Source organism: Stenotrophomonas sp. YJH_SMC_131 (assembly GCF_059367975.1).
Genome location: NZ_JCAFRJ010000001.1, coordinates 510593 through 620700 on the forward strand (window position 1 = coordinate 510593; position 110108 = coordinate 620700).

Below are 110108 nucleotides of genomic sequence, written 5' to 3' on the forward strand. Positions count from 1 at the left end.
CGCAGGTCAACGGCAAGCTGGCCGCTGGCGACATCGCCGGTGCCCAGGACTCCGCCGCCAAGGCCAAGAAGTGGGCGATCTGGTCGGCCATCGCCGCCGTCGTGGTCGGCGTGCTGTACGGCATCCTGATCGTCGCTGTCGGCGGCATGGGTGCAATGAACAACAGCGGCTACTGATCCGCGTGGACGGATCCGGCGCCTGCGCCGGATCCGTTGCTGCAATGTCCGCACTTCCCGCCCGCTCCCGATTCGCCCGCTGGGCACCGCTGCTGGCCGCCACCGGCCTGGCCGCCGGTGCCGCGGTGGTGCTGCGCAACGTCAATCCGTATGTCGCCGGCAATCCTTTGCCGAGCTGCCCGCTGTACGCGCTGACAGGCCTGTACTGCCCGGGCTGTGGCAGCACCCGCTGCCTGTATTCACTGGTCCATTTCGACCTGCCCGGCGCGATGGCGATGAACCCGCTGCTGGTCATCAGCCTGCCGTTCCTGCTGCTGATGCTGCTGAACGTCGCCGGCATCCGTCCGCGCGTGCTCGACCCGCTGATGCGGGTACTGGCCAATCCCACGTTCTGGCTCTGGGTGCTGCCCGGGTATGCGCTGCTGCGCAACCTGCCGTGGGCACCGTTCACCGCACTGGCACCGATCTAGGTTTTCCAGCCAACGGCGCAGCCCCTCGCGGTGGGCGACGTTTGAAGGCAGAAGCCCTGGGGTTGGCCGGACGGGATGGGTTTGCGGGGGACGCCGTGAATCCGTCCATGGAGTCTTGGCCGCGGCATCCATGCCGCGGACACCCCCGCAAACCCATCCCGCCCGACCACGGACAGTTTCCGTGTGCGTCCACCACGGAAAAGAAGGAGAAGATCAAAAGCAGAAGCGGATCGCTTCGCTCTGTATCCACGCATGGCGTGGATCGACCGTGTCGACCAAGGTCGACACCCACCGGCAGTCGCGGTTGACCCACCGTCACCGGGAAACTGTCGGGGGTGGGGCGGTGTGGGGCAGCAGGACCGTTGGCGCCATGGATGGCGCCATCGAGCCCCCAGGGACGGGTTTACGGCGTGTCCTGCAGCCCCACACCGCCCCGCCCAACCCTCAGCAATCCAGAGCCGCTTTGGCTCTGGCATTGGCTTTGGCCTCTGCAGGTGCAGGGCTGCAAGCCCTGCAAAGCAACTACGTCACCCAGCCTGCAATCACCAGCAGGGCGAGGACCGCCAGCCACAGCAGCAGCATCCGCCACACCAGGCTCATCGCATCACGCAGGTCCGGCAACCGCTGCCACACCGGCAGCAACCCTGCCTCGGTGTAATCGTGCGCATCCTCACGCAGCTCGGCGTTGACGCTGGCCCGCGCCACCGCGCCAAGGAACCCGATGTTGCCGGCCAGGCGTTCGCCATGGGCCTGGCGCCAGGCCTTCCACGCCGTATCGAAATTGCCCACCAGCGCCATCGAGAAGGCCATCAGCTGCGCCACCGGCCACTCGATCCAGCCCAGCAGGCGCTGCGCCAGCGCCAGCGGCTCCACCGGCACGCGTGCGCGCATCGGGCTCTCCGCCATCAGCGCCAGCAGCCGGTACCCGAGCGCGCCAGCCGGGCCCAGCAACAGGAACCAGAACAGCACCGCGAACCAGCGCCGCAGTGCGTTGAGCACCGTCGCCTCGACCAGTGACGGAATGTCCTCGCGCAGGCTGCCGCCGGCCGACTGCAGGTTGCGCACTGCAGCCTGCCGCGTCGCCGCATCATCGGCATCGATAATGGCCTCGATATCGCGGTCCAGGTCACGCGGGCCCCAGCACCAGGCCAGCACCGCCACGCCCAGCAGCAGCGACGGCAGGCCGAACAGCACCCCGCGCAACAGCCACGCCAGCAGCACCATCAGCAACAGCGGCGGCAGCAGTGCCAAGGCAACGCCGGCCGGTCCCTGCCAGGCCTTGCCACCACGCGCATCCAGCCAGCCCAGCCAACGCCGGAAACCGTCGAAACGGCGCAGCGAGGCAGCAGCGGCCGGAGCAACATGGCCCAGGGCCAGTGCCACCAGCACGGCGGCCAGAGTGGTGAACATGGCAGGTCTCCCTACGAAACAGAACGCTCGGCGCCGCTACCTTACCTGTCGCAGCGGCGCCCTCCGCGATGACCCGCACTGTAACCCGGGCCGTGTTCAGGTGGCGGCAATGCAATCGCCCCAGCCGGCCCGGCTCAGCCCTTCTGCTGCCGGTACCAATGCTCGATCAGGCCGCGCGAAATCGAGATCGGCGGCGACAGGCGGATACCCTGGCCATCGTCCTCCACGTCGCGCGCCAGTGCCGCGCCGACCTCGTCGGCACTGAACCAGCGCGCGTCTTCCAGCTCACCGTCCACGGTCGGCAGGTCATCCTGCGCCTGTGCGCGGAAGCCAACCATCAGCGCACCCGGGAACGGCCAGGGCTGCGAACCGAGGTACTGGCAGGCCGTCACCCGCACCTTGCTCTCTTCATGGACTTCGCGCACCACGGTCTGCTCGAAGGTCTCGCCGGGTTCGACGAAGCCGGCCAGCACCGAGTAGCGACGCGGGGCCCAGTTCGACTGCCGGCCCAGCAGCAGCCGGCCCTGGTTTTCCACGGCGACGATCACCGCCGGGTCGACACGCGGGTAGTGTTCGGTGGAACACTGCCCGCAGCGGCCGACGAAGCCACCACGGGCAAACGCCACGGCGCCGCCGCACACGCCGCAGAAGCGGGTGCGCGAGTGCCAGTACGACATGCCGCGGGCATAGCTGAAGGCGGTCGCATCGGCCATCGACCACAGCAGCGCGGCCTGGCGCAGATCAAGCCGGCGTGGTGCGCTGATGGTGACGTTGGTGGCTTCAACCGAGAACCACGCCTGCTCTCCGCGCAGGCCGAGGAAGATCGCGGCACCCGGGCCGCCGCCGATGTCGGCGCCGGTCAGCGCCAGTGGCTGATCGTCATCGCCGGTGAAGGCGCTGCCGTCCTGATCGAGCACGAGAATGCGCGCGCCCGGCCACAGGCGCGCCAGTGCATCGGCATCTTCGCGCAGGGCATCGGCGCGCTCCAGCGGTTCACCCACGAAGGCGAAACCGGAAAGCGGCGAAGGAGTATTGGGCATCCTGCAAGCGTGCCGCCAATCGATGCGGGTGGCAAGGTCGGCGCTGTGCGCAATCTGCCGTTGTGGATGCAGGAAGGATCATCCACGCATGGCGTGGATCTACCCGCTCTGGCAGGTGCCAACCCTGGTTGGCACATTCCGGCCACAGGCCTCTTACATGCTGAAGCTGCTGCCGCAGCCGCAGGTGGTCTTTGCGTTCGGGTTGCGGATCACGAACTGGGCACCGGTCAGGCTCTCGGTGTAGTCCACCTCGGCGCCCATCAGGTACTGCAGGCTCAGCGGGTCGACCAGCAGGGTCACCCCGCTGGTCTGTACCGCCAGGTCATCCTCGGCACGGTTCTCGTCGAACTCGAACCCGTACTGGAAGCCCGAACAGCCGCCGCCCTCGATGTACACACGCAGGGCCAGGTCGGGGTTGCCCTCTTCCTGGATCAGGGATTTGACCTTGGCGGCCGCCGACTCGGTGAAGTTCAGCGGGCGCTCCAGCGATTGGTAATCGGGCGCGGCAACCGGGGTGGCGCCGGGCAGGGAGACTAGCGTGCTCATGGTGCCAGCATGGGGGTGCCGGGGATGGCTTTCAAGCCATCGCCTCGGCCAGCTTGCGGCGTGCGGCGGTGTCGCCCTTGCTGCCATTGGCCTCATCGCCTTCCGGCGCCGGCAGGGCCGCCATCGGGGCGCTGGCATGGATCAGGCGGCCGTTCAGCTGGGCGCCCGCATTCATCTCCACCACCTGGTAATGGACGTTGCCATTGACCCGTGCGCTGGGGGTCAGCTCGACCTTCTCGGTGGCGTGTACATCGCCGTCCAGACGGCCGCTGATGACCACCACCTGGGCCCGGATCTCACCCTCGATCACGCCATGCTCGGCGACCGTCAGGGTCGCGCCGCTGGCGCCTTCGGTGGCGATCACCTTGCCGTGGATGCGACCTTCCACATACAGGCCACCACTGAATTCCACATCACCGCGGATCACCACCTGGTTGCCGATCAGGGCATCCACCACCAGCTGGCCTTCACGGTTGGATTTGCTGCTTCCGAACATCTGCCTACTCCCCTTTGCTGGCCGGCGCACCGGCCTGTTTCCAGTCGAATACCTGGGTGGTACCCCCCGTACCACTCCCCAATGTCACCCGCACGCGTTGCGGGGTGAAGTCAGCCGGCAGCATCACGCTGCCGGTGAGCTGCTGGAAGTACCGGAACGAGTAATCCTGTCCCGGCACCTTGCTGCGCTGGTGCAGATCATCCCAGCTGATCGTGGCCAGCTTGCCGTTCTTCACGCCTTCCACGGTGAAGCGCATCTGCCCCTGGCTGATGGCGCCGCGGTTGAGGTTCTGGGTCAGCACGGCGGTGTACTGCCAGGTGCCGGCCGCTTCCGGGCTGAACTCGATCGAATGGGTGTTCAGGCCCTTGCGCTGGCTGGTCGAACCCACCAGGCGCTCATAGAAGGCAACGTCGGCACGCAGGCCGGCGATTTCCTCATCGCGCTCGGCCAGCGAGGACTGCACCTCGGTATTGGCGGCGCGGCTGATGCGGTCGGAGGCTTCCAGCGTGGCCTGCTTCTGGCGCAGCTCGGTCAGCTGCGCCTGCAGCGTCTCGGCGCGCTTCTCGGCAGCCTGCAGGCGCTGGCCCTGAGCATCGCGTGGCGTGGCCATCCAGCAGCCACCCAGCACCGCCAGCACCAGGCTGAGCAGCCAGATGCCGCCGATCACCAGCAGGCGGCGACGGTCGGCCGGCGGTTGTGGCGCGCCGGGCAGGCGTACCTGCACGCGCATGGGAGGACGGTTGGTCATGGGTGGTTTCCGGGGTATCGCGAGGGCGACACCGGTACGGCCCCTGTGGCAAACGACGGGCTAGTGTATGACAGGACGGGTGGGTTTCCTGCGCCGTGGCCGGCCACGGTCTGTGGCGTTCAGGCATGCCATCGTCGATAGTGTGGTCCCCTGCACAGTTCCATCGCCGGAGCATCGCCATGACCGAAGCCCACCTGTTCGTGATCGGCATCCTGCTGGCCTGGCTGGCCGGCATCCGCGTCTACCTCACCGTGTTCGGCGTCGGCCTTGCCGGCCTGCTCGGCTGGGTCGACCTGCCGCCCGCTCTGCAGGCCACCGAATCCTGGTGGGTGCTGGGCACGTCGGCGGCGCTGGCCATCGCCGAGTTCTTCGCCGACAAGATTCCCGGCGTGGACTCGGTCTGGGACCTGGTGCAGACGCTCGCACGCGTGCCGGCCGGCGCGTTCCTCGCAGCGGCTACCCTGTCGCCGGACGGTCAGCTCGGCGCCGGCGCACTCGCCGCCGGTGCCGGCGTCGCCCTCGCCAGCCACGGCCTGAAGGCCGGTACCCGCGCGCTGCTCAATACCTCGCCGGAACCGGCCAGCAACTGGGTCGCCTCCGCCGCCGAGGACACCGTGGTAGTCGGTGGCCTGGCGCTGGCCTTGGCACACCCGTGGATCGCGCTGATCGTGGTGCTGGCCTGCAGCCTGGCCGGCGCGCTGCTGGTGTGGCTGGTCTGGCGCGCGCTGTGGAAGGGCGTGCGCTGGCTGGCGCGCGGTGCATCGGCAGCACCGCCGGGGCACAGCAGTACCGGTTGAGCACCGGGCTTGTCGCATAATGGACGCGAACACCAGGAGCACCGATGGCCGCAAACGAATCCCCCGCGGGCGCCCGCCCGGGACGCGCTGAAATCCCTCCGGCCGATCATTGGCAGCGCTGGGCACCCGAGGCGGCAGGCCCCGCTGTGGCCGCACCGACGGCTGCGGCCACGCCGCCCATCGCGGCCGATGCCCCGGCGCCGGTCAACAGCGCACCGCCGCCGCTGCCCGGCCCGATCGCACTGGCCGAAGCCGGCAACAACGATCTGGCCCCGCCGCCCTCGGACTCGCCCTACCGCGTGCTGATCGTTGAAGACGATCGCGCCCAGGCGCTGTTCGCGCAGAGCGTGCTGCACGGCGCCGGCATGCAGGCGATCGTGCACAGCGATGCCGATGCCGCGCTGCAGGCGATCAAGGAGCACCGCCCCGACCTGATCCTGATGGATCTGCACCTGCCCGGGCTGGACGGCATGCGCCTGACCGCGCTGATCCGCCAGCAGCCCGGCCTGCAGCTGCTGCCGATCGTGTTCCTCAGCGGCGATCCGGATCCAGAGCGCCAGTTCGAAGTGCTCGACAGCGGCGCCGACGACTACCTGAGCAAGCCGATCCGGCCGCGCCACCTGATCGCAGCGGTGGCCAACCGCATCCGCCGCGCGCGTGCCCAGGCCGCGACCCTGCCGGGCGCCACCGGCGCACCGGCCACCAGCAATCCGGAAACCGGCCTGCCGACGCGCCACCATGTGCTGCAGCAGCTCAACACCGCACTCGCCCACCGCGACCGGGGCGGCGTGTTCTTCATCGAAGTGGCCAGTGCGCTGGGCCTGCGCGAACGCTATGGCTATGCCGCGTTTGAACGGCTGATGGTGCAGGCCGGGCAGCGCCTGGCCGAAGCCGGCCATCCGCACCTGCTGGCGCGGCTGAACGACAACAGCTTCCTGCTGCTGGCCCGCAACGCCGACGAGGACGCCCTCGAAGGCATCGCCGCGAGCCTGCGCGAGCAGCTGTCGGCCCGCGCCTTCGTGATCCGCGACGACGAATCCGTGCATCTGCGCGGCGTGGTCGGTTATGCGCCGCTGTCGCCGGGCTTCGAGGATGCCAGCAGTGCGCTGGAAGCGGTTGAGCGCACCACCCTGCAGGCGCGCCTGCTCAGCGCCGGCGTGGCGGGCCATGTGCATCGCCAGGCGGTCACCGAACAGGAACACCTGGCGCTGCTGGAGGGCCAGCTGGAACTGGCCTACCAGCCGATCGTCGCCGTGGCAGGCGGCAACACCGCGCAATACCAGTTGCTGCTGCGCCTGCGCCAGGCCGATGGCACGGTGCTGGCGGCCGGCCAGGTGATCCCCGCCGCGGAAGCCGCCGGGCGCATCGCCGACCTCGACCAGCAGGTGATGGACCACGCACTGGGCCTGCTGGATCTGTACCGGCACGCAACGCAGCCGCTGAGCCTGTTCGTCTCGCAGTCGCTGCGCACCCTGCAGCGCGATGCCTTCGCCGACTGGCTGCTGGAATCACTGCAGCAGCGTGACCTGCCTGGCAGTGCGCTGGTGATCGACGTGCGCCTGCCCGACGCACTGATCCACACCGTGCCGCTGCAGCAGTTCTGCCAGCGCATGGCCAGCGCAGGGGTGCGCTTCTGCCTGAGCCAGTTCGAACCCAGCGGCGAGGCCGATGCACTGCTGACCCAGCTGCCGCTGTCGTTCGTGCGCATGGCTGCGCGCTTCTCCAGCAGCCATTCCAATCCGGCCACGCGCGAGGCGCTGCGCAAGACGATCGAACAGGCCCATGCCGCCGGACTGCAGATCATCGGCCAGCAGATCGAGGATCCGCAGGCTGCAGCGGCGATGTGGGTAGGCGGCGTCGACTACATCCAGGGCAACATGGTGCAGTCGGCCGGCAGCGACCTGAACTTCGACTTCCACAACGCGGTGCTCTGACGTGCCGCTGTGGGGCGTGCTGCTGGTTGCCCTTGCTGCGGCCGCCATCGCGCTGCTGCTGTTGGGCCTGCGCCTGCGCGCGCGCAACCATGCGCTGGCCCAGCTGCAGCGCACGCACAGTGCGCTGGCCGCCGAACGCGACCAGCTTCGCCATACCACCGAACGCCAGGGCCAGCTGGAGCAACAGCTGCTGCAGGCCAAGCAGGCCGCCGAGGCGGCCGTGCTGGCCAAGGGCGAGTTCCTGGCCACGATGAGCCACGAGATCCGCACCCCGCTCAACGGCATCCTGCCGATGCTGGAGCTGATCGCACGCGGGCCGCTGGGCGAAGACCAGCGGCAGATGCTGGCCACCGCCTCGGCCAGTTCGCAACAGCTGCTGCGCATCGTCGACGACATCCTCGACTACTCCCGGCTGGAAGCGCAGGCGCTGGAACTGGAGATCACCAGCTTCAACCTGCGCGACCTGCTCGATGGCGTGGTACAGCTGATGCAGCGGGCCGCCGACGCCAAGGGCCTGGCCCTGGGCCTGCAACTGGATCCATCGGTGCGCCTGCCGGTGCGCGGCGACCCGGTGCGCCTGCGCCAGGTGCTGAGCAACCTGCTGGCCAACGCCATCAAGTTCACCGCCCGCGGCCAGGTGCAGCTGCGCGTGCTGCGCCTGGGTGAAAGTGCCGCGCAGCACCAGCTGCGCTTCGAGATCATCGATACCGGCATCGGCATCGACGACGCGCTGCAGGCGCGCCTGTTCCAGTCCTTCAGCCAGGCCGACGCATCCACCACCCGCATCTATGGCGGCACCGGCCTGGGCCTGGCCATCTGCAAGCGCATCATCGACCTGATGCACGGGCACATCGGCGTGCACTCCACGCCGGGCCAGGGTGCAACCTTCTGGTTCGAGATCCCGCTGCTGAAGGTCGCTGGCGACCTGCCGGCGATGGCGCGCGCACCGGCACCGCTGCTGCTGTTCAGTGCCGATGCAACGCTGCAGGCACGTATCGAGCGCATCGCCGCCCACCATGGGCTGCAGGTGCAGGTGCTGGCACAGCTGGATGCCGTGGTCGAGCGCCTGCGCGCTCCCGCGCGGCCCGGACAACCGGCACCGGCATGGCTGCTGGTCGATGCCCGCGCACGCCGCAACGGTGAGGCCACGCTGCAGCTGGCGCTGAGTGAACGTGGTGACGACGATGCGCTGCAGGTGCTGTGGCTGCAGGAGGGCGCACTTCCACAACGCCAGCGCCAGCGCCAGCTGCCCCCGCACTTCGACGATGCGGCCCTGCATGCACTGCTGGCTGCACCGGTCGCCCCCGCCCGCCCCGCTGCGCTGCTGGCCAGCGCGGACAACGAGCAACCGGCTGCCACGCTGCCGCCGTTGCATCTGCGTGTGCTGCTGGTGGAGGACAATACGGTCAACCGGATGGTCGCCGAACAACTGCTGCGCGTGTTCCAGTGCGAAGTGCGCAACGCCGCCGATGGCGAGCAGGCGCTGGCCGCCCTTCGCGAAGGCGGCGTGGACATCGTGTTGATGGATTGCCAGATGCCGGTGCTGGACGGCTACGCCGCCACGCGCCGCTGGCGCGCCGAAGAAGTGGAGACCGGGCGCGCCCGCCTGCCGATCATCGCCATGACCGCCAACGCCATGGCCGGTGACCGCGAGCGCTGCCTGCAGGCGGGCATGGACGATTACCTGTCCAAGCCGATCGCGCGCGCCACGCTGCATGCGCTGCTGCTGCGTTGGGGTGGCGGCAAAGCTGCATCACCTGGACAATTTTCTGTGGAGCCGTCTGTAGAGCCGAGCCATGCTCGGCTGACGGCCAGTGGCACTCCCACTCCATCAGCCGAGCATGGCTCGGCTCTACAGGAGACGACAAGCCAAGCCGCGCCGAAACCGGTGATCGACCGCGACGTGCTGGATGAACTGCACACCGTGATCGGCGACGCTGCCACCCAGATCGTCATGGTCTTTCTTGAAGATGCGCCGGTGATGGTGCAGCAGTTGCAGCTGGCCGCGCAGAACGGCGATGAGCTGCGCTTGCAGGCCACAGCGCACAGCCTGAAGTCATCGAGTGCAAACGTCGGCGCATTGTCGCTGTCGGCGATCGCGCAGCGGATCGAGCACGAAGCCCGTAGTGGCAGCCTGCAGCGCCCCGCGGTGGCGGTGGCGCTGCTGGTTGCGGAATTCGCCCGGGCGCGCGTTGCACTGACGGGCTACCTGGCACAGCACCGCGCCGGCCAGGGCGGCTGACTCACTCTTCCAGCTTGCTCAGCAGGTACTTCGGCTCGCCGATACGCTCGATCAGGTCCAGCTGGGTCTCCAGCCAGTCGATGTGCTCCTCTTCCGAATCGAGGATCTTCACGAACAGTTGGCGGCTGACGTAGTCGCCAACCGAATCGGAATAGGCCACGGCCTCGCGCAGGGTGACCACGCCATCGCGTTCCAGCGACAGGTCGCACTGCAGGATCTCGGTCGGGTTCTCGCCGATGCGCAGCTTGCCCAACGCCTGGAAATTCGGCAGGCCTTCAAGGAACAGGATGCGGTCGGCGAGCATGTCGGCATGCTTCATCTCGTCGATCGATTCCTTGTACTCGTGTTCGGCCAGTTCCTTGATGCCCCAGTTCTTCAGCATCTTGGCGTGCAGGAAGTACTGGTTGATCGCGGTCAGCTCGTTGTAGAGGACCTTGTTGAGGAATTCGATGACCTTGGTGTCGCCCTTCATGGGGGTGCTCCTGCACGCTGAAAACGCAGGCACTTTAACGCCTCGCGTGCGCTCGTGAAGGAACGCGAATCGTGTGCATTGGCCTGCGCGGCCGAAGGTGAAGGATGCGAAAGCGCGGCGTCAACGCGCCGCGAAAAGGCGATCAGGCGACCTGCGCCAGGCCCAATACCGGCAGCGGCAGATCGTGGGTCGCACGTGCCTTGGCCAGCAGGTCGCCGGCCATGTCCAGGCAGGAACCGCAGGTGGCACCACAACCGGTACGCATGGTCAGTTCGGCCACCGTGCTCACGCCATGGCTGGCGGCTTCGCGGATCTGGTGGTCGGTGACTCCGTTGCAGATGCAGACGTACACAGGCGGGAACCGGGCTGACAGGCCAGAAGCGGCCTGGTGGCTATTCCAATGGAAACGAGAATGGTTGTCAATCAGAGACCTGAACCATTCTCGATACCGTTCAGCCGGTCAGCTGGCCGGGCCGTCGCCCGTGACCTTCTTCGGCCAGTACCCTCGGGTCCGCGGGCGCTTGCGCGGGCGATCGTGCCCGGCGGTGTGGCCCGGCATCCAGGCCTCGGCGGCGCTCTTGGGCATGGCGGTGACGCCCTGCCCGGCCACGCCACGCGCCAGTGGCGCCAGGTGTCGCAGGGCACGCGCATAGACGCCGCGTTTGAACATCACCACGTGCTCTACCGGGTACCAGAAGTCGACCCAGCGCCAGTGGTCGAACTCGGGCGAGTCGGTGTGGTCCAGCGTCACGTGGGATTCGTCGCCGGTCAGGCGCAGCAGGAACCAGACCTGTTTCTGGCCGATGCAGACCTGCCGCTCGTTGCGGCGGATGGCCCGCGCCGGCAGCTTGTAGCGCAGCCAGCCGGGCGTGGCCCCGAGCACTTCCACATGCTCAGGCAGCAGGCCGGTCTCTTCCTGCAGTTCACGATACATGGCCTCGACAGGCGTCTCGTCGGTGTTCATGCCACCCTGCGGGAACTGCCAGCCATCCCGGCGCACGCGTCGTGCCCAGAACACCTGGCCGTCCTGCCGCATCAGCACGATGCCGACGTTCGGTCGATAGCCGTCCGGATCGATCACGATGCGGACTCCTAAGAAAATCTACTGGTCGGGACTATCCCATGCCCTCTGTCGGCCCACAAGCACGACACAAAAGTGTTGACAGGGTCGATACACATCCGCAGAATAGCGGGCTCACCAAGGCTATGTAGCTCAGCCGGTTAGAGCACAGCACTCATAATGCTGGGGTCGGTGGTTCGAGTCCACCCATAGCCACCACACTGAAAATCAAGTTGTTTTTCAGTGTGAAAAGTGAGAAAATAGTTGCACGTTTTGCCCCGTCGCCAAGCGGTAAGGCACCTGACTCTGACTCAGGCATTCGGTGGTTCGAATCCATCCGGGGCAGCCAAATTAAAAACAAAAGGCCAGATCGAAAGATCTGGCCTTTTGCTTTTAATTTGGTCGCGCATCCCACCTTATCCCCGCGCCTGTCGGCGCGCCCCCTTGAACATCAAGGGGGCTCTTCTCCAGAGAGAGGCCCGGGGTCGGATCCTTTTCCAAAGGAAAAGGCTCTGACCCCACCCCTTCCGAGATGCGAAACCCCGGGTAGTGCCGGCCGCTGGCCGGCAACCACGAAATGCCTGACTCCAAAACAACAAAAGCCCGGCCAAAGCCGGGCTTTTGCTTTTCCAACCAGCGGGCTCCCGCAGGAGCCCAACCAGGCGCGGTAAATCAGCGCTTGGAGAACTGGGTGGCGCGGCGGGCCTTGTGCAGACCGACCTTCTTACGCTCGACTTCACGGGCGTCACGGGTCATGAAGCCGGCCTTGCGCAGCTCGGACTTCAGGGTTTCGTCGTACTCGACCAGCGCACGGGCGATGCCCAGGCGGATCGCACCGGCCTGGCCGGTGGTGCCGCCGCCAGCGGCGGTGACCAGGATGTCGAAGCTTTCGGTGTTCTTGGTCAGCTCGAGCGGCTGGCGCACGATCATGCGCGCGGTCTCACGACCGAAGAACTCGTCCAGCGGACGACCATTGACGGTGATGTTGCCCGAACCCTTGCGCAGGAACACGCGAGCGGTGGAGGACTTGCGGCGGCCAGTGCCGTAGTTTTGAGTGATAGCCATGATTAGATATCCAGAACCTGCGGCTGCTGTGCGGCGTGCGGATGCTCAGTGCCGGCGTAGACCTTGAGCTTGCGGTACATCTGGCGACCCAGCGGGCCCTTCGGCAGCATGCCCTTCACGGCGATCTCGATCACGCGCTCCGGGTGGCGCTCCAGCGCCTGGGCCAGGGATTCGGTCTTCAGGTTGCCGATGTAGCCGGTGAAACGGTGATACATCTTGTCCTGCAGCTTCTTGCCGGTGACGGCAATCTTTTCTGCATTGATGACGACCAGGTAGTCGCCGGTATCAACGTGGGGGGTGTAGACCGGCTTGTGCTTGCCGCGCAGACGGCGGGCCAGCTCGGTGGCGAGACGGCCCAGGGTCTTGCCCTCGGCGTCGACGAGGTACCAGTCGCGCTGGACGGTCTCGTTCTTGGCAGTGAAAGTGCTCATGAAGAACTCTAGGTTAGGTCGGGCTCATTGCGGCGAAGGACTCGCCGGAACTCTGCCACGCGTTGTGAAAGGTGAAGCGCAAGAGGCGGGATTGTACGCAGGTCACGCCCTCGGTGCAAGCTGGCCCTGCCCCGGGTTGGCAGGGGAGCGGGGGCGGGCGAGAATCGGCGGGTCTCCCGCCCCACCGCGTGCCGCCATGACCGTGCTCCGCCAGACCACCCCGCTGGACCACCTGCTGACCGAGGCGCAGCGCGCCCTGGACACGGTGTTCGGCAACCCTCCGGCGGCCCGCCCCTACCCGGCCGCAGGCACCGGCGAGCCGGGCATGGGCCGCGCCGAGCGCCGCCACGCCGCGGGGCTGATGCGGATCAACCATGTCGGCGAGGTCTGCGCACAGGGCCTGTACTTCGGCCAGGCGGCCGTGGCCCGCGACCCGGCCACCCGTGAACACCTGCTGGAAGCGGCCCAGGAAGAGACCGATCACCTGGCCTGGTGCGCGACCCGGCTGGATGAACTGGACAGCCGCCCGAGCCTGTTCAATCCGCTGTGGTACGCCGGCAGCTACACCATCGGCACCCTGGCGGGTCTGCGCGGCGACGGCTGGAACCTGGGCTTCGTGGTTGAAACCGAGCGCCAGGTGGAAGCCCATCTGGACGAGCACCTGGTCGACCTGCCGGCCGGCGATCTGCGCAGCCGCGCGGTCATCCAGGTGATGAAGGAAGACGAGGCCCGCCATGCGGAGCACGCCGAACAGGCCGGCGCACGCCGCCTGCCGTTCCCGATCCCGGGCGCGATGGCGCTGGCTTCCAGGGTGATGAAGACCATCGCCTACCGCATTTGAAGGGTCGCCCGCACCAACGGTGCGGGCCTACCAGGAGGTGTGGGGGCGACGGTGGGGCCCGACCGTTGGTCGAGCCATCAATCAGTTGGGCGAGACCAGCTTCAGGCCGATCACACCGGCTACGATCAGGCCCACGCAGGCCAAGCGGGCCGGCGACGCACTGTCGTTGAACAGATAGATGCCCAGCACCGCCACGCCCATGGCGCCGATGCCGGTCCAGATCGCGTAGGCGGTGCCGACCGGGATGCTCTTCATCGCCTGGCTCATCAGGTACAGGCTGATCAGGGCGGACACCACCGTGGCAACGGTGGGCAGGGGTTTGCTGAAGCCTTCGGAGTACTTCATTCCGAGGGCGAAGCCGATCTCGAACAGGCCGGCCAGCAGCAGATAGATCCAGGGCATGGGTGGGGGCTCCTTACCTTTTTGGGAAAAACGAAACGGCCCGGTGTTTTCACACCGGGCCGTGGGTCGGTACATCACCGTGGAACCGTAACGCGTGCGAGGCACTGGTTCCACGGGGCGGGTCGTCCCGCCTGGGCGGCGATGCCTGCGGGCATCGCACATGGGGCTTACTCGGACAGGTTCCGGCCGTGGAACAGCTCTTCGATCTCGCGCTTGAGCAGCGCTTCGATCTTCATGCGTTCCTTGAACGACAGGTTCTTGGCCTTTTCCTCGAACAGGTACTGGTCCAGGTCGAAGTCCTTCAGGTGCATCTTCGTGTGGAAGATGTTTTCCTGGTAGACGTTGACGTCGAACATCTCGTAACGCGACTTGATGTTCTTGGCCAGGAAGTTCTGGATCGAGTTGATCTTGTGATCGATGTAATGCTTCTTGCCCTTCACATCGCGGGTGAAGCCACGGACACGGTAGTCCATGATCACGATGTCCGATTCCAGGCTCTCGATCAGGTAGTTCAGGGCCTTCAGCGGCGAAATGACGCCACAGGTGGCCACGTCGATGTCCGCGCGGAACGTCGCGATGCCTTCCTGCGGATGGGTTTCCGGGTAGGTATGGACAGTGATGTGGCTCTTGTCCATGTGCGCGACCACGGCGTCGGGAATCAGTTCCTTGCCGGCCTGCTTCTTGTCGATCACCGGCTCTTCGGAGATCAGGATGGTCACCGAGGCACCCTGCGGGTCGTAGTCCTGGCGGGCCACGTTCAGGATGTTGGCGCCGATGATCTCGGCGACATCGGTCAAGATTTGAGTCAGCCTGTCGGCGTTGTACTCTTCATCGATGTATTCAATGTAACGCTGACGCTCCTCTTCGGTGCGCGCGTAACACACGTCATAGATGTTGAAGCTCAGCGCCTTGGTGAGGTTGTTGAAACCCTGCAGCCTCAGGCGAGGCAACGGCTTGACCACGGCGGTCGATTCCTGTGTAAGAAGGGAAAGGGGGAATTATGGGGCAAACTGCCCCCGGGGGGAACGTGAAGACGCAAGAGTTCTGGCACACTGTTTGCCCTTAACAATTGCGCTGGTTAAGCTCCGCTATCGACCCCGTGAATCCGTTCATGCGCAGAGGGAGCGCCCCTATCGTGTCAACCGTGCGCCTAGCTAGCAGTCCACTGGCCCTGGATATCGCCACAATCGATCGTTTCCTGGCGCACAGCCACAGGCGGCGATATCCCACCCGTACCGACGTCTTCCGACCCGGTGACCCGGCGGGAACCCTGTATTACGTCATCAGCGGCTCGGTTTCGATCATGGCCGAGGAAGATGACGATCGCGAGCTTGTGCTGGGCTACTTCGGTGCCGGCGAGTTCGTCGGCGAGATGGGCCTGTTCGTCGAATCGGACCGCCGCGAGGTGATCCTGCGGACCCGTACCGCCTGCGAGCTGGCTGAAATCAGCTACGAGCGCCTGCATCAGCTGTTCCTCGGCCCGCTGTCGGCCGACGCCCCGCGCCTGCTGTACGCGCTGGGCCAGCAGATCTCCAAGCGCCTGCTCGACACCAGCCGCAAGGCCAGCCGCCTGGCATTCCTGGACGTTACCGACCGGATCGTGCGCACCCTGCACGACCTGGCGCAGGAACCGGAGGCGATGAGCCATCCGCAGGGCAGCCAGCTGCGCGTCTCCCGCCAGGAGCTGGCACGCCTGGTCGGCTGCTCGCGGGAAATGGCCGGCCGCGTGCTGAAGAAGCTGCAGACCGACGGCCTGCTGCATGCCCGTGGCAAGACCGTGGTGCTGTACGGCACCCGTTGACCGTTGAGCACCCGGTGGGTGCGGACCTTGGTCCGCACTCCTTCGCGCGCTAGGCTCGGGGCATGGAACTGAGCAGTGAATTCTGGTGGTTCATCCTCATCGGCCTGGGCGCACAGCTGGTCGACGGCGCGCTGGGCATGGCGTTCGGCCTGGTGTCTTCGTCGGTGATGCTGAGCATGGGCCTGCCCCCGGCGCAGGTCAGCGCCAGCATCCACACCGCTGAAGTGTTCACCACTGGCGCCTCGGGTGTGTCGCACCTCGCAGCCGGAAATGTCGATAAGCGCCTGTTCCTGCGCCTGGCCCTGCCTGGCGCGGTGGGCGGTGCCGTGGGCGCGTACGTGCTCACGCAGATCCCGGGCGAGATCATCCGGCCACTGATCTACCTGTACCTGCTGGTGCTGGCGATCATCATCCTGGCCCGCGCGGCCGGACGCTGGATGCCCAAGGGCGAGATCCGCCGGGTACCGGTGCTGGGCTTCTTCGCGGGCCTGCTCGACGCCAGCGGTGGCGGCGGCTGGGGGCCGATCGCCACGTCCACCCTGCTCGCCCGGGGTGGCCAGGCGCGCACCACGATCGGCACGGTCAATGCGGCGGAGTTCGTGGTCACGCTGACGGTGTCGGCGACCTTCCTGCTGTCGATGGGGGTGCAGCACCTGCAGATCGTCGCCGGCCTGCTGATCGGCGGCATGATGGCCGCGCCGGTAGCCGCCATCCTGGTCAAGCGGGTGAAGGAGCGCTGGGTGCTGGTGGCCGTCGGCGTGCTGGTGCTGGGGATCAGCCTGTTCCAGATTGGCCACGCGGTGTACGGGCACCTGTACCGCTGAGCGTTTGCCGGCCAGCGGCCGGCACTACCGGGACAGAGAAGCGCCGGCACAACCGCGACGGAGAGGGGTAGTGCCGGCCGCTGGCCGGCAGATCCATCACCGTGCGGCGGGATCAGGCCTTGTCGCCGCCCCGGTCCACGCAACCCCAGTTGAGGATGCGGGTACCCGCCGGCAGCACGCGGCGGAAGAACGCCACCCGGCCCGGCTTCGGGTTCACCACTACCGGCGCCTTGGCCGCCAGCAGCAGCGGCAGGTCGGCGGTGCTGTCGGAATAGGCGATATCGATGTCGCCGTAGCCGCGCTCGCGCAGCATGCGCATCTTCTCTTCATTGTGGCAGTGGCGGGTCGGGCCGACGCCGCCCAGCCGTGGGCCGACCTCGGTGCCGATCACCGGTACGTCCTGGTGGGCCACGAAAGCCAGGATCGCGCGCGCCAGCTCCGGCGGCGCACCTGTGGCAACCACCACGCGGTCGCCCTTGGCGCGGTGCGCGGCGAACACTTCCAGCGCCTGCGGCAGCAGCTTGGCGCGCATCTGCGCCTGGTTGCGCAGCACATAGGCGTCGATCACCTTGTTGAAGTCACGCGCACGGTGCAGGCCGAAGCTGCCGATCCACACATAGACCGAGATGCCCGCGCGACGGGTCGGCAGCATCGCCACCATCGGCCCGGCGATCGGCGTGACCAGCAGCGCCGCCAGCATGCGCAGCGGGTTGCGCTTGATCAGCGAGGCGAACAGGTGGGTGCCCGAATCGCCGTCGTACAGGGTGTGGTCGAAGTCGAAGACCACCAGCGGCGCATCCTCGCGCGGCGTTGGATAGTGCGTTGTCATGCCGCGAAGAATAGCTGACGCAGGCCCTCGCCCGGCTCTTCCACGCGCATGAAGGCTTCGCCGACGAGGAAGGCATGGATGCCGGCGTCACGCATCAGCGCCACGTCCTGCGGGCCAAGGATGCCGCTCTCGGTGACCAGCAGGCGGTCACGCGGCACCGCGTTCTGCATGTCCAGCGTGGTCTGCAGCGACACTTCGAACGTGCGCAGGTTGCGGTTGTTGATGCCGATCATCGGCGCCGGCACCTGCAGCGCACGCTCCAGCTCGTCGATGTCGTGCACTTCCACCAGCACGTCCATGCCCAGCGACAGCGCCAGTTCGGACAGCGTGGCCAGCTGGGTGTCGTCCAGCGCGGCGACGATCAGCAGGATGCAGTCGGCGCCCAGCACGCGTGCCTCGTACACCTGGTAGGCGTCGATGACGAAGTCCTTGCGCAGCACCGGCAGCGTGCACGCCTCGCGCGCCTGCTGCAGGTAGGCGTCGGCGCCCTGGAAGAAGTCCACGTCGGTCAGCACCGACAGGCAGCTGGCGCCGCCGAACTCGTAGCTGACGGCGATGTCGGCCGGGCGGAAGTCCGGGCGGATGACGCCCTTGGACGGGCTGGCCTTCTTCACCTCGGCGATCACCGCTGGATCGCCGTTGGCCACCGCCGCCTGCAAGGCGCGCACAAAGCCACGTACCGGCGGGGCGCTGGCCACGGCGGCCTGCAGCGCCTCGAGCGGGCGCTGGGCGCGGCGCTGGGCCACTTCTTCGGCCTTGCGGGCCAGGATCGTCTGCAGGATGTCGCTCATCGTCTTCGGTTCGGTGCGGGGGCGGTGAGGACGGCCATTATCGGCCATCGACGGGGTCAGGCTGAACCGCGCGCTCAGGCAACCAGCGCGCGGGTGGTCTCAACATACTGCTGCAGGCGCTGGCGGGCACTGCCGTTGGCGATGGCGGCACGGGCGCGGGCCAGGCCGTCGCCGATGTCGCTGGCCACGCCGGCAACGTACAGCGCGGCGCCGGCATTCAACGCAACGATGTCCAGCGCCGGGCCGGGCTCATTGTCCAGTACCGCGCGCAGCATCTGGATGGACTGCTCCGGGCTGTCCACGCGCAGGTTGCGGCTGGCCGACATGGCGATGCCGAAGTCCTCCGGGTGGATCTCGTACTCGCGCACCTTGCCGTCGCGCAGTTCGCCCACCAGCGTGCCGGCACCCAGCGAGATCTCGTCCATGTTGTCACGGCCCCAGACCACCATGGCGCGCTCAGTGCCCAGCTCGCGCAGCACGCGGGCCTGGATGCCCACCAGATCGGGATGGAACACGCCCATCAGTACCGACGGCGCGCTGGCCGGATTGGTCAGCGGGCCGAGGATGTTGAAGATGGTGCGCACGCCCATCTCGCGGCGCACCGGCGCGACGACCTTCATCGACGGGTGATGGATCGGCGCGAACATGAAGCCGATGCCGGTCCGGTCGATGGCCGCTGCCACCTGATCCGGCTGCAGTTCGATCACCGCGCCCAGCGCTTCCAGCGCGTCGGCACTGCCGGACTTGGAAGATACGCTGCGGTTGCCATGCTTGGCCACGCGCGCGCCGGCGGCGGCCGCGACGAACATCGAGCAGGTGGAGATGTTGAAGGTGTGCGAGCCATCGCCACCGGTACCGACGATATCAACCAGGTTGGAGGTATCGGCCACCGGCACTGGCCGGGCGAATTCACGCATCACGGTGGCCGCCGCGGCGATTTCGTCCACGGTCTCCTTCTTCACGCGCAGCCCGGTCAGGATCGCCGCGGTCATCATCGGCGAGACGTCGCCGCGCATGATCTGCCGCATCAGGTCGACCATTTCGTCGAAAAAGATTTCGCGGTGTTCGATGGTGCGATGCAGGGCTTCCTGGGGGGAGAAGCTCATGGGAATGCTCCTTGGATCAGGCCGCCGGACGCTGCAGGAAATTGCGCAGCAGGGCGTGGCCGTGTTCGGTGAGGATGGACTCGGGGTGGAACTGCACGCCTTCCACCGGGAACTGGCGGTGGCGCAGGCCCATGATCTCTTCGATCGAGCCGTCGTCGTTCTCGGTCCAGGCAGTCACTTCCAGGCAGTCCGGCAGACTGTTCTTGTCCACCACCAGCGAGTGGTAGCGGGTGGCCTGGTAGCGGTCCGGCAGGCCGGCGAACACGCCCTTGCCTTCATGGCGGATCGGCGAGGTCTTGCCGTGCATGATGTTGCCGGCACGGATGACCGTGCCGCCGTAGACCTGGCCGATGCCCTGGTGGCCCAGGCACACGCCGAGGATCGGCGTGGTCGGGCCCAGGCGCTGGATCAGCTCCAGCGACACGCCTGCTTCGTTGGGCGTGCACGGGCCGGGCGAGATGACGATGCGCTCGGGCTTCTGCGCGGCGATCTCGTCCACGCTCATCGCATCGTTGCGCACCACCTTCACCTCGGCGCCCATCGTCTGCAGGTACTGCACGAGGTTGTAGGTGAAGCTGTCGTAGTTGTCGATCATCCACAACATGGTCAGGTTCCGTCGCTTATGAGGAAAATGGCGTACACGTTTTCGGTGTAGGTGATGGGGCCGGCTTCCACCGACTCGCGCAGGCGCGAGCCCGTGGTCTCGATGCTGTTCATCGGTGCCTCGGGCGCAGGCGGCGAGGGCGGCGTCACCAGATCCCCACTGCTGGGCCAATTGCCCGCCTGCACGCCATAGGCGAAGTTCGGCGCCACATCGGAGATGCTGTACAGGCCACGCACTCTTGTTCCATAGGCCTTGGCCAGGCCCAGCGCGGACTCGCGGGTCTGGGCCGCTGCCTCGCCCTTGAGTTCGCGGCGCAGCGCCACTTCGCCCGAATAGGTCGGCGCCAGGCTGCTCACCTGTACGTTCTCGTTGGCCTTCAACGCCCCCAGCACATCCTGCATCGCCTTCACGCTGGCGAAGCTGGCACGCAGCTGGCGCGATACGCGGGTACCGATGAAGACCTGCCGGTTCTGCTCATAGCGCGTGGCCGGGCCGATCCGCAGGTTGTCCGCACGCACGCTGCCCTCCACCGCCTTGTGCTGCTTGAACAGTGCCAGCACGCGGGCAACGTTGTCCTGCACGCGGCGGCGCGCGGCGTCGGCGTCCATGTCGGTCTCTTCGATGTTCAACTGCAGGCCGAACCGGTCCGGCATCACCGTGCGGCTGCCCTGCCCCTTCACCAGCAGGTGCGGCTGCGGGGGAATCGTGTTGGCCTGCGCCCACGCAGACGGGGCCATCGTGGCCAGCAGTGACGACCACAGCAATGCGCTCAGCAGCTTCATGCGGTACTCCTTGTCTTGAATGGGAACAGCGGAAGGTGCCGCGGCGCAGGCCACGGCACGGGGAGGATCACAGGCCCTTGGCGGCCTGGGCGACGGCGCGGAACAGCGCGCGGCCCTTGTTCATCGTCTCGTCCCATTCCTTGTCCGGGTCCGAGTCGTAGACGATGCCGGCACCGGCCTGCACGTACAGGCGGCCATCCTTGATCACCGCGGTGCGGATCGCGATCGCGGTATCGGCATCGCCATGCCAGCCGATGTAGCCGATGCTGCCGGCGTAGACATTGCGCTTGATCGGTTCCAGCTCGCGGATCACTTCCAGCGCGCGGATCTTCGGCGCGCCGCTGACCGTGCCGGCTGGGAAGGTGGCACGCAGCACGTCGGCATAGCTCAGGCCCGGCTGCAGCTGCCCGGTCACTTCGCTGACGATGTGCATCACGTGGCTGTAGCGTTCGATCACGAACTGCTCGCCCACCTCCACGGTACCTGCCTTCGAGACGCGGCCGGCATCGTTGCGGCCGAGGTCGATCAGCATCAGATGCTCGGCGCGTTCCTTCGGATCTGCCAGCAGCTCGGCTTCCAGCGCCAGGTCCAGCTCGGGCGTGGCGCCACGCGGGCGGGTGCCGGCGATCGGGCGCACGGTGACTTCGCCATCCTGAAGGCGTACCAGGATTTCCGGCGATGAACCGACCACCTGCAGGTCGCCGACATCCAGGAAGTACATGTACGGCGACGGGTTCAGTGCACGCAACGCGCGGTACACATCCACCGGGCGCGCCTTGAACGGCACGCTCAGGCGCTGGCTGAGCACCACCTGGAAGATGTCGCCGGCGCGGATGTATTCCTTGCTGCGCTGGACCGCATCGACGAACCCTTCGCGGGTGAAACCGGAGACGAAGTCGGACTCGTCCAGCACGTCGCTGTTGAGCGGCGCCGGATAGCCGGCGCCCGGTGCACGCAGCTTGGCAGTCAGTGCATCCAGGCGCGCCTGGGCCTGTTCGAAGGCGCCCTCGACCCGCGGGTCGGCGTGCACGATCAGGTACAGCCGGCCCTTGAGATTGTCGAACACCGCCAGCTCGTTGGAGTCCAGCAGCAGGATGTCCGGCGTGCCCAGCTCATCGCGGCCGGCCGGCGGGGCCAGGCGCGGCTCGATGTAGCCGATGCACTCGAAACCGAACCAGCCGACCAGGCCACCGGTGAAGCCCGGCAGGCCGTCCAGCTTCGGCACCGAGTGGGCGCTGCGCAGCGCCTCGACCTCGGCGAACGGGTCGGCCACTTCGCGGGTGTCCACCACCTGGCCGTCTTCGCGCACGGTCAGCGTGCGGCCATGGAAGGCGTACACGCGACGCGCCGGCAGGCCGATGATCGAGTAACGACCAAAGCGCTCGCCGCCTTCGACGGATTCAAACAGGTAGGTATTGGGGCCGTCGGCGAGCTTCAGATAGACCGAAAGCGGCGTGTCCAGGTCGGACAGCACTTCACGGACGACGGGAATATGGGTGTGGCCTTCAGCGGCCTGCTGCTGAAACTGAGCGTGCGAGTTCAAGACGACTTTCCTTCCGGGACACAGCGTTATGGGGACGGACGACGGCAACGGGCCACCATCGCCACCAACGGCGTGCGGAAGAAAGGGTATGCGGGGTCGTCAGGCTGGACACCCCCTGACTGTATCGCAGCCGGGGCGGGAGGGGAACCCTGTGAAACTGAACCACCGGACGGCCGAGCCGGCCGCGGGGACCGGTGGCGCGGACCGGTAGAGTCGACTGTTGGTCGACTTGCGCGCGTAGCGCGGGGTTTTACGCCGTCGGAACGAAAAGCAGTCGACCAACAGTCGACTTTACCCCCTACCCGGCCAGCAACGGGCATCCGGTCGGCAGGTGCATCCGCACCCTGCCCGGCACGCACGCGATGCGGAACTGGCGGGCCTGCACCGGTTCGCCGTCCAGGTTGAGGGTCAGCGCCTTCGGTGCGTCGATCTGCAGCCACGGCAGCCGCGCGCGCGTGGCCAGCTGTTCGAGCGCCGCCTGGGTGCCCGACTTCAGCATCTGGCCGAGCGTGGCGGTGACCTCACCTTCCAGTTCCGGAAGCACGGTGACATCCAGCAGCCCATCGTCGATCACGGCCTGCGGGCACAACTGCTGGCCACCGCCGGCCTGCCGGCCATTGCCGATGCCCAGGGCGATGAAGTCGCCTTCCCACGCGAAATCCGGGCCGGACAGCCGCGCGGTGATCGGCTCGATGCGGCCCAGCTTGGCGATGCCGGTGATCACATAGGCCAGCCCGCCCAGCATCTTCTTCAGGCCGGCATCGGTCTCCACCGTCACCTGCGTGCCGAAGCCACCGCTGGCGAGGTTGGCGCACCACCAGGGCGTGCCATCGGCATCCACGCGCAGCAGATCGATGGCACGCGGCGTGGTTTGTCCGATCAACGCAAACGCGCCCTCAGGCTCGGTCGGAATACCCGCAGCCGTGGCGAAATCGTTGGCGGTCCCCATCGGGATCAGCGCCAGCGAGGGCAGCGCATCCGCCGCTTCCTCACGATGCGCCAGGGTTTCGGCCACCGCGCTGAGCGTGCCATCGCCACCGGCGGCAACGATCACGTCCACGCCATGATCGATGGCCTCGGCCACGTAGCGTTCGGCGTCACCGTCCTCCCAGGTCACCCGCACGTCCAGCTGCACGCCCTGCTCGCGCCAATGGCCGACAGCCTCGCGCAGTTCCTCGTTGCCTGCGGATTTGCCATTGAGGATCAGGCGCCAGCGCGGGGTGGTCATGCGGTACTTCCAGGAGGGGGTGGCACAGGCTAGCAATGCGCTGTTTGCCCGCGGTGAATGTCACGCAGGTGTCATTCAGTTGCTGGAGAATGGAAGGCCATAGCAGGGACGATGGATGGAGGCAGGATCAGCCTCCCACGCATGCAGCGAGGCCACGCCAGTGATTGGCGTGGCTTTTTTTATTTGCCCAGCAGTAGATCCACGCCAAGCGTGGATGCACGTCATCTCACCCGTTGGCGAAATCGTGCAGCGCCTGGCCCTGCAACCGGTACACGGTCCACTCGTCCTGCGGTTTGGCACCGGCAGCGGTGTAGAACTCGATGGCCGGGGTGTTCCAGTCCAGCACCGACCATTCGAAACGGCCGCAGCCCTCGGCCACGGCCTGGCGCGCGATGTACTTCAGCAGTGCCTTGCCGGCGCCCGCACCGCGCTTTTCCTGGCTGACGTAGAGGTCTTCCAGGTAGATGCCCTTGCGGCCCAGCCAGGTGGAATAGTTGTAGAAATACACCGCATAGCCGATGGCCTCGCCGTCGGCTTCGCAGATCAGTGCGCGTGCCGTGGCATCGGGACCAAACAGGCTCTCGGCGATGCCGATCTCATCGGTCTGCACCGAATGCTCGGCCTTCTCGTAGATGGCCAGCTCGCGGATGAAATGCAGGATCAGTCCCGCATCGGCGACGGTGGCCGGGCGGATGTTCAACACGGCCACCGTACTCATGGCTCAGCCCCGTGCCGCAGCGACGTTGGCGCGCATCTGCGCGATCACATCCTGGTAGCTGGTCCTGGCGTTGAAGATGGCCGAACCGGCGACGAAGGTGTCGGCGCCGGCAGCGGCGATCTCGCCGATGTTGTCGGCCTTCACGCCGCCATCGATCTCCAGGCGGATGTCCTTGCCGCTGGCATCGATCATCTTGCGCACCACGCGCAGCTTGTCCAGCGCCGAGGGGATGAAGGCCTGGCCGCCGAAGCCCGGGTTGACCGACATCAGCAGCACCAGGTCCAGGTCATCCAGCACCCAGTCGAGGATGTCCACCGGAGTGGCCGGATTGAGCACGATGCCCGGCTTGCAGCCCAGCGAGCGGATCAGCTGGATGGTGCGGTGCACGTGGCGGCTCGCCTCCGGGTGGAAGCTGATGTAGGTGGCACCGGCCTCGGCGAAGTCCGGGATGATGCGATCCACCGGCTCGACCATCAGGTGCACGTCGATCGGCGCGGTGACGCCGTGCTTGCGCAGCGCCTGGCAGACCATCGGGCCGATGGTCAGGTTCGGCACGTAGTGGTTGTCCATCACGTCGAAGTGGACCCAGTCCGCGCCAGCGGCGAGGACGTTGTCGACTTCCTCGCCGAGGCGGGCGAAGTTGGCGGACAGGATGGAGGGGGCGATGAGGCAGTTGGACATGGCCGGGGCCTTCGGAACGGGGAAAAGGTTCTCCCGCCCGCAGGCGGGACTCTGGAATCAGCGCTTGCGCAGGGTCTTGATGCGGTCGTAGGCGGCATTGATCCGCCGCGACTTCTGCTCGGCCTGCTGCTGCAGCTCGGGGGCGGCACCGCCCAGCTTGTCGGGGTGGTACTGCGAGATCAGCTTGCGGTAGGCGCGCTCGACCTCGGCATCGGTGGCCTCGGAGGTCAGCCCCAGCTCCCGGTACGGGTTCTCCTTGTTCAGGCGGAACCAGTCCGAATCGAAGGCGTGGCCGATCAACAGGCCGACCACCGCGCCGAACAGCGGATTGGGCCGGAACAGCAGGGCGCCGGCGATGAATCCGAGCAGTTTTCCGTACCAGCGCATGGCGCTCCGGGGTCGACCGACGAAATGGACGCTCATTTTACGTCACAGCGGGCCCGGACCGCTTTACACTAGGCCGCCCGCTGGTCAGCGGGCCCGCCGGGTCCGTTGGGCAGCAGCCGTATCGACAACGCCCCAGGAGTGCCCGTGCCAACCACGCTGTTGCAATCCGATCTCCCCGGCCTGCCCTTGCGCCATCGCGGCAAGGTGCGTGATGTGTTCGATATCCCGCGCGAGCGGCTGCCAGCCGGAACCCCGCCGGGCGAGTACCTGCTGATGGTCGCCACCGATCGCCTGTCGGCGTTCGACGTGGTGCTGCCTGACCCGATTCCGGGCAAGGGCGAGATGCTCTGCCAGGTCTCCAACTTCTGGTTCGCCAAGACCGCGCACCTGATGCCCAACCACCTGACCGGCATCGACGTGGCCAGCGTGCTGCCCGAAGGCGTGGACCCAGCCCTGTACGCCAAGCGTGCGGTGGTCACCCGCAAGCTGAAGCCGGTGCCGGTGGAAGCGATCGCCCGCGGCTACCTGATCGGCAGCGGCTGGAAGGACTACCAGCGCACCGGCAAGGTCAGCGGCATCGACCTGCCCGACGGCCTGCGCCAGGCCGAGCAGCTGCCGGAGCCGATCTTCACCCCCTCGACCAAGGCCGCCGTCGGCGACCATGACGAGAACATCGATTTCGATGCGATGGTGAAGCAGGTCGGTGCGGAACTGGCCGAGCGCGTGCGCGACGCCACCCTGCGCATCTACAAGTTCGCGGCCGATTACGCCCGCGAGCGCGGCATCATCCTGGCCGATACCAAGTTCGAGTTCGGTACCGACGCCGATGGCCGCCTGTACATCATGGACGAGATGCTGACGCCGGATTCCTCCCGTTACTGGCCGGCCGACGAATACGAAGTGGGCACCAGCCCGCCGAGCTACGACAAGCAGTTCGTGCGCGATTACCTGGAGACGCTGGACTGGGGCAAGACCGCCCCGGGCCCGAGCATCCCGGCCGAGATCATCGAGCGCACCCGCGCCAAGTACGCCGAGGCGCTGCAGCGCCTGGCCGGGATCAGCGTCGACTGATCCCCCCGCGTCCCCCCGGCCGGAAAGGCGGGGGGCGCTCTGATCGCGGTAGTGCCGGCCGCTGGCCGGCAACCTCGCGAACTCGGCTATGCTCTGGAGTGCCGGCCAGCGGCCGGCACTACCGTTGCCCGAGGAAGCGACGCAGCATGCAGACATCCACCCAGCTTGCGCGGCCGATCGACCGCTATTTCGCCAGCTACTCCGACGACCACCGCAATGTGATCAACCAGCGCATCCACGTGGTGGCGGTCCCGGCGATCCTGTGGTCGGTGGTGGCCCTGCTGTGGTGCCTGCCGCCGCTGATCACCTGGTTCCAGTACGGCATCTGGTCGGCGTTGGCGATGTTCAGCGCGTGGTGCTTCTACAACAAGCTGTCGCGCCCGCTGGGCATCGGCATGCTCATCCAGTTCTTCGTGTTCGGCTGCCTGTGCCGGCTGCTGGAGGCCGAGATCGGCCTGCAGGCCCTGCGCTGGCTGGCGGTGGGCGTGTTCGTGGTGGCCTGGATCGCGCAGTTCATCGGCCACAAATTCGAGGGCCGCAAGCCCAGCTTCCTGACCGACCTGACCTACCTGCTGATCGGCCCGGCCTGGGTGATGGCCAAGTTCTACCGCAAGCTGGACTGGCGCTACTGACCTGGCGGCGGCCGACAGCGGCCGTCGTTTCCTGAACGGGCGGATTCCGTCACCCGTAGTCCACGGGAGCCCTGCCAGCCTGCGCCGGTGATCCGCTCCCCATTGCCCGCCCGTCGACGGCAGCCCCTGTGCGACAGGGCCTGCGGTCTCCCTGCGTGGGCGTAGGGTGTCCCCCGAGGGCAGCCAGGGAAGGGATGCAGGAATGTGATGTTGCATCGCAGAAAAAATGAATCAGCGAACGTTACATGCAATTGATCGCTGTTCGATGGGTTTCGGCGACATTTCGCAGCCTGTTATCCTCCCTGACCTGCTCGTGAATCATGGATTCCCTGCATGCTCCCCAGCCTGCCCCTGCTGCTGGCCCTGCCGTTCCTGATGGCAGCGGCTGTTGCGGCCTTCCCCCGTAGTTCGCGCTCGACTGCTGCCTGGCTGGCGGCGCTGGCGCCGTTGGGCGGGCTGGCCATCCTCGGCTGGCTGACCCCGTCGGTGCTCGATGGCCAGGTGGTCCGCACCCTGGTGCCCTGGCTGCCGCAGCTCGGGCTGGACTTCACCCTGCGACTGGACGGGCTGGCCTGGATGTTCGCCGGGCTGGTGCTCGGCATCGGCGCGCTGGTGGTGCTGTATGCGCGCTACTACCTGAGCCAGCAGGACAACGCGCACCGCTTCTACTGCTACCTGCTGCTGTTCATGGGCGCCATGCTGGGCATGGTGCTGTCGGGCAACCTGCTGTTGCTGATGATCTTCTGGGAAATGACCAGCATCAGTTCGTTCCTGCTGATCGGCTTCTGGTCGCACCGCCAGGACGCCCGCGAAGGCGCACGCATGGCGCTGGTGATCACCGGTGGCGGTGGCTTGGCCCTGCTCGGTGGCGTGCTGCTGATCGGCCGCATCGTCGGCAGCTTCGACCTGGACGTGGTGCTGGCCGCTGGCGAGCAGATCCGCGCCAGCGCGCTGTACCCCTACGCCCTGTTCCTGGTACTGGCCGGCATCTTCACCAAGAGCGCGCAGTTCCCGTTCCACTTCTGGCTGCCGCACGCGATGGCGGCGCCGACCCCGGTCTCGGCCTACCTGCACTCGGCCACCATGGTGAAGGCCGGCGTGTTCCTGCTGGCGCGCCTGCATCCGGCACTGGCCGGCAGCGACCTGTTCTTCTACACGGTCAGCGGCATCGGCGCACTGACCCTGCTGATCGGCGCCTGGAATGCGATCTTCCAGCATGACCTGAAGGGCCTGCTGGCGTACTCGACCATTTCCCACCTGGGCCTGATCACCCTGCTGTTCGGCCTGTCCACGCCGATGGCGGTGGTGGCCGGCGTGTTCCACATCCTCAACCACGCCACCTTCAAGGCCTCGCTGTTCATGGCCGCCGGCATCATCGACCACGAGACCGGTACCCGAGACATGCGCAAGCTGGGAGGCCTGCGCAGGCTGATGCCGTTCACCAGCGCGCTGGCGATCATCGCCTCGCTGGCGATGGCTGGCATCCCCCTGCTCAATGGCTTCCTGTCCAAGGAAATGCTGTTCGCCGAAGCGATCACGGCCGGCGGCCCGGGAATCATGCGCACGGCGGTGTCGATCGCAGCGTTGCTGGCGGGCGTATTCGGGGTGGCGTACAGCCTGCGCTTCGTGCACGACACCTTCTTCGGCCCCGGCCCGCACGACCTGGACCGCGTGCCCCACGAACCGCCGCGCTGGATGAAGGTGCCGGTGGAACTGCTGGTGGTGATCTGCGTGGCGGTGGGCGTGGCACCGGCACTGACCGTAGCGCCGGTGCTGCACGCCGCTGCGGCCTCGATCCTCGGCGACGCCATGCCCGAGTACAGCCTGGCGGTATGGCACGGCTTCAACCTGCCGCTGGCGATGAGCGCGATCGGCGTGATCGGCGGCGTGGCGCTGTACTTCGGCCTGCGCAAGCTGATCAACCTGCACGCCGTGACCAACGTCAGCACTGGCCGCAATGTGTTCCATGCGCAGCTGGACGCGATCTCCGCACTGGCCATGCGCCTGACCAACGGCATCGCCAACGGCAGCCTTCAGCGCATGCTGCTGGGCCTGGTGCTGGTGGCGATCGTGGCCGCCGCCGCGCCGTTCGTGGCCAACCCCGCCTCGCCGAACTGGACCAGGCCACAGCCGATCCCGCTGCTGGGCTGGGCGCTGTGGCTGGTGATGATGGCCTGCGCGGTGGCTACCCTGCGTATCTACAAGCAGCGCCTGCTGGCGGTGCTGCTGGTCGGCGGCGTCGGCCTGATGGTGGCGCTGACCTTCGTGTTCCTGTCCGCGCCGGACCTGGCCCTGACCCAGCTGCTGGTGGAGATGGTGACCCTGGTGCTGATGCTGCTGGGCATGAACTACCTGCCTGCGCAGTCCGGGCCGGAGCGGCCGCGCTGGCGCAAGCGCCGTGACGCGGTGATCGCGATCATCGCCGGTGCCGGACTTGGCGCCTTGGCCTATTCCGCGATGACCCTGCCGCCGAACACCATGGCCGGCGAGCTGCTCGCCCGTGCCCTGCCCGAGGCCTATGGCCAGAACGTGGTCAACGTGATCCTGGTCGACTTCCGCGGCTTCGATACCTTCGGCGAGATCACCGTGTTCGGCATCGCCGCGCTGGTGGTGCATGCCCTGCTGCGGCGCACGCGGATGGCGCCGGAGCAGATCATGCCCGGCCCGCCGATCAAGCTGCCGGTGCCGGCCGACCTGGCCCAGATCATGTTCCCGCTGACCCTGACCGTGTCGATCTTCCTGTTCCTGCGCGGCCACAACGCGCCGGGTGGCGGCTTCATCGCCGGCCTGGTGCTGGCGGTGCCGCTGCTGATCCAGTACGTGATCCAGGGCACCGCGTCGGTGGAGTCGCGCTTCGGCTTCGACTACATCCGCTGCATCGGCATGGGCCTGCTGATCGCCCTGCTCAGCGGCAGCGCGTCGATGCTGTTCGGCGTGCCGTTCCTGACCAGCGGCCACCTCGACCTGCACCTGCCGCTGATCGGCGACGTGCCGCTGGCCAGTGCGATTGGTTTTGACATCGGCGTCTATCTGGTGGTGTTCGGCGGTGCCATGCTGATGCTGTCGATGATGGGCACGATCAAGCCATCGCGTACCCGTACCGCCCGCAAGGGTGAGATCGACCTGCAACGCCGCTCGGCACGCACCGGGGAGATGCATTGATGGAACTGGCCCTGGCTACCGCGATCGGCGTGCTGACCGCCATCGGCATCTACCTGCTGCTGCGTGCGCGCAGCTTCGATGTGATCCTCGGCATGACCTTCCTGTCCTATGCGACCAACCTGCTGATCTTCGCCGGTGGCCGCGTGGTGCTGGGCAAGGCGCCGGTACTGCAGGACGGCGTGGACAGCCACCTGGGCAACTACACCGACCCGCTGCCGCAGGCGCTGGTGTTGACCGCGATCGTGATCGCCTTCGCGATGACCGCGGTGAGCATCGTGCTGGCCATGCGCAGCCGCAGCGACAACCACAGCGACCATGTGGACGCCCACGAGCCGGATGACGACCTGCAGGATGAGCGCGTACCACCACGGCAGGGCGGGGACCGCGCATGAACCACCTGGTGATCCTGCCGATCCTGATTCCGCTGCTGGGTGCGGCACTGTCGCTGTTCGTCGAACACCGCCGCTATGGCCCCAGGGTGCAGCGCGCGGTGGCCTGGACCGCGCTGTCGGCGCTGGCGCTGGCGGTGGGCCTGCTGTTTGCCACCACCGCCAGTGGTGAGATCAGCGTCTACCTGCTGGGCGACTGGCCGTCGCGGCTGGGCATCGCGCTGGTGGCCGACCGGCTGTCGGCGTGGATGCTGCTGACCACCCTGCTGCTGGCCATTCCCTGCCTGCTGCACGCCTGTTCGGGCTGGGACCGCCGCGCACCGCACTTCCATGCGCTGTTCCAGTTCCAGCTGGTCGGCCTCAACGGTGCGTTCCTGACCGGCGACATCTTCAACCTGTTCGTGTTCTTCGAGGTGATGCTGATCGCCTCCTACGGCCTGCTGCTCAGTGGTGGCCGCGGCCTGCGCATGCGCATCGGCCTGCACTACGTGGTGTTCAACGTCACCGCCTCGACCCTGTTCCTGATCGCGCTGGGCCTGCTGTACGCCACGCTGGGTTCGCTGAACATGGCCGAGCTGTCGCAGCGCATCGCCGAGGTACCGCCGGCGCAGCTGACCCTGGTGAAGGCGACGATGGGCCTGTTGCTGCTGGTGTTCTGCGCCAAGGCCGCCCTGATGCCGCTGTACCTGTGGCTGCCGGAAGCCTATTCACGCGCACCGGCGGCGGTGGCTGCGCTGTTCGCGATCATGACCAAGGTCGGCCTGTACTCGGTGCTGCGCATCCAGATGCTGTGGTTCGGCGACGATGCCGGCGCGATGGCCGGCTACGGCCGTGACTGGCTGCTGTGGGCCGGTGTGGCGACGCTGGTGCTGGGCGGCCTGGGCGCCCTCGCCGCGACCCGCCTGCGCGTGCTGATCTCCTACCTGGTGATCGTGTCGGCAGCCACGCTGTTCATCGCCTTCTCGGTCGGCACACCGCAGGTGCTCTCGGCCGGCCTGTACTACCTGCCGCACAGCAGCTTCGTCGCCGCCGCGCTGTTCCTGATCGCCGACCTGATCCGCCGTCGTCGCGGCGGTGCCAGCGACCGCAAGGAAGTGGTCGCGCCGATGCCGGGCAAGGAGACACCCGCCGTGCTGTTCCTGATCGGCGCGGTGTCGGTGGCCGGCCTGCCGCCGCTGTCCGGTTTCCTGGCCAAGGCCGTACTGCTGGCCGGCATGCCGGCGCAGTACACCGCTCCGGTCTGGACCGCGGTGCTGGTCAGCAGCCTGCTGGTGATCATGGGCCTGACCCGCGGCGGCATCCGCCTGTTCTGGCGCGTGCCGCCTGTCGATCCGGAGGCACCGAAGCCGCGCAAGGCTCCTCTGCGCCGGGTGGAGCTGTACGCCGCGTGCATCCTGCTGGCCTACGGTATCGCCATGACCCTGGCCGCTGCACCGTTGATGCGCTACACCGACGCCACCGCCGCACAGCTGCTGCAACCCAGCGAGTACGTGCAGCAGCTGCGCGCGACCGCACCGGAGATCCGCCAGCCATGACCGCCCAGCGCTCCCTGTTCCGTCGCCTGATTCCCTCGCCAATGCTCAGCATCATGGTGGTGGCGTTCTGGCTGCTGATGTCCGACAGCTTCACCCTCGGCCAGATCGTGCTGGGGCTGGTGCTGGGCGTGGTGGTGCCGCTGTTCGCCGCACGCCTGGACCGCGAGTTCGCGCGCATCGGCACGTTGCGGCCGCTGCCCAAGCTGGTGTGCGTGACCCTGTGGGACATCCTGATGTCCAACATCCGCGTGGCCCTGCAGGTGCTGGGCCCGGAGAAGAAGATTCACCCCGGTTTCATCTGGCTGCCGCTGGACATCGCCAACATCCACGGCATCGCGGCGCTGACCAGCATGATCACGCTGACCCCGGGCACGGTCTCGGCCGCGCTCAGCGACGACCGCAAGTTCCTGCTGGTGCACGTGCTGCACCTGGAGGACCCACAGGACCTGATCGATACGATCAAGCGCCGCTACGAGGCGCCGTTGATGGAGATCTTCCCATGACTGGATTCCAGATCATCCAGACCACGCTGGTGGTGTGCATGCACGTGGTCGGCCTGGCCATGCTGCTGGCCACCTGGCGCCTGCTGCGCGGACCGACCGTGCCCGACCGCATCCTCGCACTGGACACGTTGTCGGTGACCGCCATTGCCGAGCTGATGCTGTTCGGCATGTACCTCAACTCCGCGATCTACTTCGAAGCCGCACTGGTCATCGCCATGCTCGGCTTCGGCAGCACCGTGGTGCTGAGCAAGTTCGTGCTGCGCCGGGACATCGTCGAATGATCACCGCGATCCAGATCGGCCTGTCGATCCTGCTGCTGTTCGGCTGCTTCTTCATCCTGGTCGGCGCACTGGGGCTGGTGAAGCTGTCCACGTTCTTCAAGCGCCTGCACGCGCCGACCAAGGCCAGCACGCTGGGCGTGGGCTGCGTGCTGGTGTGCTCGGTCTGCTACCACATCTTCCTGGGCCAGGACCCGCAGCCGCGCGAGCTGCTGATCACCGTATTCCTGTTCATCACCGCGCCGATCAGCGCCCACATGATGGCCAAGGCGGCGCTGTCGCTGCTGATGGAAACCCGTCCCAGCCTGCCGGGCAACGAGCCGGCTGCCGAGGAACAGCTTCCGCCGCCGGAACCGGCGCGGGAAGAGGAAGCCACGCAGAGCCGGTAGTGCCGGCAGCTGGCCGGCAGTGGCAAGGGTTCCGTCAGAGGCAGTGAGGTTGCCGGCCAGCGGCCGGAACTACCTCATGCCGCGCCGACCAGCAGCAGCTCCAGCACGAACCAGCCGGCGAACGCGACCAGCAGGATTCCGCCTTCACTGCGGCTGATCTTCAGATCGCCACGCAGCATCGGGTACAGCACCAGGGCGAACGCCAGCAGTGCCGGCAGTTCCAGGCGCACGAACGAGGCCGGCAACGCCAACGGCTGCAACACCGCCATCGCCCCGATCACCAGCAGCAGGTTGACCACGCTGGAGCCCAGCACGTGGCCAAGCACCATGTCGCCGTGGCCGCGACGCGCGGCAGCAATTGCGGTTGCCACCTCCGGCAGTGCGGTGCCGATCGCCACCGGCAGCAGGCCGACCAGCAGCGGCGTCCAGCCCAGCGCGGCACCGAAGTCAGCGGCGGCGCCCACGACCAAGCGCGCGCCCCAGTACAGCGTCAGCGCTGCGATCAGCACCCGCAGCACGTTCAACGGCAGGCTGGTGCGGCTCAGGGCGGACTCGGCGATGGCCGCCTGCACCTCGGCACGCTCAACGCGGCCGCGGCGCAGCAGCAGCACCTGCATGACAATGAAGCCTGCCACCAGCACGCCGCCTTCCCAGCGCGCCAGGCGACCATCCAGCCCGAACAGGACCAGCAGCACGCCGGCCACCAGCAGCGACCACCACAGCACCGTCTGCAGGCGCGCGCGCAGCAACAGGGGCGCGGCGATGGCTGCCACCGCCAGGGTGAAGCCCAGGTTGACGATGCTGCTGCCCACGGCATTGCCCAGTGCCAGCTCCGGTTGGCCGACCGCCAGCGCGCGCGCATTGACCGCCAGTTCCGGCAACGAGGTGGTCACCCCGAGCAGCAGCAGCCCGGCAGTGAACGGGCTGGCCCCGAAGCGCTGGGCCAGGCCGGACACGGCCTTGACGATGGAATCCCCGCCCAGCGCCAGCAACAGCAGGCCGAGCAGGAACCAGGCAATGGCAATGGCGATCATCGAGCACTCCCCAGCAGTGGTGGCGCGATTCTACGCTTGGCCCGAGCGCATGGCTGGGCGGTGGATCAAGGATCAGCCACAGCCTTCGGCGTAATCGACCTGCGGGGTCTGGCCGACGCGCCAGGCGCTGACCCGACCATCGGCGCCGAGCGCGAAGTCGATGACCGCCCCGCCTTCCTGCGCCGGCCGCACGCGCAGGTGCTGCGCCTTCTCGTCGTACTTGTCAGGGCCGACGTCCGCGCGCTCTGGGTACAGCACCTGCAGCTCGCCCAGGGTCATGCCGACCTTGCCGCCGCCCGGAGCGATGATCGCCGCACTGCGCACGTCATAGCGCACCAGCTTGCGTGCCTCGATCATCAGGCGAGGGTCTTCAGCGCCCTGCGGACGCAGGAAGTAGCAGCCGTCGTTGCTGTCGTCGGCCGGCAGGGGCTTGCCATTGGCGTCGGTGCCCAGTCCCTGCAGCGGCGTGCCGAAGCCGCTGCGGACCTCGGCGATGCCGGCGCCCAGCGTGACGCCGCCGAAGCCGTCCAGGCGCGCTGGACTGTCCTTGCGGAGGTCGTTGGCCGGGCGGGCGGCCAGGTCGGGATCCGCCGACTGCGCGGGCCCGGTCGCCGAGGCGGTTTCGGCCGGAGTGTCGCTGCCACTGCCGGCCGCCCCCTGCTTGTCGGGGCCAGCACTGCAGGCGGTGAGCGAAAGGAGCAACAGACCAGCAAGCGGAAGGTGCTTCATCGGTGCGGTTCCCTGGCACGAAGATGGCTGCACGCTAGCCCATCCCGTGTGCAGGCGCTGCATTGTCATCGCGGTTTCATCGCCTTCGTTCAGGCTCGGCGTGCACCGACTTGGCTGTCCCTTCCATGCAACCGCGCAAGACCGAACTCGCCCGAACCGCGCTGCAGGCCCATCGCGCGCCGCTGGACATGCGCCAGCGGCGGCTGCTGATCCTGTGCGACGGCCAGCGCAGCATCGCCGATCTGACCGGCCTGCTCGGCCAGGACGCGCCCGCCATGGTCATCCAGCTGGTGCAGGCCGGCTACCTGAGCACCGGTACCGGCGCCACAGCCGCACCGCCACCACCCGCAGACGCGGCAGCACCGGCACCCACCACGCCGGCGGCGGCACCGGCTGCACCCGCAACCGGCAGCGAGCGCCGCCGCTCGCTGGTGGCCGCGCGCATCTATGTACTGGGCATCCTGGAAATGCAGCGCCACCCGCAGGCGGCGGCGCTGTTCCGCGACCTGCAGCAGGCGCGCGCCGAAAGTGAAGTACTGCAGGTGCTGCACTCGGCGATGCAGATGCTGCCCGGGCTGACCTCGGAGGGTTATTGCCAGCGTGTGCGGCAACGCCTGCTGGAAGCGCTGCCGCTGGAGCATTGCGACGCGTTCACCGAGGCCGCCTGAAGAAAAAGGGGACGGAGGGGATTAAGTCGTTTCAGGCACACGTGTGCTGATTGCGGCTTAATCCCCTCCGTCCCCTTTTTCGGGTCAGCGGTAGTTGTTGCGCAGGCCGTTCCAGCACTGCTGGTAATCGCCCTGGCGATGGCCGGCGGCCAGCGCCTGCGCGGTCGGGCGGATCACCGCGCGGGTCTCGAACATGAAGGCCATCGTGTCCTTGATCACATCGGCCTTGGACAGATCGGCATTGGAGGCCTTGTCGAAGGTCGGCGCATCCGGGCCATGACCGCTCATGCAGTTGTGCAGCGATGCGCCACCCGGCACGAAACCTTCGGCCTTGGCGTCGTAGGCGCCATGCACCAGGCCCATGAACTCGCTGGCGATGTTGCGGTGGAACCACGGCGGGCGGAACGTGTTCTGCGCCACCAGCCAGCGCGGCGGGAAGATCGCGAAGTCCATGTTGCTGGTGCCGGGTGTGTCGCTGGGCGAATGCAGCACCAGGAAGATCGACGGGTCCGGATGGTCGTAGCTGATCGAACCGATGGTGTTGAAGCGACGCAGGTCGTAGCGGTACGGCGCGTAATTGCCGTGCCAGGCCACCACGTCCAGCGGCGAATGGTCGATCGGCGCGCGCCACAGGCGGCCCTCGAACTTGGCGATCAGTTCGAAATCGCCATCGACATCCTCGAACGCCGCGTGCGGGGTCTCGAAGTCACGCGGGTTGGCCAGGCCGTTGGAACCGATCGGGCCAAGGTCGGGCAGCTTCAGCAGCGCGCCGTAGTTCTCGCAGATGTAACCGCGGCTAGGGCCATCGGGAAGTTCGACACGGAAGCGCACGCCGCGCGGGATCACCGCGATCTGCTGCGGCTCGATCTCGATCACGCCCAGCTCGGTCAGCAGGCGCAGTGCGCCCAGCTGAGGCACGATCAGCAGTTCACCGTCGGCGTCGTAGAAGTAGCGGCCGACCATGTCGCGGTTGGCAGCATAAAGGTGGATGCCCACGCCGGCATGCGCGTCGGGCGAGCCGTTGCCACCCATCGTGTACAGGCCTTCGACAAAGTCGGTCGGCAGCTCCGGCAACGGCAGCGGGCTCCAGCGCAGCTGGTTCGGTGAAGCCGGCTGTGCGCCGAAATCACACTGCAGCTGCGACTGCGCGAACGGAGTGAACTCGCCATGGGTCACCGCCGGGCGGATCCGGTACAGCCAGCTGCGGCGATTGCTGCCGCGCGGCGCGGTGAAGGCGGTGCCGGTCAGCTGTTCGGCGTACAGGCCGTGGGCCACCTTCTGCGGTGAGTTCTGCCCGACCGGCAGCGCGCCGGCGACGGCCTCGGTGGCGAATTCGTTGCCGAAGCCGGACTGGTAGCCGCGGGCGGTGATGGCGGGGGACATGGGAACTCCAGAGATTGCCGGCCAGCGGCCGGCACTACCATTCGGACAGGCAATGCCGGCGGGACGCCGACATTGCCTGCGGACCTTACAGCACGCCGCGGCGGATCTGGTCGCGCTCGATGCTTTCAAACAGCGCGGTGAAGTTGCCTTCGCCGAAGCCTTCGTTGCCCTTGCGCTGGATGATCTCGAAGAAGATCGGGCCAATGCAGTTCTGGGTGAAGATCTGCAGCAGCTTGCGCTGGTGGGTTTCCGGATCGGCGTCGATCAGGATCTTGTTCCTGGCCAGGCGCGCCACGTCTTCACCGTGGTTCGGCACGCGCTGGTCGATCACGTCGAAATAGGTTTCCGGCGTGTCGAGGAAATCCACGCCCTGCGCGCGCATCGCTTCGACGGTCTCGTAGATGTTCTCGGTGAAGCAGGCGATGTGCTGGATGCCCTCGCCCTTGTACGCGTCCAGGTACTCGTTGATCTGGCTCTTCGGGTCGGACGATTCGTTCAGCGGGATGCGCACGATGCCATCCGGCGCGGTCATCGCCTTGGACACCAGGCCGGTCTTCAGGCCCTTGATGTCGAAGTAGCGGATCTCGCGGAAGTTGAACAGGCGCTCGTAGTAGTCCGACCACTGCTGCATGTTGCCGAAGTACAGGTTGTGGGTCAGGTGGTCGATGAAGGTCAGGCCGAAGCCGAACGGGTGCAGGTCGGCCCCTGCGATCGGCTCGTAGTCGCCGTCGTAGATGCTGCCGGCGCTGCCATAGCGGTCGACCAGGTACAGCATGCAGTCGCCGATGCCCTTGATGACCGGCGCGCTGACCGCCTTGCTGTCCGGCTTGAAGGCGATGGCTTCGGCGCCGTTGCCCAGCGCGGTCTGGTAGACCTCCTGGCCCGGCTTCTTGAAGCGGATGGCGAAGCCACAGGCGCACGGGCCGTGCTTTTCGGCGAAGTCGGCGGCGAACGAATCGGGGTCTTCGTTGACCAGGAAGTTGACGTCGCCCTGGCGATAGACGGTAATCGGACGCTGCTTGTGCTTGAGCACCGCGCTGAAGCCCATCTTCCGGAAGTACTCGTGCAGCTCCTGGCCACGGCCGGCCGGGGCGGCGAATTCGACGAACTCGAAGCCGTCGATGCCCATCGGGTTCTCGAAGGTGGTGACCTGCATGCCGGGGTTGGGATGCGAGGCGGTCGGGACTGCGGTATTCATGGCGTGGCTCCGAATCGGTACCGCATCGGTACAAACCAGGTGCGGGCAGGTAGGGACCCGGCGAGAATGCAGGGTCTGGACCCACCCCTTATAGTTACACTTGAAACCACCAGCAAGGTGCACCGCAACATGAGCCCCGCCGATCCCGTTTCGACCCGCCTGCGTGCCTCGCACGTCCTGCTCGACCTGGAACAGTTCCTGCCGTACCGGCTGAGCGTGCTGTCCAACCGGGTCAGCGGCAACATCGCCAAGCTGTACGGCGATCGTTACGGTCTGGCGATCCCCGAGTGGCGGGTCATCACCATCCTGGCGCTGTACCCGGGCTCCTCGGCCAGCGAGGTCTCCGACCGCACGGCGATGGACAAGGTGGCGGTCAGCCGCGCCGTGGCCCGCCTGCTGGAGCGCGGCTTCATCAAGCGCGAGACCCACGGCGACGATCGCCGCCGCTCGGTGCTGGCGCTGTCGGCTGCCGGTTTCGAGGTGTACGAGACCATCGCGCCGATGGTGATCGAGATCACCCGCAAGCTGATGTCGGTGCTGAGCGAAGAGGAAGAGCAGGTGCTGGAAAAGCTGATCCTTCGCCTGGCCGGCGAAGGCCTGGAGCGGATGGGCGAAGGCGTCTGAAAGAAAAGGGGACGGAGGGGATTAAGTCGCATCAGGCACACCTGTGCTGATTGCGGCTTAATCCCCTCCGTCCCCTTTTTTCAGCTGAGGTGCTTGCGGCGTGCGTGGATCCACGGCACGGCCAGTGCTGCGATGGCGCCGCCGGCGAAGCCCAGCGAGGCGGCCACCGTCGCTGCTTCGACCGCCCCCGGCAGCGCCAGCGCCGCCGCCACCAGCAGCAGCGACGGCAGGCCGACGAAGGTGCCCAGGAAGAAGTGCCAGCGCGGTGACCAGGTGTTGAGCTGGAGCAGGCTGACCGGCTGCCAGGCGTCAGAGGCGGCGTCCTCGGCGATCTTCGCCACGGCCTTGGCCAGGTCCACTTCCGGCAGCGCGCGCCCCAGGCGGGCGGTCGCCAGCAGCTCGGCCACCGCTTCCACCGGCGGGAAGCTGGACGGCCACGCAACCGGCGCCGGCACGCCGTAGGCGGTCAGCAGCGGCACGCTCAACCACGGCGCCACCAGCGGGCGCATGCGGCGGCGCCCGTGCACGCACCAGATCTGCGGCTGGCCGTGCGCAGTGACGCTGTACAGCGCCAGTTCGTTGGCCGGCGGATAGCCGAGCATGGTCACCCGCGCGGCCAGGCTGTCCTGGCCCATCGCGCGCAGGAAGCCGGGGCGGCTGCGACCTTCCTGCATCCACGCCAGGCCCAGTGCGCCCACCAGATACGCCTCGGCGACATCCTTGCTGCCGGCCGTGGCGCGCTCGTCACTGGCCAGATACCACGCCAGTGATTTCGGTTCGGCCACATCGTCCAGGCCCCAGCGGCTGTCGTCACCCAACACATGGCGCACCGGCAGTCGCGCGGGGGCGGTCTCGCCACGCTCGCCGGTCTGCAGGAAGGGCAGCACGCCCTGGATGAAGGTGGACAGCTCGATCGCGCGCGCGCCGTGGCCCTGCCATTCGGGCGGCAGCAGCCCGGCCAGCTGGCCTTCGGCGGCCAGCGCATCAAGCCGGGACTTCTGCTCGACCAGCTTCTGCACCGCCCCCTTCAGCACCACGTTGTCGGGCAGCGCGATCTGCGGCAGGCGATGGCGTGGCGGCGCCAGGTCGACGCTGTCCTCTCCGGTACCGGCGTCATCCAGCAGCGCTTCCTGCGGCGGCAGGGTCACGCCCTCGCCTGCCCCACCCTCGGCCAGGTCGCTGGCGGGTTCGGGCAATCGTTCGGCGTGGTCGCTGTGCATGGGCGTTCCGGAAGGTTGCATCGACGGGATGTCGACTGAGGTCCTTGCCGGTAACGGCGTGCTCACGGTGAAGTTGAGACGCCGATTCAGAGAGTGTGACGGTGCGCGCAGTAGATCCGCGCCAGGCGTGGATGCGCCTCAGTGCCGACCAACGGTAGGCGCCCACTGCTTGAGGAAGGCACTCACACGCGCAGGCTGGAACGCCTCGCCCCTGCGCAGCTCGCCGGTGGCCTGCGATACCAGCAGGCCGCCATCTGCATCGAGCACCAGCAGGTACGGGTAGTCGCGCGCCATCACCGGGTACTGGGCGAAGAAGGCGGTGTTGGGCTGCTCGTCGCTGGCGTTGACCTTCACCCACACGTAGTGGGCATCGCGGAAGCGACGCAGGTCGCCGTTGCCTTCCACCACGTCGTCCAGCGCCCGGCAGCGCTCACAGGCGGCGTTGCCGACCTCCAGCAGGATCCGCTTCTTGCCACGCTGGGCTTCCACCTTGGCGGTGGCCAGGTCGTCGGCGGGGTTGCGGGCCGGGTCGAACTGCGCGCCGAGCCCGGCGATGGCGGCGATGTCCGCCGCCACCGGGGTGTTGCCCGAGGCCACCGGTTCGCTGGGGTCAGCAACCGGTGGCTCGGTGGGTCGGGTATCCAGGGGCTGCGTGGGCTCGGCGGCGGCAGGCGGTTGCGGTTGCGAACAGGCGCCGATCAGCGCCGCACAGACCACCACCATTGCACCACCGAGCTTGCTGCGCATGCCTTCTACCCTCTCATCATTACTTGACGCCGTGCATCAGCTTGTTGATCAGCGGGGCGATCAGGAACAGCACCACGCCGGAGCCGATCAGGGCCCAGAACCCGAAGGTATACCCCTTCAGGGCCGACTCGACCGTCATGCCGCCTTCACCACTGACCACGCCGGCGAAGATGCCCGACAGGTTGTTGCCGATGCCGGTGGACAGGAACCAGCCACCCATGCCGAAGCCGACCAGGCGCACCGGGGCCAGCTTGGTCACCATCGACAGGCCGATCGGCGACAGGCACAGCTCACCCACGGACTGGATGACGTAGACCATGAACAGGGTCCAGAACGGGATCTTGCCGTCAACGACCATCTGCGACAGGGCGAACATCAGCAGCGCGAAGGCGGCGCCGTTGAACAGCAGGCCCAGGCCGAACTTGCGCGGGATGGACGGATTGGCGCGGCCCATGGCCACCCAGATCCAGGCAATGACCGGGGCCAGGGTGATGATCGCCACCGAGTTGACCGACTGGAACCACGCGGTCGGGAAGGTCCAGTCACCGAACTGGCGGTTGACGATGTTCTCGGCCAGGAAGGTGAACGAGCTGCCGGCCTGTTCGAAGAACATCCAGAACATCACGTTGAAGGCGAAGATGATCAGCATGGCGATCACGCGGTCGCGCTGCACCTTGCCTTCGCGGACGCCCTCGACCAGCAGCAGGATGGCCAGCGCGGTGAACATCGCACCCAGGATCCAGGCCAGCGCGGTGGCGCCGGTAGCCAGCAGGAAGTACGCCACCGGGATGGCGACCACGGCACCGGCCAGCACCATGATGATGCGGCCGAAGCCTTCAGCGCCGGCCGGCGGTGCACCGATGCCCTTCAGGCCGGCGCGACCGATGTAGAACCAGACCAGCGAGATCAGCATGCCCACGCCCGAGGCGATGAACACGACCTTGTAGGACGGCATTGCGTCGGTACCGAACACCTTGCGGGCAAGGTACTCGGTCAGCACCGGGGCGATCATCGCGCCGATGTTGATGCCCATGTAGAAGATGGTGAAGCCGGAGTCGCGGCGCTCGTCCCTCAGGCCGTACAGCTTGCCGACCATGGTCGAGATGTTGGGCTTGAACAGGCCGTTGCCTACGATGATCGTGGCCAGGCCAAGCTTGAAGATGTGCTCCTGCGGCAGCGAGATCATGAACAGGCCGGCGGCCATGATGATCGCGCCGGTCAGGATCGAGCGCTGGTAGCCCAGTACCCGGTCGGCCACGTAGCCACCGAAGATCGCCGCGGCGTATACCAGGGCCAGGTAGGCGCCATAGATGCGGCTGGCGTCGCCTTCACCGGCAGCGCTGCCGTTGTAGAACTGGGCGACGATGTACAGCACCAACGCCCAGCGGATGCCGTAGAACGCAAAGCGCTCCCAGAACTCGGTCATGAACAGCATCCACAACGGGCGCGGGTGGCCCAGCGTGGTCTTGAAGTCCGGCAGCGCCGGCTCTGGGGTGTTCGCAGTGGCGTTTACGCTCATGCGGATTTCCTGGTTCGGTGGATGACGAGCACGTCCGCTGTGCAGTTGGAGCAACGCGCGAGGATCACCGACTTCTGCCGTTCACGTCAAATACACGCCGTTTGAGGCAGGTGCCAGCCTGCTCGCTGAACTTGCATCTGAAACGATCCAGCCAATGGCCGGGGTCCAAGCTGAATGGGGGTCAGCCCAGTTCTGCCGGGGGTGCCGCCTGCAGGCTGGTGCGCACCTGGAACAGTTCGGGGAAGAAGGTCAGCTCCAGCGCCTTGGCGAGGAAGCCCACGCCGGACGAGCCGCCGGTGCCGCGCTTGAAGCCGATCACGCGCATCACCGTGCGCATGTGTCGGAATCGCCACAGCTGGAAGGCGGTCTCCAGGTCCACCAGGTCCTCGCACAGCGCGTACTCGCGCCAGTAGCGGTCGGTGTCCTGGTAGATGCGTTCGAAGACCGGCTGCAATGCGTCGTCAGCCACGTGCGGCTGAGTCCAGTCGTGGGCCTCGTAGACCGCCGGCACGGCATGGCCGAAGCGGGCCAGGTACTTCAGGAATTCCTCGTACAGGCTCGGCGCCTCCAGCACGATGCGCAGCTGCGCCTGCCCGGCCGGGTCGTGCTCGAACACCTGCAGCATCTGCGCGTTCTTGTTGCCCAGCAGGAACTCGATGTAGCGGTACTGCAGCGACTGGAAGCCCGAAGACGGGCCCAGCACGTCGCGGAAACCCATGTATTCGGACGGGGTCAGCGTTTCCAGCACCGACCACTGCTCGGTGAGCTGGCGCAGCACCTGCTTGCTGCGCGCCAGCACCTTGCGGCACTGCCAGACTTCATCGCGCTGCAGGAAGCCGATCGCCGCACGCAGTTCGTGGCCGAGCAGCTTCAGCCACAGCTCCGAGGTCTGGTGCTGGATGATGAAGAGCATCTCATCGTGGTGCGGCGGGTTGGACAGCGGCTGCTGCGCGCTGAGCAGCTGGTCCAGCCGCAGGTAGCCGCCGTAGGTCAGGCGTCCCTGCAGGTCGGTGTGGATGCCGGCTTCGAGATCGCGTTGGTTGTTGTCGACGGACATGGGCGGGACCAGATCGGGGGCGGCAAGGGTAGCGCGTTGCCGCCGCGCTGGCAGCCGCCGGGTCCATACCGGGGCGTGCGGTGCCCCGTGGAGCATTGGCCGATGCGGGGCCTGCGCGTGGAACCGATCGGGTCGTTGCGCCAGCGGTCAGCCAGAGGCGTATTCTGATGCTTTGCAGCAACGACTGAATACGTTGTTGTTATTGGCCCCCCACCCGCCGGCAGGGGTAAAACAGGACATTGCCGTGTTGCGGCGCAGGAAGGCTATTCCGTACGCGTTCCTTAACATGGCGATTCATATCATTTGTAACTTCTCTGTCGAAGGTGCAGTACGCAATGACGGTTGCCGCTGAATTCAAGATCGAATACCTGCAGTACCTGGATACGGACGGCAAACTCGTCCGCGATGACCTGCCCGCGTCGCTGCGCGACCCCAAGGTCCTGGTACCGCTGTTCAAGCAGATGCTGTTCGTACGTACGTTCGACAGCAAATCCATCGCACTGCAGCGCACCGGCAAGCTGGGCACCTATGCCGCCTGCCTGGGCCACGAAGCCGCGCACGTGGGTATCGGCGCGGCGATGCAGAAGGACGACGTGTTCGCGCCTTCGTACCGCGAGTATGGCGCGATGTTCATGCGTGGCGTGCGCCCGCACGACGTGCTGATGTACTGGGGCGGCGACGAACGCGGCAACGATTACGGCGGCAACGCGGCCAAGGACTTCCCGTTTTGCGTGCCGATCTCCACCCAGTGCCTGCATGCCGCAGGCGCCGCGCTGAAGTTCAAGCTCAACAAGGAACCGCAGATCGCCGTGGCGGTGTGCGGCGACGGCGGCAGCTCCAAGACCGACTTCTACGCGGCACTGAATTCGGCCGGCGCCTACAAGCTCCCGCTGATCCTGTGCATCGTCAACAACGGCTGGGCCATCTCGGTCCCGCGTTCGGCCCAGACCGGTGCCGAAACGCTGGCGCAGAAGGGCCTGGCTGGCGGCCTGCACTGCCTGCAGGTGGACGGCAACGACCTGATCGCCGTGCTGGCTGCCATGGAGCAGGCGCGCGAACGTGCGCTGGCCGGCGACGGTGGCACCGTGCTGGAACTGATGACTTACCGCCTGTCCGACCACACCACCGCCGATGACGCGCGCCGCTACCGCGACGACGCCGAAGTGAAGGATGCCTGGCAGCGCGAGCCGATGCTGCGCCTGCGCAAGTACCTGATCAACGCCGGTGTGTGGAGCGAGGATGAGGAAAGCGCCTGGGTCGCCGAGTGCGGCAAGCGCGTGGACGAGGAAGTGAACCTGTACCTCAACACGCCGGTGCAGCCGGTCGAGGCGATGTTCGACTTCCTGTATGCCGATCCGCCGCCGGACCTGCTGGCCCAGCGTGCCCAGGCGATCGCCCTGGAGAAGCGCCATGGATGAGATCAAGAACGGCGCGCCCGGCGCGCACACCAACGCCGCCGACAGCGCTGCGGTCGCGCGCGGAGAAGAGAGCATGACCACCACCCCGATCACCCTCATCGAAGCCATCACCCAGGCGCTGGCCTGGGAGCTGGAACACGACCCGTCGGTGCTGGTGCTGGGCGAGGACGTGGGCGTCAACGGCGGCGTGTTCCGCGCCACCGCCGGGCTGCAGCAGCGCTTCGGCTCGGACCGCATCCTCGATACCCCGCTGGATGAAACCACCATCGCCGGCCTGACCATTGGCCTGGCCGCACAGGGCATGAAGCCGGTGGCCGAAGCCCAGTTCGACGGCTTCATGTACCCGATGGTCGACCATATCGTCTGCCACGCCGCACGCCTGCGTTACCGCACCCGTGGCCGCCTGCACTGCCCGATGGTGCTGCGCGTGCCGTGGGGCGGTGGCATCCGCGCGCCGGAACACCACAGCGAAGCCAACGAGGCGATCTTCACCAACGTGCCGGGCCTGCGCGTGGTGCTGCCGTCGTCGCCGCAGCGCGCCTACGGCCTGCTGCTGGCCGCGATCCGCGAGCCGGATCCGGTGATCTACATGGAGCCCAAGCGCATCTACCGCCAGTACAAGGAAGTGGTCGTCAACGACGGCGAAGCCTTGCCGCTGGACGTCTGCTTCGTGCTGCGCGACGGCACCGACGTGACCCTGGTGACCTGGGGCGCGCAGGTGAAGGAAGCGCTGGAAGCGGCGGACAAGCTGGCCGGCGAAGGCATCAGTGCCGAAGTCATCGACGTGGCCACGCTGCGTCCGCTGGACTTCGCCACCATCGCCGAATCGGTGGCCAAGACCGGCCGCTGCGTGATCGTGCAGGAGGCCCCGAAGACCGCGGGCTTCGGCGCCGAGATCGCCGCGCGCCTGGCCGAGGAATCGATCTACGACCTGCTGGCACCGGTCGAGCGCGTCACTGGCTACGACACCCACATTCCGCTGTTCCGCCTGGAAATGAAGTACCTGCCGAGCGTTGAGCGGATCGTGGCTGCGGCCAAGCGCGCGGTGGCGGCCGGCTGACATGCGGGCCCGCCTTCTGGGGGCTTACCGCAGCCAGTATCCCAACCCGCTCCGGTTCCGCACCGGCCAGATCGTCGAAGTAGGTGTCCGTGACGAGGAATGGCCGGCGTTTGCCTGGGTACGCACCAACGATGGGCGCGCTGGATGGGCGCCCATCGCCTGGTTGCAGCTGCTGGACGAGGGTCGCGCCGAAGCGCTGTGCGACTACGACGCCCGCGAGCTGGATGTGGAAAGCGGCGAGATGGTGAAGCTTCATCACGAACACGGCGGGTGGTGGTGGTCCGAGCGCGCCAATGGCGCGACGGGTTGGCTGCCGGCCCGCGAACTGGAACTGCTGGAAGAGAACTGCAAATGAGCCAGACCAAGAACTTCAACCTGCCCGACCTGGGCGAAGGCCTGCCGGACGCGACCATCGTCGAGTGGTTCGTCAAGGAAGGCGATGTGATCAAGCTGGACGAGCCGCTGGTGTCGATGGAGACCGCCAAGGCCGTGGTGGAAGTGCCCTCGCCGTTCTCCGGCAAGGTGCTGAAGCTGTCCGGCGGCGCCGGCGACATCATCCCGACCGGCTCGGTGCTGGCCAGCTTCGAACTGGACCCGAACCTGCCGCAGCGTGCCGATGGCCAGGACACCGGCCACAGCCATGGCCACGCTGCACCGGCGGCCGCACCGACCCCGCCGCCGCTGCCGGCTGCGGCCGCTCCGGTTGCCGCCGAGGAGGCCAAGCCCGCCGCGGCCGAGCGCGATGACGCCGGTACCGTGGTCGGCGCGATGCAGAGCTCCAATGCCGTGCATGCCGAACAGGCGCTGGCCGTCGGTGGCGTCAAGGCCGTGCCGGCCGTGCGTGCGATGGCCCGCAAGCTGGGCGTGGACCTGAGCCGCGTGGCCGCTACCGGCACCGATGGCGCGGTCACCATGGCCGACGTCAAGCAGGCCGCCGCCAATGGCAGCGCCAAGCTCGGCGCTGCTCCGGCACCGGTTGCCGCTGCTGCCTATTCCGCGCCGGCCCCGGCGCAGGTGTCTGCCCCCGTGCAGAGCGAAGCCCGCACGCCGCTGTCCGCCGCCGGCAAGCCGATGCGTACCCAGCCGCCGGGCGTGGTCGCCAAGGGCCAGCCGGAACCGCTGAAGGGCGTGCGCCGCAACATGGCCCGCGTGATGGCCGATGCGCACAGCAAGGTCGTGCCGACCACGCTGAACGACGACGCCGACATCCACGCCTGGCTGCCGGGCAACGACGTCACCGCCCGCCTGGTGCGTTCGATCGTGGTCGCCGCGCAGAAGGTGCCGGCGATGAACGCCTGGTTCGACGGCGAAGCACTGACCCGCACCCTGCACGCGCAGGTGGACATCGGCATCGCCGTGGACACCGACGACGGCCTGTTCGTGCCGGCCCTGCGCAATGCCGACATGCTCGATGCACGCGGCATCCGCGAAGGCGTCAATCGCCTGCGCGAGCAGGTGGAATCGCGTTCGATCGCCGCCTCGGAACTGAGTGGCTACACCATCTCGCTGTCCAACTTCGGCATGTTTGCCGGCCGCTACGCGACCCCGGTCGTGGTGCCGCCGTGCGTGGCCATCGTCGGTGCCGGCCGTGCCCGCCACCAGATGACCCCGGTGATGGGCGGCGTGGAAGCGCACAAGGTGATCCCGCTGTCGGTCACCTTCGACCACCGCGCAGCCACGGGTGGTGAAGCTGCCCGCTTCCTGCGCGCGATGATGGACGACCTGGCACTGGCCAGCTGATCGGCCACCTGACCGGTGGGTGCCAACCGTTGGTTGGCACATGACTTGGAGAGAACGCCGGGCATTGCCCGGCGTTTTTTTTCCGGCATCCACGCATGGCGTGGATCTACACAATGCGGGCGATCAATCGCGCGCGACCATGCCTTCGGCGCGGCTGTACACACGCAGCCGGTGGCCATCAGGGTCGGCACCGACGAAGGTGTGGCCGAACTCCAGCGTCACCGGCGACTGCAGGATCTGCACGCCGAGCCCACGCCACGCATCGTGCATCTGCTGCACGGCCTCGGGGTTTGCGACCACCATCGCCAGTTCGGCGGCGCCTGCCTGCGCAGACACCGGCGGTTGCACGTCATCGCGTTGCCACAGGCCGAGTGCGGCGCCATCGCCGAGCAGGAACAGGGCGAAGCCAGGCGACTGCTCGACCGGCGGTTTGCCGAGGATGCCGCTGTAGAAGGTGGCGCTGGTGGCGACGTCGCGCACGTACTGCAGCAGGGTGCTGGGCGTGAACATGGGGAAGCTCCGTTGTTGGGAGCGATCATGGTGGTACGGCCCTGCTGACAGATTCTGTCAGTAGCGGCGAGCGTGCTCTACTGCCGTCGCTCCTGCCCTGGTAGAGGTCGAGCTTGCTCGACTGCCGTTGCCACTGCCCTGGTAGAGGTCGAGCTTGCTCGACTGCTGTTCGCGAAGATCAAAGGCGGTCGAGCAAGCTCGCCCCCTACCAGGAGCAAAGTGCGAAGGCCGCCCTCCCCCAGAGGCAGGAAGCAGAACGCAGCAGCAGTCGAGCAGGCCCGACGCTACGAACGATCCAGCCAGTCCGGCGCGATGCCCTGCGCCTTCTGCCAGCGCCGCAGCAGCGTGGCGCGTGGTACGAGGTAGTGCTCCTCCAGCACGCGCACCTGGCGGATGCGATCCAGGCGGAAATGGCGAAAATCCTCGCGGCGCTCACACCACGCCGCAAGCATCGGCACCTCATCGAAGTAGCCCAGCGCGAACGGCCAGACGATGCGCTCGCTGCGCTGGCCGTGCGCGTCCTCGTAGCCGAACTTCAGGCGCTGCTGTGAACCGACAGCCTCTCGCACGGCCTGCAGACGAGCTGGGGGAACCTTGGCCGCCGCACGCGAAGGGCCCACCCGCAGGCCACTGTCACGCAGGGCCTCGCGCCGCGCTGCGGGCAACACATGGGCGATACGCGCCAGGGCATCGCGTGCGGCTTCGGCCAACGCGGGTTCGGTACGGGCCGCAACCCAGCGCAGGCCCAGCACCAGTGCGTCGATCTCGGCCGGTGGCAGGGTCATCGGCGGCAGGGTATCGCTCGGCGTCAGCTGGTAGCCGACGCCGGCCTCGCCGCGCAGGTCGGCGCCCTGCTCGCGCAGGGTTTCGATATCGCGGTACAGCGTGCGCAGGCTGACTCCCAGCGCGTCGGCCAGCACCTGGCCGGCCACCGGCCGCCGATGGCGGCGCAGCAGCTGTTGGAGCTGGGTCAGGCGCAGCGCACGCGACATCAGCCGGCCAGTGCGCTCGATGCCACCACGTGCTCACCCGGTTGCGGGGCCAGCGCGGCCTCGACCAGCGCCTTGGCGATCTCGCTGGCCGGGTTGATCCGCCACGCCCGTGGCAGTACCGGCCCCAGCACGCCCAGCACCTTCAGCGCGAGACGCTCACCGCGCCGCACCTCGTTGCGCTCGCCACCGATCAACCCTGGGCGGACCAGGGTCAACGAGGTGAAGCCCAGCGCGCGCAGATCGCGCTCCAATTCACCCTTCACCCGGCTGTAGAAGATCGACGACCGCGGATCGGCACCGGCTGCGGAATTCAGCACATAGGTCTGCGCACCCTTCGCCTGCGCCAGACGGGCGAACGCCAGCGGGTAATCATGGTCGATGCGATGGAAGGCCTCGCGGCTGCCAGCCTGGGCAATGGTGCTGCCGAGCGCGCAGATGACCGCGTCCACGCCCGCCCACCCGGCGGCGGCGGGCAGCGCATCGAAGGCCAGTACCGGGTTCTCCAGCTTCCCGTGGGCTGCGCCCAACGGGCGACGGGTCGGGGCGATCACGGCGCTGCAGCGCGGGTCGTCCAGCAGCCGGGGCAGGGTCAGCCCACCGACCAGGCCGGTCGCCCCCAGCAACATCACGCGCATCACCACCTCCACTGCGGCATCCTGTCGCCCATCCTAGCCGTTCAAGCCGTCGGCGGCCGCGCCGATATGCTGGAACCAGTCCCTGCCAGCCCCCAGGATTCGCTCCATGACGGACCAGCCCGACCACCGCCCTGCCCCCGGTACCGCCCTTGGGCCGCCGGCACGCGTGCGCGCGGTGGTGGACGATGGGCTGGGCGACCGCGTGGTGCTGCAGGGCGGCGGTGGCGTGGCGCTGCAGCAGCTGTTCGCAGGCGCCGACGCGCCGGAACCGCTGCTGGCCGCGTTCGCCAACGGCATGGCCACCCTGCCCGGCGAGCTGGGCGACATGGGCGACCGCCTGCAGTCGGCGCAGGCCAGCGCCGATTGGCCGCGCTACGGGCGCGCGATGCGGCAGTTGATCGACAAGTACATCCGCACCATCGAACAGCATTCGCCGGATGGGCAACCCGAAAGCCTGCGCCTGTCCGAGCAGCTGCGGCTGCTGCTGGGCGGCGCGGTGGTGGCGCTGCTGCAGCACGACCCGGACCTGCGCGAACAGGCGCAGGCACTGGCCATGCACCTGCGCCAGTGGCAGCCAGGCACGGCGCTGGAACCGATCGAGCAGGGCGTGCGCGAACTTGGCCACCAGGTCGGCGTGCGTGCCGAGAGCTGGCAGGAGCAGCAGGCGCTGCTGCTGGAGCTGTTCGCGCTGCTGCTGGAGAACGTGAGCGAGCTGCTGGATGACCGCAGCTGGCTGCAGGGCCAGATCGCCGCGGTGCGCCAGCTGCTGGACGGGCCGTTGGAAGCTGAGGCGGTCGAGCGCACCCGCGCCGAACTGCGCGAAGTGATCTACAAGCAGGGCCTGCTGCGCCAGGGCATCGACGATTCGAAGGCGGCGATGCGCGGGCTGATGGGCGAGTTCATCGAGCGCATGGATGGCATGGCCACCAGCACCGGCGAATACCACGATCGCATCGGCAGCTATGCGCTGCAGCTGCGCGAGGCGCGCAGCATCGCCGACCTCAACCAGCTTCTGCAGGACGTGATGCGCGACACCGGCAAGGTGCAGCAGCAGGCCGCGCAGGCGCGCGATCACCTGGCCAACGCACGGCAGGAAGTGGAGCGTGCCGAGCAGCGCATCGCCGAGCTGGAGCAGGAACTGCGCGCGGCCGGTGACCTGGCACGCATCGATCCACTGACCCAGGCGCTGAACCGCCGTGGCCTGGACGAACTGCTGCAACGCGAGCTGGCCCGTGCCGCACGCAACAACTCGCCGCTGGGCGTGGCGGTGATCGATCTGGATGATTTCCACCAGACCAACGATGCACATGGTCATGCCGGTGGCGACGCACTGCTGCAGCACCTGGTGGCCGTCTGCAAGCTGCTGCTGCGCGCCACCGATGGCATCGCGCGGCTGGGCGGCGACGAGTTCGTACTGGTGCTGCCGGAAACCCAGGGCGCCGACAGCATGGCCACGGTGCAGCGCCTTCAGCGTTCACTGGCGCATCGCGTGCTGACCGTGCAGGACCGGCGCGTACCGGTGCATTTCAGTGCCGGGCTGGCGCAATGGCAACCCGGCGACGACACCGAAACCCTGCTGCGGCGCGCGGACGACGCGCTGTATGCCGCCAAGCGGCAGGGCAAGAACCGCGTGCAGGCAGGCTGACCGTCCGGCCCGCAGCAAACTACGTTGGTAGGTGCCAACCTTGGTTGGCACACGCAGAAACAAAGCGCCGACCAAGGTCGGCCTCTACCCGGCGACCCGCCGGCGATGATCCCGACCACCCTGAACCGCTTTGGTAGGTGCCAACCTTGGTTGGCACACGCAGGAAACAAAGCGCCGACCAAGGTCGGCCTCTACCGGGGAACCCGCCGGCGACGATGCCGACCACCTTGAACCGCTTTGATAGGTGCCAACCTTGGTTGGCACGCGTGGGAAACAAAGCGCCGACCAAGGTCGGCCTCTACCGGGAACCTGCCGGCGACTACTTGCCGCGCAGCTTCTGGAACCCGGTCACCGCCGCCAGCACGATGGCGCCGGCGATGATGCCCACCACCATGTTGCCCGCCGCGCTGACCAGCCAGCCCCACTGGCCCTCGCCGCCCAGCGCCTGTACTGCGTGGTGCAGCGCCGGCACGTTGTGCACCAGGATGCCGCCGCCGACCAGGAACATGGCAATGGTGCCGGCCACCGACAGGAACTTCATCAGCCACGGTGCCGAGGCGACCAGGCCGCGACCGAAGGCGGCAACAGCCCCACCCTTGCGCGACAGGTACAGGCCCACGTCATCCAGCTTGACAATGCCCGCCACCAGCCCATAGACGAAGACCGTCATCGCCAGTGCAACCACGGCCAGCGTGACCAGCTGGTTGGTGAACGATGCGGTGGCGACCACGCCCAGGGTCAGTACGATGATCTCGGCCGAAAGGATGAAGTCGGTGCGGATCGCACCCTTCACCTTGTCCTTCTCCCACGCGACCATGTCCACCTGCGCGTCGGCCAGCGCCTTGCGGCGTTCGGTCTGGCGCTCGGCATCGTCGTCGGCCGAATGCAGGAAGCGGTGCGCCAGCTTCTCCACGCCCTCGAAGCACAGGAAGGCACCACCGATCATCATCAGCGGCACGATCAGGGGCACGTTCCAGCCGCGGCTGTGCAGCCAGGCTTCCAGCGCACTGATCGCCAGGGCCGCCGGCACCAGGATCACCTTGTTGACCAGCGAGCCCTTGGCCACCGCCCACACCACCGGCAGTTCGCGGTTGGCGTTGACCCCGGTGACCTGCTGCGCGTTCAGCGCCAGATCGTCACCGAGCACGCCGGCGGTCTTCTTCGCGGCGACCTTGGTCAGCACCGAGACATCGTCGAGCAGGGTGGCGATATCGTCGAGCAGGGCGAACAGGCTGGCACCGGCCATGGGGCGTCCAAGAAAGGGAATAGGCGGATTCTGACCGATCCGGTGTGGACTGCGGAAGACACCGGGTTCACCGCATGCCCACCGCCCCCCGGCGACACTGCGGAATCCGGACATTGCCGGCCCGCAGCCGGCGCTACCTGTCTTCGTCGCATGGGAGTCCCGCTTGAGCAATCCGTCCGCCGCCAATGGCAATCCCCCGCTGGTCAAAGGCATGAGCCGGCGCAGCCAGATCCTGCGCCTGCTGATGCGCTACCGCCATTCGGGCGTGTTCTCGGGCATGAACCTGGATGCGGCAAGCAACCAGGCCGACGTGCCCGCCGACGGCAATCCGGAACAGTTCGTCAGCGACCTGGAAGCGTTGGGGCCGACCTTCGTCAAGCTGGGCCAGATGCTGTCCACGCGGCCGGACATGGTGCCGGTGGAGTTCGCCACGGCGCTGGAGCGCATGCAGGAGAAGGTGGCGCCGATCCCGGTCGAGCGCATCCACGCGATCATCGAGCAGGAACTGGGCGTAGGGGTGAACAAGCTGTTTGCCTCGTTCGATCCCGAGCCGTTGGGCTGTGCTTCGATCGCGCAGGTACATCGCGCGGTGCTGCACGATGGCCGCCAGGTGGCGGTGAAAGTGCAGAAGCCCGAAGTGGCCGCACAGCTGCGCTCGGACCTGGAGGCACTGCGCAGCTTCGCGCTGGCCGCCGATCACCTGACCCAGGTCGGACGCCGCGTGCGCCTGCGCGACTGGCTCAACGAGTTCGCCAAGACCCTGATGCAGGAGCTGGATTACCACGCCGAGGCCGAGAACCTGGCGCGCTTCGGACGGCACCTGCGGCCGTTCCGCCGGTTGTGGGTGCCGCAGCCGATCTGGGACTACAGCAGCCAGCGCGTGCTGACGATGGAGCTTGCCACCGGCGTGCGCGTGGATGCGATCTCCGGCGTACGCCGCACCGAGCAGGACATGGACCCATTGGCGGCGGCGCTGATCCGCGGCTACCTGGACCAGATCTTCGTGCATGGCGAGATCCATGCAGACCCGCACCCGGGCAACCTGCGGGTGATGCCCGACGGCCGGCTGGCGATCTTCGACCTGGGCATGGTCGCGCACATGCCGCCGCGCCTGCGCGAGCGTCTGCTGAAGATCCTGTTCGCGGCGGTCGACGGCCGTGGCGAGGAAGTGGCCGATGACCTGATCAGTATCAGCACGCGGCTGGAGGCCTTCGATGAAGAGCGCTACCTGCGCGAAACCGGTCAGCTGATCGCGCGCTATGCGGCCAGTGGCAGCTTCTCCGAAGGCCGCGTGGTGCTGGACATGGTGCGCATCGCCACCGCCTGCGGCCTGCGCACGCCGCCGGAACTGAGCCTGCTCGGCAAGGCCCTGCTCAACCTGGAAACCGTGTGCCGGCTGCTGGCGCCAGAGCTGGACACGCGCCGCATCGTCGAGCGCCAGCTGCAGCACGTGATGCGTGCGCGCCTGAAGAAGTCGCTGTCTGCAGCCAACATCGCCAGCGAGGCGATGGAGCTGCAGCAGCTGCTGCGTGATGGGCCGCGCAAGCTGTCGGACATCATGGCGCTGCTGGCCGAGAACCGCCTGCAGATGAAGGTCACCGGCCTGGAAGAATCGCGGCTGATGGAGAACCTGCAGAAGATCGCCAACCGCGTGGCGGCCGGCATCATCAGCGCCGCATTGATCATGGCCGCCGCGATGATGATGAGGATCGACACCGGCTGGCACCTGTTCGGTTACCCGCTCATCGCCCTGATCCTGTTGTTCATCGGCGTGGTGCTCGGCCTGGGCATCGTAACCAGTGCATTGCTGTTCGACCGTCGTGCGCGGGCACGCGAAGAACGCGGGCATCGCTAGCGCATCGACGAAAAAGCCCGTATTCATGCAGTTTTTAATGCAATCCAGCTACCCCTTTCACGCTCGTTTTACCTTCTGAGCGCGATTACGCGCGCGTCATTTCAACAAACATTTCAGTCAGGTTCGTGCATGCACTATCGGGTCATCGGCCTGTCACATGCATGTGCTTGCGGCAGCGCCGGTCGGATGGACACGCGTCGGTACGACGTCCATCACCACCACCCCGTCACTGCCGAAGCTGCCTATGCTCTGGATACTGCTGCTGTCGTTGTTGCTGTTGTGCTGGTTGTTCCTCGCGTCCGACAAGTGGGTGTGGTGGAAGGCCGGCGCGTTCTCGCTGCTGCTGCTGATGCTCAGCGCGTGGTGGCTGATCGACAAGCTGTCCGGTGATGGGCTCAATGCCGCCACCCTGTACCACCTCGGCGCCGACATGGAAGGTGCCGGTGTCTCCGACTTCAAGGGCTACATCGCCGGCTTCATCGTGTTGGCGCTGGTCTCGCTGCTGCCACTGTTCGCCACACGGGTGAAGCGCTGGCGCCGGCCCGGCCACGGTGGCGCGTTGTTCGCCGGTTTCGCGGCCGTGTGGGTGGCCACGATCATGATCAGCCCGCTGGCCCGTGACGGCCAGCGCCTGTACCAGCAGCTGCGCCCGGTCGACTTCGCCCGCATCGCCCCTGAGTACCAGGTGCCGACGCAGCCGCTGCAGCGCCCGCGCAACATCGTCTGGATCTACGGCGAAAGCCTGGAACGCACCTATCTGGACGAGGCCGTGTTTCCCGGCCTGATGCCCAACCTCAACCGCCTGGCGTCCGAGTCGCTGGACGTGCGTGGGCTGGCCTCGGCCGAAGGCAGCGGCTGGACCATCGCCGGCCTGGTGTCGTCGATGTGCGGCGTGCCGCTGACCACCTCGCAGGGCGATGAAAACAGCATGGACCGCATGGGCAGCTTCCTGCCCAAGGCGGTCTGCCTGGGCGACTACCTGAAGCAGCAGGGCTACACCAACCACTATCTGGGGGGTGCCAACGGCCAGTTCGCCGGCAAGGGCCAGTTCCTGGCCAGCCACGGTTTCGATGAAGTGCATGACCTCGCTTGGTTCAAGCAGCAGAAGAAGATCGGCCGCATCCACTACTCGGCCTGGGGCGTGCACGACGACGTGCTGCTGGACACCGCCTACCAGCGCTTCGAACAGCTCTCGCGCGCCGGTTCACCGTTCATGCTGACCACGTTGACCATGGACACCCACCACCCGGCGGGCCACCTGCCGGTATCGTGCAAGGGCGAGCGCTACCAGAGCCAGTACGGCAACATCAACATGCTCAACGCGCTCAAGTGCAGCGACCGGCTGATCTCGCAGCTGGTGCAGCGCATCCAGGCCAGCCCGTACGGCAAGGACACGCTGATCGTGATCGCCTCCGACCACCTGGCGATGCCCAACGATCTGACCCACATCCTGACCCGGCAGAAGCGCGAGAACCTGCTGCTGTTCCTGGGCGATGGCATTACCCCGCAGCAGCTCAGCGCCGACGCCGGCACCACCCTGGATTCGGGTGCCACCCTGCTCAGCCTGCTGGACCCGAACCTGAAGACGATGGGCTTTGGCCGCTCGTTGATCGACAGCCAACGCGCACCCAGCGCCAGCGTGGCGGCCCGGCGCGATGGTGGCCGCGACTACCCGCAGTACCTGGCCTTCGCCCGCTCACTGTGGCTGGGCGAACCGACCCGCGAACTGAAGATCGATGGCGATGACCAGGTGGTGGTCGGCCTGCAGCACGTGCAGCCACCGGTGCTGCTGGAGTACGACAAGGACTGGGGGCTGAAGTCGGTCTACCTGGAGAACACCTCGCGCCAGTTCGATGACGCGGATCCGGACAACACGCTGGCCTATGTTGATCGCTGCACCGCATTCGAGGACGGCTCGGCCGACGGCGACTGGTGTGCCCTGCTCGTCAACCGCGACAACGGCATCAAGCTGTACCGCGACAACGACCTGCGCGGTGGCATCGCGGTCGATGCACCGCTGGACGCATTCCAGGGCCCGCGCCCGAGCGTGCGCCAGGCGCACATGATCACCCAGAAGGGCCGCCGCACCCGTGCCGGCCAGTACATGCTGCAGCTGGTGGCGAGCACGCGCCCGGATCGCGGTTTCTGGATCGAGGCGGTGTCCTCGCAGCGCAAGGTGGTGCTGGCCCAGCAGTGGGTGCAGCCCGATGCCGACGGCAAGATCAACGTGTCGTTCGGGCTGGACCACGAAGTGGATGATCTGGAGATCCGCGCGTGGTTGAACCATGCCGAGAAGCTGGCGGTGGATACGTTCGCACTGGTGCCCTCGCGCAGCCGACCACGGGGGTAGGGTTTTGCAGGGCTGCGCCCTGCACCCGTGGTAGTGCCGGCCGCTGGCCGGCAACCTCAGAAGCAACGGCAACAGCGTGCAATCCGTGGTTTGGCGGGGCGGTGTCGACCTTGGTCGACACACTCTGTCAGATATCGAAAATCAAGATGGGGTCAGATCCGTTTTCCTCCGGAAAACGGATCTGACCCCAAGAGCATTTCCGACAGATCGCGGGAAACTGTCGAAGGCGGGGTGGGTCCGGTCGCGGGAGTGTCCGCGGCATGGATGCCGCGGCCAAGCCCCCATGGGTGAGGGCGCTTTGCTTGCGAAGCACTGCTTCGCAAGCGCCCGAACGCACAGCCGCCAGGGGCTGGGCCGGCCTGGGGGTTTACGGCGTCTACCGCAACCGGACCCACCCCGCCATCCCGCAGGAAATCAGCTGTTGCTGTTGCTGTTGCTGTTGAAGTTGCCGGCCAGCGGCCGGCACTACCGCGGGTGCAGGGCGCAGCCCTGCAACACAACCCCTACTCCTGCGGGTCGCGGATGATGTGGATGTCGGTCGGGGTCGACAGCGGAATGTTCCGCTCGGCCAGGATCTGCAGCAGGCTGAAGTACAGATCGCTGCGGGTTGCATACACCTGCCGCGGGCTGGCCACGTACGCGAAACTGTTGATGGTGATCTGGCCACCGGCAATGCTGTCGATGTAGACCGTCGGCGCCGGCTGCTTCAGCACGTTGGTGTGCGCGGTGTATGCGTCCAGCAGCGCCTGCCGCAGGTTGCCGACATCGGTGCTGGGCGGCACCGCGAACTGGATCTGGATGCGGCCCTGGTTGTTGCCCATCGTCATGTTGCGCACGGTCTTGGTGACCAGCTCGGAGTTGGGCACGATCAGCGTCGACTTGTCGCCCACCTGGATCTCGGTCGATCGCAGGCTGATGCGGCGGATGTCGCCCTCCTGGTCACCCAGCTTCACCCAGTCGCCGATCTTCACCGGGCGCTCGGCCAGCAGGATCAGGCCGGAGACGAAATTCTGGGTGATCACCTGCAGGCCGAAGCCAATACCCACCGACAGTGCGCTGACCAGCAGGGCCAGCTTGCTCAGCTGCAGCCCCATCGCCGACAGCGCCCAGATCACCGCGATGATGATGCCCACGTAACGGGCAACGGTGCTCACCGAATTGCGCGCGCCCAGGTCCAGCTCGGTCTTGGGCAGGTAGGTGTCGGTCAGCCAGCGCTGCACCAGCTGGGTGATCGCCAGGCCGGCCAGCAGCGCCAGTACCGCCAACACGATCCCCGCCGGTGCCAGCTTGGTGCCACCGATATCGAATCCGGTCGTGAACAGTGAAGTGAAGCGCTCCACCACCGCGCCGATGTTGCCGAACGGTGCCACCAGCGCCAGCAGCGCGATCAGTACGACGATGGTACGCAGCGCTGCCGACAGCAGCACGCCCGCCTGTTCCAGCCGCGATACGCTCAGGCCGGTGCTGAGCAGGATGGTCTGGCCGACCTTGCTGTCGGCGTTGAGCATCCACGTGCTCAGGTCATCGACGAACTTGAACAGCAACGTCGCGGCCAACACCACGATGCTGCCGCCGATCAATTGCTGGTTCACGAACTTGGCGAAATTCAGGTAGCCCAGCAATGTGGCAATGATGGCGGCCACCACCGCGATGTTGCCCGCTACCCGGGCCAGTACCAGCCAGCTGCTGCGGCGCACCGGCGTGGCTGCACCCACGCCATCGGCCTGCGCTTCCAGCTTGGCCTCGGCCTCGGCGGTCTGCCGGCGATGCAGGCGCGCCAGGGTCACCAGCATGGCCATGATCAGGCCGAGGTAAGTCAGCGCAATCAGTCCGTCCAGCGCCACCGTGGTGACGTCGCTGGTGCGCGTGGCCTGGTCCAGGGCCACCAGCACCGTGCTCAGCCAGGCCAGCGCCGCCGCGCCCCAGGCGTATTTGCGCAGCTTCAGCGCGGCGGTGTCGTCCAGGTTCAACAGCCGCCATGACGGGCGCTTGGGCACCAGCAGGCAGGCGCTGAGTGCGGCGATGAAGGCCGCGCGGAACGTTGCGGTCTCCAGGCCGTCGGCCACCACCTGCAGGCGCGGCGCGATCGCATCGATGGCATCCAGCGCCGCCATCAGCACCACCACGGCGTAACCGGGCAGCAGCGTGCCCACCAGCAGCAGCCACATGGCCAGGCCGGACCGGCGCAGGCGACCATCGGGCGCACGCTCGGACGCAGCAAAGCGGCGTCCCAGCCTGCGCAGCCACAGCCGCAACGGGAACATCATCACCAGCGCGGCCAGCAGGCCCAGCAACGGCGTGCCCCAGCCATGGGCGCGGATACCGGCGACCAGCGCATCGCGGCCCTGCCCGGCCAATGGCACAACCCGCGCGATATCGATCGGCAGACGCTCGGCCACCTTGCTCCACAGCGCGGGCGACAACGGCGAGGCCACCTTCTGGCCCAGTTCTTCCGTGCGTTGCGCGGTTCGCTGCTGCTCGATGTCCGCCGCCAGCTGCTGCGCACGCACGGCACTGGCCTTGGCCTGCACCACCGAAGCGGCCAAGCCGTCACGCTGCTTGGTGAGGGTGCGCCGTTGCGCCGCCAGCTCCGGCGGCTCAGCGGCCCCTTCTGCCGGCGTTCCCAGCTGCGCCAGCTGTTCGTTGAGTCGGTCCAGCTGCGGCTGCAGCGCCTTTTCCAGCGCCTCGGCATCGCGCCGTGCCTGCGAGGCATTCTCGGACAGCATCGCCAGCGTCTCGGTGGCTTCTGCATCGCCACGCTTGCGCTCCACATCCTTCAGGCTGGAATCGATATCCGCCAGCTGCTGCTTCGGCGTGGGGTCCTCATCCTGCGCCAGCACCGGCGCGGACAGCAGGAAGGCGGTGCACAGCAGCAGGACCCACCAGGGCCCCCGTGCACGGATCGATCGCAGGAAAGAAGACACGCAGCCACACCGGTTCGCGCGGACCACCGCGCCTGCGCGCGACTATACGGCAGAGCCGGTCAAGGCCGGATGGGCGGCCCCGCCAGCGTCGCGCATCAGTACTTCAGCCGAAGCTCTTCCACCGTCGGCTGCTGCAGCGCATACCAGTCCTGGAACTCTTCCTCGGTGATCTCATCGGGCGCGTACACCGCCACCGGGTGCCAGTCGTGGTCGGTCGGCAGCGGCTGGCGCGGGCCGGCGCGCAGGCTGTAACTCACACCTTCGTAGTCGACCAGTTCGTCGACCTGCGGCCACTGTTCGCGCGCGAACGCAGATTCACTCTTCAACAGGATCACCTGGTACATCGGCACCTCCACCTCGGTTGGATCAGGAAAACACGGCGCTGGCGGCAGGATACCCCCAGGCCGGTGACAACGGGCGCTCCGCCGGGGCGACGGAACGTTCTGGACACGGCCATCGCCCCGGCTTCACCCGCCCATGGCAAGGCCATCGGCATCGTGGAGGCCCACCCCTGCCACGACCGCCGATGACCGAGCACCCGCCGCTGAAAACCGTCGCCGACCTCAAGCTGCCGCGCTACCTGGGCACCTGGTACGAGATCGCACGCCTGCCGATGCGCCACGAGCCGGAAGGCTGCACCGACGTATCGGCGCACTACACCCTGCTCGACAACGGCAACGTCGGCGTCACCAACCGCTGCCGCATGGACGGCGAGATCGAAGAGGCCACCGGCGAGGCCTGCGCTGTCGACAACGACAGCGCGCGGCTGGAGGTCAGCTTCCTGCCCAAGGGCCTGCGCTGGCTGCCGTTCGCCAAGGGCGACTACTGGGTGATCCAGATCGCCCCGGACTACAGCGTGTCGCTGGTCGGCAGCCCGGATCGCAAGTACCTGTGGCTGCTGGCGCGCGAGCCGCGCCTGGACGCGACCGTGCAGGACCATTATCTGGCGGCGGCCCGCCTGCAGGGCTTCGATCTGTCCGAACTGATCCAGACGCCACATACCGGCAAACCCACAGCCTGAGCCCCACGCACGCATGGACCTGAAAAGCGGTTACCCGTGGTGGGCCGTACGCAACGGACTGATCCAGGCGTTCCCCCCGCTGGAGAAGGATCTGCGCTGCGATGTGCTGGTGGTCGGTGGCGGCATCACCGGCGCGCTGATTGCCGACGAGCTGTCCCACCATGGCCATGACGTGGCCGTGATCGAGCAGCGTGACATCGGCTGGGGCAGCACGGCGGCCAGCACCGCGCTGCTGCAGTACGAGATCGATACCCATCTGCTCGAACTGGCCGAACGCTACGGGCAAGACGCCGCAGCACGGGCGTACCGGGCCTGCGCGGAGGCAATCCCGGCACTGGGCGAAGTGGCACGCGGGTTGAAGGACGTGGATTTCCAGCGCATGGACAGCCTGTACCTGGCCAGCCGCCATCGCGACGTGCCGCGCCTGATGGCCGAAGGTGAGGCGCGGCGCAGCATCGGCCTGGATGCCCGCTGGCTGGACCGCGAAGCGCTTCGCGAGCGTTTCGACGTGGATGCCGGCGGCGCCCTGCTGACCCGCCAGGCGGCGCGGGTCGATCCCTACTGTCTCACCTACGGCCTGTTCAAACGAGTGCGCCGCCGCGGCGGCCATGTGCACGACCGCACCGTGCTGCACACGCTCAAGCCTGGCGCGCAGGGCGTAACCGCGATGACCGAGGCCGGCGCCTCGGTCCGTGCCCGCCACGTGGTCCTGGCCATGGGCTATGCCAACCAGTCGTGGCTGGAACAGCGGGTTGCGCGCAACCGCAGCAGCTATGCCTTCATCACCGATCCCATCGAAGCGGACGTGCTCGGCAGGCTGCGCAACACGATGGTGTGGGAAAGCGCCCGCCCGTACCTGTACCTGCGCGCCACCGGCGACCGCCGCCTGCTGGTGGGTGGGCTGGACGACGCCATCGATATCCCCGCCCGGCGCGACCGGCGCGTTGATGGCAAGGCCGGCAAGCTGATGAAGCAGCTGCGGCACTGGTTCCCGCGACTGGATCCGATACCCGCCTTTTCCTGGGCCGGCACCTTCGCCGAAACCGCCGACGGCCTGCCCTTCTTCGGCCCGCACGCGCAGTGGGGGCCGCGGGTCCATTTCGCCATGGCCTACGGCGGCAACGGCATCACTTATTCGATGATCGGCGCCCAGCTGCTGCGGGCCCGGATCGAGCGGCGCAGGCATGCGCTGGAATCGCTGTTCGGGTTCGAACGGTTGTAGCGTGCAGCCAGGCATGACCTGGCTCTACCGCAAGCGGGCGCCGACAGGCATCATTCAAGCAACCCCTGCTAGCGTCGGCCTGTACCGCCGCGAGTTGCGCGGCCACCTGTCCGCTGGAGCGCCGTCATGATCCGCCCCCTGACCCTGCTGCTGTGCCTGGCCCTGCCGGGAACCGTGCTGGCCCAGTCCGCCGCTGGCGCCACTGCGCCGCAGGCTGCCGGCCTGGACTTGACGCTGCCGCAGGCGCCGATGCGCTACCTCAACGACCCGGCCCTGCAGCAGGACCCGCCCGGCACCTATTACGGTGACAAGAGCGGCCCGCGCGTGCACGACGATGCGAAGATCGCCGACGTGACCGACGACAAGGTCAAGGTGTCCGGCAGCTTCACCACCGGCATCGGCTATTCGAAGAACGGCGGCAACAGCCACTACAACGCGGCCACGCTGAACCTGAGCAAGAACTACACCACCGATGAAGGCAAGACCCACGGGGTCAACCTCAACATCCACGTGAGTGAGGGCAAGGGCCCGGGCTTCTTCGGCCCGTATGGCGGCTACTACGGCCGCGGGCCGGGCTGGGATTACCCGCCGCCGTACGGCTGGTAAGCCAGCCCCTGTAGAGCCGAGCCCATGCTCGGCTACGGTTGGCCGCAAAGCCGAGCATGGGCTCGGCTCTACAGAGGCCAACGTCAATCCAGCCAGCCATCGCGCTCGCTGTGCAGGATGCGGCCATCATGACCGCTCAGGCGCACCTCTACCTTCTGGTTGCGGGCATTGCGGGCTTCCAGCGACCAGGTAGCACCATCGCGTTCCAGCGAATGGATCTCGCGCAGGCCATGCGACTGCGCCCGTGCCAGCACCTGCTCGGTAGTCAGCAGCGCGCGGCCGCTGTGCTCATCGAAGATCTCGCCGGTCTTCGGGTCCACGTAGACCTCGCTGAAGCGGCCATCGGCGCGGCTCACGTCAGCCTCCCACAGGCCATCATCGCGTTCGATCTCGTGGATCTGGGTGTAGCCGGCCTTGCGCAGGGTCTGTTCAACCTGGGCCATGCCCAGCGGCGCGGCCTGTACGGCCGGCGCGACGGCAAGCAGGGCAACAGTGGCGAGGGTGAGCGACTTCAACATGGGGGTTCTCCTGTTCGTGGCCGGACCATCCCGGCAACGCCACGATGCATGGCCCGGTTAACAGCGCCTTAGCCGTGGCTGTTAGCCGGCTGTTAGTCATTCCCGCCACACTCGCGCCTGTACCCCTCTCTCTTTCCTTACCCGCATGCTCGCCACCCTGCCCCTGCCCCTGCTGCTGGCCCTGGCCAACGCCCCGACCGCCGCCGCGCCCCTGCAGGACCCGGCGCAGCAGGTCGCGCGTCGCGCCGTGCAGCAGGGCCGCTACGTGCCGCTGGAGAGCGTGGTGCGCGATGCGCTCAAGCGCTACCCCGGCCAGCTGCTGGAAGTGGAGCTGGACGACGGCGTCTACGAAGTGGAGATCCTGCGCGGCGACGGCGTGGTGGTGGAGCTGGACTATGATGCGCGCAGCGGAAAGCTGCTGAAGACGGAGCTCGACGACTGATGCGCATCCTGTTGGCCGAAGACGATGCCGCACTGGCACAGCGCCTGGTGCCCCTGCTGGAACAGGCCGGCTATGTGGTGGCGGTGGTCGCTGACGGCCGCGAGGCCGAAGAAATCGGGCAGATCGAAGACCTCCAGGCCGCCATCGTCGACCTCGGCCTGCCCGGGCTGGACGGGCTGAGCGTGATCGAGCGCTGGCGCGGCAACGGCCGCAGCTTTCCGGTGCTGGTGCTGACCGCGCGCGGGCGCTGGCACGACAAGCTGGCCGGCTTCGATGCCGGTGCCGACGATTACCTCACCAAACCCTTCCAGGCCGATGAGCTGGTGCTGCGCCTGCGCGCCCTGATCCGCCGCAGCCATGGCCACGCCAGCCCGTGCCTGCACTGCGGCCCGCTGCAGCTGGACGTCAACGCCGGCCGCTTCGAGCTGGATGGACAGGCGCTGCCACTGAGTCCGCAGGAATTCCGCCTGCTCAGCTACTTCATCCACCACAGCGGACAGGTGATCAGCCGCGACCGGCTGGGCGAACAGGTGTTCGACGGCGGCCACGACCCGGACTCCAACGCACTGGACGTGCTGCTCGGACGCGTGCGCCGCAAGCTCGGCATCGACCTGATCCAGACCGTGCGCGGCCAGGGCTGGCGGCTGGCCGCGCCATGAACCGGCAACCGTCGCTGCGGCGGCGCCTGCTGCTGGCCGGCGGCGTCGGGCTGCTGCTGGTCTCGCTGCTGGCCAGCGCTCTGCTGGGCGAGCTGTTCAAGCGCAGCGCGCGCGACCGCCTCGACCACGAACTGCAGCAGGACATGCTGACCCTGCTGTCACAGGCCGAAGTGGACCCGGACGGGCAGTTGCGCCTGCGCCAGGAACCCAATGATGCGCGCTTCCAGCGCGTGTTTTCCGGTGCCTATTGGCAGATCGCCGGTGCCTATGGCCACGTGCTGCTGCAGTCGCGCTCGCTGTGGGATGAAACCCTGCCGGCGAAGGCCGCCGGGCCGGCCACGCGCAATCTGCCCGGGCCGCTGCAACAATTCCTCCGTGCACGCGTGCAGCAGGTGCGCCTGCCACGCGCCAGCGAACCGTTCGTGGCCGTGGTCGCCACCGACCGCAGCGCGCTGGATGCCGATGTTGCCGCGTTCCGCAAGCGCACCGCCATCGCACTGGGCGTGCTGGTCGCGGCGTGGCTGGCGGTGCTGGCCAGCCAGGTGCACTTCGGCCTGCGCCCGCTGCATCGCCTCGGTGCGCAGCTGGAACGGGTACGTCGCGGCGATGCGCAGCGCATCGACACACAGGGACTGGGCGCGGAGGTCGCACCGCTGGGTGAGGAACTCAACGCGCTGCTGGACCACCAGCAACGCATGGTCGCGCGTGCGCGCACCAGTGCACAGGATCTGGCGCACGCGCTGAAGACTCCACTGAGCGTATTGGCCACCGAAGCTGACAGCGACGGCACGCATTGGCGTGCCACCGTGCGCGAGCAGAGTGCGCGCATGCAGGCCAGTGTCGACCGTTACCTGGCTGCAGGACTGGCTGCCGACCATCGCCAGCGCACCGACGTGGCGGCCGTCGCACAGGCGATGTGCCGGCTGATGGCACGCGTGCATGGCGAACGTGGCATCGCGTTCACGGCGGCAGGCATCGATCCGGCGCTGCAGTTCGCCGGCGCCAGTGCGGATCTGGAGGAGATGCTGGGCAACCTGCTGGACAACGCCGGGCGCTGGGCGCAACAGCAGGTCACTGTCGAAGCGGAAACCAGCGAAGGGCAGCTACGCATCGAAGTGCGCGACGATGGCCCCGGCCTGGCCGCAGACGCGCTGGAACGCGTCACCCAGCGTGGTGTGCGGCTGGACGAGCGCGAAGGCAGCAGCGGGTTGGGCCTGGCGATCGTGGGCGATATCGCTGCCAGCTATGGCGGGCGGTTGCAGCTGGAGAATGCGCAGCCGGGCCTGCGTGCGACGTTGTGGTTGCCAGGCATCGTCAAGCAATAGATCGACCTGGATGCGCCGTTGTAGAGCCGAGCCCATGCTCGGCTCGGGGCAGTGCGAAACGCAGCCGAGCGTGGGCTCGGCTCTACAGGCAGCGCGAAGAGCGCCGACCAAGGTCGGCATCTACCAGAGCAGGTGTTCGCTGCAAATCAACGGTGATGCATCCACCAGCAATCAATCGCGTCCAGCACGATGTGGATGATCAGACCGATACCGAACAACCGCGTTTTCTTCGGCACGCACAGCCCGGCATAGACCGCGATGGCCGGTGCGGTGTGCAGCGGGTGGAACCCGATGCTGCAGCGGTTCGGTGCATAGATCGGGTCGGCCAGCAGATGGTCCAGGTCGATGATCCAGCCCAGCAGCATCAGCAGCCATGCCGAGGCAAAGCGCTTGCGCCAGAACAGCCATGCCAGCAACGCTGGCACGGCGGCATGCAGGAACAGGTGGAAGATCGCGCGCGCGCTCATCGGCAACGGTGGCACCGGGCGGGCCCGGTGCCGTCCATCACACCAGCGGCTCGTCGGACAGGTAGGTGTAACCGGTCAGGCCGGCTTCCAGCGCGTCCGACAGTTCCTGTGCGCGTTCCGGCGACAGCTGCGCTGCAGCCACGCGCTGCGCATAGGTCGCACGCAGTTCGTCCAGGCGGTAACCCACGTAGTCCAGCATCACGTCGGTGGTGTCGCCGCGGCGCTGCTGGGTGATGGCATAGCCATCGGCATCGGCCAGCACTTCCACCGCGTCGGTATCGCCGAACAGGTTGTGGATGTCGCCCAGGATTTCCTGGTAGGCGCCGACCATGAAGAAGCCGATGCGATAGCTCTCGCCCGGCCTCATCTTGTGCAGCGGCAGCGAGCTGTCCAGGCTCTCGTTCTCGACATAGGTTTCCACCATGCCGTCCGAGTCGCAGGTCATGTCGGCGATGATGCCGCGGCGGTCCGGGGTTTCATCCAGGCGCTCGATCGGCACGATCGGGAACACCTGGTCGATCGCCCACACGTCCGGGATCGATTCGAACACGCTGAAGTTGACGAAGTACTTGTCGACCAGGCGCTCGTTCAGTTCGTCCAGCACCGGGCGATGGCTCTTCTCGTCGTAGCTCAGGCGCGCGCGCACGCCGTGGGCGATGGCGTAGAACAGGTCGTCGATGCGCGCACGCTGCGGCAGATCGATCTGGCCCAGCGCGTAGCTGGCCAGGCCTTCGGCATGGAAATGCTGCGCTTCCTGGAACAGTTCCACCGCCGGGCGCACGTCCAGTTCGTCGTGGATCTCGCGCAGGTGGCGGATCGCTGCCGGCTCGTCGTCGTGCTGGTCCGGCACGCGGCCTTCCTGTGCCTCTTCCACTTCCGACACGTTGGCGATCAGCACCGCGTGGTGCGCGGTCATTGCGCGGCCGCACTCGGTGACGATGCGCGGCGGGGTCAGGCCGAACTCTTCGCAGGCATTGGCCAGCGGCTGCACGATGTTGCTGGCGTAGGAATGCAGGCCGTAGTTGATCGAGCAGAAGCTGCGCGAACGGGTACCTTCGTAATCCACGCCCAGGCCACCACCCACGTCGACGTGGGTGATCTTCGCGCCCAGGCGCGACAGCTCCACGAAGTAGCGGGTGGCTTCGCGCATGCCGTTGGCGATGTCGCGCACGTTGGAGATCTGCGAGCCCATGTGGAAGTGCAGCAGGTTCAGGCAGTCGGCGTACTCGGTGTCACGCAGCGACTTCCACAGGTCCAGCAGCTGGCGCGGCGACAGGCCGAACTTGGCCTTGTCGCCACCGCTGTTCTGCCACTTGCCGGCACCCAGCGAGGCCAGGCGCATGCGCACGCCCAGGCCCGGCTTCACGTCCAGCGCCTTGGACTCTTCCAGCACCAGCTTCAGCTCGGACGGCTTCTCGATGACGATGAAGGTCTGCAGGCCCAGCTTGCGGCCGATCAGGGCCAGGCGGATGTACTCGCGGTCCTTGTAACCGTTGCAGACGATCAGGCCACCCGGGCGCGACAACGCCAGCACGGCCATCAGTTCGGGCTTGCTGCCCGCTTCCAGGCCGAAGCCTTCGCCGTGGTGGCTGGCCAGGGTGCCGGCCACGCCGCGGGTCTGGTTGACCTTGATCGGGTACACCGCGGTGTAGCCGCCGCTGTACTCCCAGTCCTGCTGGGCCTGGGCGAAGGCCGCCTGCAGCTTGCCCAGGCGCTGGCCGAGGATGTCCGGGAAGCGCACCAGCAGCGGCAGCTTGGCACCGGCCGCGCGCGCAGCGTCCACCACCTTGGGCAGCGATACCACCGGGCCGTCCGCCCCGGTCGGTCTCACCACCATGTGCCCGGCCTGATCCACGTCGAAGTAACCGTCCGCCCAATGCGGGATCGAGTAGGTCTTGCGGGCTTGGTCGAGGGACCAATCGGTCATTTCAGTCGGCCTTGTTGGCAATAAAAGGGGGGGCATGATAACGCCTATATGCCCACAGGTTCGTTATCATGCGCGCCCGCGCCCGTGACAGGTTCCAACCTGAACGGGCCGATCCGTCCGGATGTGGCATCTGTGCCACGCGGCCCCGCCCGCCAGCCCGGCTCCACCCCTCCGAACAGGACTGTTTTCCAATGACTGACAGCAACAACTGGTACATCGAACACTTCGAGCGCACCGGCTCGGCCATCGGCTACCGCATCACCGGCAAGCTGGACGAGGTGCAGTCGCCGTTCCAGAAGATCGAGATCTTCCAGACCACCGACTGGGGCAACCTGATGACCATCGACGGGGCCATCATGCTGACCAGCAAGGACAACTTCTTCTACCACGAGATGATCAGCCACCCGGTGCTGTTCACCCACGCTGCGCCCAAGCGCGTGGTGATCATCGGTGGCGGCGACTGCGGCACCCTGCGCGAAGTGCTCAAGCACAGCGGCGTGGAGAGCGTGACCCAGTGCGACATCGACGAGCAGGTCACCGTGATGGCGCGCAAGCACTTTCCGGAACTGTGCGACTCCAACGATGACGCCCGCGCCGAGCTGCTGTTCGACGACGGCGTAGCCTACATGGCCAACTGCCCGGCCGGCAGCGTGGACGTGGTGATCGTTGATTCGACCGACCCGGTCGGCCCCGGCGAAGGCCTGTTCAACAAGGCCTTCTACGAGAGCTGCTTCAAGGCCCTGAAGGACGACGGCATCCTGGTGCAGCAGTCCGAATCGCCGCTGATGCAGCTGGACCTGATCAACGAAATGCGCACCGAGATGGGCAAGGCCGGCTTCGGTTCGTTCAAGACCCTGCCGTTCCCGCAGCCGTGCTACCCCACCGGCTGGTGGAGCGTGACCATGGCGCGCAAGGGCGACAGCAGCTTCGACTTCCGCCAGGCCGACTCGGCCGCCAAGACCTTCAACACCCTGTACTACACCGCCGCGCTGCACACCGGCGTGCTGGTGACCCCGCCGTTCGTACAGGCGGCATTGAAGGGTTGATCCAAACAAAAACCCGCGCTGGCGACAGCGCGGGTTTTCTGCTTTCTGTAGAGCCGAGCCCACGCTCGGCTGCTCTTCGGACAGGTTGCGGTAAACCCAGCCGAGCATGGGCTCGGCTCTACAGTCAAAGCGCCCAGATGCCCGCAATCACCGCCACCACCAGGCCCCACTTGATCAGCTGGTAGGCCACCACGCTGCGCTCGCGCAGTGCCTTGGCCTTCAGGCGCACCTTGTAGACACTGCCGAACGCCTTGTTGACGCCACCGGTCGGGTCACCCGGCAGGTTCGGCGATGCACCACCGGCCAGCAGCGTGGCCGCCACCGCGCGGTTGAACAGGCCCGGCAGGCCGAAGCGCAGCGGGCGGGCGATGTCGCAGAACAGGATCACCCGGTCCTGCTGCGTCTCGTTGTGCGCATGGTGGATGTAGGTCTCGTCGAACATCATCCACTCGCCGTCGCGCCAGCTCTTCTTGATGCCGTCCACTTCGATGTAGCAGGCATCGTCGTTGGGCGTGCTCAGGCCCAGGTGCAGGCGCAGCGAGCCAGCGAACGGGTCGCGGTGCGGGCGCAGCTCACTGCCCGGTGGCAGCTGCGCGAACATCGCCGCACGCACGTCCGGGATCGACTCGATCAGCGCCGTGGTCTTCGGGCACAGCGTCTTCGCCGACGGGTGCGACGGGCCGTACCACTTCAGGTAGAAGCGCTTCCAGCCACGACGGAAGAACGAATTGAAGCCGGCATCGTTGAACGTGCTGGAGGCAGCGATCTTCTGCGCGTCGCGCAGCGCCAGCGCCTCGTCGCGGATCATCTGCCAGTTCTGGCGCAGCGGCTCCAGCTGCGGGAACTCTTTGCCCGGGTCCAGGAACGGCGTGGTCGGCACCTTCGAGAACATGTACATGACCACGTTGATCGGGGCCATGAAACTGGAGTGGTCCAGCAGCTGGCGCGACCAGCGCGCGCGGACCTTGCCACGGAAGTGGATGTACAGCACGCAGGCCACGAACAGCGCTGCAATGACGATTTTGATGATCAAAGCACTTTCCTCCAGCCGCGGCCGGAACGGGAAACGGGGCGATGCACGGCCAGGCGGCCAGCACCGGTTCGGAACGCGGCAGGGGACGGGGACGTGCCGGAGGGGGGCGGCCGCCGATGTCGCGGGTTAACAGCTTATGGTCGGCAGGGCGCGCGCCGGGGTCAAGCTGGACGTGCGTGGCGTTCAGCGCGCCGCCGATGAATGGGCTGGAAGCGCGCCCAACTCATTGATCCAGCGGGGCAATCCTTATAAGTGAGACGGAATTGTCCGATTCTGCGTGACGAACTGTTCCAGCCACGACCCCGACATTTCTCCGACAAATCGTGGAATAGCGAACTGGCGAGTACTAAAATTAACGAAAACTTAGTAACTCCCTGTAACACCGGTTCGCTTGACGCTTTGCGCCACCCACCGGGTCGTCCGAGACCCCGACATGCATCTTCCTGCTCTTCCCCCCTCCTCCTGCGGCAATGATGCCGCCTCCCCGCTGCTGCTCAAGCGCGGCGAACGTTTCCTGGCCCCCGACGTCTACCGCACCTGCCTGGACGGGCGCGAGGCGGTCATCAAGGACTACTCCCGCTACCGCGGCACTCCCGTTTCGCTGATCGCGCGACTGATGGTGCGCCGCGAGGCCCGCATGCTGCAGCGCCTCGGCGGCTGGAAGCATGCCCCCGCGCTGCTCGGCACCCTCGGTGGCCTGGCACTGGGTATGGAGTTCATCCCGGGCCAGACCCTGAGCACCGCGCAGGCCGTGGGCAATGAAGTGTTCGAGCAGCTGCAGCACGCGCTCAGCCGCCTGCACGCCGCCGGCATCACCCACAACGACCTGCATGGCACCAACGTGGTGGTCAGTGGCGGCGTGCCGGTCCTGCTGGATTTCACCTCCGCCTGGCGCGTACCCCGCTGGCTGCGCCGCGGCCCGCTGAGCCGGCAGATGCGCCGCAGCGACATGAAGAACCTGCTGAAGATCCGCCAGCGCGTGACCGGCCAGGCGCCGAGCGCCGCGCAGGCCGCACTGGTGGCCGACCCGGGCTGGGTCGCCGCCGTGCGCCAGGGCTGGAAGCGGTTCTACAAGTGGGCCAAGCGGCGGTAGGGGTCGAGCTCGCTCGACCGCTTTACCGCTCTTTGTAGAGCCGAGCCCGCGCTCGGCTGCTGTTCCTGCATCGCGCGAAATGCAGCCGAGCATGGGCTCGGCTCTACAACATCCCGCCGAGCGGGTTACAACGCGTCCGCGTCCAACTCGCCGGTACGGATACGCACCACGCTGCCCAGGTCGTACACGAACACCTTGCCGTCCCCAATCTTGCCGGTGCCGGCGGCCTTCACGATGGCCTCAACCACCGCCTCCACCTGGTCATCGGTCACCGCCACTTCCAGCTTCACCTTCGGCAGGAAATCGACCACATACTCCGCGCCACGGTACAGCTCGGTGTGGCCCTTCTGGCGACCAAAGCCCTTCACTTCCGTCACCGTGATCCCGGTGACCCCACGCTCGGCCAGCGCTTCGCGCACGTCGTCGAGCTTGAACGGCTTGATCACCGCCATGACCATCTTCATCGTCTATCTCCTGTCTTCCGGCGTGGAGGATAGCGCCTGAACGCGGCCCGTGCGAAGCCGCTGCGGCCTGTCCGGGCAGTGGGTGCCGGCAGTATCCTTGTGCCCGAATGGCCTGCCCGCGCCGGATGCACGGGCCCACCCCACGGAGCACCCCATGATCGACCTGAATCAAATCGATGACCTCGCCCGTCGCCTCAGCGACCTGGTGCCGCCGGGCCTGCGCGAATCGCGCGAGGAACTGCAGGCCACCTTCAAGAGCGCGTTGCAGGCCGGCCTGGCCAAGCTGGACCTGGTCACCCGCGAGGAGTTCGAAGTGCAGCGCGCCGTGCTGCTGAAGACCCGCCAGAAGCTGGACGCGCTGGAAACCGCCGTGCGCGAGCTGGAAGGGCGCGGCGCCGCAGAATGAAAAAAGGAGGCGCACTGCGCCTCCCGTTTACAGATTATTTCCCGGATGGGGCCTTGCAGCAAGGCCCACCGGGCGCCCTAGACTCGCCGGCCTGTCGATCCGGCAGCACAGAGAGGGGCAGCAGCAATGGCACAGGACACCGACTGGACACCCGTTTCGCATGACACCTGCGACCAGGTGGCTGGGCCGTTCTATCACGGCACCCGCGCTGACCTGGCCGTGGGCGACTTGCTGAGCGCGGGCTTCCGCTCCAACTATCGCGACAGCGTGGTGATGAACCACATCTACTTCACCACCATTGCCAAGGGCGCCGGGCTGGCTGCGGAGATGGCCCGCGGTGAGGGGCGGCCGCGCGTGTATGTGGTGGAGCCGACCGGGCCGTTTGAAGACGATCCGAACGTGACCAACAAGAAGTTTCCCGGCAACCCGACGCGATCGTATCGGAGTGCGCAGCCGTTGCGGGTGGTTGGGGAGGTTACGGAGTGGGAAGCCTACGACGCGGAGTTCGTTCGGCAGTTGAAGGCGTTTGTTGCTTCGGGGAGTGGGGAGATCATCAACTGATGGCCTGCTGGCGCTGGGCGTTGCGCACTTCTTCATCGGCTTCATAGATGTCCAGCCCGAGCTCAATGCCGCGCTCACCCAAGGCGAGCAGCGTGCGAGGCGAAAGCGAGACACCATCATTGCTGCTGCCCATGAAAAGGCCACAGAACAGATCAGGCCGGAAGCGTGCCAGAGCCTGCCATACGGCGAGATCGCCGGTGAGTTGATCGAGGATCTCGAAGATCTGCGCTTCCAGATCTTCAGGCTCACGACGCGCCGCATCAAGTTGCCAGCTTCCGGTTCTGGCGATACGCACGGTGCCTGATTGGTTGCCTATGAGTTCCTGGCCCTTGTGATGCGATGCGGTTGGAGTCGCTCCGAGCAAGGCACTGACTTCTTCGGGCAGGAGGTCGTCGCCGAAGAATCGGAGGGTTACCAGGGAATGATCGAATGCTGCCATGGGAATCCAGCTGTCCTTTTCGGAACGTATTCCAGTGCGTAGGCCTCGTTGATGCCAGATTCCGGCCGGAACCGGACGACAGCAGCTTCGGAATAGGCCGAACCGGGGGAATCGGCTTGGGCTCAAACGGAGGGCTGGCCGGTCCCTACTTGAACATGTCCAAAAAGCCCAGCCGTAAAAATCATCAAGCCCCATCCGGAAGGCGGACCTGCGCCGCGCATTCTGCCGCAACGGACGCAACCGATGTGCCCTTCAGTCGTGAAAGTGCCGCAAGCGTACGTCGTTCATACGCCTCCGCGACTCCCGGATCTGGCTCGATGAACGGCGATGTGCAGATGTCCTCGACCTTGAATCCCTGGGTGGTCAATGCCAAGACCCGCTCTGGCGTCTTGGGCAATGCACGGGCTACCGCGTAATTGATGGATAGCGAGGCGCCCGCATCTGAAAACGGCTTTAGCGCAGCCGCAACCTCAAGCCATGCAGGATCGCCTGACTCGATGCCAGCGGTGACCTGCCCAAACTCCCGCTCGTGCTGCCACAGGTCCCAAAGCACCTTGCGCCCCCCTTCGTTGGCAACGCGATTGAGCACGGCCTGTGCCGAAGGGCGATCCGCCGCGACTGCAGCTGGGCTGGCAATCGCAAGCACGAGTAGGAGCACTGTCATGTTTCTCATGGGACCTGACTCCCTGATGGATGGACCCTTGGATCCGGTCATACGACCTGCCCACAAAGCACCATGTGGCGTACTTTCCCCTGATACAGCGCGATCCTAGGGCGGCTGGGTTCGGCCATCAAGCCGGCGCATTGGCCAGATCCAGGCATAGGATCAGAAGCCCCGCGAAATCCACGTTCAAGACATTTGGGCCATGTCCGCTACGGGTCGCTGGCTGGTCAGTGATCCACAGGAAATACCCTGCGCGAGCCAATGTCCGCTCTCGGCCAGTGGTGGACATTCGCGAACGCCATGAGTTGAGCCGCGAAGTGCTTCAGATCGAAAGAACGCCCAGCATCGACCAGTAAGCCTCCTTCTCGTACGAGACACTCTTGCTGTGCCAGTGATTGCCGCCCCTTAGAGCTTCGTAGTGCCCGATCTCCGTGCTGGACAAAGGGCGCCAGCCAGATCCGCGGCGAAAGCCGCTTGCGACCTCGACGCCAAGGGGGAAACTGGAAAGAGCATTCTGCTGCGCTTGCGCCAGAGACTCGCCGTTGGCTCCGCCGGTGGATGTGGGGTTGGCAAGTTGCACTCCGTCATCCTCCCAGTTGCAGATCGGACATATGGCATGGGACCCGTAGACGTCTTCCAGGGTCAGGAAGCCACACGATGGACAAGGCAGATCGATCATTGAGAACCAAGAACCTCAGGTAGACGAATCACTGGACTGGCAGGTGTCGCGTAGGGCTGAAGGGGACGAACGTCCGCTTCGGATCGAGAGCGGCCTCTAGCATTCCGGGTCGCGTTGTCTGGCGCCGGCACGTTTGCATTCAGCGAAGAGCGGGCATCAATCGCAAGAGCCTTCTCTGGGCGCGGTTGCGCTACTTATAGCAGAAGGCGCGCACGACCTTCCCCCTCTTGCCACCCGTGGTGCCAGCATCAAGGAACAGATGGTTGAAGAGCATCCACGGCTTGAACAGCGAGCACACTGGCATGAATCCCGAGAAGATCACCTTGAGCTGGGGCCGGAGAATCGAGAAGTCCTTGTTCGGCCCTCTATGTTCCTGTCGCGCGCCCCCATCAATGCGCAGCCTGCGCCTTCAGCGCGCTTGAATCCCTGCGCAGCAGGTACAGCGCAACCAGGAACGGCCACAGCGAGTTGATCGACGAGAACAGGCGCTGTGTCAGCCCCCTGAATCCCTCCGGATCCGCCCCCACCACGTTCAACCAGAGATAGACAATCCCCGCGATGCTCACCACAGCGGTCACGGCGTACGCCCTTCGGTTGGCCGACCACGCGCTCAGTTCGATGTGCGACATCGCCGGTGCAATGATGTTGGCGATACCGATGGTGTAGAAGCCGTGCATCGGGTGGCCCATGGGCCAGAGCCCGTTGGTCAGCATGGAGATGCCAAAGATCGCCCAGCAGATTGCGCCTACGGCAATCCGCCGGCCGGACTCCCGCCATATCCCGATGGCAAACCCCACGAAGCCCACGCCGGAGCCGAGGGCGGCGATCCTGCCGCAGATGCTTGCAAGCGTGGGCGCTTGCAGCAGCTCGCTGGCGTGCTGAGCAAGCGGGTTGTAGCCCGGCGCGAACAGGGCAGCAACGCTGGTCCAGAACAGGAGCCACGGAAGCGGGAGCAGACCCGCAGACAGAAGAAGTCGATTGCGGCGTAACACGTACAGTGATCCTTGTAGCGGCCTGCGCCAGTGGGTGGAGTCCGTTCAAACGCCGCAGAACCTTCCTGCTGCGGGCAGGACAGTTCCTGGTGACTACAGCAGTAGTCAGATTCTGCGTGACGCCCCACGGGGTCAATAGGCAGAAAGTCACTCACGCATGGAGGCGAAATACGCGGCATCCATCAGCGACCGTCGGACCAATGCTGTCGCATTTGCCGCGCCCTACATCTCTGACGGAAGGTTCTGACGACTCCGTTCCAGAAGTCCCGCTGCGCCAAGCACGCCAAGGCTCTCGCCGCTTCCGGTGCTATGCGACAATGCCAAAAGCGTCTCGGGTTTTGGCGGCATTGCCCCCCACCCGTTGGCATTCCGAACAACAGCAGGTAATCGTTACTGCGCCACCGTGCATCGGTGGTCGGGACTCGAAAGCCCGTTTTGTTGGGAAGTAGTTTGCGCTTGCCAGCCGGCACCACCGCGCGTGGTGCCGGCTGGCAATCCGTCTGCCGGCTATGGCGGGCGGGGCGTGGGGGTCTTGTACCCGCCGGTTCCCAACATCCGGTTTTCGAGCCACGCTCTGCCCGCCACCTTTATCGGTGGCGGCGTCCGCCTGCATGCACGGAGCCCGCCATGACCACGCCGCACTCCCCTCCCCCGCGCCCGATCCAGCAAGCGCCCTCGGCCGCTCCGGCCCCGGACCCCAACAGCCTCATCGCCATCCTGCGCGCCATCGGCGCGGGCGCTGCGGCCGATGGCCAGCCGTGGCCTGAGCGCCATCACCTGCGTGGCCGGCAGATGGCGTTGTCCGACGCCGACTGCGCCCTCACCGGCCAGCGCGTCGTGCAGGAGATCCTGCTGGCGGCCGAGCGCACGCGCCAGAACGGCGAGCCGGAGCAGTACGTCGGCGACCGGGTAATGGAGGGGCTGGTGATGGCCGATCTGGCGCTGACCGCCTTCATCCACGAGCGGATGCGACCCAAGGACTGAGCGCGCTTATGGCGCGGACCTTTCTGCCTGTGTGCGGGGTGACGAATGAGGATGCACGGCCTTGCCGCTGCGGCGGTGTGCATCGCGGTGATCGGCGCGATGTGGGTAGAGTGGCCCGAGCCAGCGGGCGATCAGGTCTGGGCCTACCAGAAGCTACGGCCGGCCGACTACCGCCTGCTGCACAGTGATGCACTCGGCTTCGTGACCGCGAAGGCCCACGAGGGTTTTGAACTGCACACGCGCCATGCCGGGGCGACGTCCTTCGAGATCCGCTGCAAGGGCGTGCTGGTGATGGAGGTGGAGAACGCGCCCTCGCGCGTGCTGATCCGCATGCCCGCCGATGCACGCTGGAGGGCACCGGACATCGAGCGTCTGCGCATCAGCTTCGAGCGGTGGCTGGATCTGCACCAGAGCCAGGGGCGATTGCTGGTGGAGAGTGCGGGGCCATCGTGGGTTGAGGCGCGGTTTGGGCGCTTCAATGGGTTGGTGCTGGATGAGCAACGGTGTCTGCTTGGGGCGCCAGCCCACCGCCAGGCCGCTCCCACCAATTACCTCAGCGCTGAAGTGCCCTCGTAGGCTGACGCTCACGGTTGCGCTGTGCCTGCACCGCATGCGGCACAGCAACTGGTCAGGGGCCAAACTCCAGCGCCATCGCAACCACTTTCCCATCCCGAGCGTAGAAGCAAATGCTCGATCCACCTTCCGAGAACCCACAGGTGCGCTCGACATCGAAGCCCCCCAGCGTTGCCTGCTCTGTCTTCCCCTGGCCATATCTGCGTGCTGTGCCGATGGCCTCGGACGCCGGATCACCCATCGCAACGCCTTTCAGCTTCACGCCGCGCAGGCTCTCGGTTCTACCTGCAGTGGGTTGCGCCGCGCTGATCGATGAAACGCGGATCTCATCAATGGTTCGGAACTGCGGAGCCACGTCAGGGTTGGAGGTGATCAGCACCTCCAATCGGGTAGTGGGATCCAGGTATCTACGCCGTATCAGCCCTGCCGCGTCCACGACCATCTCGCCATCACCATAGCGGCGCAGGAAATCCCTCTCGCTATAGACATGCGGGATGAAACTTCCATCGCGGAAGGCTTTCGATACAAAGTCCACGCGTGGATTCCCTGCGGGGAAGCCTGCTGCTGCAGGCAACATACCCAGCGCAATCCAGATGAGTCTGCGTGTCTTCATGACAACTTCGTCCATCCATCTGAAAGAATGATCACAGAGCATTCTTGACTCATGTGCGGATAGCCCACTCGTTCCAGAGGCGTATCACCACTCCGGATGATAGCGGTCCTTGTACTCGTCTTGAATCAGTCCTTGGTTCACATAGCGCCCCTGACTGGTCCTCAGCACGTCCCGCGCGAACCTCAAGGCGCCGTCAACCGAATCAAACGTCCACTCGGTACCAAAGGGATGATCCGGATCCACCGCCTCGAACTCGTACACATCGATGAAGCCAGGCGCTCCATTGTCAAATACTTCGCAAAGACGAACCCTCCAGGCGTTCAGATTGGCCTGCTCAATGGAGACAAAGCGAATCACACGCTGATCCAACTCATATCGATCGGGGAGCAGCTGCTCGACATCGCGGCCCGCCGAAAGATTGCCTGTTACATCCAGATCACAAAGATAGCGCTGCAATGGATCCCTCATTCCGTTGAGAAAATTGACCAGCAAGTGAGCATCGGCGACTTCCGGAGCGACTAGGACGCCTCGCCCGAGGCATAGTGCCATGCACCCGACGATTGGCCGTTGTAACGGCTATCGATGTCCTCCAGCCATACCTTCAGATCCATCAGAAACCTTGCATGGTCGAAGTCCTTGAACTTCACCCTGCCCAGTTGCTCCGCCAACTGCTCAAGCAATTCGCGGGAGACATACCGCATTTTCTCCTTCATCGAGAGCGGAACGATGGTCGGCAGGTCAAGCATCACATCGGTATAGAACTCCGCCTTCTTTCGCCGAAACTGCACTCTTCGCTTGAAATCCAGCTCGGGATCTCGACACACGAAAAGCAATGCCACAGAAGCCACTTCGTTCCCGTAGCTCCTGGACTCGAATGTGGCGGAGCGCTCTACGTAATGACTTTTTATCCTGCCAACATGCGACTCCCAGTCGCAGTCCGCCACGAAGTTCAGTTTCATCAGTCCCACGCTCCATGCCAGTGCTGCGCGCGCATCCCGCACCTATTCGAGCAGGTCGTGTAGATCGATGCCAGACGGATTCGCCAGGCGCTTCTCGCGACCCACATGGTGAAGCTCGAAGGTGCCTTTCTCTGAATCGATGACACGGGTGCCATCAAGCACCGCCAGAAACCCGAAGACCGCCGAACGGGCAGCTTCACCGGCAACGGCTCGCAACATGTCGGCTTCTACAGCGGACAAGCTGTTGAACCATTCGGACCGTGCCAACAGGTCTGGGGCCACCCGACGGCCCGGTGGATACGCCAGGTTCGAGATCGTACTACCCACGGATGATTCAAGCACATAGCGCTGGATAGCGGATACAAATTCGTCAGCTTTCATGCCACTCCCCCGGCTTTGAAAATGAGCCAGAACACATTCGCCTGTCCGGACCTGCTGCCTCTTGTCCCCGCTCAGCCCGCCTCTCGCAGGCAGTGCGGCACAGCATGAACTCAATCCCGTCCAGACGAGTTCAGATCAAGCGGAATACCCTCCGCAACACAGATTTTCCGCAACGCGGCCTCCAGCTTGCTGCCGTTTTCCAACGTTTTCAGTGTCACTGCAATCCCACCAGTGATCCCAAGCTTCCTCTGTGCACTTTCGGAGAGAGACAGCTCAAGCTCCATGCGCCGCAGAGAGATATGCACCAGACCGCCATAGCAAGGCTCAAGACCTCCGCCGACCTCGATATGGGCGTGCGCCATGCCCAACTCTTCGTCCTGGTCGTCATACGCCTTCGCGTTCTGCAATACCACGTAACGAGACGGATTCGTCGAGCTGTCGGCCAAGCCAACTACGATGCAGTAGTCATCTTCCTCCATGGAAACGACTTCGGCCTTGAATCTGTACATTTCCCGGGTACTCCTGACATGTGGAAAACTCAATGTCTACTCCGCCGCTGTCCTGGTGCCGCTCTCAGCACGCAGGGTCGTATCGTTGTCACCCTTCCAGCCCACCTGGGTGCCACTCGCCCCGCCTGCGAGCCCATCCGTACTTTTGTCTGTTCCCCCGCCGCTCGATCATCAAGGGCGGCGCCAACGTCAGGGGCGGTCTGTACTGACGGAAACCGAGCCGTCTTCCAGCAGGTGGACGCTTACATATGCGTCTGGCGGAGGTATCCGATCGATCGACGCCCCTGCGGGGAGAATGTCCCAACTTGTGATCGGGCCGCAGACTGTCCTATGCACCAAACGGCTGCTATCCAACCCTCGCTTGGCAAGCTCGGCCACAACTACTTCAGGCGGCTGGCGCTCGAAGCCCTTGTAGGCGGTGCACGTCTCTCCCGTCTGGCCAATGGGATACGTTGAACTCTCCACCTCATCCCGGCACCCCGGCAGGCCCATGGCGAGCGAGAGGGCCATCAGTACTCGAATGCACTGCATTTCAGCTCGCTCCTTTCCTTCACTGCCCTGTAGTACGCCTTGTCTGACGCAAGACCTGCGAGACCGCCATCCCAGAGCCGCGCTGCACAGATCATTTGCCCTCGATGCGCACGCTGCGCCCTTTGCAGGCAGAAATACCCCGAGACGCATTGCCGGCAAACCCCGATAGTCCCACGCAGATTACCTGCCGCATCATCAGGCGTCTTTCTGCAGGAATCCACACATGAGCCTGGCGCTGGTCCACAGCCGTGCCCGCGCCGGGGTCGATGCCCCGCTGGTGCGGGTGGAAGTGCACCTCTCTGGCGGCCTGCCCGCCACCCAGATTGTCGGCCTGGCCGAGACCAGCGTGCGCGAATCCCGCGAGCGCGTGCGTGCCGCGCTGCTCTGTGCACGCTTCGACTTTCCGCAGCGGCGCATCACGCTCAACCTCGCGCCTGCCGACCTGCCCAAGGAAGGTGGGCGCTACGACCTGGCCATCGCGCTGGGCATTCTTGCCGCGAGTGGCCAGGTCGATCCGCAGTCGCTGCTGCAATACGAGTTCCTGGGCGAGCTGGGGCTGACCGGCGAACTGCGGCCGGTGGCCGGAGCGCTGCCTGCTGCGATTGCGGCGGCTGATGCCGGCCGCATCCTGGTGGTGCCGCCCGGCAATGCCGCCGAGGCGGCGCTGGCCGAGCACGCGGATGTGCGCGTGGCGCGCACGCTACTGGAGTGCTGTGCCGGTCTGGGCAATCCGCGCCTGCTGCCGTCCGTGGAGCGCGTGGACACGACACCGTTGCCCCTGCCCGATCTGGCCGACGTGCGGGGGCAGGCGCATGCACGGCGCGCGTTGGAGGTTGCCGCAGCGGGGGGTCATCACCTTCTGCTGATCGGCAGCCCTGGCTGCGGCAAGACGCTCTTGGCTTCGCGCCTGCCCAGCCTGTTGCCGGATACCGAGGAAGCCGAGGCGTTGCAGATGGCCGCGATTGCCTCGGTGAGTGGCGAAGGGCTGGACCCAAGACGATGGCGGCAGCGGCCCTTCCGGGCACCGCACCACAGTGCGAGCGCGGCGGCGCTGGTGGGTGGCGGCAATCCGCCCTGCCCTGGCGAAATCTCGCTGGCCCATCACGGCGTGCTGTTCCTGGATGAGCTTCCGGAGTGGAACCGCAGTGCGTTGGAGACCCTGCGCCAGCCGCTGGAATCCGGCCACATCCGCATCGCCCGCGCGGCACGCAGCGTGCAGTATCCAGCGCGATTCCAGCTGGTGGCGGCGATGAATCCCTGCCCCTGCGGCTGGGCTGGCGACCGCAGCAACCGCTGCCTGTGCAGTGATGAGCGCATCAACCGCTACCGTGCGCGCGTGTCCGGCCCGTTGCTGGACCGTATCGACCTGCATATCAGTGTGGCCCGTATGGACGCAGTGGAGTTGCGGGAGAGCACGCCGCTGGGGGAGCCCAGTGCGGCGGTACGTGCACGGGTGGAAGCCGCCCATGCCAAGCAGCAGGTGCGTGGCGGGCTCAACGCGCATCTGCCGCCGGCGGCACTGCGGGCCTGTACCCGACTGAGCGAGGCAGATCAGGACATGCTGGAACAGGCCATCGAGCGCCTGCAGCTGTCGGCGCGGGCGATGCACCGGATTCTGCGGGTGGCGCGCACGATTGCCGATCTGGCGGGTTGCGAAACGATCCAGACGGCGCATCTGGCCGAGGCCATTGGCTACCGGCAGCTGGACCGGGGGAAGGCGAGCACGTAATCGCAGCGGGCAGAATCAGGCCGCGTCATGCGGGCACACGTTCAAAAAGATCCGGCAGCCATTCCGGCTTGAACAGGGAAGCAGGCTGTTCTCTCATCTCTTCTACGCGCCACCATTTCCACGCCCTGATCGTGGCATTTTCCTCCTCCGTCCACCCGTCACGCTGGATGTCGGGCTGGTTGGGGCTGCGGACCAGAAAATATTCTTCCAGCCATCGCGCGGGCGTTGATCGGGCGACCGCGTAGATGGCATCGCGCTTTTCCAGCCGCACGCCTATCGGCAGATCCAATCCGGTCTCCTCCCTGAGCTCACGCCGTGCGGCGTCCGCATATCCCTCCCCGGGCAGAAGCTCCCCGCCCGGTGTAGCCCAGAACGGAGCGTGGTGTTCATCGTGATACCGGAACAGCAACACCGCATCCTCAGCAACGATCACAAGGCGTGCAGATCGTCTGATTTCCATCGTTTCCCGTCCTTACCAGCCCGCCCCAGAATAGGCCAAAAGCAGGCGGACCAAGAGAAAGCCATCAACGCGTGTCGATTCCTGGCCAGTGATTCACTTTCCCAGGATGGGCGCCTGTCGCCGGACGGCAACGGACGCCATGCGGCGGCTGACAAGGCCGAAGAGGTCCTGCAGTTCGGCTGCGCGCTCGGGCGTGCTGTTGCTGCCGAAAAGCACACGCGCCAGCGCGGCTTCACGGGTGTCATGCGGGAACCGCAGGCGGTCCCGGTACACCTTCTGGCACACCAGCCAGGCCCGGCGCAGCCCACCGCCGGGCAGCGGGCGGACCACGCGTTCGTAGACCTGCCAGAACTGGTACTCGCCCTGCAGATCGATCGCCGGCGCCACGGACAGAGCCTGCCGGGGCCGTCCTGGGCCCCGGATGCCGAACAACGGGGTTCGCGGGTTGTGCTGTGCCATGCCAACAGGATGACCCAGCAACATTGTGGGAACCTTGCGTCGCTGCCGGAAAATCGCTGCCGGCCGCGCAAAGCGGGGTCTGGGGTCAGAGCCCTTTGCTGCGCAAAGGGGTCTGACCCCGATCACGGGGTGGCTGCGGGGTCGGATCCCTTTGCGCAGCAAAGGGCTCTGACCCCACCCTCATCGCCTCAGAACGCCATCGAGGTACTGAACATCAGCTGCCGTGGCGCGCTGCGCTGCAGGGTCTGGTAATCCCCCGAGAACGACGAGCCGGCAATGGTGGCGGTGCCGATGTTGTGGCGGTTGAACAGGTTGCTCACGTCCAGCCGCAGCTCCAGGCCGGGCACCGCGCTGTCGGCACCGAAGCGGTAGGCGGCATAGGTGTTGACCTGCCAGAACGTCGGCACGCGGATGTCGTTCTCGTAGGTGAAGGGCTGGCGCAGGTAGGAGGTGCTGGTGGCGCCAAAACGCCAGTCACCGAAATGCGCTGACAGGTCGCTGACCAGCGAGATCTGCGGGTAGCCCGGCTGCGCGTTGCCCTTGATCGGGTACACCGTGTCGCCCACCACGAAATCGCTGTCGTAGTACGAACGGGCCACGGCCACGCCCTGGTAGAACTGCAGGTGGTCAGTCAGGTCGGCGGTGATGCCGAGGTCGGCACCGATCACGTGCATCTTCGGCATCAGCCGCACGGTGTTGATCTGTGCGAACTGGGTGCCGATGGCGGCCGACAGCAGTCGGTTGCGGATGTCGTTGTAGAACACGTCGCCGGTGATCGTCAGCCGGTCGAAGCGATGCGATGCGCCCACGGTGAGGTTCCAGTTCTTCTCCGGGCGCAGCGTGCCGGCCACGCGGTCGAACTCCTCCTGGTCGGTGATGGTCCACGCCGAGGCGGTGTAGCCGATGTTGCCGCGCTGGGCCACGCGATAGCCGTTCATGGTATTGGCCAGGTCGATGAAGGCATCGGTGGATTCGGTCGGGCTCCAGAACAGCGAGACGTGCGGCAGGAAGTTGCTCTTCGCGCGCAGCGTGCCGTTCACCGGCCGGTCCTTGGCGTCACCGAGGCCGCCGCCGCGGGTGCGGAAGTCCACGGCCTTGAAGCCGACACCCAGCTTCAGCGTGTCGTTCAGCACGATGTCGTCCTGCAGGTAGAACTGGCGCGAGCGGGTCACCCAGCTCGATGCGTTGTCGGTCTTGAACGCGGGGCCGTACACATCGAACGGACCGGTGGCCTTCAGCGGCGGGCCCTCGCCCAGCAGCGGCTGCTGGTACCACTCGGTCTTGGCGGCGGCCTTGCTCTTCTCCTGCCAGAAGCCGGCGGTGACGGTGTGCGCGCCGGTCTCGAACTGCAGGTTGACCATGCCGCCCAGCCGGTTGAGGCGCGGGGTCTGCACCTGTTCGGAGAACGGCGCGCCGTTGGGCGACGGCACGTTCGGGTCGGTCAGCGTGGCCTGGGTGTGGCTGTTGGCGTTGTACAGCTGCACGTTGCCGCTCAGCGCCGGACTGATCTGGAAGCGGTGGTTGATCGAGGACACGCGGTCACGCGTGCTCTGGCCGGTGTCGTAGGGAATAAGCCCGGACAGTTCACCACAGGTATAGGCGCCGCAGGATTTGTCTGCGTTCTCCGGCGAGGCCACGTAATACGCCCAGGCGTAGTCCGGGTAGAAGATGTCGGCCTTCCAGCCCAGCTTGCGGATCATGTCGAAGGAAATGTTGTTGTAACCCCAGACCTTGGCCTTGCTGTCGGACAGGAACACGGTGACATCGCCCCAGGCGACGTCCTGCTGCAGCTTCAGGTCGCCGCGCAGGAAGTTCTGCGTGCCCTCGCCCTGGTACTTGTCGGCGGACACGCGCTGCAGGTCGACCAGCACTTTCGGGCCATGCTCGCCGAGCTGGCCGCTCTGCCCGGATACGGTGGTGACTAGCGTGCTGTTGCTGCCCACGCCCTGCTTCACGCGCAGGCTGGGCGTGTCCTGCAGGTCGCGCAGGCGGTATTCCAAGCTGCCGCCGTTGACGCTGCTGGAGAACACGCTGACCGGTGCGCCACCGGGGCTGACCGTGATCGCGCCGATGCCATCGGGCACGCCCACGTTCACCACGCTGGTGCCGGTAAGCGAGAGGAAGCCGTTGTCATTCAGCGGCACGCCTTCGAAGGTGATGCCCATTTCGTTCATGCGGAAGCCGCGCACGAACAGGCTGGTGGCGGAGATATCCAGGCCCAGCCCATCGGTGGCGGTATAGCTCGCGCCCGGCACCTGCTTCAGCATGGCCAGGCCATTGTTGCCGGTGACCATCGCGTCGAGGTCCTCGGCCTTGATGATGTAGCGGTTGGGACCGACCACCTGGGTCGGTGCCACGGCCGCGCCGCGCGGCGTGGCGATGACCTGCAGGGCGTTGAGCGTGGTGGGCGTGTCGAGCGCGGCGTCCTGCGTTTCTGCAGCGTACGCAGGTGCGGTGATGGCCGCGATGATGGCCAGGGCGAGGCGCGTCGTGGGTGGGGTGTTCATGGCAGTAGATCCAGGGTGCAGGGAGAGAGCCGCGCAGGCGCACGCCCAGCGCGTTGCAGCGCCGGTGTCGGCGCCCTGGCTGGCGGTGCGATTGCGTTGAGAGAGCGACGGCGCGGTGCGCGCCGGTCAGCAGAGGAAGACGATCATCTGCCGCAGGATTCGATGGCGTGATTTCGACGTGCGAAATTCTTGCATCGCGCTGCCGCATCCGCCATTGCGCGGTGGTACAGCGCCGATGGCGGTGGGGATGGGTGGGCTATACGTGGGTATAGACCCAGGTCGGCGCTGGCCGCCTGCGTGTGCCAACCAAGGTTGGCAGCTACCAGAGCATAGAGACGCGCGGCTACTGCAGGACGAAACGCTCGATCGCGCGCGCCACGCCTTCGTCGGCATTGCTGCTGGTCTCAAACCGCGCCACCGCCTTCACCGCGTCGATGGCATTGCCCATCGCCACGCTGGTGCCGGCGTACTGCAGCATGGTCAGGTCGTTTTCCTGGTCGCCGATGGCCATCACGTTGGCGCGGTCGATGCCCAGGTGCTCGGCCAGTCTTTGCAGGCTCGGCCCCTTGCCCGCGCGGTGGTCGAACACTTCCAGGAAGAACGGTGCGCTCTTCAATACCGCGAAGCGCTCGGTCAGCGCGCTGGGCAGGCGCGCGATGGCAGCGTCCAGCACCTCGGGTTCGTCGATCATCATCAGCTTGATGAAGGACATCGACGGGTCCATGTCTTCCACGCGGCGATACGACAGTGGCATCCGCGAAAGATGCGAGTCGGCCACGGTGTAGTAGCTGATGTCCTGGTTGGGCGTGTACATGCGCTGGCTGTCCAGCGCCTGGAAGTGCACGCCCAGGTCGCGGGCCACCTGCTCGCAGAACAGGAAATCGTCGAAGCTGAGCGGATACTCGACCACGGTTTCGCGCGTGCCGATGCGCTGCACCAGGCCGCCATTGCAGGCGATGCAGTAGTCGTCGTTGCCGGTGATGCCGAGCTCGTGCAGGTACGGCGCCAGACCCGGAACCGGGCGGCCACTGGTCAGCACGATGTGCACGCCCAGTGCGCGCGCCTGCGCGATGGCCTTCCTGGCGCGGGGGGTGAGCTGGTGCGACGGGTCCAGCAGCGTGCCATCCATGTCGATGGCGACCAGTTCGATGGTCGATTGCCTGCGGCCCATGTCCATTGCGTTCAACTCGTGCGGGGCACGCCAGTTTACCCCCTCATGCCCGGTTCACCTCTTTGCCCACGTTGGCCGGGATACTGCAGGAGCCTGTGCGTCCCCCACCGCAGGACGGCCCGCTGACCGCCCTTCCCTGGAGAACCTTGCGACGCATGACCTACCGTGCCCCCGAAACCAACGACAGTGCGCCCCTGGCCCAGCAGATCGAGCAGATGATCGAAGAGCTGCCCGGCGACCAGGTGAGCGTCGGCACCCTGCTCAGCGCGCTGGGCGATGAGGGCCTGCTGCTGATCGTGATCCTGCTCTCGGCCATCTTCATCATTCCGGTGTCGATTCCTGGGCTGAGCACGGTGTTTGGCGCCTCGATCCTGCTGATCGGCCTGAGCCGGGTGCGCAACCGCCCGCTGTGGGTGCCGCAGAAGCTGGCGCGCCGCGGGATCGCCACCGAAAAGCTGAAGGCCAACCTGGGCCGTGCGCTGAAATGGGTGCACCGCATGGAGCGGCTGTCGCGGCCGATGCGGCTGGCGGTGATGGTGCGCTCGAAGAAGATGATGCGCCTGAACAACCTGATGCTGGTGTTCGCGACCCTGCTGCTGATGGCGCCGGCCGGGCCGATTCCCTTCAGCAACACGCTGCCGGCGCTGGCGCTGATGTCGTTTGCGATTGGCTTCATCCAGCGCGATGGTGCGGCGGTGGCAGCCGGCTACGGCTTCGTGGTGGCCACGGTGGTGTACTTCGGCGTGCTGCTGGGCGGCGTGGGATTTGCCGCCGAATCGGTGTTCAGCGGGTTCCGCAGCAGTACCGCCGAACTGTAGAGCCGAGCCCATGCTCGGCTGCTGTTCGCTCGGTGCACGGAAACCCGCGCGCTGCGCGCGTAAGCCGAGCATGGGCTCGGCTCTACAAAGGCCGGATCCACAGCAGTCGAGCGTGGCTCGACGCTACACAGCTATTTCGCCGACACCCGCCACACCACGTCGCCCACGTCGTCGGCCACCAGCAGTGCGCCCTCGGCATCCATCGCCATGCCCACCGGCGCACCCATCAGGGTCTTCTCGTCCTTCGAGGTGAAGCCGCTGACCACGGTCTGCGGCCGCCCGGTCGGCTTGCCGTCCTTGAACGGTACGTAGACCACTTCGTAGCCACTCAGTGGCGAGCGGTCCCAGCTGCCGTGCTCGCCGATGAAGGCGCCGCCGTGGTACTGCGCCGGCAGTGCCTGGCCGGTGTAGAACAACAGGCCCAGCGGTGCCACGTGCGAGCCGATGGCATAGTCCGGCACGATCGCCTTGGCCACCAGGTCCGGCCGCTGCGGCTGCACGCGCTCGTCCACGTGCTGGCCGTAGTAGCTGTAGGGCCAGCCGTAGAAGCCATCTTCCTTCACCGAGGTGAGGTAATCCGGCACCAGGTCGGCACCGATCTCATCACGCTCGTTGGCCACGGCCCACAGCTGGCCAGTGCTCGGCTCCCAGTCCAGCCCGGTCGGGTTGCGGATGCCCGACGCGAAGATGCGGCTGCCACGGGTGGCTACGTCCACCTCCAGCACGACCGCGCGGCGGTATTCGACGGCCAGGCCATTTTCAGTAATGTTGCTGTTGGAGCCGACGCCCACGTACAGCTTGCTGCCATCGCGGCTGGCCAGCAGTTCCTTGGTCCAGTGGTGGTTGATGGTGCTGGGCAGGTCGGTGAACTCGCGGCCCTTGTCGGACATGCGGGTTTCGCCGGGCACGTAGTGGTACTGCATGATGTTGCCGGTGTTGGCCACATACAGCGTGTCACCGATCAGCTGGATGCCGAATGGCGAATGCAGGCCCTCGATGTAGACGTGCTGGGTCCAGGTGTTGGTGCCCGGCGAGCGGCGCAGCAGCGTGACGCGATTGCCGCCCTTGCCGGCCTTGCCCGAGCGCGCCTTCACCTTGCCGGCGATCCACTGCTTGGGTGTGGTGACCGGCTCTTCGCCGGGGCCATTGCCTTCCACCACCAGTACATCGCCGTTGGGCAGGGTCAGCAGCCGGCGCGGGTGCTGCAGGTTGGCGGCGATGCGCTCGATCTTCAGGCCTTCGGCCACCGTGGGGGCCTGGCCGTCGGCCCAGCCCACGCCCTTGGGCACCTGCATCGGCGGCATCAGGAAGTTGGCCGGCTTGGGCAGTGGCGGCTGCGGTCCCGACTGGTCGGCCGGATGGTATTCGGCCTTGCCGGCGCAGGCCGACAGGGTGACGGCCAGTGCCAGCGCGGCCACGGTGGGCAGGATGTGCTTAGCCATGACGACCTCCCTGCAGCACCGGTGGCTGCAATGACAACAGGATCAGGCCCAGGGCGATCAGGGCCACGGTCAGCGCCGACAGGATCGTGCCCGGCACAGCAACGGCATACGCATCGCGGCTGTGCACGAAGGCGTTCCAGATGGCCAGCACCACCGCGACCAGGTTGAGGAAGAAGTCGATGCGGTCGATGCGGGTGGCCGTGCCGTTGCGGCGCCAGACCGCGAACAGGTTGATCAGGCGCGGCACGATGGCGATCAGCAGGCCGAACGTGATCAGCCAAGCGGCGGCCTTGCCCCACATCACCTCGGCGCTGTTGAGATAGATCGCGTCGAAGATTAGTGCACCGACGAAGAAGCCGAAGGGTATCGGGTTCAACAGGCTGAACAGCGTGGTGCCGAGGCCGCGATGGGCCTGGGCGAGCGGATTGACCATCATCGTGCTCCGTGCGGAAGGGTGCACGGACTGTAGTAGCACAGCGCGATGTGAGGGCGCGCGATGATGCCCCGGCGGCGCTGCCACACCCGCCGGGAGGGGACCGCGTTACGCGGGTTCGTCCTCGCGCACCTCGTGGAAGGGCAGCATCGTCTCGAAGCCAAATTCGTGTTCCATGCTGGTGCGGACCAGGCCGCCGATGGCGTAGCGGCTGGTGTTTGCATGCACGTCTATGCCACCGTGCCGCCACTCGGTGCGCAGATGCAGCGTCTCTGCGCGTCGCATGACGATCCGTTCCTCCTGCAGCAGCGCGCGACGGTGTTTCTTCATCAACAGCCGCAGCGGTTTCACCATGGTGATGCCGAATGCGGCCAGCTCGGGCAGCAACTCGCTGATATCGGCATCGTCGCCATAGTCGTGGCTGCGCGTATGCACGGATAGCACCACCTTGCGGATGGCGGCAACCGAGAGCGGGGTCTGGTCTGCGCGCGCACGTGCACGCTGGCGTTCCTTCTTCATGTGTCTTCACCTGCATGTGATTACCCGAGTTTCCCGCACCCGAAGCAAGCGCGCGAAGATGGCGTGAAGGCATTCGCGCGCCCTGTCATAACCTGACGTACTAAGTGTTTGTGACGCAATTTGCATATTCGTACATTGCGGATGTGAAGAGGTAGGGGGTTCTCCGTTGTGTCGCGTTTGGCTCGTTGCGATGGGGCAGTTCCGCCCCGCCGTCCTGCCATGCCGATTCACAACAGAAGGATTCGTGTATGAAGCGACACACGCAACGCTCCGCGCCACCGCGCTCTGCGCGCCTGGCCCTTGCCACTGCCCTGGTGCTGGGCAGCCTGGCCGCCACCGCGCAGGCCCAACAGGCCGATCCGCTGGCGGGTATCCAGTGGCACCTGCTCAACACCGGGCAGACCGTCCCGGCCGACACCCTGCCGGTGGCCGGCAACGACCTGAACGTGGATGGCCTGTTCCGCAACGGCATCCGTGGCCAGGGTGTCACCATCGCCATCGTCGATGATGGCCTGCAGATCGCGCATCCGGACCTGGCGGCCAACGTGGCGGCGGTGGCCGGCAAGAACTTCACCAACGGCTCGAACAACCCCACCCCGACCAACCCGGACGTCGACAACCACGGCACCATGGTCGGCGGCATTGCTGGCGCGGTGGGCGCCAACAACCTGGGCGTACGTGGTGTGGCCCCGGCGGCGACGCTGAAGGGCTTCAACCCGATTTCGCGCTCAGCCCTGGGCAACCAGCAGAGCAACATCGAGTACGCCTGGTGGGACGGCGCGGAATCGGCCGACGTGCAGGTGTTCAACAACAGCTGGGGCGCCGGCCCGGGCAATCCGAACCTGCCGCTGGCGTACAGCGAAAACACGATTCGTTCGTACGAGCAGGCACTGTCGGGTACGCGCGGTGGCCGCGGCGGCATCTACGTGAAGTCGGCGGGCAACAACTTCAACAATGCCTCGATCAGCCAGACCCAGGATGTCTGCACCACCGACACCAAGAACCGCAACACCGGCTGCGTGCCGGCCGGACGCGATCCGCGCAACAACCTGTTCAACGTGATCACGGTAGGCGCGGTGCGTGCCGATGGCGTGCGCTCGTCGTATTCCTCCACCGGCTCGGCGCTGTGGGTGTCGGCCTTCGGCGGCGAATACGGCCTGCAGGCCCAGTACGCCCCCGGCCTGGTGGCACGCGCCTACGACCCGGCCATCGTCACCACCGACGTGACCGGGTGCGCGCAGGGCAGCAACAAGAACACCAACCGTCAGAACACGCTGGACAGCAACCTGTCGGCCATCGACAGCACCTGCAACTACACCGCCAAGATGAACGGCACCTCGGCGTCAGCGCCGATGGTCTCGGGCGTGGCGGCACTGGTGCTGGAAGCCAATCCGAACCTGTCCTATCGCGATGTGAAGTACATCCTGGCCACCACCGCCACCCGCAACCACCCGAACCAGCCGGCGGTGACGCTGGCCGACGGGCGCACGCTGGTGCCGGGCTGGACGGTGAATGCTGCCGGCCGTGCCTACAGCAACTGGTATGGCTTCGGCGTGGTCAACGCTGCACGCGCGGTGCAGGTGGCCGAGAACTTCCAGTCGCTCGGTGCGCTGGTCGACAGCGGCTGGCGCAACACCACGCGTACCGTGGCCATCGGCAACACCTCGGCCGCCGCTGCACGCCTGACCTTCCAGTTGGCCAACGGCGCGCGCAACATCGAAAGCGTGCAGCTGGGCTTCCGGGTCAACCACCGCAACACGCGCCAGCTGCAGTTCGTGCTGGTGTCACCCAGCGGTACCCGCAGCGTGGTGCAACCGGCGTTCACCGCGATCGGTTCGGGCACGGGTGGCGCGCAGAGCAACTTCACCAGCTGGGACCTGCTGTCCAGCAATGCCTTCCTGGATGAGAACGCCACGGGCACCTGGACGCTGGAAGTGACCGACATGGGGCAGGCCGCGACCGCTGCATCGCGTGGCAACCTCGAATTCTTCAAGATCCGCGTTCTGGGGCACTGATGATGAAGACCACCATTCTGTTGAGCACGCTCGCCTTCGCGGCGATGACCTTCCCTGCCTGGGCACAGAGCTCGGGGCAGACTCCTCCGGCCAGGACCCTGTCGACCGTGGATGCTCAGGAACTGAAGGCGTCCGCTACCGGCCGCTCGTTCGATGTGGGCGGCACGCGTTTCCAGCTGTCGCCCTCGGCAACGGTAAAGCAGGCCAGCGGCGGCCAGTTCACGATCACCCCGCAGGCGGCGGCGACCACCAGCTCGCGTACCAAGCGTTCGCTGGATGGCGCCGCGGCGGCGCCTGCTGATGCCGGTGCCGGCAAGTTCGCGGCGGCGGTCTCCCGTGACGGAGCGCCGGTGGTGGCGACCTCGCGGGTCAAGGTGTTCTTCACCGATGCAGCATCGGCCCAGCGCGCGGCTACGGCCACCGGTGGCACCGTGGTGAAGGTCTCCAAGGCGTCGGGCCAGGCGATCGTGGAGTACCCGTCGGTGAACGCGGCGCTGGATGCGAGCACCAAGCTGCTGTCCACCGCCGGTATCCGCGCCACCGAGCCGGACGTGGTGCAGTGGGAAGAGACCAAGTAAGGCGTTGAGCGGTGCCCCGGCCGGCTGGCTCTCCTGGCCGGCCGGGGATTGGTGTGGGGGTGTGCCGACCAACGGTCGACACCTGCCGGGGCCGTGCGCGTGTAGAGCCGAGCCGATGCTCGGCTGCTGTCTACGGGGTGCCGCAGGCGCGGTGCGCGCGGCGCCGAGCATGGGCTCGGCTCTACAGCTGTGCCAACCAAGGCTGGCATCTACCAGGAGCAGATTCGGACGTGCCAACCAAGGTTGGCACCCACCGGCGTTACCGCGCGGCCAGTGTGCCGCTGTGCTTGAGGTGGCAGCTGGCCAGCGCGTCGTTGCCGGCGGCCGGGTGGCCGGGCTCGAGCAGCAGGCGCTGCACGTCCGAGAACAGCTTTTCCACCGGCATGCCGTACGGCGCGAACAGGCGCAGGCGGCCCTGGCGGTCGAACACGTAGCCACCGGCAATGTGGCTCATGGTGTAGGTATCCGGTACCTGGCCGGGCTCTTTCTGGTAGAACGCCTTGAAGTCGCTGGCCATCGCGGCCAGCTGCGCATCGTTGCCAACCAGCGCGATTGCCTTGGGATCGAACGCTTCCACATAGGTGCGCGCGACCTCGGGCGTGTCGCGGGCCGGGTCGACGCTGACGAACACGACCTGCAGCTGATCGGCATCCTTGCCCATCAGGTGCTTGACTTGGCTCAGCTCGACCATCGTGGTCGGGCACACGTCCGGGCAGCTGGTGAAACCGAAGAACAGGTAGGTCACCTGCCCCTGCAGGTCCTTCGGGCCGCGCACGGTGCCGCGGCTGTCGGGCATCGACCACTGCTGGCCAAGTTCTTCGCAGGCGATGTCCTTCGCATAGAAGTCCATGCGCGACTGCGCGCTGCAGCCGGCCAGCAGGCCGAGCAGCAGGCCTGCGGCCAGGCGCAGGCCACGATGGGGGAACGCAATGCCTTTCACGGTTCGCAGGCTCAGTTGATCATCATGTGGTAGTGCATGCTCCAGATGATCCAGACCGACAACGCGACGACGATGAACAGGATCACCAGGGTGAACACGAAGCTGGCCAGGTTCCAGCCACCTTCGGACTTGCGGTCCATGTGCAGGAAATAGACCAGCTGCACCAGGATCTGCGCCACTGCGAAGCCGACCAGCAGGAACAGCGTGAGCGGCCGCGACAGCACCGGATTCATCACCAGTGCGAACGGCACCACGGTCAGCAGCGCGCACAGCACGAAGCCGATCAGGTAGGACTTGGTGGAGCCGTGCGCATTGCCGGCGCGCGAGGTTTCGACGTGGGCCATGTCAGAAGGCTCCGATCAGGTAGACGAAGGTGAAGACGCAGATCCACACCAGGTCCAGGAAGTGCCAGAACAGGCTCAGGCACGACACGCGGGTGATGTTGGTCGGGGTCAGGCCACGGCGGTAGACCTGGTGCATGACCACCGCCATCCAGATCAGGCCGCTGGCCACGTGCAGGCCGTGGGTGGCGACCAGCGCGAAGAACGCCGACAGGTAGGCACTGGTGCTCGGGCCCGCGCCTTCGTGGATCAGGTGCGAGAACTCGTAGATCTCCATGCCGATGAACGAGGCACCGAGCACGAAAGTCACGCCCAGCCAGCGCAGCACCGCCGAGGCATCGTGGCGATGCATGGCCAGCACGGCCTGGCCGTAGGTGATGCTGGAGACCAGCAGCAGGAAGGTCTCGGCCATCACGAACGGCAGCGAGAACAGCTCCTTGCCGGTGGGGCCGCCGGCGTAGGCGGTGCTGAGCACCGCGTACGAGGCGAACAGGGAACCGAACAGCACCAAGTCGGACATGAGGTACACCCACATGCCGAACACCTTCATGCCGCCCTGTTCGTGGCCATGGTCGTGCTCGCGGTGGTCCTCGTGCGCCTGCGTGTCGCTGGCCAGCTCCGGGCGGGTCAACAGGTTCATGCGCGTACCTCCTTCAGCTTGGCAAGGTTGGCCGCTTCGGTGCGCGCCACCTCTTCGGAACTGACGTAGTAATCCACGTCCTCGTCGTAGGACCGCACGATCAGGGTCACGATCATCGCGATGAAGCTGGCTGCGGCCATCCACCAGATGTGCCAGACCAGGGCGAAGCACAGCACCAGGATCCAGATGTTGAGGATCAGCGGCACGCCGGTGTTCTTCGGCATGTGGATCGGGGCGTACGTCTTCGGCGGCGGCGGCAGGCCGCGCTTCTTCGCTTCGTGGAAGGCATCCAGCTCATCGGCCTTGGGCACCACGGCGAAGTTGTAGAACGGCGGCGGCGACGGCGTGGCCCATTCCAGCGTGCGTGCGTTCCACGGGTCGCCGGTCAGGTCCAGGTTGCGCTTGCGGTCGCGCACGCTCACGTAGATCTGCACCAGCATCAGGATGATGCCCGCGAACACGAACAGTGCACCGATGAAGGCGGCGATCAGGTACGGCGTCCACGCCGGGTTGTCGTACTGGTTCATGCGGCGGGTCATGCCCATGAAGCCCAGCATGTACAGCGGCATGAAGGCCAGGTAGAAGCCGATCACCCAGCAGGCGAACGACCACTTGCCCAGGCGCTCGTTGAGGGTGAAGCCGAACACCTTCGGGAACCAGTAGGCGAAGCCGGCCAGGTAGCCGAACAGCGCGCCGCCGATGATGGTGTTATGGAAGTGGGCGACCAGGAACAGGCTGTTGTGCAGCAGGAAGTCCGCGCCCGGGATGGCCAGCAGCACGCCGGTCATGCCACCGATGGTGAAGGTGACCAGGAAGGCGATGGTCCACAGCATCGGTACGCTGAACTCGACGCGGCCGCCGTACATGGTGAACAGCCAGGTAAAGATCTTCACGCCGGTGGGGATGGCGATGATCATCGTCATGATGCCGAAGAAGGCATTGACGCTGGCACCCGAGCCCATGGTGAAGAAGTGGTGCAGCCAGACGATGAACGACAGGATGCCGATCGCCAGCGTGGCGCCCACCATCGACTTGTAGCCGAACAGCTTCTTGCGCGCGAACGTGGCGGTGACTTCAGAGAAGATGCCGAACGCCGGCAGCACCAGGATGTACACCTCCGGGTGGCCCCAGGCCCACACCAGGTTCACGTACATCATCGGGTTGCCACCCAACGTGTTGGTGTAGAAGTTGAAGTCCAGGTAGCGGTCCAGGGTGAGCGCACCCAGCGCCACGGTCAGGATCGGGAAGGCGGCGATGATGATCACGCTGGTGACCAGCACGGTCCAGGTGAACACCGGCATCTTCATCAGGGTCATGCCCGGCGCACGCATGCGCAGGATGGTGATGAACAGGTTGACGCCGGTCAGCAATGTGCCGATGCCCGAGGCCTGCAACGCCCAGATGTAGTAGTCCACGCCTACGCCCGGACTGAACTCGATGCCCGACAGCGGCGGATAGGCGACCCAGCCGGTCATGGCGAATTCGCCAACGCCCAGCGAGATCATCATCAGCGCAGCGCCAACCACGAAGATCCAGAAGCTGAAGGCGTTGAGGAACGGGAACGCCATGTCGCGTGCGCCGATCTGCAGCGGCACGATGATGTTCATCAGGCCGACCACGAACGGGGTGGCCACGAAGAAGATCATGATCACGCCATGCGCGGTGAAGATCTGGTCGTAGTGCTCCGGTGGCAGGAAGCCATCACTGCCTGGCCCGGCCGCGGCCAACTGCGCGCGCATCATCAGCGCGTCGGCGAAGCCACGCACCAGCATGACCAGCGCCACTACCACGTACATGATGCCGATCTTCTTGTGGTCCACGGTGGTGAACCAGTCGCGCCAGAGCACGCCCCATAGCTTGAAGTACGTCACCGCGCCAAGCAGCGCGAGGCCACCCAGCACCATGGCCGCCAGCGTGACCACGACGATCGGCTCGTGCAGCGGCACGGCCTCCCACGTCAATTTACCCAACATGTTCGTTACTCCTGGGAAACCTGGGCACCACCGGCAGCACCCGCCGGGGACGCAGCAGCGGTGTTCTCACCGACGCCGATGAACTGGTCGATGACCTTCTTGAACAGCAGCGGTTCGACGCTGGAGAAGTGCTGCACCGGCGCGTTCTTCGACGGTGCGGCCAGCGCCTTGAACTGGTTGAAGTCCAGCGCCTGTGGTGCGCTGCGTACCTCGGCCACCCAGCGCTCGAACTCCTCGTTGCTGCTGGCGGTGGCAATGAACTTCATGTTCGAGAAGCCATGCCCGCTGTAGTTGCCGGACATGCCACGGAACTGGCCGGGCTCGTTGGCGATCAGGTGCAGCTGCGTGCGCATGCCGGCCATCGCGTAGATCTGCCCACCCAGCTGCGGGATGAAGAAGGTATTCATCGTCGAGTTGGAGGTGATGTTGAACGCCAGCGGGCGGTTGGCCGGGAAGTTGAGCTGGTTGACCGTGGCGATGCCCAGGTCCGGGTATACGAACACCCATTTCCAGTCGGTGGCGATCACGTCCACGTGCAGCGGCTCACCGGCCACGTCCAGCGGCTTGTACGGGTCCAGTTCGTGGGTCGACTTCCACACGATCACGGCCAGGCCGGCAATGATCAGCAGCGGCACGCCCCAGACCACGATCTCCACCTTGGTGGAGTGCGACCAGTCCGGCGTGTATTTCGCCTTGGTGTTGCCGGCGCGGAAGCGCCAGGCGAATACGAAGGTCAGCACGATGGCCGGTATCACCACGATCAGCATCAGGCCGATGCAGATCAGGATCAGGTCGCGCTGGGCGAGCCCGACCATGCCCTTCGAATCCAGCAGCACCCAGTCACAGCCCGACAGGCCGACGCAGGCCAGGGCGACCAGCGCCAGGCGGATGCGGTTCCAGCAGATATTCATTGGAGGTCAACCCTGTTGAAGAAGCGCGCTTGACCGGCTCGCCTGCGCGCAGCGCCCGGGCGTGGAGCGGCTACACTGTGGGTACGAGGTCGCCTACAAGAGAGCGATCCACTCCAATCAAGCCCATACAAGATACATCATTGTATGGACTTGTGCATCTGCACGTATGGAAAAACTGACCGATGACGCCACCTGCCGCCGGCCGCCGCCTGAAACACCCCAATCGCACCTGGGTTCGCCCCTTCCGCGAGGGCGCTGGCCCGCTGTACCTGCAGATCGCCCAGCAGGTGCGCGAGGCAGTGGATGACGGCGTGCTGCGTCCGGGCGACCGGCTGCCGCCGCAGCGCGACCTGGCCCAGCAGGTGGGCGTGGACCTGACCACGGTCACCCGGGCCTTTGCCGAGCTGCGCCAGGCTGGCCTGCTGGATGCGCAGGGCGCCGGCGGCACCTTCATCGCGCTGTCGGCCGGCAACCGCAGCACCTCGGTGGACCTGAGCATGAACATCCCGCCGCTGCTGGGCAGCGCGCCGTTCGCACAGGGCATGGAGGCCGGTTTCCAGCACGTGGGCCAGCAGCTGGGCCAGGGCGAACTGATGAGCTACCACGTCGGCGCCGGCACCCGCGAGGACCGCGCCGCCGCCGTGCAGTGGCTGTCACCGGTGCTGGGCACGGTGGGTGCCGACCAGGTGGTGATCTGCCCCGGCGCGCAGACCGCACTGTGCGCACTGATCCTGGCCCGCACCCAGCCGGGCGAGCTGATCGCCGCCGAGCAGCTGACCTACCCGGGCCTGCTGGCCGCCGCGCGCGTGCTGCAGCGGGGCGTGGTGCCAGTGGCGATGGACGCCGAAGGCATGCTGCCCGACGCGCTGGAAGAGGCCTGCCAGCTGCGCCGCCCGCGCCTGCTGTATCTGGTACCGACCATCCAGAACCCGACCACGGCGACGATGTCGGCACAACGCCGGCAGGCCCTGCTGGCGGTTGCCAAGCGCCACGATCTGACCGTGATCGAAGACGATCCCTACTGGTTGCTGGCCGGGGACGCCGCACCGCCGCTGGCCGCCCACCGCGACGCCGGCTGCCCGGTGTATTACATCTCCACCCTGTCCAAGTGCCTGGCACCGGGCCTGCGCACCGCCTACCTGGTGGTGCCGGGCGGCGAACCGATGGAACCGGTGCTGGACGCCCTGCGTGCGATCGCGCTGATGCCGACCCAGTCGATGGTGGCGGTGGCGTCGCAGTGGATCCGCAGCGGCCAGGCCCAGGACATGGTGCAGCGCTTCCAGCAGGAGCTGCGCGAGCGCCAGGCGATTGCCGCGCAGTACCTGCCGTCCCGCGCGCGGGCGCACCCGGCCGGCCTGCACGTATGGCTGCCGCTACCGCCGCGGCTGGACCAGTACCGGCTGATCCAAGCCGCACAGGAACAGGGGCTGGGCATCGCCAGCTCGGACGCCTTCAGCGTGGAGGAACCACCACCGGGCAACGCCATCCGCCTGTCGCTGGGCGGCGCAGTTGACCAGGATGCGCTGGCCGGGGCGCTGGCCAAACTGAACGAGATCCTGTCTGAGGCCCCCGAGGCCCGGCACAACGCCATCGTCTGAACCGGGCGCATGGCGCCGAATCCATACAAGATGATATTTTGTATGCAATGTATGGATGAAGGGACGCGTCGATGCGCGCCGAGAGACTGAAGTTCCACCTGGTAATGGCCGGCTGTGGTGGCTTTGTGGTGTTGATGCTGGCCGCGCTGGCCTGGGTCTGCCTGCAGCCGCAGACCGTGGATGTGCAGGCCGCCGAGCGCCACGCCATCGAGCAATGCGTGCAGCGCAGCGAGGATCCGTCGCGTAGCGAGATCCAGCGTCGCGCGCAGGCCGACTCCTGCCGCGAGATGCGCAAGCAGTACGTGCACAAGTTCGGCGGGGACGCGTCCTGATGGGCGCAGCCGCGCCGCGCCGCCGCTGGCTGCTGCCGACGATGATCGCCCTCGCCTGCCTGTTCATGGCCGGCGTGGCGGCTGCGCTGTGGCAGTACTTCGGCTACAGCGCGCAGTCGACGTTCACCGAACAGGCCATCGTCTTCGACGACTCGCAGCTGCGCCTGCCGTCCGATCTGGCCGGTGATACCGGCCGCATCCGCGTGGTGCACTTCTGGGACCCGGCGTGTGCCGTCTGCAACCGCGAAACCGGCGCACACCTGAGCTACCTGATCAGCATGTACCGCCGCGCCGGCATCGACTTCTATGCGATCCGCCGCCCCGGTACCCACGGCGAACTGCCTGAGCCGCTGCGCAACAAGGTGATCAACCTGCCGACCATCGACGGCATCGAACACATCCCGGCGAGCCCTGCCGTGGCGATCTGGGACCGGCAGGGCCACCTCGCCTATGCCGGCCCGTACAGCATCGGCATGGTCTGCAACTCGGCCAACAGCTTCGTCGAACCACTGCTGGACAGACTGGTGCGCGGCGAAACCGTGCGCCCGAAAGGACTGCTTGCCGTGGGCTGCTACTGCCCCTGGCAGGCCAAGCGCTGAGGACGCGCAATGACACCACTGACGCTGGCCGCTGTGGCCGCCACAAGCAATAACGGCGGTCACCTGTCCGAACCGACCGATGGTTATGGACAGGCTCCCGCCGTTGGAAGCAACGATACGCCCCGACATGCTCCGTACATGCCGCGACCGGATGTCGCAGCCCGCGAATGGGTGCAGGACGTGCTCGCGCACAACGGGCCGATCTACCTGCGCATCGTCAATTCGCTGGAGCGCACGGTGCGTCGCGGTGGGCTTGCACCAGGACAACGCCTGCCCTCGCAGCGTGCGTTGGCGCAGCAGCTCGGCGTCGACCTGACCACGGTAACGCGGGCGTTCGACGAAGCGCGCAAGCGCGGCCTGATCGAGGCACGCGGGCCACAAGGCAGTTTCATCGCACCACCCAAGGCCGGCTTCGACCAGGTGGTGGACCTGAGCATGAACGTGCCGCCGGTGCCCGATGCCGATGCGCTGGCCGAGACCCTGCGCCGCGGTGCCGCCGCCGTGCTTGCGCGCAGCAACGCGCCGAACCTGATGACCTACCACCTGGGCGGCGGCAATCCCACCGACCGCCACGCGGCAGCGCGCTGGCTGCAACCGATGCTGGGCGCGGTGGAGGATGCCAGCCTGTTGCTGACCGAAGGCGCGCAGGTGGCGCTTGCCGCGATCCTGGTCAGCCAGGGCCGCGACGATGATGCGATCCTCTGCGATGCGCTGGTCTATCCGGGCCTGCTGCAGGCCGCCGCCGCACTGGGCCGGCGGCTGCTGCCGGTGGACAGCGACGAACACGGCATGTGCCCCGATGCGCTGGCCCGGCTGGCACGCGAAAGCGGCGCGCGGTTGGTCTATCTCAACCCCACCTGCCAGAACCCGACCGCGCTGAGCCTGCCGCTGCAGCGGCGCGAAGCGCTGGCGCGTGTTCTGGAGAGGGAAGGCCTGCTGGCGATCGAAGACGATCCTTACTGGCACCTCGCCGAGGATGCACCGACACCGCTGGCGGCGCTGGCACCGCGCCATGTGTTCTACGTGGCGACGCTGTCGAAGGTGATCAGCCCCGGCCTGCGCACTGCGTTCGTGCAGTGCCCAAGCGCTGCGCACGCCGAGTCGATGACGGCTGCATTGCGGGCGACGCGGTTGATGGGTCATCCGCTGGTCTCGGCGTTGGCCAGCCAGCTGCTGCTGGATGGTTCGGCGCAGTCGCTGCTGGCGCAGGTGCGCAGCGAAGCGCACGAGCGCATGCGCATGGCGCGCTACCTGCTGGCGCCTTCGCTGCTGCTGCGCGCCGAAGGCCTGCATGCCTGGTGCCGGGTACCAGCGCCATGGACTGACGCCACCCTGGTGCGTACCGCACAGCTGCAGGGGCTGGCGATCGCGCCTTCATCGGCATTCTGCCCGCCGGGGGTGCAGCATCAGAACGGCGTGCGGCTGTCGCTGGGGCTGGCGGCCGATCGCCGGCAGCTGGAAAGTGCGCTGCAACGGATTGACCGGTTGTTGTTGTCGGACGCGTTGCCGGCGATCGAGCGGTAGCCCTGGAATGGGATGTGCCGACCAACGGTCGGCACCCACCCGACCGGTAGTGCCGGCCGCTGGCCGGCGGAAGACTCCTCAGCACGGTTGGAATGTGCCAACCAAGGTTGGCACCCACCAGATCGGTAGCGCCGGCCGCTGGCCGGCGGAAGATTCCCCGGTACGGTTGGAATGTGCCAACCAAGGTTGGCACCCACCCGACCGGTAGCGCCGGCCGCTGGCCGGCGGAAGATTCCCCGGCACGGTTGGAATGTGCCAACCAAGGTTGGCACCCACCAAAGCAGGGTCAGGCCAAGGCGGAGAGGGCCTTCACCAGCGCATCCATCTGCTGCGGCCGGGTGAACACCGACGGCGTCACCCGCACGCAGGCGCCGGAGTCCAAGCCGTCGCGATGGGTGGTGAACACGCGATGTTCGTCCAGCAGGCGCTTCTGCAGCGCGATGTTGTCAGCCACGCTGGTGCGCCCGCGCAGGCGGAAGCTGGCCAATGCACTCGCCAACGCCGGATCCGGCGAAGACAGCACTTCGATGTGCGCCATCTGCCGCGCCGGCAGCGTCCAGCGCTCGCGCAGGTAACGCAGGCGCGCCTGCTTGTTGTCCGCACCGATGCGCTGGTGCAGGGCAATCGCCTCCGGAAGTGCCAGGTAAGCGGCGAAGTTGACCGTGCCGGTGTGTACGCGGCTGCCCACGCGGCCGTCGTCGGTCTCGCCCATGTACGGGTCGAGGTCCGCAACGCGGCCCCTGCGCACGTACATCGCGCCGACACCGACCGGTGCGCCGATCCACTTGTGCAGATTGATGCCGACGAAATCGGCCTTCAACTGCGGTACCGCGTAGTCGATCTGGCCGAACCCGTGCGCCGCATCGACGATCACGTCGATACCGCGTGCGCGTGCACGCTCGGCGATCTCGGCCACCGGCAGCACCAGCCCATGGCGATGGCTGACCTGGGTCAGCAGCACCAGCTTCAGGCGTGGTAGCCGCGCGAACGCGGCCTCGTAGGCCTGCAGGATCTGCGCATGGTCGGGCACCATCGGCAGCGCGATGCGCTCGACCTGCACGCCACGGCGCTGCTGCAGCCAACGCATCGCACCGATCATGCTGTCGTAGTCGATGTCGGCGTACAGCACCTGGTCGCCGGGCCGCAGGCGGTTGTAGCCACCGATCAGCGCCAGCATCGCTTCGGTGGCGCCACGGGTCAGTGCGATCTCGTCGGCGCCCACGCCCAGCAGTTCGGCCACCTGCCGCTGCACCGCCATGTACTGCACCGGGAACTCATGACGGCCGTACCAGGCGTTACCACGGTTCACCTCGGCGGTGTGGCGCTGGTAGCTGGCCAGCGTCTCGCGGCCCATCGCGCCCCAGTAGCCGTTCTCCAGGTGGTTCACTTCATCGGTGATGTCGAAGTGGCTGGCCACGGCGGCCCAGTAGCCTTCATCGCGGGCCAGCGCGTCCGGCGCTACGGTCGTTGCGGGAATCTGCATGGGCGCAGCGTAACCCGCGGCAGCCATGGCGGGCAGTGAAGACAGCGCAGCTGCAGCCGGCAGCAGTGCACCGGCACGCAACAGGACGCGGCGGTTGCGGTCCATCAGAAGCTCAGCCGGTACTGTGCGTACAGGTTGGCACCGTCGGTGTCGTACGGCGCGTTGCGCGAGTAGACCAGGCCGCGACTGGCCTGGAAGGTGGCTTCGTCCGGATAGCGGTCGAACACGTTGTCGGCACCCACGCGCAGGCTGTGATGTTCGTTGATGCGATAGCCGACGGCCAGGTCGAGGAAGCTCATCGCACCAAAGCGCTGGTAGATATCGCCCACCGCATTGCCGCTGGAATCGGTCCAGGCACCGTAGTAGCGCATGCGCGCCATCAGCGACCAGGCACCGATGTCCCAGCTGCCGGTCAAGCTGCCCTTGTGCTCGGGCAGGCGATCTTCGAACAGCACGCGCTGGGTCTCGTTGGTGGCCACCGAGGTGCTGCCGTTGTCCACGCGGGTGCGGTTGTAGTTGTAGGCCAGGGTCAGCGTCATGCGGCCCGCGCCGAGGTCGCGCAGGTAGTTGCCGACCACGTCCACGCCGGTGGTGGTGGTGTCGAAGTCGTTGGTGAAGTAGTTCACCGAGGTATAGCCCAGCGGATTGGGCGTACCGGCCGGAATGGCGAAACTGGCCGACTGGCTGAAGCGGTCGGTGAGCTTGATCTGGTAGACATCCACCGAGCCGGACAGGCCCAGGTCGGTGCGCCAGGTCAGGCCCAGCGATGCGGTACGCGATTCTTCCGGCTTCAACGGCCTGGCACCGAGCAGCTGCGCCAGCGGATCGTTCGGCGACAGGCGGCCGCTGGTGAAGATCTGCAGCGTGCGCGTATCCAACCCCTGGGTGGTGCTGGTGGTGTTGAGCTGCGCCGGCGTCGGCGCGCGGAAGCCGGTGGACACGGTGCCGCGCAGGGCGACGTCCGGGGTGATCGCGAAGCGCGCCGACAGTTTGCCGTCCAGTGTGCTGCCGAAGCTGGAGAAGTCCTCATAGCGGCTGGCTGCACCGATGCTCCAGCGTTCGCCCAGCGGCACTTCCATGTCCACGTAGGCGGCCTTGCTGCGCTGGCTCCACTGCCCGGCCTGGCTGGCCGAGAAGCCCGGCGCGCCATTGGAGTTGGCCTCCAGGCCCGCGGCCGCGCCCGGACCCACCGCGTACGAGGCCGGATCACCGGCGCGCACCTGGTAGGTTTCCTGGCGGAACTCGCCACCGAAGGCGACGTTGATCGGCTTGGACAGCGCAGCCACGTCCCATTCGTAGTTGAAGTCGGCGTTGGCGTTCTTCTCGGTCTGGGTCAGGCGGCCGAGATCGAAGTCGGTCGGGCTGGCCGGGCCGAGCGAGGCATTGATCGAGTTCTTCAGGCGATAGTCGATGGCGTTGCGGCCATACGAGGCGCTGACATCCCAGCGCAGCTTCGGCGTGATCTCGCCGCGCAGGCCACCGACCAGCTGCAGGTCGTTCTGCACGTTGCCGTACTGCGGGCTGAAGCCGACCGGATACAGCGAGCGCAGGTTCCAGCCCGGGAAGATGGCGGTGGTGCGGTACGCGCCGGTGGTGGTGTCCGGGTTGCGCCAGTTGAAATCGCTGACGCCATCGCTGTGGCTGTACAGGCCAAAGGCATAGAGCTCCAGCGTATCGCTGGCGTTGGCCTTTACGTTGAAGCCGACGCGGCGGCTTTCCAGTTCCGGCTGGCCCCAGCGCTGCACCGGGTTGGGCACCTCCAGCTCCGGATGAGCGGCCTGGAAGGCGATGGCATCGGGGCGCTGGCGGGTGCGCGAGGTGGCGTCGGAGGTGGACGATTCGGCGAACAGCACCAGGCTGCCATAGTCGCCCAGCGACCAGCCGGTGCGCGCACTGAAATCGCGCGAAGCACCGTCGCCCTGCGCGTACTGCGAGTAGCCGGCGGTGATCTCGCTACCCGGCCCATCCTCCAGGATGATGTTGATGACGCCGGCGATGGCGTCCGAGCCGTACTGCGCCGACGCGCCATCACGCAGCACCTCGATGCGCTTGATCGCGCTGGTTGGAATCTGTGCCAGGTCAGCGGCCTGTGCACCACGGTTGCCGAGCAGCGCGCTGCGGTGGAAGCGGCGGCCATTCACCAGCACCAGGGTCTGGTCCGGCGACAGGCCACGCAGCGTGGCCGGACGCACGAACACCTGGCCGTCCGCCATCGGCAGGCGCTGCACCACGAACGACGGCACCAGCTGGGCCAGCACGTCCTTCAGGTCGGTGGATTCGACGGACCTGATGTCCTCCTTGCTGAACACATCCACCGGCGCCAGCGTTTCGAACTGGGTGCGGTTGGACGCGCGGGTACCGGTGACCAGCATCGCGTCGAGCTGGGTGGGCGCGGCGCGGCTGCCGCCGGCGGCATCGACCGCATCGGCCTCCGTTGCGATCGCGCCTCCTGCGCTGGCCATGGAAAGGGCAAGGAGGATGGAACGCGAAAGCTTCGAACGATGCACGGCAGGGCTCCGGGAGGACGCGACAGGGCCAGCACCTGTGCACACACAACAGGCCTGGACAAGGCGCGCAGTCTCGGCGCGATGTGTGAAGGAGGCATGACGTCAGTACGACAGCTTGATGCGCCAACCAAGGTTGGCCCCTGCCAGGGCTCATCCGTAGATCCACGCCATGCATGGGTGGCAATGCAGACCCACGCCCCATCTCCGCACACAGCGGCTAGCCGTTGGCGTCGTCGCCAAAGCCGAAACGGGCTGGCCGTGCCGTTCGCAGCGGAACGAACATCATGGCAGCGAACACCACCAAGGCGGGGGTGGACATGATCCAGATGCCCCTGTTGCGAATCCCGATCCCCATGAAGTCGACCTGCAGATCGCCGATCCATTGCAGCTGCGTCAGTATCATCACCAGCCCGCCGATAGTCGCGCACGGCAACCCACCGTGACCGGCCCCCAACAACGTCGGTGTCAGAAACCCGCCCAGCAACGCGAAGCCGACACGGTACACCCAGGGATTGCCGCGCCACCGTGGTGCGCCGAACAACATCAGCAGCATCAGCGCCAGGGTCAACAGACTGGGAAGTACCCAGAGGGCAAGCAGCATTTCGATCATCTCGATCATCGGCCGGGCTCCGCGGGCCTGGCATCCCCCGTCGTCGATCGCATCTCCCTGCCCCCCATCACGTCCATGAAGCACGCATTGTTGCCGGTACGCAGGCAGACGCAAAGCCCCGGCAGCGCAAGAACTGCTAAACGCCGCGCCTGCCGATCCGCTACTGTGCCGGCATTGGATGCGGGGAACGGCAGGATGAGCGCGGCAGGCAAGGCGTTGTGGTACATCGAAACCCATGCGGACCAGCCATTGGCGCTGGCCGACATCGCCGCTGCGGCCGGCCTGTCGCCGTTTCATCTGTCACGCCTGTTCCAGGCCCGCACCGGCACCTCGGTGGTGCGCTACCTGCGCGGGCGCCGCCTGACCGCTGCCGCGCAGCGGTTGGCCAACGGCGCGGGCGACATCCTGCAGGTGGCGCTGGGGGCCGGCTACACCACCCATGCTGCCTTCACCCGCGCCTTCAGCGAACAGTTCGGGCAGACACCGGAACGGGTACGCGAACAGGGCACCGATGGGCTGACGCTGGTGCAGGCGATCCGCCTGGACGAGGCCCCGTCAGCCTGCATTGAAGCCCCCCGGCTGCTCGATACGCCCGCGTTCCAGCTGGCAGGCGTCGGCATGCGGCATACCCGCGACAGCAGCGGCGCGATTCCGGGCCAATGGGCCCAGCTCAACCGCGAGTGGCCGACGCCGGCACCGGTCAGCTTCGGCGTGTGCTGCAACAGTGATGACGATGGTGGCTTCGACTACATTGCGGCACTACCGGCAAGCACGGTGCCGAGCGTGCCTGCGCACTGGCGACGCGTGGACATCCCGGCGCGCCGCTACCTGGTGGCTTGGCACGGCGGACACATCTCGGCCATCCGCTCGACCTGGTTCTGGTTGCTGGATCATTATCTCCCTGCGTCCAACCTGAGCCTTGCCGATGCGCCGGACCTGGAGCGCTACGACGCCCGGTTCGACGAGCACAGCGGCAACGGCGGCGTGGAGATCTGGCTGCCGGTGGAAGAACGTCCCCACTGACAAGGAGTTGAAGATGCGCATGACCGCTGCTGTGCTGGGAGGAATGCTGCTGGCGTTCGCGAGCATCGGCGCCGCACGCGAAAGCGGCGTCGCCGGCGAGCGCCACGGCACGACGACGCTGGCCAGCGCCGCCGTGCGCGACGCAGGGCACCGCGACGCGCTGCGCTACACGGTCTGGTATCCGGCACAGGCCGGCAGCCGCGAAAACGCGCTGACCATCGGTCCACCCGACGCGCCGCTGTTCGACGCCGGCCGGTCGGCCAAGGATGCGCCGGTCGCGGGTGATCGCCTGCCGACCCTGCTGCTCTCGCATGGCAACGGCGGCAGCGCGCGCATGATGGGTTGGCTGGGCACGGCGCTGGCGCGGGCCGGATATCTGGTGATTGCGGTGGATCATCCAGGCAACAACGGCGTTGACACCATGACCCTGCCCGGCAGCCTTCTGACCTGGTTGCGCGCCGATGACCTGCGTGCCGCACTGGCGGCCGTGCAAGCTGATCCGGTGCTGGGCCCGCATGTCGATCCTGAGCGCCTGGGGGTCGCCGGCTTCTCGGCCGGTGGCTACACCGCGCTGCTGGCAGCCGGTGCGCGACCGGACCTGCAGCGATTGCGGGACTTCTGCACCGCACATCCGGATGACGGCGTCTGCCGGCCCCAACAGGAGGCGGCAACGCACACGATGGAGGCGCGCGTTGCCGCTGCGGCGTCGCCCGAGCTGTCACCATGGATGTCCCACGCCAACGACGCACGCGCCATTCCCGGCGTGCGCGCGGTGTTCCTGCTGGCGCCGGCAATCGTGCAGGCCTTTGCGCCCGAGCAGCTCTCCTCGCTGAAACAGCCGGTGTCGATCGTACTGGGCCAGGCGGACACGATCGCGCCACCACAGACCAATGGCGAGGCTGCGCGTGCGGTGATTGCGGCCGCTGCACTGCAGGTGCTGCCCGGTGTCGGCCATTACGATTTCCTCGCCGCATGCACCCCGGCCGGACAACAGCGGCTGCAGGACCTGTGCAGCACATCGGTGCCGAAGGCGCAGACCCACGCGCAGGCAGCGGAGGCGGCAATACGGTTCTTCAACCATTCGCTGCGCTAGTGGCCGCCGGGCATGGCCCGGCGCTACAGTGGGCGCGTCCACGGAGAATCGATCATGCGCCTGCTGCACCTCACTCTGCCGGTATCCGACGTCGCTTCCGTGGCCACATATTTCCACGATGTGCTGCAGCAGCGCGTGGTCGGCAACCATGTGCACGTCGGCTGGAGCACCCTCGAACTTCAGCCTGCGGCGGGGCGTCCGGTGGGTGGCGTGCATCTGGCCTTCAACGTGCCGGACAACCGCTTCAGCGAGGCAATGACGTGGTTGCGTGAGCGCACGCCGCTGCAGCGCAATCCGGCGGGGCTGGACTACTTCGCGCTGGAGAGCAGCTGGCAGTCGCAGTCGGTGTACTTCAACGGCCCGGACGGCCTGATCCTTGAACTGATCGGCCGCCGCCGCCTGCCGGCCAGCGCTCGCGAAGGCGTGTTCCATGGCAGCGAGCTGACCTGCCTGAGCGAAGTCGGCCTGCCCAGCCGCGATGTCGAGGCCGTACGCGAACTGTCCAACCAACGTTTCGGCCTGCAGCCGATCAGCCCGGCTTCGCCGCAGTTCGCACCGATGGGCGACGACGAGGGCCTGCTGATCGTGGTCGCGGCCGATCGACGGTGGTTTCCCGAGCAGAAGGACCTGCCCAATGCGCAGGGGCTGTTGCTGCAGGTGGGCGACGTGGCTGGCCCCGGTGTCGTGGAGGACGTTGTGCTCGGCTGGCGGGTACAGGCAGCCTGAACTACCAGCTGCCCGACGCACCACCTCCGCCGCTGCGGCCGCCGCCTCCGGACCAGCTGCTGGAGCTGCTCGCAGACGAACTTGACGACGGGCTGCTGGACGCACTGCGGTGGCCGACGGATGATCTGCGGCTGCCGCGTGCCTTCTCACCGGGCAGCATGGTGAAAATCCAGGCGAAGTACAGCACGACCGTGCCGGCACTCCACCCGATCGTCGCGGCAAGGCGTGCCACCGGGTCGGCGCGATCAATGGCCAGCAGTGCGAAGAGCACGTAGCCAGCGGTCAGCAGCAAGAGCACTGCGAACCTCACCCCGAAGCTGCTGCGGTCCTTGTGCCAGCGCGCGCGGCACGCCTGCACGAGGAAGAACAGCAGCATGGCTACGATGCCTGCCGCCAGGTCCAGCAACGTGTGCAGGGCCAGACTGGGCGGCAACTGGCCACGCAGCATCATCACCACCAAGAACCCCGAACTGACCCCGAGCATGCCGAGCAGCACCACGCGCACACCTCGGCTGCGGCGCCAGCACCAGCCAAGCAGGCTCGCCACCGGTACGCACAACGCCAATACGAGGCAGACCGCTGCCAATGCCTGGCGTGGCGCCCACATAGCCGCCGACAGCAGACCCGCGGCTACCACAGCCGTCACCAGCAGCGGGCGACCCCAGGCCGGCAATCGCTTCGGGCGCGCCTGCGGCGTGGTGACCTCGCGTGGCGCTCCACGCTGGCGCTCGCGATGCCTGCGTGCGAGGTCGTCCGGCATCCTGGCCGCGGGCGCCGAGGGCGGTGAGCGCCACAGACCCGCAAGGAAGCCGGCCAGCAGCGTCATTGCAACCACGGAATCCGCGCTGCGCCAATCGGCCGGCAACACGTTGCGCATCGATGGCGCTTCCCAGGCCGGCAGGTCCTCGCCATCGATCAGCGCGACCACGACCTTCGTTCCATCCAGCAGGCCCTGGTCAAGGTCGCCATCGCGGAAACGCGGCACGATCGCCTTGTCGATGATGCGGGCGGCATAGGCATCTGGAATCGCGCCCTCCAGACCGTAACCGGTCTGGATGCGTACACGGCGGTCCTGCACGGCCACGAGCAGCAGCACGCCATCGTCAACGCCTTCCCGGCCCAGCTGCCACTGGTCGAACACCCGCTGTGCGTAGGCCTCGATGCCCTCGTCGCCAGCATGGTCGACCACCAGCACCTGCAGCTGCGCGCCGGTGCGCGCCTGCAACTTGAAGGCCTGCGTGCGCAGTATGTCGCGGGTATCCGCCGAAAGTGCGTTGGCGGCGTCCACCACCGGGTCATCCAGCGCAGGGACCGCAGCACCGGCCATCACCCTCATCGGCAACAGGCACAACAGCATCAACAGCCATGCCGTGACCCGGGTGCACGTCGTCCTGCGCAGCATCTTCACGTGCCCTGCCCTGCCTCGATCCGCGCATGCAGCGCCTGCAGCTGCGCGACCGCCTGGTTGAACACCTGCAGATCGGCATCAACCAGCGCCGGCCAGTCGGGCGCGTGCCCCAGCAACTGCGCCACCTGCTCAGTCGGCGCACGATCAAAGCCTTCACCCAGCACCGCGAGATAGCGTTCACGGAACCCTGCCGGGTCGCGTTGATCCTGCACGAACAG

At 66.7% G+C, this 110108-nt stretch carries 114 protein-coding genes, 2 tRNA genes and 1 pseudogene (2 of these 117 running past the window's edge); 50 read left to right on the top strand and 67 right to left on the bottom strand.

From position 1 onward, the window contains the following. Positions 1-176, top strand: partial view of a CD225/dispanin family protein gene (locus tag AC5P56_RS02295; RefSeq protein ID WP_014648653.1) — the 3' portion only. It extends 103 nt beyond the left edge of the window; the window shows 176 of its 279 coding nt (coding positions 104-279); its start codon lies beyond the left edge, outside the window; the stop codon is at positions 174-176. 44 nt (positions 177-220) lie between these two features. Beyond that, positions 221-646: a DUF2752 domain-containing protein gene (locus AC5P56_RS02300; RefSeq protein ID WP_014038725.1), complete on the top strand. Its 426-nt coding sequence runs from the start codon at positions 221-223 to the stop codon at positions 644-646. A gap of 522 nt (positions 647-1168) precedes the next feature. Here AC5P56_RS02300 and ampE read toward each other — a convergent pair. The 5 genes from ampE to AC5P56_RS02325 all read right to left on the bottom strand — a co-directional run bounded on the left by ampE (position 1169) and on the right by AC5P56_RS02325 (position 4886). Further along, positions 1169-2056: a regulatory signaling modulator protein AmpE gene (ampE, locus tag AC5P56_RS02305; protein WP_014648654.1), complete on the bottom strand. Its 888-nt coding sequence runs from the start codon at positions 2054-2056 to the stop codon at positions 1169-1171. A gap of 134 nt (positions 2057-2190) precedes the next feature. Beyond that, a complete protein-coding gene (gene nudC, locus AC5P56_RS02310; RefSeq protein WP_014648655.1) occupies positions 2191-3096 on the bottom strand; it encodes an NAD(+) diphosphatase in 906 nt (301 codons plus the stop codon). A gap of 153 nt (positions 3097-3249) precedes the next feature. Then, positions 3250-3642: an iron-sulfur cluster insertion protein ErpA gene (gene erpA / locus AC5P56_RS02315; protein WP_005419789.1), complete on the bottom strand. Its 393-nt coding sequence runs from the start codon at positions 3640-3642 to the stop codon at positions 3250-3252. Positions 3643-3673: 31 nt separating this feature from the next. Next, a complete protein-coding gene (locus tag AC5P56_RS02320) occupies positions 3674-4138 on the bottom strand; it encodes a bactofilin family protein (RefSeq protein ID WP_049440055.1) in 465 nt (154 codons plus the stop codon). Positions 4139-4142: 4 nt separating this feature from the next. After that, a complete protein-coding gene (locus AC5P56_RS02325; protein WP_005411304.1) occupies positions 4143-4886 on the bottom strand; it encodes a DUF6776 family protein in 744 nt (247 codons plus the stop codon). Positions 4887-5065: 179 nt separating this feature from the next. Here AC5P56_RS02325 and AC5P56_RS02330 point away from each other — a divergent pair, with 179 nt between their 5' ends. From AC5P56_RS02330 to AC5P56_RS02340, 3 genes are read left to right on the top strand one after another with little or no spacing between them, the layout of a single operon-like run. Further along, on the top strand, positions 5066-5683 hold the full coding sequence (locus AC5P56_RS02330) for a DUF4126 domain-containing protein (protein ID WP_049407839.1): 618 nt from the start codon (positions 5066-5068) through the stop codon (positions 5681-5683). 44 nt (positions 5684-5727) lie between these two features. Continuing rightward, entirely contained in the window at positions 5728-7617 is a 1890-nt protein-coding gene (locus AC5P56_RS02335) for an EAL domain-containing protein (RefSeq protein ID WP_495231443.1), read from the top strand. Position 7618: 1 nt separating this feature from the next. Continuing rightward, entirely contained in the window at positions 7619-9859 is a 2241-nt protein-coding gene (locus tag AC5P56_RS02340; RefSeq protein WP_142235101.1) for an ATP-binding protein, read from the top strand. Between the two features lies 1 nt (position 9860). Here AC5P56_RS02340 and bfr read toward each other — a convergent pair whose 3' ends face one another. The 3 genes from bfr to AC5P56_RS02355 form a co-directional block, all read right to left on the bottom strand. Further along, positions 9861-10331 (bottom strand): bacterioferritin, encoded by a 471-nt coding sequence (bfr, locus tag AC5P56_RS02345; RefSeq protein WP_005419804.1) that lies wholly within the window; start codon positions 10329-10331, stop codon positions 9861-9863. A gap of 142 nt (positions 10332-10473) precedes the next feature. Then, a complete protein-coding gene (locus tag AC5P56_RS02350) occupies positions 10474-10683 on the bottom strand; it encodes a (2Fe-2S)-binding protein (RefSeq protein WP_005411309.1) in 210 nt (69 codons plus the stop codon). Positions 10684-10791: 108 nt separating this feature from the next. After that, positions 10792-11412: an RNA pyrophosphohydrolase gene (locus AC5P56_RS02355; RefSeq protein ID WP_014648660.1), complete on the bottom strand. Its 621-nt coding sequence runs from the start codon at positions 11410-11412 to the stop codon at positions 10792-10794. Between the two features lie 121 nt (positions 11413-11533). Here AC5P56_RS02355 and AC5P56_RS02360 point away from each other — a divergent pair. Then, positions 11534-11610 (top strand) — tRNA-Met (locus AC5P56_RS02360). Between the two features lie 55 nt (positions 11611-11665). Then, positions 11666-11740, top strand: a tRNA-Gln gene (locus AC5P56_RS02365). Between the two features lie 323 nt (positions 11741-12063). Here AC5P56_RS02365 and rpsI read toward each other — a convergent pair. After that, positions 12064-12456 (bottom strand): 30S ribosomal protein S9, encoded by a 393-nt coding sequence (gene rpsI, locus AC5P56_RS02370; protein WP_005411311.1) that lies wholly within the window; start codon positions 12454-12456, stop codon positions 12064-12066. Positions 12457-12458: 2 nt separating this feature from the next. After that, positions 12459-12887, bottom strand: coding sequence for a 50S ribosomal protein L13 (gene rplM / locus AC5P56_RS02375; protein ID WP_005414692.1), 429 nt, complete (start codon positions 12885-12887; stop codon positions 12459-12461). 196 nt (positions 12888-13083) lie between these two features. On the opposite strand from rplM, the gene coq7 reads away from it, so the two are divergent. Next, positions 13084-13728 (top strand): 2-polyprenyl-3-methyl-6-methoxy-1,4-benzoquinone monooxygenase, encoded by a 645-nt coding sequence (gene coq7 / locus AC5P56_RS02380; RefSeq protein ID WP_049440046.1) that lies wholly within the window; start codon positions 13084-13086, stop codon positions 13726-13728. Between the two features lie 81 nt (positions 13729-13809). Here the strand turns inward: coq7 and AC5P56_RS02385 are convergent, their stop codons facing one another. Next, positions 13810-14130: a DMT family transporter gene (locus AC5P56_RS02385; protein WP_005419816.1), complete on the bottom strand. Its 321-nt coding sequence runs from the start codon at positions 14128-14130 to the stop codon at positions 13810-13812. Between the two features lie 167 nt (positions 14131-14297). Next, complete coding sequence (gene speD / locus AC5P56_RS02390) at positions 14298-15092, bottom strand: adenosylmethionine decarboxylase (RefSeq protein WP_014648662.1); 795 nt, start codon at positions 15090-15092, stop codon at positions 14298-14300. A 149-nt stretch (positions 15093-15241) separates the two neighbouring features. Between speD and crp the strand changes: the two genes are divergently transcribed. Both crp and AC5P56_RS02400 read left to right on the top strand, forming a co-directional pair. After that, positions 15242-15931, top strand: a complete 690-nt coding sequence (gene crp / locus AC5P56_RS02395) for a cAMP-activated global transcriptional regulator CRP (protein WP_010482649.1) — start codon at positions 15242-15244, stop codon at positions 15929-15931. 62 nt (positions 15932-15993) lie between these two features. After that, complete coding sequence (locus AC5P56_RS02400) at positions 15994-16755, top strand: sulfite exporter TauE/SafE family protein (protein WP_010482650.1); 762 nt, start codon at positions 15994-15996, stop codon at positions 16753-16755. A 112-nt stretch (positions 16756-16867) separates the two neighbouring features. Here the strand turns inward: AC5P56_RS02400 and AC5P56_RS02405 are convergent, their stop codons facing one another. The 10 genes from AC5P56_RS02405 to AC5P56_RS02450 form a co-directional block, all read right to left on the bottom strand. Continuing rightward, positions 16868-17584: a haloacid dehalogenase-like hydrolase gene (locus AC5P56_RS02405; RefSeq protein WP_005419826.1), complete on the bottom strand. Its 717-nt coding sequence runs from the start codon at positions 17582-17584 to the stop codon at positions 16868-16870. Continuing rightward, positions 17581-18375, bottom strand: coding sequence for an indole-3-glycerol phosphate synthase TrpC (trpC, locus tag AC5P56_RS02410; RefSeq protein ID WP_008264665.1), 795 nt, complete (start codon positions 18373-18375; stop codon positions 17581-17583). The genes AC5P56_RS02405 and trpC overlap by 4 nt, the downstream gene beginning before the upstream one ends. A 74-nt stretch (positions 18376-18449) precedes the next feature. After that, positions 18450-19481, bottom strand: coding sequence for an anthranilate phosphoribosyltransferase (gene trpD / locus AC5P56_RS02415; RefSeq protein ID WP_197575488.1), 1032 nt, complete (start codon positions 19479-19481; stop codon positions 18450-18452). A gap of 16 nt (positions 19482-19497) precedes the next feature. Further along, on the bottom strand, positions 19498-20085 hold the full coding sequence (locus AC5P56_RS02420; RefSeq protein WP_495231444.1) for an anthranilate synthase component II: 588 nt from the start codon (positions 20083-20085) through the stop codon (positions 19498-19500). A gap of 2 nt (positions 20086-20087) precedes the next feature. Continuing rightward, positions 20088-20867: an SIMPL domain-containing protein gene (locus AC5P56_RS02425; protein ID WP_111205884.1), complete on the bottom strand. Its 780-nt coding sequence runs from the start codon at positions 20865-20867 to the stop codon at positions 20088-20090. Positions 20868-20934: 67 nt separating this feature from the next. After that, positions 20935-22410, bottom strand: coding sequence for an anthranilate synthase component I (trpE, locus tag AC5P56_RS02430; protein ID WP_126411439.1), 1476 nt, complete (start codon positions 22408-22410; stop codon positions 20935-20937). A 298-nt stretch (positions 22411-22708) separates the two neighbouring features. Then, on the bottom strand, positions 22709-23638 hold the full coding sequence (yegS, locus tag AC5P56_RS02435; RefSeq protein ID WP_197604957.1) for a lipid kinase YegS: 930 nt from the start codon (positions 23636-23638) through the stop codon (positions 22709-22711). A 226-nt stretch (positions 23639-23864) separates the two neighbouring features. Continuing rightward, positions 23865-24347, bottom strand: coding sequence for a GNAT family N-acetyltransferase (locus tag AC5P56_RS02440; protein ID WP_014648672.1), 483 nt, complete (start codon positions 24345-24347; stop codon positions 23865-23867). Between the two features lie 12 nt (positions 24348-24359). Continuing rightward, the gene (rpe, locus tag AC5P56_RS02445; RefSeq protein ID WP_006474082.1) at positions 24360-25037 is read right to left on the bottom strand and encodes a ribulose-phosphate 3-epimerase; all 678 of its coding nucleotides are present in this window, start codon (positions 25035-25037) and stop codon (positions 24360-24362) included. A 57-nt stretch (positions 25038-25094) separates the two neighbouring features. Further along, positions 25095-25424, bottom strand: coding sequence for a J domain-containing protein (locus AC5P56_RS02450; protein WP_005411327.1), 330 nt, complete (start codon positions 25422-25424; stop codon positions 25095-25097). A gap of 144 nt (positions 25425-25568) precedes the next feature. Between AC5P56_RS02450 and AC5P56_RS02455 the strand changes: the two genes are divergently transcribed. From AC5P56_RS02455 to AC5P56_RS02490, 8 genes are all read left to right on the top strand, one after another. Next, entirely contained in the window at positions 25569-26495 is a 927-nt protein-coding gene (locus tag AC5P56_RS02455; protein WP_014648673.1) for a phosphoribosylaminoimidazolesuccinocarboxamide synthase, read from the top strand. Positions 26496-26641: 146 nt separating this feature from the next. Next, complete coding sequence (locus AC5P56_RS02460; RefSeq protein WP_014648674.1) at positions 26642-27127, top strand: Mpo1 family 2-hydroxy fatty acid dioxygenase; 486 nt, start codon at positions 26642-26644, stop codon at positions 27125-27127. A gap of 333 nt (positions 27128-27460) precedes the next feature. Next, a complete protein-coding gene (locus AC5P56_RS02465) occupies positions 27461-30289 on the top strand; it encodes a monovalent cation/H+ antiporter subunit A (protein ID WP_014648675.1) in 2829 nt (942 codons plus the stop codon). Beyond that, positions 30289-30681 (top strand): Na+/H+ antiporter subunit C, encoded by a 393-nt coding sequence (locus AC5P56_RS02470; RefSeq protein WP_134809381.1) that lies wholly within the window; start codon positions 30289-30291, stop codon positions 30679-30681. Before AC5P56_RS02465 ends, AC5P56_RS02470 begins: the two co-directional genes overlap by 1 nt. Then, positions 30678-32213: a monovalent cation/H+ antiporter subunit D gene (locus AC5P56_RS02475; RefSeq protein ID WP_495231445.1), complete on the top strand. Its 1536-nt coding sequence runs from the start codon at positions 30678-30680 to the stop codon at positions 32211-32213. The genes AC5P56_RS02470 and AC5P56_RS02475 overlap by 4 nt, the downstream gene beginning before the upstream one ends. Further along, positions 32210-32716, top strand: coding sequence for a Na+/H+ antiporter subunit E (locus tag AC5P56_RS02480; protein ID WP_032957141.1), 507 nt, complete (start codon positions 32210-32212; stop codon positions 32714-32716). The genes AC5P56_RS02475 and AC5P56_RS02480 overlap by 4 nt, the downstream gene beginning before the upstream one ends. Then, positions 32713-32997 carry a K+/H+ antiporter subunit F gene (locus tag AC5P56_RS02485; protein WP_006399171.1) on the top strand — a complete coding sequence of 95 codons (285 nt, stop codon included), beginning with the start codon at positions 32713-32715 and terminating at the stop codon, positions 32995-32997. The genes AC5P56_RS02480 and AC5P56_RS02485 overlap by 4 nt, the downstream gene beginning before the upstream one ends. Further along, positions 32994-33383 (top strand): Na+/H+ antiporter subunit G, encoded by a 390-nt coding sequence (locus AC5P56_RS02490; protein ID WP_049440034.1) that lies wholly within the window; start codon positions 32994-32996, stop codon positions 33381-33383. The genes AC5P56_RS02485 and AC5P56_RS02490 overlap by 4 nt, the downstream gene beginning before the upstream one ends. 74 nt (positions 33384-33457) lie before the next feature. Here the strand turns inward: AC5P56_RS02490 and AC5P56_RS02495 are convergent, their stop codons facing one another. After that, positions 33458-34417 (bottom strand): sodium:calcium antiporter, encoded by a 960-nt coding sequence (locus AC5P56_RS02495; RefSeq protein WP_014648680.1) that lies wholly within the window; start codon positions 34415-34417, stop codon positions 33458-33460. A gap of 72 nt (positions 34418-34489) precedes the next feature. Beyond that, entirely contained in the window at positions 34490-35146 is a 657-nt protein-coding gene (locus AC5P56_RS02500; protein ID WP_197621469.1) for a hypothetical protein, read from the bottom strand. Between the two features lie 125 nt (positions 35147-35271). On the opposite strand from AC5P56_RS02500, the gene AC5P56_RS02505 reads away from it, so the two are divergent. After that, the gene (locus AC5P56_RS02505) at positions 35272-35814 is read left to right on the top strand and encodes a hypothetical protein (RefSeq protein ID WP_046432894.1); all 543 of its coding nucleotides are present in this window, start codon (positions 35272-35274) and stop codon (positions 35812-35814) included. A gap of 84 nt (positions 35815-35898) precedes the next feature. Here the strand turns inward: AC5P56_RS02505 and hmgA are convergent, their stop codons facing one another. After that, positions 35899-37197, bottom strand: coding sequence for a homogentisate 1,2-dioxygenase (hmgA, locus tag AC5P56_RS02510; RefSeq protein ID WP_032957134.1), 1299 nt, complete (start codon positions 37195-37197; stop codon positions 35899-35901). Between the two features lie 85 nt (positions 37198-37282). Next, positions 37283-38395 (bottom strand): 4-hydroxyphenylpyruvate dioxygenase, encoded by a 1113-nt coding sequence (hppD, locus tag AC5P56_RS02515; RefSeq protein ID WP_014648684.1) that lies wholly within the window; start codon positions 38393-38395, stop codon positions 37283-37285. Positions 38396-38524: 129 nt separating this feature from the next. Between hppD and AC5P56_RS02520 the strand changes: the two genes are divergently transcribed. Then, positions 38525-39019 (top strand): MarR family winged helix-turn-helix transcriptional regulator, encoded by a 495-nt coding sequence (locus tag AC5P56_RS02520; protein WP_014648685.1) that lies wholly within the window; start codon positions 38525-38527, stop codon positions 39017-39019. An 80-nt stretch (positions 39020-39099) separates the two neighbouring features. Here AC5P56_RS02520 and AC5P56_RS02525 read toward each other — a convergent pair whose 3' ends face one another. The 4 genes from AC5P56_RS02525 to AC5P56_RS02540 all read right to left on the bottom strand — a co-directional run bounded on the left by AC5P56_RS02525 (position 39100) and on the right by AC5P56_RS02540 (position 43562). Then, positions 39100-40239 (bottom strand): hypothetical protein, encoded by a 1140-nt coding sequence (locus AC5P56_RS02525; RefSeq protein WP_014648686.1) that lies wholly within the window; start codon positions 40237-40239, stop codon positions 39100-39102. 138 nt (positions 40240-40377) lie between these two features. Continuing rightward, positions 40378-40986: a thioredoxin family protein gene (locus AC5P56_RS02530; RefSeq protein WP_046432898.1), complete on the bottom strand. Its 609-nt coding sequence runs from the start codon at positions 40984-40986 to the stop codon at positions 40378-40380. A gap of 19 nt (positions 40987-41005) precedes the next feature. Beyond that, on the bottom strand, positions 41006-42505 hold the full coding sequence (locus AC5P56_RS02535) for a peptide MFS transporter (RefSeq protein ID WP_142235098.1): 1500 nt from the start codon (positions 42503-42505) through the stop codon (positions 41006-41008). A 181-nt stretch (positions 42506-42686) separates the two neighbouring features. Next, positions 42687-43562, bottom strand: a complete 876-nt coding sequence (locus AC5P56_RS02540; protein ID WP_049404537.1) for a tryptophan 2,3-dioxygenase — start codon at positions 43560-43562, stop codon at positions 42687-42689. Positions 43563-43897: 335 nt separating this feature from the next. Between AC5P56_RS02540 and pdhA the strand changes: the two genes are divergently transcribed. The 4 genes from pdhA to AC5P56_RS02560 are packed head-to-tail and all read left to right on the top strand — an operon-like array spanning position 43898 to position 47780. Beyond that, positions 43898-44980 (top strand): pyruvate dehydrogenase (acetyl-transferring) E1 component subunit alpha, encoded by a 1083-nt coding sequence (gene pdhA / locus AC5P56_RS02545; protein ID WP_014648690.1) that lies wholly within the window; start codon positions 43898-43900, stop codon positions 44978-44980. Then, positions 44973-46040 (top strand): alpha-ketoacid dehydrogenase subunit beta, encoded by a 1068-nt coding sequence (locus AC5P56_RS02550; protein WP_005414714.1) that lies wholly within the window; start codon positions 44973-44975, stop codon positions 46038-46040. The genes pdhA and AC5P56_RS02550 overlap by 8 nt, the downstream gene beginning before the upstream one ends. A 1-nt stretch (position 46041) precedes the next feature. Next, positions 46042-46395, top strand: coding sequence for an SH3 domain-containing protein (locus AC5P56_RS02555; protein ID WP_012512332.1), 354 nt, complete (start codon positions 46042-46044; stop codon positions 46393-46395). Continuing rightward, positions 46392-47780, top strand: coding sequence for a dihydrolipoamide acetyltransferase family protein (locus AC5P56_RS02560; RefSeq protein ID WP_495231446.1), 1389 nt, complete (start codon positions 46392-46394; stop codon positions 47778-47780). The genes AC5P56_RS02555 and AC5P56_RS02560 overlap by 4 nt, the downstream gene beginning before the upstream one ends. A 123-nt stretch (positions 47781-47903) precedes the next feature. Here AC5P56_RS02560 and AC5P56_RS02565 read toward each other — a convergent pair whose 3' ends face one another. From AC5P56_RS02565 to AC5P56_RS02575, 3 genes are all read right to left on the bottom strand, one after another. After that, positions 47904-48290: a VOC family protein gene (locus AC5P56_RS02565; protein ID WP_014648692.1), complete on the bottom strand. Its 387-nt coding sequence runs from the start codon at positions 48288-48290 to the stop codon at positions 47904-47906. A 284-nt stretch (positions 48291-48574) separates the two neighbouring features. Then, positions 48575-49282 (bottom strand): helix-turn-helix transcriptional regulator, encoded by a 708-nt coding sequence (locus AC5P56_RS02570; RefSeq protein WP_014648693.1) that lies wholly within the window; start codon positions 49280-49282, stop codon positions 48575-48577. After that, positions 49282-49917 (bottom strand): Rossmann-fold NAD(P)-binding domain-containing protein, encoded by a 636-nt coding sequence (locus AC5P56_RS02575; protein WP_172617726.1) that lies wholly within the window; start codon positions 49915-49917, stop codon positions 49282-49284. Before AC5P56_RS02575 ends, AC5P56_RS02570 begins: the two co-directional genes overlap by 1 nt. A gap of 106 nt (positions 49918-50023) precedes the next feature. Here AC5P56_RS02575 and AC5P56_RS02580 point away from each other — a divergent pair, with 106 nt between their 5' ends. Further along, positions 50024-51562: a GGDEF domain-containing protein gene (locus AC5P56_RS02580; protein ID WP_014648695.1), complete on the top strand. Its 1539-nt coding sequence runs from the start codon at positions 50024-50026 to the stop codon at positions 51560-51562. A gap of 319 nt (positions 51563-51881) precedes the next feature. On the opposite strand, the gene AC5P56_RS02585 is transcribed toward AC5P56_RS02580, so the two are convergent. Further along, on the bottom strand, positions 51882-52808 hold the full coding sequence (locus tag AC5P56_RS02585; protein WP_014648696.1) for a DUF808 domain-containing protein: 927 nt from the start codon (positions 52806-52808) through the stop codon (positions 51882-51884). A gap of 205 nt (positions 52809-53013) precedes the next feature. Between AC5P56_RS02585 and AC5P56_RS02590 the strand changes: the two are divergent. Together AC5P56_RS02590 and AC5P56_RS02595 are read left to right on the top strand one after the other, a co-directional pair. Beyond that, positions 53014-54663 (top strand): annotated as a pseudogene (locus AC5P56_RS02590) (ABC1 kinase family protein); the annotation flags it as partial. Between the two features lie 244 nt (positions 54664-54907). Then, positions 54908-57013, top strand: coding sequence for a phosphoglycerol transferase I (locus AC5P56_RS02595; RefSeq protein ID WP_126411443.1), 2106 nt, complete (start codon positions 54908-54910; stop codon positions 57011-57013). A gap of 503 nt (positions 57014-57516) precedes the next feature. Here the strand turns inward: AC5P56_RS02595 and AC5P56_RS02600 are convergent. Both AC5P56_RS02600 and AC5P56_RS02605 read right to left on the bottom strand, forming a co-directional pair. Then, complete coding sequence (locus tag AC5P56_RS02600) at positions 57517-59937, bottom strand: DUF3772 domain-containing protein (RefSeq protein ID WP_288496598.1); 2421 nt, start codon at positions 59935-59937, stop codon at positions 57517-57519. 95 nt (positions 59938-60032) lie between these two features. Then, positions 60033-60281 (bottom strand): hypothetical protein, encoded by a 249-nt coding sequence (locus AC5P56_RS02605; protein WP_014648700.1) that lies wholly within the window; start codon positions 60279-60281, stop codon positions 60033-60035. A 182-nt stretch (positions 60282-60463) separates the two neighbouring features. Between AC5P56_RS02605 and AC5P56_RS02610 the strand changes: the two genes are divergently transcribed. The 3 genes from AC5P56_RS02610 (at position 60464) to AC5P56_RS02620 (ending at position 62786) form a co-directional block, all read left to right on the top strand. Beyond that, positions 60464-60958: a lipocalin family protein gene (locus tag AC5P56_RS02610; protein WP_032958822.1), complete on the top strand. Its 495-nt coding sequence runs from the start codon at positions 60464-60466 to the stop codon at positions 60956-60958. A 13-nt stretch (positions 60959-60971) separates the two neighbouring features. Continuing rightward, on the top strand, positions 60972-62180 hold the full coding sequence (locus tag AC5P56_RS02615; RefSeq protein ID WP_288496597.1) for an NAD(P)/FAD-dependent oxidoreductase: 1209 nt from the start codon (positions 60972-60974) through the stop codon (positions 62178-62180). Positions 62181-62306: 126 nt separating this feature from the next. Continuing rightward, the gene (locus AC5P56_RS02620) at positions 62307-62786 is read left to right on the top strand and encodes a hypothetical protein (RefSeq protein ID WP_014038776.1); all 480 of its coding nucleotides are present in this window, start codon (positions 62307-62309) and stop codon (positions 62784-62786) included. A gap of 83 nt (positions 62787-62869) precedes the next feature. Here AC5P56_RS02620 and AC5P56_RS02625 read toward each other — a convergent pair whose 3' ends face one another. Further along, positions 62870-63304, bottom strand: a complete 435-nt coding sequence (locus AC5P56_RS02625) for a PepSY domain-containing protein (protein WP_032958820.1) — start codon at positions 63302-63304, stop codon at positions 62870-62872. Between the two features lie 145 nt (positions 63305-63449). On the opposite strand from AC5P56_RS02625, the gene AC5P56_RS02630 reads away from it, so the two are divergent. From AC5P56_RS02630 to AC5P56_RS02640, 3 genes are read left to right on the top strand one after another with little or no spacing between them, the layout of a single operon-like run. Then, positions 63450-63746, top strand: a complete 297-nt coding sequence (locus tag AC5P56_RS02630; RefSeq protein ID WP_134809387.1) for a PepSY domain-containing protein — start codon at positions 63450-63452, stop codon at positions 63744-63746. Then, complete coding sequence (locus AC5P56_RS02635; RefSeq protein WP_134809386.1) at positions 63746-64405, top strand: response regulator transcription factor; 660 nt, start codon at positions 63746-63748, stop codon at positions 64403-64405. Before AC5P56_RS02630 ends, AC5P56_RS02635 begins: the two co-directional genes overlap by 1 nt. Then, the gene (locus AC5P56_RS02640) at positions 64402-65730 is read left to right on the top strand and encodes a sensor histidine kinase (protein WP_288496596.1); all 1329 of its coding nucleotides are present in this window, start codon (positions 64402-64404) and stop codon (positions 65728-65730) included. Before AC5P56_RS02635 ends, AC5P56_RS02640 begins: the two co-directional genes overlap by 4 nt. A gap of 146 nt (positions 65731-65876) precedes the next feature. On the opposite strand, the gene AC5P56_RS02645 is transcribed toward AC5P56_RS02640, so the two are convergent. Both AC5P56_RS02645 and speA read right to left on the bottom strand, forming a co-directional pair. Further along, positions 65877-66197, bottom strand: coding sequence for a DUF6122 family protein (locus tag AC5P56_RS02645; RefSeq protein WP_005411369.1), 321 nt, complete (start codon positions 66195-66197; stop codon positions 65877-65879). A 37-nt stretch (positions 66198-66234) separates the two neighbouring features. Next, entirely contained in the window at positions 66235-68124 is a 1890-nt protein-coding gene (gene speA / locus AC5P56_RS02650; protein WP_014648708.1) for an arginine decarboxylase, read from the bottom strand. 191 nt (positions 68125-68315) lie between these two features. Between speA and speE the strand changes: the two genes are divergently transcribed. Further along, entirely contained in the window at positions 68316-69170 is an 855-nt protein-coding gene (speE, locus tag AC5P56_RS02655; protein WP_014648709.1) for a polyamine aminopropyltransferase, read from the top strand. Positions 69171-69294: 124 nt separating this feature from the next. Here the strand turns inward: speE and AC5P56_RS02660 are convergent, their stop codons facing one another. Further along, positions 69295-70200, bottom strand: a complete 906-nt coding sequence (locus AC5P56_RS02660) for an aspartyl/asparaginyl beta-hydroxylase domain-containing protein (RefSeq protein ID WP_032954620.1) — start codon at positions 70198-70200, stop codon at positions 69295-69297. A 436-nt stretch (positions 70201-70636) separates the two neighbouring features. Between AC5P56_RS02660 and AC5P56_RS02665 the strand changes: the two genes are divergently transcribed. Further along, entirely contained in the window at positions 70637-71296 is a 660-nt protein-coding gene (locus tag AC5P56_RS02665) for an RIO1 family regulatory kinase/ATPase domain-containing protein (protein WP_049406658.1), read from the top strand. Positions 71297-71421: 125 nt separating this feature from the next. On the opposite strand, the gene AC5P56_RS02670 is transcribed toward AC5P56_RS02665, so the two are convergent. Then, positions 71422-71760 (bottom strand): P-II family nitrogen regulator, encoded by a 339-nt coding sequence (locus tag AC5P56_RS02670; RefSeq protein ID WP_005411374.1) that lies wholly within the window; start codon positions 71758-71760, stop codon positions 71422-71424. A gap of 154 nt (positions 71761-71914) precedes the next feature. On the opposite strand from AC5P56_RS02670, the gene ubiK reads away from it, so the two are divergent. Together ubiK and arr are read left to right on the top strand one after the other, a co-directional pair. Further along, positions 71915-72166: a ubiquinone biosynthesis accessory factor UbiK gene (gene ubiK, locus AC5P56_RS02675; protein ID WP_005419983.1), complete on the top strand. Its 252-nt coding sequence runs from the start codon at positions 71915-71917 to the stop codon at positions 72164-72166. A 126-nt stretch (positions 72167-72292) separates the two neighbouring features. After that, complete coding sequence (arr, locus tag AC5P56_RS02680; RefSeq protein ID WP_014648712.1) at positions 72293-72727, top strand: NAD(+)--rifampin ADP-ribosyltransferase; 435 nt, start codon at positions 72293-72295, stop codon at positions 72725-72727. Here arr and AC5P56_RS02685 read toward each other — a convergent pair. From AC5P56_RS02685 to AC5P56_RS02700, 4 genes are all read right to left on the bottom strand, one after another. Beyond that, a complete protein-coding gene (locus tag AC5P56_RS02685) occupies positions 72720-73166 on the bottom strand; it encodes a DUF4279 domain-containing protein (protein ID WP_288496595.1) in 447 nt (148 codons plus the stop codon). The two genes, arr and AC5P56_RS02685, sit on opposite strands and share 8 nt — an antisense overlap. A gap of 184 nt (positions 73167-73350) precedes the next feature. Continuing rightward, positions 73351-73839 (bottom strand): hypothetical protein, encoded by a 489-nt coding sequence (locus AC5P56_RS02690; RefSeq protein WP_126411453.1) that lies wholly within the window; start codon positions 73837-73839, stop codon positions 73351-73353. A gap of 313 nt (positions 73840-74152) precedes the next feature. Then, a complete protein-coding gene (locus AC5P56_RS02695) occupies positions 74153-74509 on the bottom strand; it encodes a CPCC family cysteine-rich protein (RefSeq protein ID WP_032958808.1) in 357 nt (118 codons plus the stop codon). Positions 74510-74898: 389 nt separating this feature from the next. Further along, positions 74899-75501, bottom strand: coding sequence for a DUF998 domain-containing protein (locus AC5P56_RS02700; protein WP_288496594.1), 603 nt, complete (start codon positions 75499-75501; stop codon positions 74899-74901). 627 nt (positions 75502-76128) lie between these two features. On the opposite strand from AC5P56_RS02700, the gene AC5P56_RS02705 reads away from it, so the two are divergent. After that, on the top strand, positions 76129-76485 hold the full coding sequence (locus AC5P56_RS02705; protein ID WP_288496593.1) for a hypothetical protein: 357 nt from the start codon (positions 76129-76131) through the stop codon (positions 76483-76485). Positions 76486-76530: 45 nt separating this feature from the next. Next, a complete protein-coding gene (locus AC5P56_RS02710) occupies positions 76531-77061 on the top strand; it encodes a cold-shock protein (protein ID WP_288496592.1) in 531 nt (176 codons plus the stop codon). A gap of 52 nt (positions 77062-77113) precedes the next feature. On the opposite strand, the gene AC5P56_RS02715 is transcribed toward AC5P56_RS02710, so the two are convergent. The 5 genes from AC5P56_RS02715 to AC5P56_RS02735 form a co-directional block, all read right to left on the bottom strand. Beyond that, positions 77114-77686 (bottom strand): hypothetical protein, encoded by a 573-nt coding sequence (locus tag AC5P56_RS02715; protein WP_288496591.1) that lies wholly within the window; start codon positions 77684-77686, stop codon positions 77114-77116. Positions 77687-77755: 69 nt separating this feature from the next. Continuing rightward, positions 77756-78127 carry a hypothetical protein gene (locus AC5P56_RS02720; protein ID WP_197639947.1) on the bottom strand — a complete coding sequence of 124 codons (372 nt, stop codon included), beginning with the start codon at positions 78125-78127 and terminating at the stop codon, positions 77756-77758. 62 nt (positions 78128-78189) lie between these two features. After that, positions 78190-78630 (bottom strand): Imm44 family immunity protein, encoded by a 441-nt coding sequence (locus AC5P56_RS02725; protein ID WP_049441965.1) that lies wholly within the window; start codon positions 78628-78630, stop codon positions 78190-78192. A 42-nt stretch (positions 78631-78672) separates the two neighbouring features. Beyond that, the gene (locus tag AC5P56_RS02730; protein WP_134971898.1) at positions 78673-79011 is read right to left on the bottom strand and encodes a hypothetical protein; all 339 of its coding nucleotides are present in this window, start codon (positions 79009-79011) and stop codon (positions 78673-78675) included. A gap of 110 nt (positions 79012-79121) precedes the next feature. Further along, positions 79122-79520, bottom strand: coding sequence for an Imm10 family immunity protein (locus AC5P56_RS02735; protein WP_111190760.1), 399 nt, complete (start codon positions 79518-79520; stop codon positions 79122-79124). A gap of 754 nt (positions 79521-80274) precedes the next feature. On the opposite strand from AC5P56_RS02735, the gene AC5P56_RS02740 reads away from it, so the two are divergent. Further along, positions 80275-81780, top strand: coding sequence for a YifB family Mg chelatase-like AAA ATPase (locus AC5P56_RS02740; protein ID WP_495231447.1), 1506 nt, complete (start codon positions 80275-80277; stop codon positions 81778-81780). Between the two features lie 25 nt (positions 81781-81805). On the opposite strand, the gene AC5P56_RS02745 is transcribed toward AC5P56_RS02740, so the two are convergent. The 4 genes from AC5P56_RS02745 to yidA all read right to left on the bottom strand — a co-directional run bounded on the left by AC5P56_RS02745 (position 81806) and on the right by yidA (position 86383). Continuing rightward, positions 81806-82240, bottom strand: coding sequence for an NUDIX hydrolase (locus AC5P56_RS02745; RefSeq protein ID WP_049408006.1), 435 nt, complete (start codon positions 82238-82240; stop codon positions 81806-81808). 93 nt (positions 82241-82333) lie between these two features. Then, positions 82334-82723: a hypothetical protein gene (locus AC5P56_RS02750; protein WP_041863926.1), complete on the bottom strand. Its 390-nt coding sequence runs from the start codon at positions 82721-82723 to the stop codon at positions 82334-82336. A gap of 164 nt (positions 82724-82887) precedes the next feature. After that, on the bottom strand, positions 82888-85206 hold the full coding sequence (locus AC5P56_RS02755; RefSeq protein ID WP_136191750.1) for a TonB-dependent receptor: 2319 nt from the start codon (positions 85204-85206) through the stop codon (positions 82888-82890). A 343-nt stretch (positions 85207-85549) separates the two neighbouring features. After that, positions 85550-86383, bottom strand: coding sequence for a sugar-phosphatase (yidA, locus tag AC5P56_RS02760; protein ID WP_262216889.1), 834 nt, complete (start codon positions 86381-86383; stop codon positions 85550-85552). A gap of 149 nt (positions 86384-86532) precedes the next feature. On the opposite strand from yidA, the gene AC5P56_RS02765 reads away from it, so the two are divergent. Beyond that, positions 86533-87195 (top strand): exopolysaccharide biosynthesis protein, encoded by a 663-nt coding sequence (locus tag AC5P56_RS02765; protein WP_445391976.1) that lies wholly within the window; start codon positions 86533-86535, stop codon positions 87193-87195. Between the two features lie 131 nt (positions 87196-87326). On the opposite strand, the gene AC5P56_RS02770 is transcribed toward AC5P56_RS02765, so the two are convergent. The 3 genes from AC5P56_RS02770 to AC5P56_RS02780 all read right to left on the bottom strand — a co-directional run bounded on the left by AC5P56_RS02770 (position 87327) and on the right by AC5P56_RS02780 (position 89589). Continuing rightward, positions 87327-88637: a PQQ-dependent sugar dehydrogenase gene (locus AC5P56_RS02770; protein ID WP_049441987.1), complete on the bottom strand. Its 1311-nt coding sequence runs from the start codon at positions 88635-88637 to the stop codon at positions 87327-87329. After that, entirely contained in the window at positions 88630-89070 is a 441-nt protein-coding gene (locus tag AC5P56_RS02775; protein ID WP_041863928.1) for a DUF2231 domain-containing protein, read from the bottom strand. The genes AC5P56_RS02770 and AC5P56_RS02775 overlap by 8 nt, the downstream gene beginning before the upstream one ends. 108 nt (positions 89071-89178) lie before the next feature. Continuing rightward, the gene (locus tag AC5P56_RS02780; RefSeq protein ID WP_495231448.1) at positions 89179-89589 is read right to left on the bottom strand and encodes a hypothetical protein; all 411 of its coding nucleotides are present in this window, start codon (positions 89587-89589) and stop codon (positions 89179-89181) included. Between the two features lie 248 nt (positions 89590-89837). Between AC5P56_RS02780 and AC5P56_RS02785 the strand changes: the two genes are divergently transcribed. Together AC5P56_RS02785 and AC5P56_RS02790 are read left to right on the top strand one after the other, a co-directional pair. Further along, on the top strand, positions 89838-91604 hold the full coding sequence (locus AC5P56_RS02785; protein ID WP_049408020.1) for a S8 family serine peptidase: 1767 nt from the start codon (positions 89838-89840) through the stop codon (positions 91602-91604). Beyond that, the gene (locus tag AC5P56_RS02790; protein ID WP_032958787.1) at positions 91604-92182 is read left to right on the top strand and encodes a hypothetical protein; all 579 of its coding nucleotides are present in this window, start codon (positions 91604-91606) and stop codon (positions 92180-92182) included. Before AC5P56_RS02785 ends, AC5P56_RS02790 begins: the two co-directional genes overlap by 1 nt. A gap of 259 nt (positions 92183-92441) precedes the next feature. Here AC5P56_RS02790 and AC5P56_RS02795 read toward each other — a convergent pair whose 3' ends face one another. The 5 genes from AC5P56_RS02795 to cyoA are packed head-to-tail and all read right to left on the bottom strand — an operon-like array spanning position 92442 to position 96987. Beyond that, complete coding sequence (locus AC5P56_RS02795; RefSeq protein WP_049441993.1) at positions 92442-93122, bottom strand: SCO family protein; 681 nt, start codon at positions 93120-93122, stop codon at positions 92442-92444. A gap of 11 nt (positions 93123-93133) precedes the next feature. Continuing rightward, positions 93134-93466, bottom strand: coding sequence for a cytochrome o ubiquinol oxidase subunit IV (cyoD, locus tag AC5P56_RS02800; protein ID WP_006399830.1), 333 nt, complete (start codon positions 93464-93466; stop codon positions 93134-93136). Between the two features lies 1 nt (position 93467). Further along, the gene (gene cyoC / locus AC5P56_RS02805; RefSeq protein ID WP_080355823.1) at positions 93468-94103 is read right to left on the bottom strand and encodes a cytochrome o ubiquinol oxidase subunit III; all 636 of its coding nucleotides are present in this window, start codon (positions 94101-94103) and stop codon (positions 93468-93470) included. Beyond that, entirely contained in the window at positions 94100-96076 is a 1977-nt protein-coding gene (gene cyoB, locus AC5P56_RS02810; RefSeq protein ID WP_032958781.1) for a cytochrome o ubiquinol oxidase subunit I, read from the bottom strand. Before cyoB ends, cyoC begins: the two co-directional genes overlap by 4 nt. A 5-nt stretch (positions 96077-96081) precedes the next feature. Next, positions 96082-96987: a ubiquinol oxidase subunit II gene (cyoA, locus tag AC5P56_RS02815; protein ID WP_014648731.1), complete on the bottom strand. Its 906-nt coding sequence runs from the start codon at positions 96985-96987 to the stop codon at positions 96082-96084. 182 nt (positions 96988-97169) lie between these two features. Between cyoA and AC5P56_RS02820 the strand changes: the two genes are divergently transcribed. The 4 genes from AC5P56_RS02820 to AC5P56_RS02835 all read left to right on the top strand — a co-directional run bounded on the left by AC5P56_RS02820 (position 97170) and on the right by AC5P56_RS02835 (position 101040). Next, on the top strand, positions 97170-98585 hold the full coding sequence (locus AC5P56_RS02820) for an aminotransferase-like domain-containing protein (protein WP_142235082.1): 1416 nt from the start codon (positions 97170-97172) through the stop codon (positions 98583-98585). A gap of 71 nt (positions 98586-98656) precedes the next feature. Further along, on the top strand, positions 98657-98917 hold the full coding sequence (locus AC5P56_RS02825) for a hypothetical protein (RefSeq protein ID WP_014648733.1): 261 nt from the start codon (positions 98657-98659) through the stop codon (positions 98915-98917). Further along, complete coding sequence (locus AC5P56_RS02830) at positions 98917-99516, top strand: DUF6436 domain-containing protein (RefSeq protein WP_032958773.1); 600 nt, start codon at positions 98917-98919, stop codon at positions 99514-99516. Before AC5P56_RS02825 ends, AC5P56_RS02830 begins: the two co-directional genes overlap by 1 nt. Before the next feature lie 9 nt (positions 99517-99525). Continuing rightward, positions 99526-101040 carry an aminotransferase-like domain-containing protein gene (locus AC5P56_RS02835; protein WP_495231450.1) on the top strand — a complete coding sequence of 505 codons (1515 nt, stop codon included), beginning with the start codon at positions 99526-99528 and terminating at the stop codon, positions 101038-101040. Positions 101041-101326: 286 nt separating this feature from the next. Here AC5P56_RS02835 and AC5P56_RS02840 read toward each other — a convergent pair whose 3' ends face one another. The 3 genes from AC5P56_RS02840 to AC5P56_RS02850 all read right to left on the bottom strand — a co-directional run bounded on the left by AC5P56_RS02840 (position 101327) and on the right by AC5P56_RS02850 (position 105649). After that, on the bottom strand, positions 101327-102628 hold the full coding sequence (locus AC5P56_RS02840; protein ID WP_495231451.1) for an aminotransferase class V-fold PLP-dependent enzyme: 1302 nt from the start codon (positions 102626-102628) through the stop codon (positions 101327-101329). Next, positions 102628-105030, bottom strand: a complete 2403-nt coding sequence (locus tag AC5P56_RS02845) for a TonB-dependent receptor plug domain-containing protein (RefSeq protein ID WP_080354590.1) — start codon at positions 105028-105030, stop codon at positions 102628-102630. The genes AC5P56_RS02840 and AC5P56_RS02845 overlap by 1 nt, the downstream gene beginning before the upstream one ends. Positions 105031-105247: 217 nt before the next feature. Then, a complete protein-coding gene (locus AC5P56_RS02850) occupies positions 105248-105649 on the bottom strand; it encodes a hypothetical protein (RefSeq protein ID WP_014648738.1) in 402 nt (133 codons plus the stop codon). 186 nt (positions 105650-105835) lie between these two features. Between AC5P56_RS02850 and AC5P56_RS02855 the strand changes: the two genes are divergently transcribed. The 3 genes from AC5P56_RS02855 to AC5P56_RS02865 are packed head-to-tail and all read left to right on the top strand — an operon-like array spanning position 105836 to position 108482. Further along, on the top strand, positions 105836-106663 hold the full coding sequence (locus tag AC5P56_RS02855; protein ID WP_069117691.1) for an AraC family transcriptional regulator: 828 nt from the start codon (positions 105836-105838) through the stop codon (positions 106661-106663). A gap of 13 nt (positions 106664-106676) precedes the next feature. Continuing rightward, positions 106677-107756, top strand: a complete 1080-nt coding sequence (locus AC5P56_RS02860; protein ID WP_288496589.1) for an alpha/beta hydrolase family protein — start codon at positions 106677-106679, stop codon at positions 107754-107756. Between the two features lie 54 nt (positions 107757-107810). Continuing rightward, a complete protein-coding gene (locus AC5P56_RS02865) occupies positions 107811-108482 on the top strand; it encodes a VOC family protein (protein WP_288496588.1) in 672 nt (223 codons plus the stop codon). Between the two features lies 1 nt (position 108483). Here AC5P56_RS02865 and AC5P56_RS02870 read toward each other — a convergent pair whose 3' ends face one another. Further along, positions 108484-109884: a TPM domain-containing protein gene (locus AC5P56_RS02870; protein WP_241887345.1), complete on the bottom strand. Its 1401-nt coding sequence runs from the start codon at positions 109882-109884 to the stop codon at positions 108484-108486. Positions 109885-109886: 2 nt separating this feature from the next. Then, positions 109887-110108, bottom strand: partial view of a M3 family metallopeptidase gene (locus AC5P56_RS02875; protein WP_495231453.1) — the end only. It continues 1617 nt past the right edge of the window; 222 of the gene's 1839 nt are visible here — the last part of the coding sequence; its start codon lies off the right edge, out of view; its stop codon occupies positions 109887-109889.

Bases quoted from the DNA above. Each gene is read 5' to 3' on its own strand.
- AC5P56_RS02505 (WP_046432894.1), top strand. From the start codon at position 35,272: ATGCAACCGCGCAAGACCGAACTCGCCCGAACCGCGCTGCAGGCCCAT.
- cyoA (WP_014648731.1), bottom strand. From the start codon at position 96,987: ATGAATATCTGCTGGAACCGCATCCGCCTGGCGCTGGTCGCCCTGGCC.
- AC5P56_RS02465 (WP_014648675.1), top strand. From the start codon at position 27,461: ATGCTCCCCAGCCTGCCCCTGCTGCTGGCCCTGCCGTTCCTGATGGCA.
- hmgA (WP_032957134.1), bottom strand. From the start codon at position 37,197: ATGTCCCCCGCCATCACCGCCCGCGGCTACCAGTCCGGCTTCGGCAAC.
- AC5P56_RS02610 (WP_032958822.1), top strand. From the start codon at position 60,464: ATGACCGAGCACCCGCCGCTGAAAACCGTCGCCGACCTCAAGCTGCCG.
- AC5P56_RS02555 (WP_012512332.1), top strand. From the start codon at position 46,042: ATGCGGGCCCGCCTTCTGGGGGCTTACCGCAGCCAGTATCCCAACCCG.
- ampE (WP_014648654.1), bottom strand. From the start codon at position 2,056: ATGTTCACCACTCTGGCCGCCGTGCTGGTGGCACTGGCCCTGGGCCAT.
- speE (WP_014648709.1), top strand. From the start codon at position 68,316: ATGACTGACAGCAACAACTGGTACATCGAACACTTCGAGCGCACCGGC.
- cyoB (WP_032958781.1), bottom strand. From the start codon at position 96,076: ATGTTGGGTAAATTGACGTGGGAGGCCGTGCCGCTGCACGAGCCGATC.
- AC5P56_RS02565 (WP_014648692.1), bottom strand. From the start codon at position 48,290: ATGTTCACGCCCAGCACCCTGCTGCAGTACGTGCGCGACGTCGCCACC.
- AC5P56_RS02850 (WP_014648738.1), bottom strand. From the start codon at position 105,649: ATGATCGAGATGATCGAAATGCTGCTTGCCCTCTGGGTACTTCCCAGT.
- AC5P56_RS02730 (WP_134971898.1), bottom strand. From the start codon at position 79,011: ATGAAAGCTGACGAATTTGTATCCGCTATCCAGCGCTATGTGCTTGAA.
- AC5P56_RS02645 (WP_005411369.1), bottom strand. From the start codon at position 66,197: ATGAGCGCGCGCGCGATCTTCCACCTGTTCCTGCATGCCGCCGTGCCA.
- trpD (WP_197575488.1), bottom strand. From the start codon at position 19,481: ATGAGCTTCTCCCCCCAGGAAGCCCTGCATCGCACCATCGAACACCGC.
- AC5P56_RS02690 (WP_126411453.1), bottom strand. From the start codon at position 73,839: ATGAGAAACATGACAGTGCTCCTACTCGTGCTTGCGATTGCCAGCCCA.
- trpC (WP_008264665.1), bottom strand. From the start codon at position 18,375: ATGAGCGACATCCTGCAGACGATCCTGGCCCGCAAGGCCGAAGAAGTG.
- AC5P56_RS02490 (WP_049440034.1), top strand. From the start codon at position 32,994: ATGATCACCGCGATCCAGATCGGCCTGTCGATCCTGCTGCTGTTCGGC.
- AC5P56_RS02570 (WP_014648693.1), bottom strand. From the start codon at position 49,282: ATGTCGCGTGCGCTGCGCCTGACCCAGCTCCAACAGCTGCTGCGCCGC.
- erpA (WP_005419789.1), bottom strand. From the start codon at position 3,642: ATGAGCACGCTAGTCTCCCTGCCCGGCGCCACCCCGGTTGCCGCGCCC.
- AC5P56_RS02775 (WP_041863928.1), bottom strand. From the start codon at position 89,070: ATGGTCAATCCGCTCGCCCAGGCCCATCGCGGCCTCGGCACCACGCTG.
- AC5P56_RS02735 (WP_111190760.1), bottom strand. From the start codon at position 79,520: ATGTACAGATTCAAGGCCGAAGTCGTTTCCATGGAGGAAGATGACTAC.
- AC5P56_RS02790 (WP_032958787.1), top strand. From the start codon at position 91,604: ATGATGAAGACCACCATTCTGTTGAGCACGCTCGCCTTCGCGGCGATG.
- AC5P56_RS02635 (WP_134809386.1), top strand. From the start codon at position 63,746: ATGCGCATCCTGTTGGCCGAAGACGATGCCGCACTGGCACAGCGCCTG.
- AC5P56_RS02755 (WP_136191750.1), bottom strand. From the start codon at position 85,206: ATGAACACCCCACCCACGACGCGCCTCGCCCTGGCCATCATCGCGGCC.
- AC5P56_RS02560 (WP_495231446.1), top strand. From the start codon at position 46,392: ATGAGCCAGACCAAGAACTTCAACCTGCCCGACCTGGGCGAAGGCCTG.
- AC5P56_RS02525 (WP_014648686.1), bottom strand. From the start codon at position 40,239: ATGCACAGCGACCACGCCGAACGATTGCCCGAACCCGCCAGCGACCTG.
- AC5P56_RS02665 (WP_049406658.1), top strand. From the start codon at position 70,637: ATGCATCTTCCTGCTCTTCCCCCCTCCTCCTGCGGCAATGATGCCGCC.
- AC5P56_RS02615 (WP_288496597.1), top strand. From the start codon at position 60,972: ATGGACCTGAAAAGCGGTTACCCGTGGTGGGCCGTACGCAACGGACTG.
- yidA (WP_262216889.1), bottom strand. From the start codon at position 86,383: ATGGACATGGGCCGCAGGCAATCGACCATCGAACTGGTCGCCATCGAC.
- AC5P56_RS02625 (WP_032958820.1), bottom strand. From the start codon at position 63,304: ATGTTGAAGTCGCTCACCCTCGCCACTGTTGCCCTGCTTGCCGTCGCG.
- bfr (WP_005419804.1), bottom strand. From the start codon at position 10,331: ATGAAGGGCGACACCAAGGTCATCGAATTCCTCAACAAGGTCCTCTAC.
- AC5P56_RS02460 (WP_014648674.1), top strand. From the start codon at position 26,642: ATGCAGACATCCACCCAGCTTGCGCGGCCGATCGACCGCTATTTCGCC.
- AC5P56_RS02450 (WP_005411327.1), bottom strand. From the start codon at position 25,424: ATGCGCTGGTACGGAAAACTGCTCGGATTCATCGCCGGCGCCCTGCTG.
- AC5P56_RS02710 (WP_288496592.1), top strand. From the start codon at position 76,531: ATGAGGATGCACGGCCTTGCCGCTGCGGCGGTGTGCATCGCGGTGATC.
- pdhA (WP_014648690.1), top strand. From the start codon at position 43,898: ATGACGGTTGCCGCTGAATTCAAGATCGAATACCTGCAGTACCTGGAT.
- AC5P56_RS02785 (WP_049408020.1), top strand. From the start codon at position 89,838: ATGAAGCGACACACGCAACGCTCCGCGCCACCGCGCTCTGCGCGCCTG.
- AC5P56_RS02740 (WP_495231447.1), top strand. From the start codon at position 80,275: ATGAGCCTGGCGCTGGTCCACAGCCGTGCCCGCGCCGGGGTCGATGCC.
- AC5P56_RS02530 (WP_046432898.1), bottom strand. From the start codon at position 40,986: ATGCGCAGCAAGCTCGGTGGTGCAATGGTGGTGGTCTGTGCGGCGCTG.
- AC5P56_RS02595 (WP_126411443.1), top strand. From the start codon at position 54,908: ATGCTCTGGATACTGCTGCTGTCGTTGTTGCTGTTGTGCTGGTTGTTC.
- AC5P56_RS02480 (WP_032957141.1), top strand. From the start codon at position 32,210: ATGACCGCCCAGCGCTCCCTGTTCCGTCGCCTGATTCCCTCGCCAATG.
- AC5P56_RS02470 (WP_134809381.1), top strand. From the start codon at position 30,289: ATGGAACTGGCCCTGGCTACCGCGATCGGCGTGCTGACCGCCATCGGC.
- AC5P56_RS02640 (WP_288496596.1), top strand. From the start codon at position 64,402: ATGAACCGGCAACCGTCGCTGCGGCGGCGCCTGCTGCTGGCCGGCGGC.
- arr (WP_014648712.1), top strand. From the start codon at position 72,293: ATGGCACAGGACACCGACTGGACACCCGTTTCGCATGACACCTGCGAC.
- AC5P56_RS02300 (WP_014038725.1), top strand. From the start codon at position 221: ATGTCCGCACTTCCCGCCCGCTCCCGATTCGCCCGCTGGGCACCGCTG.
- AC5P56_RS02840 (WP_495231451.1), bottom strand. From the start codon at position 102,628: ATGGACCGCAACCGCCGCGTCCTGTTGCGTGCCGGTGCACTGCTGCCG.
- AC5P56_RS02540 (WP_049404537.1), bottom strand. From the start codon at position 43,562: ATGTCCGTCGACAACAACCAACGCGATCTCGAAGCCGGCATCCACACC.
- AC5P56_RS02320 (WP_049440055.1), bottom strand. From the start codon at position 4,138: ATGTTCGGAAGCAGCAAATCCAACCGTGAAGGCCAGCTGGTGGTGGAT.
- AC5P56_RS02580 (WP_014648695.1), top strand. From the start codon at position 50,024: ATGACGGACCAGCCCGACCACCGCCCTGCCCCCGGTACCGCCCTTGGG.
- cyoC (WP_080355823.1), bottom strand. From the start codon at position 94,103: ATGAACCTGTTGACCCGCCCGGAGCTGGCCAGCGACACGCAGGCGCAC.
- AC5P56_RS02830 (WP_032958773.1), top strand. From the start codon at position 98,917: ATGGGCGCAGCCGCGCCGCGCCGCCGCTGGCTGCTGCCGACGATGATC.
- AC5P56_RS02495 (WP_014648680.1), bottom strand. From the start codon at position 34,417: ATGATCGCCATTGCCATTGCCTGGTTCCTGCTCGGCCTGCTGTTGCTG.
- AC5P56_RS02685 (WP_288496595.1), bottom strand. From the start codon at position 73,166: ATGGCAGCATTCGATCATTCCCTGGTAACCCTCCGATTCTTCGGCGAC.
- AC5P56_RS02670 (WP_005411374.1), bottom strand. From the start codon at position 71,760: ATGAAGATGGTCATGGCGGTGATCAAGCCGTTCAAGCTCGACGACGTG.
- AC5P56_RS02385 (WP_005419816.1), bottom strand. From the start codon at position 14,130: ATGCCCTGGATCTATCTGCTGCTGGCCGGCCTGTTCGAGATCGGCTTC.
- rpsI (WP_005411311.1), bottom strand. From the start codon at position 12,456: ATGGCTATCACTCAAAACTACGGCACTGGCCGCCGCAAGTCCTCCACC.
- crp (WP_010482649.1), top strand. From the start codon at position 15,242: ATGCGCAGAGGGAGCGCCCCTATCGTGTCAACCGTGCGCCTAGCTAGC.
- AC5P56_RS02425 (WP_111205884.1), bottom strand. From the start codon at position 20,867: ATGAAGCTGCTGAGCGCATTGCTGTGGTCGTCACTGCTGGCCACGATG.
- nudC (WP_014648655.1), bottom strand. From the start codon at position 3,096: ATGCCCAATACTCCTTCGCCGCTTTCCGGTTTCGCCTTCGTGGGTGAA.
- yegS (WP_197604957.1), bottom strand. From the start codon at position 23,638: ATGACCACCCCGCGCTGGCGCCTGATCCTCAATGGCAAATCCGCAGGC.
- rpe (WP_006474082.1), bottom strand. From the start codon at position 25,037: ATGTCCAACTGCCTCATCGCCCCCTCCATCCTGTCCGCCAACTTCGCC.
- AC5P56_RS02630 (WP_134809387.1), top strand. From the start codon at position 63,450: ATGCTCGCCACCCTGCCCCTGCCCCTGCTGCTGGCCCTGGCCAACGCC.
- AC5P56_RS02575 (WP_172617726.1), bottom strand. From the start codon at position 49,917: ATGCGCGTGATGTTGCTGGGGGCGACCGGCCTGGTCGGTGGGCTGACC.
- AC5P56_RS02865 (WP_288496588.1), top strand. From the start codon at position 107,811: ATGCGCCTGCTGCACCTCACTCTGCCGGTATCCGACGTCGCTTCCGTG.
- AC5P56_RS02870 (WP_241887345.1), bottom strand. From the start codon at position 109,884: ATGCTGCGCAGGACGACGTGCACCCGGGTCACGGCATGGCTGTTGATG.
- AC5P56_RS02605 (WP_014648700.1), bottom strand. From the start codon at position 60,281: ATGTACCAGGTGATCCTGTTGAAGAGTGAATCTGCGTTCGCGCGCGAA.
- AC5P56_RS02835 (WP_495231450.1), top strand. From the start codon at position 99,526: ATGACACCACTGACGCTGGCCGCTGTGGCCGCCACAAGCAATAACGGC.
- speA (WP_014648708.1), bottom strand. From the start codon at position 68,124: ATGACCGATTGGTCCCTCGACCAAGCCCGCAAGACCTACTCGATCCCG.
- AC5P56_RS02770 (WP_049441987.1), bottom strand. From the start codon at position 88,637: ATGGCTAAGCACATCCTGCCCACCGTGGCCGCGCTGGCACTGGCCGTC.
- AC5P56_RS02400 (WP_010482650.1), top strand. From the start codon at position 15,994: ATGGAACTGAGCAGTGAATTCTGGTGGTTCATCCTCATCGGCCTGGGC.
- AC5P56_RS02330 (WP_049407839.1), top strand. From the start codon at position 5,066: ATGACCGAAGCCCACCTGTTCGTGATCGGCATCCTGCTGGCCTGGCTG.
- AC5P56_RS02750 (WP_041863926.1), bottom strand. From the start codon at position 82,723: ATGTTGCTGGGTCATCCTGTTGGCATGGCACAGCACAACCCGCGAACC.
- AC5P56_RS02500 (WP_197621469.1), bottom strand. From the start codon at position 35,146: ATGAAGCACCTTCCGCTTGCTGGTCTGTTGCTCCTTTCGCTCACCGCC.
- AC5P56_RS02780 (WP_495231448.1), bottom strand. From the start codon at position 89,589: ATGAAGAAGGAACGCCAGCGTGCACGTGCGCGCGCAGACCAGACCCCG.
- AC5P56_RS02520 (WP_014648685.1), top strand. From the start codon at position 38,525: ATGAGCCCCGCCGATCCCGTTTCGACCCGCCTGCGTGCCTCGCACGTC.
- AC5P56_RS02475 (WP_495231445.1), top strand. From the start codon at position 30,678: ATGAACCACCTGGTGATCCTGCCGATCCTGATTCCGCTGCTGGGTGCG.
- AC5P56_RS02535 (WP_142235098.1), bottom strand. From the start codon at position 42,505: ATGAGCGTAAACGCCACTGCGAACACCCCAGAGCCGGCGCTGCCGGAC.
- ubiK (WP_005419983.1), top strand. From the start codon at position 71,915: ATGATCGACCTGAATCAAATCGATGACCTCGCCCGTCGCCTCAGCGAC.
- AC5P56_RS02325 (WP_005411304.1), bottom strand. From the start codon at position 4,886: ATGACCAACCGTCCTCCCATGCGCGTGCAGGTACGCCTGCCCGGCGCG.
- AC5P56_RS02765 (WP_445391976.1), top strand. From the start codon at position 86,533: ATGACCTACCGTGCCCCCGAAACCAACGACAGTGCGCCCCTGGCCCAG.
- AC5P56_RS02695 (WP_032958808.1), bottom strand. From the start codon at position 74,509: ATGATCGATCTGCCTTGTCCATCGTGTGGCTTCCTGACCCTGGAAGAC.
- AC5P56_RS02860 (WP_288496589.1), top strand. From the start codon at position 106,677: ATGCGCATGACCGCTGCTGTGCTGGGAGGAATGCTGCTGGCGTTCGCG.
- AC5P56_RS02715 (WP_288496591.1), bottom strand. From the start codon at position 77,686: ATGGACGAAGTTGTCATGAAGACACGCAGACTCATCTGGATTGCGCTG.
- AC5P56_RS02420 (WP_495231444.1), bottom strand. From the start codon at position 20,085: ATGTTGTGGATGATCGACAACTACGACAGCTTCACCTACAACCTCGTG.
- AC5P56_RS02405 (WP_005419826.1), bottom strand. From the start codon at position 17,584: ATGACAACGCACTATCCAACGCCGCGCGAGGATGCGCCGCTGGTGGTC.
- AC5P56_RS02550 (WP_005414714.1), top strand. From the start codon at position 44,973: ATGGATGAGATCAAGAACGGCGCGCCCGGCGCGCACACCAACGCCGCC.
- AC5P56_RS02825 (WP_014648733.1), top strand. From the start codon at position 98,657: ATGCGCGCCGAGAGACTGAAGTTCCACCTGGTAATGGCCGGCTGTGGT.
- hppD (WP_014648684.1), bottom strand. From the start codon at position 38,395: ATGAATACCGCAGTCCCGACCGCCTCGCATCCCAACCCCGGCATGCAG.
- cyoD (WP_006399830.1), bottom strand. From the start codon at position 93,466: ATGGCCCACGTCGAAACCTCGCGCGCCGGCAATGCGCACGGCTCCACC.
- AC5P56_RS02705 (WP_288496593.1), top strand. From the start codon at position 76,129: ATGACCACGCCGCACTCCCCTCCCCCGCGCCCGATCCAGCAAGCGCCC.
- AC5P56_RS02620 (WP_014038776.1), top strand. From the start codon at position 62,307: ATGATCCGCCCCCTGACCCTGCTGCTGTGCCTGGCCCTGCCGGGAACC.
- coq7 (WP_049440046.1), top strand. From the start codon at position 13,084: ATGACCGTGCTCCGCCAGACCACCCCGCTGGACCACCTGCTGACCGAG.
- AC5P56_RS02485 (WP_006399171.1), top strand. From the start codon at position 32,713: ATGACTGGATTCCAGATCATCCAGACCACGCTGGTGGTGTGCATGCAC.
- AC5P56_RS02335 (WP_495231443.1), top strand. From the start codon at position 5,728: ATGGCCGCAAACGAATCCCCCGCGGGCGCCCGCCCGGGACGCGCTGAA.
- AC5P56_RS02855 (WP_069117691.1), top strand. From the start codon at position 105,836: ATGAGCGCGGCAGGCAAGGCGTTGTGGTACATCGAAACCCATGCGGAC.
- AC5P56_RS02725 (WP_049441965.1), bottom strand. From the start codon at position 78,630: ATGAAACTGAACTTCGTGGCGGACTGCGACTGGGAGTCGCATGTTGGC.
- rplM (WP_005414692.1), bottom strand. From the start codon at position 12,887: ATGAGCACTTTCACTGCCAAGAACGAGACCGTCCAGCGCGACTGGTAC.
- AC5P56_RS02585 (WP_014648696.1), bottom strand. From the start codon at position 52,808: ATGGCCGGTGCCAGCCTGTTCGCCCTGCTCGACGATATCGCCACCCTG.
- AC5P56_RS02820 (WP_142235082.1), top strand. From the start codon at position 97,170: ATGACGCCACCTGCCGCCGGCCGCCGCCTGAAACACCCCAATCGCACC.
- AC5P56_RS02745 (WP_049408006.1), bottom strand. From the start codon at position 82,240: ATGGAAATCAGACGATCTGCACGCCTTGTGATCGTTGCTGAGGATGCG.